72 protein-coding genes are annotated in these 90,931 nt (G+C 58.1%); 55 read left to right on the forward strand and 17 right to left on the reverse strand.

Annotated elements, in window-relative coordinates; genetic code table 11:
- The 49 genes from rfaQ to cysE form a co-directional block, all read left to right on the forward strand.
- A partial coding sequence (gene rfaQ, locus JNL86_04490) for a putative lipopolysaccharide heptosyltransferase III (GenBank protein MBL8042158.1) occupies positions 1–1,093 on the forward strand: 1,093 nt, incomplete at its 5' end.
- Positions 1,090–2,163, forward strand: a complete 1,074-nt coding sequence (locus tag JNL86_04495) for a glycosyltransferase (protein ID MBL8042159.1) — start codon at positions 1,090–1,092, stop codon at positions 2,161–2,163. The genes rfaQ and JNL86_04495, both read left to right, overlap by 4 nt.
- 9 nt (positions 2,164–2,172) lie before the next feature.
- Entirely contained in the window at positions 2,173–2,991 is an 819-nt protein-coding gene (locus JNL86_04500; GenBank protein ID MBL8042160.1) for a glycosyltransferase family 2 protein, read from the forward strand.
- Positions 2,992–3,042: 51 nt separating this feature from the next.
- Positions 3,043–4,125, forward strand: coding sequence for a glycosyltransferase family 4 protein (locus JNL86_04505; protein ID MBL8042161.1), 1,083 nt, complete (start codon positions 3,043–3,045; stop codon positions 4,123–4,125).
- A 147-nt stretch (positions 4,126–4,272) separates the two neighbouring features.
- A complete protein-coding gene (locus tag JNL86_04510) occupies positions 4,273–5,007 on the forward strand; it encodes an NTP transferase domain-containing protein (protein ID MBL8042162.1) in 735 nt (244 codons plus the stop codon).
- A complete protein-coding gene (gene rfbB, locus JNL86_04515) occupies positions 5,008–6,039 on the forward strand; it encodes a dTDP-glucose 4,6-dehydratase (protein MBL8042163.1) in 1,032 nt (343 codons plus the stop codon).
- The gene (gene rfbD, locus JNL86_04520) at positions 6,024–6,881 is read left to right on the forward strand and encodes a dTDP-4-dehydrorhamnose reductase (GenBank protein MBL8042164.1); all 858 of its coding nucleotides are present in this window, start codon (positions 6,024–6,026) and stop codon (positions 6,879–6,881) included. The genes rfbB and rfbD overlap by 16 nt, the downstream gene beginning before the upstream one ends.
- Positions 6,882–7,412: 531 nt before the next feature.
- Positions 7,413–8,426 carry a GDP-mannose 4,6-dehydratase gene (gene gmd, locus JNL86_04525; protein MBL8042165.1) on the forward strand — a complete coding sequence of 338 codons (1,014 nt, stop codon included), beginning with the start codon at positions 7,413–7,415 and terminating at the stop codon, positions 8,424–8,426.
- Positions 8,426–9,382 carry a GDP-L-fucose synthase gene (locus JNL86_04530; GenBank protein MBL8042166.1) on the forward strand — a complete coding sequence of 319 codons (957 nt, stop codon included), beginning with the start codon at positions 8,426–8,428 and terminating at the stop codon, positions 9,380–9,382. Before gmd ends, JNL86_04530 begins: the two co-directional genes overlap by 1 nt.
- A gap of 249 nt (positions 9,383–9,631) precedes the next feature.
- Positions 9,632–10,258, forward strand: coding sequence for a hypothetical protein (locus JNL86_04535; GenBank protein MBL8042167.1), 627 nt, complete (start codon positions 9,632–9,634; stop codon positions 10,256–10,258).
- 36 nt (positions 10,259–10,294) lie between these two features.
- Entirely contained in the window at positions 10,295–12,850 is a 2,556-nt protein-coding gene (locus tag JNL86_04540) for a hypothetical protein (GenBank protein MBL8042168.1), read from the forward strand.
- Positions 12,851–12,919: 69 nt separating this feature from the next.
- Positions 12,920–13,903 (forward strand): flippase-like domain-containing protein, encoded by a 984-nt coding sequence (locus tag JNL86_04545; GenBank protein ID MBL8042169.1) that lies wholly within the window; start codon positions 12,920–12,922, stop codon positions 13,901–13,903.
- Complete coding sequence (locus tag JNL86_04550) at positions 13,900–14,523, forward strand: class I SAM-dependent methyltransferase (GenBank protein ID MBL8042170.1); 624 nt, start codon at positions 13,900–13,902, stop codon at positions 14,521–14,523. Before JNL86_04545 ends, JNL86_04550 begins: the two co-directional genes overlap by 4 nt.
- A complete protein-coding gene (locus JNL86_04555) occupies positions 14,520–15,470 on the forward strand; it encodes a glycosyltransferase (GenBank protein ID MBL8042171.1) in 951 nt (316 codons plus the stop codon). The genes JNL86_04550 and JNL86_04555 overlap by 4 nt, the downstream gene beginning before the upstream one ends.
- Before the next feature lie 123 nt (positions 15,471–15,593).
- Positions 15,594–16,712: a radical SAM protein gene (locus JNL86_04560; GenBank protein MBL8042172.1), complete on the forward strand. Its 1,119-nt coding sequence runs from the start codon at positions 15,594–15,596 to the stop codon at positions 16,710–16,712.
- Positions 16,713–16,740: 28 nt separating this feature from the next.
- A complete protein-coding gene (locus JNL86_04565; GenBank protein ID MBL8042173.1) occupies positions 16,741–17,700 on the forward strand; it encodes a methionyl-tRNA formyltransferase in 960 nt (319 codons plus the stop codon).
- 25 nt (positions 17,701–17,725) lie between these two features.
- On the forward strand, positions 17,726–18,160 hold the full coding sequence (locus JNL86_04570) for a DUF393 domain-containing protein (protein MBL8042174.1): 435 nt from the start codon (positions 17,726–17,728) through the stop codon (positions 18,158–18,160).
- A 71-nt stretch (positions 18,161–18,231) separates the two neighbouring features.
- Positions 18,232–19,725, forward strand: coding sequence for a hypothetical protein (locus tag JNL86_04575; GenBank protein ID MBL8042175.1), 1,494 nt, complete (start codon positions 18,232–18,234; stop codon positions 19,723–19,725).
- Between the two features lie 5 nt (positions 19,726–19,730).
- The gene (gene asnB / locus JNL86_04580) at positions 19,731–21,587 is read left to right on the forward strand and encodes an asparagine synthase (glutamine-hydrolyzing) (protein MBL8042176.1); all 1,857 of its coding nucleotides are present in this window, start codon (positions 19,731–19,733) and stop codon (positions 21,585–21,587) included.
- A 136-nt stretch (positions 21,588–21,723) separates the two neighbouring features.
- Positions 21,724–22,350, forward strand: coding sequence for a WbqC family protein (locus JNL86_04585; protein ID MBL8042177.1), 627 nt, complete (start codon positions 21,724–21,726; stop codon positions 22,348–22,350).
- Positions 22,351–22,363: 13 nt separating this feature from the next.
- Positions 22,364–23,398, forward strand: coding sequence for a dTDP-glucose 4,6-dehydratase (locus tag JNL86_04590; protein MBL8042178.1), 1,035 nt, complete (start codon positions 22,364–22,366; stop codon positions 23,396–23,398).
- 1 nt (position 23,399) lies between these two features.
- A complete protein-coding gene (locus JNL86_04595; GenBank protein MBL8042179.1) occupies positions 23,400–24,533 on the forward strand; it encodes a DegT/DnrJ/EryC1/StrS family aminotransferase in 1,134 nt (377 codons plus the stop codon).
- 115 nt (positions 24,534–24,648) lie between these two features.
- Positions 24,649–25,971 carry an oligosaccharide flippase family protein gene (locus tag JNL86_04600; GenBank protein MBL8042180.1) on the forward strand — a complete coding sequence of 441 codons (1,323 nt, stop codon included), beginning with the start codon at positions 24,649–24,651 and terminating at the stop codon, positions 25,969–25,971.
- Positions 25,947–27,236: a glycosyltransferase family 4 protein gene (locus JNL86_04605; protein MBL8042181.1), complete on the forward strand. Its 1,290-nt coding sequence runs from the start codon at positions 25,947–25,949 to the stop codon at positions 27,234–27,236. The genes JNL86_04600 and JNL86_04605 overlap by 25 nt, the downstream gene beginning before the upstream one ends.
- Before the next feature lie 34 nt (positions 27,237–27,270).
- Positions 27,271–28,368 (forward strand): glycosyltransferase family 4 protein, encoded by a 1,098-nt coding sequence (locus tag JNL86_04610; GenBank protein ID MBL8042182.1) that lies wholly within the window; start codon positions 27,271–27,273, stop codon positions 28,366–28,368.
- A gap of 12 nt (positions 28,369–28,380) precedes the next feature.
- On the forward strand, positions 28,381–29,214 hold the full coding sequence (locus JNL86_04615) for a class I SAM-dependent methyltransferase (protein MBL8042183.1): 834 nt from the start codon (positions 28,381–28,383) through the stop codon (positions 29,212–29,214).
- On the forward strand, positions 29,192–30,211 hold the full coding sequence (locus tag JNL86_04620; GenBank protein MBL8042184.1) for a methyltransferase domain-containing protein: 1,020 nt from the start codon (positions 29,192–29,194) through the stop codon (positions 30,209–30,211). Before JNL86_04615 ends, JNL86_04620 begins: the two co-directional genes overlap by 23 nt.
- Positions 30,212–30,222: 11 nt before the next feature.
- Entirely contained in the window at positions 30,223–31,371 is a 1,149-nt protein-coding gene (locus tag JNL86_04625) for a glycosyltransferase (GenBank protein MBL8042185.1), read from the forward strand.
- Between the two features lie 13 nt (positions 31,372–31,384).
- Positions 31,385–32,812, forward strand: coding sequence for a glycosyltransferase (locus JNL86_04630; GenBank protein MBL8042186.1), 1,428 nt, complete (start codon positions 31,385–31,387; stop codon positions 32,810–32,812).
- The gene (locus tag JNL86_04635) at positions 32,812–33,537 is read left to right on the forward strand and encodes a class I SAM-dependent methyltransferase (GenBank protein MBL8042187.1); all 726 of its coding nucleotides are present in this window, start codon (positions 32,812–32,814) and stop codon (positions 33,535–33,537) included. The genes JNL86_04630 and JNL86_04635 overlap by 1 nt, the downstream gene beginning before the upstream one ends.
- A 1-nt stretch (position 33,538) precedes the next feature.
- Positions 33,539–35,410, forward strand: coding sequence for a hypothetical protein (locus JNL86_04640; protein MBL8042188.1), 1,872 nt, complete (start codon positions 33,539–33,541; stop codon positions 35,408–35,410).
- A 563-nt stretch (positions 35,411–35,973) separates the two neighbouring features.
- A complete protein-coding gene (locus tag JNL86_04645) occupies positions 35,974–37,110 on the forward strand; it encodes a glycosyltransferase (protein ID MBL8042189.1) in 1,137 nt (378 codons plus the stop codon).
- Positions 37,111–37,168: 58 nt separating this feature from the next.
- Complete coding sequence (asnB, locus tag JNL86_04650; GenBank protein ID MBL8042190.1) at positions 37,169–39,106, forward strand: asparagine synthase (glutamine-hydrolyzing); 1,938 nt, start codon at positions 37,169–37,171, stop codon at positions 39,104–39,106.
- Positions 39,103–40,221, forward strand: a complete 1,119-nt coding sequence (locus JNL86_04655) for a glycosyltransferase family 4 protein (GenBank protein MBL8042191.1) — start codon at positions 39,103–39,105, stop codon at positions 40,219–40,221. The genes asnB (JNL86_04650) and JNL86_04655 overlap by 4 nt, the downstream gene beginning before the upstream one ends.
- Entirely contained in the window at positions 40,218–41,168 is a 951-nt protein-coding gene (locus tag JNL86_04660) for an SDR family oxidoreductase (protein MBL8042192.1), read from the forward strand. The genes JNL86_04655 and JNL86_04660 overlap by 4 nt, the downstream gene beginning before the upstream one ends.
- A 299-nt stretch (positions 41,169–41,467) precedes the next feature.
- On the forward strand, positions 41,468–42,277 hold the full coding sequence (locus JNL86_04665; protein ID MBL8042193.1) for a glycosyltransferase family 4 protein: 810 nt from the start codon (positions 41,468–41,470) through the stop codon (positions 42,275–42,277).
- A gap of 112 nt (positions 42,278–42,389) precedes the next feature.
- Entirely contained in the window at positions 42,390–43,595 is a 1,206-nt protein-coding gene (locus JNL86_04670) for an O-antigen ligase family protein (protein MBL8042194.1), read from the forward strand.
- Between the two features lie 56 nt (positions 43,596–43,651).
- On the forward strand, positions 43,652–45,547 hold the full coding sequence (locus tag JNL86_04675) for a polysaccharide biosynthesis protein (GenBank protein MBL8042195.1): 1,896 nt from the start codon (positions 43,652–43,654) through the stop codon (positions 45,545–45,547).
- Positions 45,548–46,099: 552 nt separating this feature from the next.
- Positions 46,100–46,561 (forward strand): HAD hydrolase family protein, encoded by a 462-nt coding sequence (locus JNL86_04680; protein MBL8042196.1) that lies wholly within the window; start codon positions 46,100–46,102, stop codon positions 46,559–46,561.
- Between the two features lie 41 nt (positions 46,562–46,602).
- The gene (locus JNL86_04685; protein MBL8042197.1) at positions 46,603–48,054 is read left to right on the forward strand and encodes a mannose-1-phosphate guanylyltransferase/mannose-6-phosphate isomerase; all 1,452 of its coding nucleotides are present in this window, start codon (positions 46,603–46,605) and stop codon (positions 48,052–48,054) included.
- An 89-nt stretch (positions 48,055–48,143) separates the two neighbouring features.
- Entirely contained in the window at positions 48,144–49,544 is a 1,401-nt protein-coding gene (locus JNL86_04690; GenBank protein MBL8042198.1) for a phosphomannomutase/phosphoglucomutase, read from the forward strand.
- A 52-nt stretch (positions 49,545–49,596) separates the two neighbouring features.
- Positions 49,597–50,358: a DUF3108 domain-containing protein gene (locus tag JNL86_04695; GenBank protein ID MBL8042199.1), complete on the forward strand. Its 762-nt coding sequence runs from the start codon at positions 49,597–49,599 to the stop codon at positions 50,356–50,358.
- A gap of 133 nt (positions 50,359–50,491) precedes the next feature.
- Entirely contained in the window at positions 50,492–51,484 is a 993-nt protein-coding gene (fbp, locus tag JNL86_04700; protein MBL8042200.1) for a class 1 fructose-bisphosphatase, read from the forward strand.
- A gap of 36 nt (positions 51,485–51,520) precedes the next feature.
- Positions 51,521–52,444: a class I fructose-bisphosphate aldolase gene (locus JNL86_04705; protein ID MBL8042201.1), complete on the forward strand. Its 924-nt coding sequence runs from the start codon at positions 51,521–51,523 to the stop codon at positions 52,442–52,444.
- A gap of 27 nt (positions 52,445–52,471) precedes the next feature.
- Positions 52,472–54,028, forward strand: coding sequence for a DegQ family serine endoprotease (locus JNL86_04710; protein ID MBL8042202.1), 1,557 nt, complete (start codon positions 52,472–52,474; stop codon positions 54,026–54,028).
- 50 nt (positions 54,029–54,078) lie between these two features.
- On the forward strand, positions 54,079–55,104 hold the full coding sequence (locus JNL86_04715; GenBank protein MBL8042203.1) for a TRAM domain-containing protein: 1,026 nt from the start codon (positions 54,079–54,081) through the stop codon (positions 55,102–55,104).
- A 113-nt stretch (positions 55,105–55,217) separates the two neighbouring features.
- On the forward strand, positions 55,218–55,961 hold the full coding sequence (gene ispD, locus JNL86_04720; protein ID MBL8042204.1) for a 2-C-methyl-D-erythritol 4-phosphate cytidylyltransferase: 744 nt from the start codon (positions 55,218–55,220) through the stop codon (positions 55,959–55,961).
- Positions 55,958–56,440 carry a 2-C-methyl-D-erythritol 2,4-cyclodiphosphate synthase gene (locus tag JNL86_04725; protein MBL8042205.1) on the forward strand — a complete coding sequence of 161 codons (483 nt, stop codon included), beginning with the start codon at positions 55,958–55,960 and terminating at the stop codon, positions 56,438–56,440. The genes ispD and JNL86_04725 overlap by 4 nt, the downstream gene beginning before the upstream one ends.
- Positions 56,441–56,477: 37 nt before the next feature.
- Positions 56,478–57,128, forward strand: coding sequence for a serine O-acetyltransferase (cysE, locus tag JNL86_04730; protein ID MBL8042206.1), 651 nt, complete (start codon positions 56,478–56,480; stop codon positions 57,126–57,128).
- A gap of 137 nt (positions 57,129–57,265) precedes the next feature.
- Here cysE and JNL86_04735 read toward each other — a convergent pair whose 3' ends face one another.
- From JNL86_04735 to JNL86_04745, 3 genes are all read right to left on the reverse strand, one after another.
- A complete protein-coding gene (locus JNL86_04735) occupies positions 57,266–57,583 on the reverse strand; it encodes a phosphate starvation-inducible protein PsiF (protein MBL8042207.1) in 318 nt (105 codons plus the stop codon).
- Between the two features lie 83 nt (positions 57,584–57,666).
- Complete coding sequence (gene truA / locus JNL86_04740; GenBank protein MBL8042208.1) at positions 57,667–58,428, reverse strand: tRNA pseudouridine(38-40) synthase TruA; 762 nt, start codon at positions 58,426–58,428, stop codon at positions 57,667–57,669.
- 47 nt (positions 58,429–58,475) lie between these two features.
- Entirely contained in the window at positions 58,476–59,834 is a 1,359-nt protein-coding gene (locus JNL86_04745) for an N-acetylmuramoyl-L-alanine amidase (protein MBL8042209.1), read from the reverse strand.
- A gap of 63 nt (positions 59,835–59,897) precedes the next feature.
- Here JNL86_04745 and JNL86_04750 point away from each other — a divergent pair, with 63 nt between their 5' ends.
- Positions 59,898–60,431, forward strand: coding sequence for an NYN domain-containing protein (locus JNL86_04750; GenBank protein ID MBL8042210.1), 534 nt, complete (start codon positions 59,898–59,900; stop codon positions 60,429–60,431).
- On the opposite strand, the gene JNL86_04755 is transcribed toward JNL86_04750, so the two are convergent.
- Both JNL86_04755 and JNL86_04760 read right to left on the reverse strand, forming a co-directional pair.
- Positions 60,418–61,197, reverse strand: a complete 780-nt coding sequence (locus JNL86_04755; protein MBL8042211.1) for a TatD family hydrolase — start codon at positions 61,195–61,197, stop codon at positions 60,418–60,420. The two genes, JNL86_04750 and JNL86_04755, sit on opposite strands and share 14 nt — an antisense overlap.
- A gap of 59 nt (positions 61,198–61,256) precedes the next feature.
- Positions 61,257–62,315: a 3-deoxy-7-phosphoheptulonate synthase gene (locus tag JNL86_04760; protein MBL8042212.1), complete on the reverse strand. Its 1,059-nt coding sequence runs from the start codon at positions 62,313–62,315 to the stop codon at positions 61,257–61,259.
- Between the two features lie 182 nt (positions 62,316–62,497).
- Between JNL86_04760 and JNL86_04765 the strand changes: the two genes are divergently transcribed.
- The 3 genes from JNL86_04765 (at position 62,498) to JNL86_04775 (ending at position 65,957) form a co-directional block, all read left to right on the forward strand.
- A complete protein-coding gene (locus tag JNL86_04765; GenBank protein MBL8042213.1) occupies positions 62,498–62,818 on the forward strand; it encodes a hypothetical protein in 321 nt (106 codons plus the stop codon).
- A gap of 100 nt (positions 62,819–62,918) precedes the next feature.
- The gene (locus tag JNL86_04770) at positions 62,919–65,348 is read left to right on the forward strand and encodes a TonB-dependent receptor (protein ID MBL8042214.1); all 2,430 of its coding nucleotides are present in this window, start codon (positions 62,919–62,921) and stop codon (positions 65,346–65,348) included.
- A gap of 147 nt (positions 65,349–65,495) precedes the next feature.
- Positions 65,496–65,957, forward strand: coding sequence for a hypothetical protein (locus JNL86_04775; GenBank protein ID MBL8042215.1), 462 nt, complete (start codon positions 65,496–65,498; stop codon positions 65,955–65,957).
- Positions 65,958–66,174: 217 nt separating this feature from the next.
- Here JNL86_04775 and JNL86_04780 read toward each other — a convergent pair whose 3' ends face one another.
- The 5 genes from JNL86_04780 to JNL86_04800 all read right to left on the reverse strand — a co-directional run bounded on the left by JNL86_04780 (position 66,175) and on the right by JNL86_04800 (position 72,911).
- Positions 66,175–66,639, reverse strand: a complete 465-nt coding sequence (locus JNL86_04780; protein MBL8042216.1) for a hypothetical protein — start codon at positions 66,637–66,639, stop codon at positions 66,175–66,177.
- Between the two features lie 252 nt (positions 66,640–66,891).
- Positions 66,892–68,535 carry an efflux transporter outer membrane subunit gene (locus JNL86_04785; protein ID MBL8042217.1) on the reverse strand — a complete coding sequence of 548 codons (1,644 nt, stop codon included), beginning with the start codon at positions 68,533–68,535 and terminating at the stop codon, positions 66,892–66,894.
- Positions 68,532–69,734 (reverse strand): efflux RND transporter periplasmic adaptor subunit, encoded by a 1,203-nt coding sequence (locus JNL86_04790; GenBank protein ID MBL8042218.1) that lies wholly within the window; start codon positions 69,732–69,734, stop codon positions 68,532–68,534. The genes JNL86_04785 and JNL86_04790 overlap by 4 nt, the downstream gene beginning before the upstream one ends.
- Positions 69,734–71,428, reverse strand: coding sequence for an efflux RND transporter permease subunit (locus JNL86_04795; protein ID MBL8042219.1), 1,695 nt, complete (start codon positions 71,426–71,428; stop codon positions 69,734–69,736). The genes JNL86_04790 and JNL86_04795 overlap by 1 nt, the downstream gene beginning before the upstream one ends.
- Entirely contained in the window at positions 71,412–72,911 is a 1,500-nt protein-coding gene (locus JNL86_04800; GenBank protein ID MBL8042220.1) for an efflux RND transporter permease subunit, read from the reverse strand. The genes JNL86_04795 and JNL86_04800 overlap by 17 nt, the downstream gene beginning before the upstream one ends.
- A gap of 482 nt (positions 72,912–73,393) precedes the next feature.
- Between JNL86_04800 and modA the strand changes: the two genes are divergently transcribed.
- Positions 73,394–74,221: a molybdate ABC transporter substrate-binding protein gene (gene modA, locus JNL86_04805; GenBank protein ID MBL8042221.1), complete on the forward strand. Its 828-nt coding sequence runs from the start codon at positions 73,394–73,396 to the stop codon at positions 74,219–74,221.
- A gap of 4 nt (positions 74,222–74,225) precedes the next feature.
- Here the strand turns inward: modA and JNL86_04810 are convergent, their stop codons facing one another.
- Together JNL86_04810 and JNL86_04815 are read right to left on the reverse strand one after the other, a co-directional pair.
- Positions 74,226–77,423, reverse strand: coding sequence for a multidrug efflux RND transporter permease subunit (locus JNL86_04810; protein ID MBL8042222.1), 3,198 nt, complete (start codon positions 77,421–77,423; stop codon positions 74,226–74,228).
- A gap of 12 nt (positions 77,424–77,435) precedes the next feature.
- The gene (locus JNL86_04815; GenBank protein MBL8042223.1) at positions 77,436–78,602 is read right to left on the reverse strand and encodes an efflux RND transporter periplasmic adaptor subunit; all 1,167 of its coding nucleotides are present in this window, start codon (positions 78,600–78,602) and stop codon (positions 77,436–77,438) included.
- Between the two features lie 182 nt (positions 78,603–78,784).
- Here JNL86_04815 and JNL86_04820 point away from each other — a divergent pair, with 182 nt between their 5' ends.
- Positions 78,785–79,276 (forward strand): MarR family transcriptional regulator, encoded by a 492-nt coding sequence (locus tag JNL86_04820; GenBank protein ID MBL8042224.1) that lies wholly within the window; start codon positions 78,785–78,787, stop codon positions 79,274–79,276.
- Between the two features lie 378 nt (positions 79,277–79,654).
- Here JNL86_04820 and JNL86_04825 read toward each other — a convergent pair whose 3' ends face one another.
- The 5 genes from JNL86_04825 to JNL86_04845 form a co-directional block, all read right to left on the reverse strand.
- Positions 79,655–81,379: a hypothetical protein gene (locus tag JNL86_04825; GenBank protein ID MBL8042225.1), complete on the reverse strand. Its 1,725-nt coding sequence runs from the start codon at positions 81,377–81,379 to the stop codon at positions 79,655–79,657.
- A gap of 2 nt (positions 81,380–81,381) precedes the next feature.
- Positions 81,382–86,700, reverse strand: a complete 5,319-nt coding sequence (locus JNL86_04830; protein ID MBL8042226.1) for a hypothetical protein — start codon at positions 86,698–86,700, stop codon at positions 81,382–81,384.
- A 20-nt stretch (positions 86,701–86,720) separates the two neighbouring features.
- Entirely contained in the window at positions 86,721–87,530 is an 810-nt protein-coding gene (locus tag JNL86_04835) for a hypothetical protein (protein MBL8042227.1), read from the reverse strand.
- Positions 87,531–87,550: 20 nt separating this feature from the next.
- Positions 87,551–90,160, reverse strand: coding sequence for a hypothetical protein (locus JNL86_04840; GenBank protein ID MBL8042228.1), 2,610 nt, complete (start codon positions 90,158–90,160; stop codon positions 87,551–87,553).
- Positions 90,161–90,180: 20 nt separating this feature from the next.
- The coding region (locus JNL86_04845; GenBank protein MBL8042229.1) for a hypothetical protein at positions 90,181–90,931 on the reverse strand (751 nt) is incomplete at its 5' end.

Here is a 90,931-nt window from a genome sequence, read left to right on the forward strand (position 1 = left end):
CCTGATCATCAAGTTGCGGCATATCGGGGATGTGCTGTTGTCGACGCCGGTGTTGCGCACGTTGAGAGAGGCCTTTCCCGCCGCGCAGCTGACGATGTTGGTCAATCGCGGGACGGAAGGGGTGCTGGCGCATAATGCGGATGTGAACGACGTGCTGTGCCTTGAAAAAGGGGCATGGGCTGACCAGTGCAAGTTCGTCTATCGCCTTCGTGAGCGGGGATTCGATTGCGTGATCGACCTGACCGATGGGGACCGTTCTGCCGTCATCAGTCTCGCGACCGGCGCGCCCCTCCGGATCGGTTTTAACGCGGAGCATCGCTGGCGTGGTTTGTTGTACAGCAAGGTGGCGAAACCGCGCCCCGTCGATCAGCACCGCGTGGAGTACGACCTGTGCGCCCTGAGGGCGCTGGGCCTCGATCCCAAACCGGGGATGCCGTCGGTCTCGGTTTCCGGGTCGGAGGAGCAGATGGTGGACCGATGGTTGAAGGAACAGGGGCTGACCGGAGACCATTGCCCGCCGCTGGTGCTGGTGCAACCGGGCGCACGGTATTCGTTGAAAGTCTGGCCGCCTGAACGGTTTGCTCAGCTGAGTGACCGCCTCGTGGAACGGTTCCATTGCCGGATTTTGCTGGGTGGTGATCAACGGGAGCGTGAGGTCGCCGAGCAGGTCGCCCGAAAAACGCATTGCGCGCCGATTGTGGTGGCCGGGAAATTTTCCCTACTGCAGTATGCCGCGTTGGTGAAACGGTGCGCCTTGTTCGTGGGAAACGACGGCGGCGCCATGCATATTGCCGCGACAGTGGGCACGCCGGTGGTCGCGCTGTTTGGTCCGACCTATCCGGAGCGGTGGGGACCGCGTGGCGGCCTGACGCAGGTGATGTATAAAGGTCTGGATTGCCGGGCCTGTTACCATCCCAGCTGCTTGCGCGGGGACGACAGTTGCATGCGCCAGATAAGTGTAGACGAGGTCTATGAGGCCGCGAGCCGTATGCTGGCAGGAGGAAGGGGATCGTCGTCAGAGTTGATCGGTACAGTCGACTCCGGGTCGGGCGACCAAGAAGAGAGCATCGACATTGATGGCAACACAAGATGAAGATCCTGTACCTCACGGATGCCGAGCGCGATTATTTGGCTGATCAGATCTATGACGGGCTCTGCGCCGTGCTCGGCCGTGATTGCGTGATCGATTTTCCCCGTAAGGAGCTCTATCACCGGGCGTCGTCGACACAAGCGGGTTCCGCTTCCGACGCGGACCTAACCGTTGATCGCGTCGCGACCCTCATTCACGAAGGGATCATCGATTTGGTAGTCGTGTCGTCTCCGCGGGCCGGGGCGGTCAGGGCCTGTCTGGAACTCGCCAGGCTCGAGTCCCTGCCGCCTGTCGTCTTTCTGGATGGGGAAGACGACCGACACATCCGTGACGATTTGGCGCGATCGTTGCGCGCAGGACTGTATTTCAAACGGGAGTTTCCGCTGAATGCAGCGGCTGCCGGTTCGAGAGGGCGGTGGTCGGACGACGCGGCGCCGTTGTCAGGCTCGGCGACTCGACTGTACCCCTTACCCTTTTCCGTCACAACAGCCGAACTTGAACCGCTTCCCACGGCTGCTAGGGACGTGGACGTCTCTTTCGTGGGGCGGGCATCCCATAGAAAACGGGTTCGCGCAGTGAAGTTGCTGACGGGGGCCTCTGATATTCGCTTCGAGGGAGGCCTTTATGCCGAGCCTACGGATCGAAGTTCAAAACTGACGGATTCGTGGTTCGGCATCATGGCTGCCAAGCTGCGAGGCGACCCGCCGGGGCAGGGATCGAGTGAGAAGTTGGGCCGCGAGTCGTACCGCTTGTTGTTGGCCCGGTCCAAGACGGCGCTCTCGATACGGGGAGGCGGGTACGATACTCTTCGTTATTGGGAGATTGCGGCTTCGAAAACGCCCCTGATTGCGGAAGCGCCGGACATTGTGATCCCCCATAATTTCGAACATGGGGTACATGCCATCTTTTGCCGCCCGGATTTGGCGGATCTCGTCGAATGGGTTCGACGTCTTCGCGACGACGAAGACGTACGGAATGGTTTGGCCGAAGCAGCCTATGCGCATGTCTTGGCCCATCACACATCGGCCGCTCGAGCCATGTACATGCTGGATTTGTGTAAACAAATGCTTTAGAGGTTTCTCGTGACATCGGTAAGTGTAGTGATTGCGCTCTACAACCAGCTGGACTTCACGCGGCAGTGCATTGAGACGCTCAAGCGGCATTCTCCCGACAGTGTTGAGTTGATCCTCATCGACAACGGGTCGGTCGACGGCACGGTCGACTATCTTCGCACGGTGAACGCCACGACGATTCTGAATCCGACCAACCTCGGCTGTGCCAAGGCCTGGAACCAGGGCATCCGAGCCAGTCATGGGGCGGTGATCGGGATCCTCAACAACGACATCTTGGTAACGCCGGGATGGCTGGACGCCTTGCTCACGTTCATGGAGAAGCAGGGGCTGGGCATCGGGTGCCCCGCTGCGCGGGAAGGGCTCCTCGATTACGATCTGCCGGCCTACGCCAAGCTGTTTACCACTGCCTGCGCAGAGGCGGTGCGGTATGAACTGTATGCGCCTTGTATGTTGATCCGCCGGGAAGTGTTCGACCGGGTTGGGCTTTTCGATGAAGGGTTCGAATACGGCGGCTGTGAAGACACAGACTTCCTGTGGCGCACCAAGGCGGCGGGTTTTTCCGTCGCGATGACCGGGTCGGCGTTCATTCATCATTTTTCGAAAGTGACACAAGATGCCGTAACGCGGCTCGAGACAAACCAATACTGGAACCACAATATGGCGCACTTTACCCGCAAGTGGGGACGTACCATCCGAGGGAACTGGTTCCAGCGTCGCTGGACTGACATCAGAAATAAATGGGTCCGGCGATCAGAGTTGCGGCGATTTCGCCATATGCTGGTCGAAAAGCTGCCTCCGACCGGCACGGCTCGGGCGCACGGCTCGTGAGCAGCCGACCAGGTTGGGTCCGTGCATCGGTGGAAGCCGCAAGGACTACGCATGAAGATCGTCATCGCCGCCTGGCACCTGAAAAATTTCAACGTGGGAATCGGACGCTATGCCCGTGAATTGATCGAGGCCCTGGGGCGGGTCGATCACACCAATCACTACGACATTTTGCTGCCCCAGGCCGATCATCCGTTTACGGCGCATCCCAATATGCGGTATCGCGTGATCCGGTTTCCGCTGTTTCGCCGGCGATTTTGGGAACAGGTCGCGCCGTTGCTGGTCGGCTCCTACGATGTGCTGCATTTTCCCTATGATTCCTGTGTGGTCTGGAAGCGCGGGAAATTTGTCGCGACCATTCACGATGTCAAACCGTTGTTGTTCCCGGAACTCCGCCCTCGTGCCAATCTCAATAGTCGCATCGAAGACTGGCTGGTGGGGAATCGTTGGCAGACGATCGACCAGGTGATCACGGTCTCGGAGCATTCCCGGCGTGATCTATTGGCGCATGTGCCGCTTCGTCCGGACCAGGTGAGCGTGACGCCGCTGGGCCTCGACGCGGAGCGATTCCGACCGGCTCAACAGCGGCATGGGGGAAGGCCTTACGTATTCTGTGTCGCCGGATCTGATCCGACCAAGAATGTCGGCGTGCTCGTCGAAGCCTTCGCGACACTTCCCCTCGACTTACGCAACAAGTTCGATGTGGTCCTGGCGGGTGATGTCTGCAAACGCGAGGATATCCGTGCTGCAATTGAGCGGCGTGGGCTGAGTGCGCAGGCGAAGCTGGTCAGCCTCCTGTCCGACGCCGAACTCGTGACCTATTATCAGCAGGCGACGGTGTTCGTGTTTCCTTCCCTGTACGAGGGATTCGGCTTGCCCGTGCTGGAGGCGATGGGTTGTGGGTGCCCGGTGATCTGCTCGAACGCGGCATCACTCCCGGAGGTGGCCGGTGAGGCTGCGGTGCTGGTCGATCCACGCCGACCCGACCAATTGGCGGAGGAACTGACCAGGGTGCTGGGATCGGCCGCCCTCCAATCCACCATGCGTGCTCGTGGGTTGGCCAAGGCGCAGGAATTTGTGTGGGAACGTACGGCGAGACAAACGGTTGCGGTCTACGAACGGACGGTCGGCCGGTGATGCCAGCCCCGACGACATCCACGAATTTTCTGGTCTGAACCGAGGGCGAGACGGTACGATTCCACTCATGGATGAGACTTGTCCGAGCCACGGATATCGCACGCGTGGCTTGGCTGATCCGAGGATCCTGTTGCCGAGGGAGGAAGCATGAAAGGTGTCGTACTCGCCGGTGGTCTCGGGTCACGATTGCTGCCACTCACTAAAGTGACCAACAAACATTTGTTGCCTGTCTACAACAAGCCGATGATTTATTACCCGATCCAAACGCTCGTGAATGCCGGCATCACGGAAATTATGTTGGTGACGGGCGGCAACAGCGCCGGTGATTTCCTGAAATTGCTGGGGAACGGCCGGGATTTCGGTTTGAAGCATCTCAGCTATACCTACCAGCAGGGCGAGGGCGGAATCGCCGATGCATTGCGGCTGGCGGAACATTTTGCCGATGATGGTCCGCTCTGCGTCGTGCTGGGAGACAATTTGATTCAAGGTAACATTGCCAAGGCCGCAGAGGCGTTTCGGATGCAGAAAAAGGGCGCGAAGATTCTGCTGAAGGAAGTGAAGGATCCTCAGCGATTCGGTGTGCCCCATCTTGAGGGAAACCGGGTGTTGAGTATCGAAGAAAAACCTGCCCATCCTCGCTCCTCCTATGCGGTGACCGGCATTTATTTTTACGATAGCCGCGTGTTTGAGATTACCCGGACGCTGACGCCGTCGGGGCGCGGCGAACTGGAGATTACCGACGTCAATAACGCGTACATTGCCTCCGGAGAGTTGACGTGGGATGTGCTCGACGGGTGGTGGACGGATGCCGGCACGATAGAATCGCTCCTCGCCGCCAACCAGCTTGTCGCACAGACCGGGGCAAACAGGATGGAGTTGTAAATGCGCATACTCGTCACGGGAGGCGCCGGGTTCATCGGGTCGCATCTGGTGCGCCGATTGATCCAGAGCGGTCGCCATTCGGTCGTGAACCTCGACGCGCTGAAGTATTCCGGCAACCTGGAAAATCTTGCGGATCTAGCCGACCATCCTCAGTATCGTTTCGTCCATGCCGACATCGGAGATCAGCAGGCCGTGCATGCTGCGTTGGTGGAGCATCGTATCGAGGGCATCATCAATTGTGCGGCGGAAACGCATGTCGATCGATCGATTCTCGATCCCGGGGCATTCGCCCGCACCGACGTGGTCGGCACGGGTATTTTGCTGGAAGAAGCCCGCCAGCTCGGCCTACACCGATTCTTGCAAGTCAGCACCGATGAGGTGTACGGCAGCGTCGAGCAGGGGAGTTCGACGGAGAGCGACCGGTTGGAACCGCGCAGCCCCTATTCGGCCAGCAAGGCCGGCGGGGATTTGCTCGTCCTGAGTTATTGGACGACCTACCGATTTCCCGTTGTCATCACCCGTGGCAGTAATACCTACGGCCCGAATCAGTATCCTGAAAAATTCATTCCGCTGTTTGCCACGAATGCGATCGATGGAGAGCCGCTTCCGCTCTACGGGGATGGCAAACAATGCCGGGATTGGCTGTCGGTCTACGATCATGCGGCCGGGATTCAGCATGTCTTCGAGCAGGGCGAGCCGGGAACCGTCTACAATGTCGGCGGTGGAAACGAGCGCGAAAATATCACGGTCGCCGAACAGATCGTGACGGCGCTCGGAACGCCTCGCTCGCTGATTCGGTTCGTTCAGGACCGCCCGGGGCACGATCGTCGCTACTCGATCGATTGCAGCCGCCTGCGGGCCCTGGGATGGTCGCCGCAAGTGCCATTTGAAGCAGGGTTGAAGCAGACAGTCGAGTGGTATCGGACGCACGAGCAGTGGTGGCGAAAGATCAAGAGCGGTGAGTTCAAGGAGTACTATCGCCGGCAGTATGAGAAGCGTCTCGAGAAGGGCACATCGTGCGCATCGTCGTGACCGGCGCTCAAGGGCAACTGGGGACGGATCTTCGACGGGTGCTGCAGCAGCATCAGGTGACCGGGCTCGACCTTCCCGATTTTGACCTGACGCGTCAGGACTGCAGCAAGGCCATTGTTGATGCGGCGCCCGAGATCGTGATTCATGCCGGCGCGCATACGGATGTGGATGGCGCGGAACGTGCCCCGGCTCTGGCGATGGCCGTCAACGCTGACGGCACCGAGCGTGTCGCCCGCGCGGCGGCGCAGGCCGGCGCGAGATTGATCTATGTCTCGACCGACTATGTGTTTGACGGCACGGGAACACGTCCCTATCTGGAAACCGATTCGACCAATCCCGCCAGTGCGTATGGTGCGTCCAAATGCGCAGGCGAGCAGCGGGCCCTCTCCTGTTGCGAGAATACGCTCGTGGTCAGGACGGCATGGCTCTATGGGCTGCAGGGGAAGAACTTCGTGAAGACCATTCTCCAGCTGGCGGCCGAGCGTCCATCCCTGCGTGTGGTGGCGGACCAGCGAGGCTGTCCGACCTATGCAGAAGACTTGGCTGGGATGATCAGCAAGCTGGTGGCGCATCCGGCGCGGGGCATTCTGCATGTGACGAATGACGGCCACTGCACCTGGCACGAATTCGCCACGGAGATCGTGAGATTGGCGGGGTACCGAGTGCCGGTTGAGCCGATTACCACGGCGGACATGCCCAGGCCGGCCAAACGTCCGGCCTATTCGGTGCTGTCGGCGGAACGGCTTCACCAACTCGGGTTCACGATGCCATCCTGGCAGGATGGGCTGCAGCGATTCATGCACGCGCTGTCGGCCACTTCTCCACTTCCTTCGCGCGCCTAGTTGCACCCCTTCTTCTCATCTCTCTGCCCGCTGACGGTCGCGGGTGTTTCTGTCCGACACATTTCTTGTGCAACCCCTGTCTTTTCTCTATACTGCGATTCCACTGTGTTTTTGAAGAGCTCCTATCACTGATGCCTTGCGGCCTGGTCCGGCGCGCTTGAACCTATACTGCCCGCTCTCCGGACCGGCGAACGACTGGTCACTATTTCCTGCGAGCGTGTCAGGGTTCCGCAACGTCTAGCGTTTCTGTGTGCAGGACAAGAATCGCGCCACCAGGGCTGATTGTAAATTGGCCCATGGCTATGCCTCGTTCTGGCGGTTCAACGTCATGCACTGCCTGGCATCTGATGGTGACGAATTCTCAGCGCCTGCTTTGGACCATCGAAGTGAGATGGATGAGGTTTGAGAGGCCTGCTGCTTGACAGAAGGTCATAGATCCATCACAAGTGAATCCTCGTTGTCTGAGAATGCGGAGGCGGTGGGTATGAGTCACTTCAATAAGGTGCTGACGGAGATTGGAGTGTGTGCTAAGTGAACGCCCTCATCACAGGAATTACCGGTCAAGATGGGTCATACCTCGCGGAGTTTCTCCTGGCGAAGGGATATGACGTCTACGGCGTGATCCGCCGATCCAGTTCTTTCAACACTGCGCGGATCGATGGGATTTATCAAGATCCGCACACGTCAGGGGCCAAGCTGCACCTGGTCTATGGGGACCTCAATGATGCCAGCTCGCTCAACAGAATCATCCGAACGGTTCGACCTGACGAAATATACAATCTGGGGGCGCAGAGTCACGTGCGAGTCAGTTTCGATATTCCTGAGTACACCGCTGAAATCACGGCTCTGGGCACCGTGAGATTGCTGGAAGCCATTCGGGAGTCGGGACTACGCCCTAAATTTTATCAGGCGTCGTCGAGTGAGATGTTCGGTAAAGTGCAGGACGTGCCTCAACGGGAAACCACGCCGTTTTACCCTCGCAGCCCGTACGGCGCTGCAAAAGTCTATGCGCACTGGATTACGGTCAATTACCGGGAAGCCTATAATCTCTTCGCCTGTAGCGGCATTCTATTCAATCATGAATCGCCGCGGCGGGGGGAAACCTTCGTGACCCGGAAGATCACCAAAGCCGCTGCGCGGATCAAGCTGGGATTGCAGCAGGACCTGTTTCTCGGGAATCTGGATGCGAAGCGAGATTGGGGGTACGCCGGGGACTATGTCGAAGCGATGTGGCTCATGCTGCAGCAGGAACAGCCTGATGATTATGTCGTGGCGACCGGGGAGACGCACACGGTCCGCGAGTTTCTCGAGGTGGCATTCGGCCATCTGGACCTGGACTGGCAGCGATATGTGAAGATCGATCCACGTTATTTTCGTCCCACGGAGGTCGATCTGCTGATCGGCGACCCGTCGAAAGCGCGACGACAACTCGGATGGAAGCCGACCGTAGGTTTCCATCAATTGGCGGTGATGATGGTCGAAGCGGATGTCGAGGCCGAGCGACTGAAGCTGCAGGGGACTGCATCTAGAGGGGGCCTAGGATGATGGAAAAGACAGCGCGTATTTTTATTGCCGGCCACCGGGGGATGGTGGGTTCGGCAATTGTACGGGCGCTCATGGCCCGTGGGTATGACAAGCTGATTGTCCGTACCAGCAAGGAATTGGATCTGCGCGACCACGCGTGTGTGGCCGCATTTTTTGCGGAGGTCAAACCCGAGTATGTCTTCCTCGCCGCTGCCAAGGTCGGCGGCATTCTGGCCAACAGCACACTGCCTGCGGAGTTTATTTACGACAACCTGGCGATTCAGACCAACGTCATCCATCAGGCCTACCTCCACGGTGTGAAAAAGCTGCTCCTGCTGGGTTCCTCCTGTATCTATCCCCGTGATTCGCCGCAGCCGATGAAAGAGGAGTATCTGTTGACCGGTCCGCTCGAACCGACCAATGAGTGGTACGCAGTGGCGAAGATCGCCGGGATCAAGATGTGCCAGGCCTATCGGCGGCAATATGGGTGCGATTTCATTGCGGCGATGCCCACGAACCTGTATGGCCCGAACGACAATTTTGATTTGAATCATTCCCACGTCCTGGCGGCGTTGATTCGCCGGTTTCATGAGGCACGCGAGCAGGACACTCCTCCCACGCTGTGGGGCTCCGGCACCCCGCGGCGGGAGTTTCTCCATGCGGATGATTGCGCAGAAGCCTGCCTCTTTTTGATGGACCGCTATTCCGACCCCCTGATCATGAACGTCGGCGCCGGGGAAGAGATTTCCATCGCTCAACTCGCGGTGTTGGTAGCAGAGGTGGTTGGCTATCACGGAGAGATACGCTGGGATCGCACCAAGCCCGATGGCATGCCGCGGAAGTTGATGGATTGCGGCCGAATGACCACCCTTGGCTGGACTCCCAGAATTGGGCTTCGGGAAGGTCTGAAAGATGCGTATCAGTGGTACGTCCAGCATGAGGCGGGACGCCGTGGCGGCACGTTGGGTGTGCAGTAGCGGCAGGTGCCAGGCCATGTGCTTGTATAAGCAGTTGCTCCACAACGGTTAATGGTGTCACCCCTGTCGAGTCCTGGTTGGGGCCTTGAAGCACTCGACGGCCAGCCGCATGAGATCCTGAACTGCTGAACTCGAACATAATTCGGTGTCCGATGGTCAATCCACCGACAGCCACTCCAAGGGAGTTCCACGTCCTCCCGCAGGGACAGTCGGCCAGACGCAGCAGTTCATTAAATTATGAGGGATACCGTGAATGACAGGGCGGATTATCAGGTCTTGGTGTGGGAGCGGGACGGTAAGTATTATGGCGGCATTCGCGAGTTGGGAATTCTCGAGACGAGCACCGATATTGCCGTGTTGTGGGGGCAGATCGAGGAGCGGAAACAAGAGTTGATCCGTAAGTTCGTGGAAGGTGGTATTGAAGATGAGTTGCCGCCGCCCCTAGCGACGAAGAACACGTGGGCGCGATATCGGTCGGTCACTCGAGAAGATGCCCCTGATGATGATGCTAGTCGCGGGATCGGCGGAAACGGCGTTCGCAGCTATGTCGCCAAAGCGGTCATTGCGGTGACCGGAATCTTGGTGTGCACGCTTGTGGCTAGTCAGTATCTGGAAGCGGCCGTATCTAAGCTGACGTCCAAAAGAATTATCGTGCGTGAGATTCTTCAAGATTTTGCCGCCAATCTCGAGACCTTGCCGGAGGTCAAGCGTGAGTCGTTGCATCGCTCCTTACAGGTAATTGCGAGTAATCTGCGTCCCTTTGTGCAAGATCTGCGGCCTCTGTTGAGTGATTCGTCATCCTCCCCCTGCAGCGATTCTTGCGGAGGACAATCCCTTGGGGCAGTGAAAGCGCCTGGTCAGGGGAGGGGAAGATGACTATACCTACAGCCGTACCAACTGCTGATTGGCCACATGTTTGAGACTGAGGAGCAGGCGACGGATGCGTACGTTGATCAATGCCAGCAGAGGCTCACCTTGTGGTTTGCGCTCGCATTCATGGCGATCTATGGGCTTCACCTTGTGGGGCTCTATTCGATGATCCCTGCTTCCATACGGCTCCCCCTGTGTGGATTTGTGTTTTGTATGGGCCCAGGATTTGCGCTCTTCTCAATCCTCTCGTACTCACGGAACTCCCGGTATCCCTACCTCACCTTGCTGGTGCTGTCGTGTTCGTTAGGTCTCACCTATAACTTTATTGCAAACGTTGCAATATACGTGTTCCAGCCTTCGCTGGCGCAAGCTATGGAAGTGTATTTGTTGCTTGCGTGCCTACTGTATCTCGCCGTACTCGCAGCATCGGGCAAGCAAGGGCGGGTGCCCTGGGACGCGTTGCGACGGATTCAATGGCCTGCTGTGGTTGGATGCGGCGCGATACTCATTCTCTGGTCGGTGGTGATTTCGAATAAGACTCCTGCTGGTTTGTACGTGGAAGAGTTAGTCATTCTTCGAAAACTGTTCGAAAACTCTTCAATCAGCATGACCAATATCGCCTTTCATGCCGATGAGTACACCACGTATTTCTTTGTGCCGTTCTATCAGATGCTCGCCATGAGTGCGCAGTTTTCAGGGATAGATATCCTGGATGTACAGCAGGGGCTCTGGCCGTTCACCGCCGCTGTATCGTTGCTGTGTCTTGCAGCGATAACGCGCCAGATTACCAGGCGATGGGCCGCAGTCGCCGCAATCGTATGTATGGGAATTATCCATGGGTTATTTCTGCCGCAGCCGATGTCGAATGCGTTGACTGTCTTTGCACCGTTTCCGGATCGCTATGCGTTCGCAGCGGGCGTGCTGGTGCCGTTAGCCATGTTTCATTTTTTGATTCACATGGCTGAGCGAAAGATCAATATTCCAGCGTTCATTGGCTTGGTGTATTTGATCGTAGAGATGACGTTCATCCATGCGCGAGAAACCCTCTTCTTCGTCGGCATGATGGTTGTGACGGGGTTTGTGATGCTGCTGAACTACCGAGAGCGAAAGCATGACCTCGTGCGGGTTCTGTGGCTGCTGGGAGTCGTCGGCTTAGTATTGCTGGCATATCGGCAGATCAATTTAGCCCTCCAGCCTGACCTCGGCCGCTTTCTTTCGCACCTTCGTGAGGACATGGTTGCTCAATTGCAGCGAGGTTTGGATGCGCATGGAGTATTGACGCTCCTGGGAGTTCCTCAGTTACACCTCGATCAGTACGATACGTTCCCGTACCAGCATCATTTCCCCTATTGGTGGTTTACTCCTGGTTTGGCATTCGTCCCGGCCGCCCTGTGCCTTCTGCCGTTGTATGTCATGGTTGTGGACCGGTTCGCACTGTTGGTGCTGCCGTTGGCGATTGTCGGATTCGGACTCTTTTCCCTCTTCCAGGGATTGCATCTCGTGGCCGGTATCATCGTCGGCGTTCCGTTCATCTTTGATGTATTTTCCGTTCTGTTTATTCTCCTTGCGGTTGTGTTTGCCGATACTCTTGCCCTCGTGAGTGCCCTTCTTGCGACTCCGAACGAAGGATCACTACGAAGAGTTGGCCTCTGGGGGCTTGCACTGATTGCAGGGGTAGTGACCGTTGAATTGGCTGTGAACCGGAATAATCCTGAAGGCTTCGCCACGGGGGGAGTCATCTCGGAAATTGCCTTATACGGAGGCGCCCTAGCTGGTCTTCTTATCCGAGCGGGTCATTTGCGACGTAACGATGTCGGCAAAGATAGTCGGATCGGAGTGCAACACTCGTACGAAAATTCCTGCAAAGGCAAGCATGCTTGGCTTGTGCCGGGTCGTAAGGTACTGGCCGCATTGATCCTGGCAAGGCCGCGTGCACTGGTCTTCACAACGGTCTGTGTCACAGGCGCGTTGATGGTGCAGGCGTTGTGGGTGACGGTCTGGCCGCATCGAGCAATAGGGGCTTCGGAGCGTGTGAAGAATCACGTCGGCCCGGAAGACATGGTGGCTGCTCGATATAACCAGCGTGACCGGCAACATCTCTTCCATGTCGCTCCGGACCTGTCGTGGCGGCTCCCACCAGCCATCATCTCCTATATCCGGCGAGAGATTCCCGAGTTGCAAACCTGGTTTGGTGGCCATACTATGCCAGTGCTGATAGTAAGTAATCAGTACGCTCCAGTTCTGAGTGTGGCGGGGAGCTTGAATTCGGGATTTTTCTCAAATGTTCCTTTTGTTGAGAAAATACAAGGCGAGGCTGCAGCTAAGCAGTTCCGCGTATCATCAGGGGTGTTGCAATTAGGGGATTTCTCTCGCCTCCTTGAGGTGAGCCGTGATATACGGGAGCCGCTCGAACTCTTGCGGGAGTATGGCGTGCAATGGATTATGACGAGGCCTGTAGAGGGTGAAGCGATCGATCGTGTGCTCGCGAACGATCCCCAGGCACGGGCGGCTTTGGAGTTTCGGTTTGAATCGGAAGACTATCGTATTTACCGACTTCGTCCCCACGAAGGAGAACCTCCTCTGCACGATAGACTCTAGAGTGTACGGTCAATACTACCTATGGGAGAAAAGAAAATACACTGGTTGGTGATCTGTGCAAAATCTCTCATGGCTGTTGGTATTGTGTGGTATCTCCTGTCCACCGGTGCTGTGGATTGGACGAAAGTGCAGTCGTTGAGGGAACACCCGTTTGCCGTGGGTGGTGTCATCGCGATCTTTCTCCTGATGTATGCAATATCGGTCGTACGTTGGCGGATGCTGCTTTCCTGCCAGGATATTCCGCTCACTCTTCGCGATGCCAGCGAGGCAACATGGTTCTCGCTGTTTCTGAACTGTATTTTGCCAGGCGGAGGATTTGGCGGCGACACGTATCGTGTTGCCTATGTCGCATGTCGATTTCCCGTTAATCGCGCCGCTGGGGTTGTGTCAGTCCTTGTTGACCGCGGTCTTGGGTTCTATGCGCTCGTGTCAGTCGCGGCGTTCGTGGCGCTGGCCTACCTGCAGCTGGTGATGTCGGATCCCGTCCTGATGGCACTGGCCGTCTGTGCCGGGTTAGTGACAGTGGGTGGCGCTCTGCTGGCAATCATCGCAGGAATCTGCGCACCTGACGCGGTCGTGACGCATGCCGGGGATGCCGTCCACTCATCCGCCGCAGGCATTCGGCGAATCGTGGCGGCGGTCCGACAGGCCACGGGGCTCTATATGAGAGCTCCGCTCACACTGTGTGCTGCCTTAGGCCTGTCTTTGGTCATTCAAGCACTGGCTATCATCGCCGTGATGATTCTTGGTGTGGCGATGGAATTTACGCATATGTCCCCCACCGATTATGTGTTCGCCGCTCCATGGGGCTGGCTGGCCAATTTGTTTCCGCTCACTCTAGGAGGGATCGGCGTGGGCGAAGTGGCGTTCGAAAAAGTCTGTCACTTGATCAAAGTCGGTGATGCGACAGGAGGGTATGCGACCATTTTTCTCGGCTACCGTGTGCTGGCGACTGGGGCAACCCTGCCGGGCCTGATATTGTGGCTATTGTCCGCCAAGTCTTGGAAAGGCTTCACTCAACCTTGCGAAGTAATGGAAGGAGTGCGCGAGTGACAGGGCTACGTAACATTCTGAGCCTTCCGGAAGCCTATCGTTGGATGCGCGAAGGTCTTGGCCTTAATCGATGGCTTCGGAGCTACGTCCAGCAATATATCAAGCCGGAGCCTGGAGCTCGTATTCTGGATATCGGATGTGGCACGGGTGAGGTCGTTCGGTATTTGGCCGGAACGACATACGTCGGTTTCGACCACCATCCCCCCTACATCGAGTATGCCGTGCGTATATTCGGAGATCGCGGGCGGTTTGTCTTGGGGGATGTCGCCGACCATTTGCCGGAACTTGAAGGGCAGTTTGATCTTGTCATGGCTAATGGCGTGTTGCATCATCTCAATGACACGTTGGCCCAACGAGCGTTTCAGCTCGGCGCGGCAGTTCTTCAGAAAGGTGGACGGATGATCACCGTGGATCCTTGTTTTTACGAAGGACAAGGCGCGCTCACGAGACTGATCGTCAGTCATGATCGAGGCGAATATGTGCGGCCTTTCGATCGATATGCCAAGTTGACGAAAAGTTCGTTTCGTTTCGTTGACAGCGCGCTCTGGGCTGGGAACTTCCCGATTCCATTTTCTGTCGCCATCGTGCAATGTCGAAACGAGGTCTTCCAATCCTCATGATGGATTCACCGGTCTTGCCTGGTTCTTCCGCTACCTCGCTCAAGCCGTCACTGGTACCTTCGCACAGTCCCTCGACTAAATTTGATCGATCAGTTTCCCTGCTTACCTGGGGGTTGAATGAAGAAGATTTGGTTCAGGACTTTTTAGACCGAGCCTTCTTGACCTTGCGTGAGACTGTGGTGGACTATGAGATCGTCTTTGTCAACGACGGCAGCTCGGATCGGACGGGGGCGATTCTTGAGTCGTATTGTAAAACGGAACCGCGGCTCAAGGTCATCACGAACCAGACCAATCTCAATGTGGGTCTGTCCTGTCGGCGAGCGGTTGACTCGGCCACAAAAGAATTTCTCTTCTGGCAGACGGTAGACTGGTCCTACGACATCAGCGATCTCCGCCTCTATCTCGAATTGCTGCGGTATTATGACGTGGTGCAAGGGGTTCGACCGGTTCCTGAGCGGTTATTGAGTCACATCCCCCTCCTGCGTTCCCTGTATCGCGTGAAGACTCGGTCTGATAACTTTAAGAAGGCGCTGATTTCTCTCAGCAATTACTATGTTCAACGTCTCCTCTTTGGCGTGCCGTTTCACGATTTCCAGAATGTGACCTTTTATCCCACCAAGCTTGCGCAGTCCCTTGGCCTCCAGGCCAGGACTCCTTTTGTGAACCCTGAAATGTTGATTCGGGCCTATTACCGCGGGGCGACATTTATTGAGGTTCCGATCGCGTTTATTCCACGCTCGAAAGGGCATGCAAAAGGCGCGAAGCTCACGACGGTGTGTCGGACAATAAAAGATGTCTTGATCAATTGGGTTCGATGGGGATGGAGGGTGCGGTTTGGTGCAAGGCATGAGGCCACGAAGGGAAGTATCGTGCGAGTGGCAGAACCGTTTGCACTTCCTGACTATGTGCTCGCATGTACTGTTCCTCTCTTCAAACGTTTTCGCTAAGATGCGAAGGTAGTGCAGCCGACATCAGGCAGCGCATTGGTCTGCGATGTCGCGGTGAGATGTGTGCCGTTTGCAGCATGGTCGGACAGGTGTAAGAATTGTCGATAACCAGGAGTATATATTGTGACAACCAAGCCGCTAGTGGTCGCCCCAAGCGAAAAAGCCTATGGGCTGAAGCCCGGGGCCGAAGAGTTTCCGCTGATGGTCATTATCTCCATTATTTATCCATGCAATATGGGGTGTCCAAACTGTCCCTATACGGATACCAATTCTGAATTGCGACGGTTCTACCGTGAGCACGATGGCGATTTAATCCCGGTGAAGTTATGGGAGAAAATTGCTGATGAGTGTGGTCCGTATGGCGCATGGATGCGCTGTACCGGTGGTGGCGAACCCATGCTCCATCCGAAAATGGTCGAGATGATTGAATATGCCAAGGCGAAAGGGGCCAGAGTCTGGTTAAACACCAACGGAAGTATGTTTGGCCCAAACGCCAAGCATCGTGAACGGTTGGAACGCGTAATCCGGGCCGGGATTGATCTCATCGAATTCTCGATGGATGCGGCGGATGCCGACACCTATGCGGTGTTGCGTCCACCGCGAAGCGGGAAGACGGGAGATCCGGAGCAGTGGTGGGCGAAACACGTCGGTAATGTACGTGCCGCGTTGGATCTTCGAAAGCAGCATGTGGCGACTACCCGAGTGGTCACTTCCATCATTCGCCAGGAAGCGATCGACGGCCGACTGGATGACGCGGTTCAGTTTTGGCTGAAGGATGTGGGGGTGGATGAGGTCATTACCAGGAAGTTTCTTTCCTGGGATGATAATACGACGATTCAGCTTGGAAAAACTCTCGACCGACATTTGTATGCGGACCTGCCGACACAAAAGAAGGAACCGTGCGTCTGGCCGTTTGAGCGGTTGAATGTGGATACCTTAGGACGGATTGCCCTTTGCGGGCAGGACATTTCCTTCAAGACCTCTGAGCTATTTCCCAACGTGAAGGACACAAGTCTTAAGGAAATTTGGCAGGGGGAAATGTTCACGTGGTATCGCAAGATGCATCTCGAGGGCCGAGGCGCTGAATGTTTTCCCTGCCGCGGATGTTCGGCCTGGTTCGCTGGTATTCGTGATTGGGACCATGGGTGGCAGAAGGTCCTACGGAACTCGGGGGATCATTTAAAAGAAGTGATGCGAAGAGATCTAGGGGTGGAGGTTGAGGTCTTCCAACCGAAAGTCTAGATTGGAGCTGAGCATATAGGGTGAGCGTATGTCGGAGAAGGAATCCGTTCGTGACACGGCTGGGGCGCGGGGTGGGCGGGTTATTGTTTTTGGGTATGGCGAATTAGGCGCCGCAGCCGTCACGGCGCTAGTCTCGGCTGGAGCGCAGGTAGTTGCCGTGGTGGCCCCTTCGAATCGGTCCGGCGATGATGTCCTCTTCATGAAAGAGTTCGCTCGCACGCAGCGGCTTCCGGTGCTCGTGCAGCCGCCACGGAAGGCGATTGAGCCGTTCGTCCTCGACCTGAAAAAGCTTGAACCGGATGTCATTGTGGTGTGGTCATACCCGATGATTCTTCCGCTTGATGTGATTCAAGTCCCCCGGCAAGGTACGGTCAATGTTCATGGCGGCCTATTGCCTGAATATCGAGGCGGGCATGTCATGCAGTGGGCCATCATCAATGGTGAAGTGGAGACGGGCGTGGCGCTTCATTATATGGATGAAGGTATCGATACCGGGCCAATCATTGCCCAAGGGCGTTTTCCCATTCAGCAGGATGACGATGCTGCGACGGTACGACAGAAACTGAAGACGACGGGAATTGCCCTGCTTCAGGAATGGTGGCCCGCGATTGCGGAAGGGCGCGCCTCAAAGATTCCGCAGGATGAAACGAAAGCCACATATCATCGGCTTCGTACTCAGGATGATGGCGTGATCGATTGGTCGGTTACGAGCACCGCGATCTGCCGCTTGGTGAAGGCGCTCGTTCGTCCGTGGCCAGGCGCGTTCACTTTCTTGAATGGGCGGAAGCTAGTAATATGGAAGTCCCGTGCGCTTCAGGGATCGGCTGGAGGACCGCCGGGCCTGGTCACTCAGATCGATGAGCAAGGGGCGAGGGTGCTGACCGGCGATGGCGCAGTTCTCATTGAAGAATCCGAAATGGATGGCCGGCGGAGTGTGGGGATGCAGGTGCAGCAAATTCTGCGAGTCGGGGACCGCGTAGGTGCTTGAGGGGCTGGATGGAATGGAGATCACCATGAGCGTATTTGAGCCGGTCCATGTCATCTACGACGGGCAGTGTCGCTTTTGCCTTCGCAGCTTAAAGATATTCAGTGCCACCGACCTCATGCAGGTATTTCGATTTCATGACGCCCACGATGAGCAATCGATTGCTGCGGCGTTTCCTGAGTTAACGCATGCGGATTTTGACAATGCGATGTTTGCCGTCACGGAACGGCGGGTAGTCTATCGGGGATTCTTTGCCTTTCGCCGCATGATTTGGAGCAGTCCGCTGATGTGGCTCCTCATCCCGGTGTTTTATTTTCCCGGTGCAACCTTTGTGGGGACTCGTGTCTATGCATGGGTGGCCAAGAATCGACTGAAGTTTGGTTGTGGCTCGGAGGCCTGCACACTTCCAGTTCACCCTCCCAAGGGATCTTCCCCTGACCATATTGATGCTGTGCCTCATTAGGATGCGCGGAGTGTTTCATGTTGCCGGAACGGTCGGACCATTCATGCTGAAGGGAAAGGGGTGAGCTCCATATGGAGATGTGGTTTGCCTCACAACCATTCCTACATCCGGAACTCAGTTTTTCGGTGCAGGCGTTTATGCGCGTCGCATACGGGACACTCCTGTGCGGCATGCTAATCCTGGCGCTTCCTAGTTGGCGACGATTTTTCCTGAGCGAACGGTGGGGGGGATATGGGCAGTCGTTACGAGAGGTAGAAATTGTCCAAAATCCGATCGTCGTGCCTGTGGTACTTGTCGCATGGTTTGTGTGTGGCCTCTTGATCGCGAGAGGGCTATGGTCTCCATGGCCTGCCGTGATCAACTTGCTCATCTGTAGGTATTTTTTTGTCAGCATGCGCTGGAAGGGATTGCTGCGGGGCATGGGCGCTCCTGGATACATTCTCTACTGGGGAGGACTGGCGGTCGCTCTTCTGGAATATACGCTCCACTATGCACCTGAGCTACGCTCACTGGCATTACAAGTTCTTCAGGCGGACTTTGCGTGCGTGTATCTCTCATCCGGTTTCTATAAGTTCTCCGCCGGCTATGTCAAAAATCACGGGATGGAACTTGGGATGACCAATCCGGCTTGGGGGTACTGGTGGAAGGCCTACCGTAATCTGCCTCCCTCGCATCCGCTGTTTAAATTTCTAAATCACCTCGCATGGTCTTCGCAAATTGTGGCGGGAATTCTCATGTTGTTGCCGCCAACCCGATTCCTTGGTGGCCTGATCATCTTCGGAATGTTTGCCTTTATTGCCACCCAGATTCGGCTTGGTCTGCTATGCGAAATTGTGATGTTTTGTAGCAGTCTTATTTTCCTTCATCCCGGTAGTGCTGGCGATGTACTGATCACGGGCCTGGTTGGCTCGGTGACGGCTCCTCCCGCTCTGAGCTCGGCTTGGGCCCCTGCAGTCAATGAGGTGTTGGCGTATGCCCTGGGTGCCTACCTGATCCTGTTGCCATTGGCGCATGGCGGCTTGTCCTATAATTTCTATGTGAGGCGCTCGCTTCCGCGGCCGTTTCAGGTGGCCCTGGAGCGCTACACAAATTTCTTTGGCTTGATTGTGTGGAGAGTTTTTTCAGTCGACATTGTGAATTTCTTCATTCGAATCTATTCCTGTCCGCAAGGGGGCGAGCAGGATCGACGACCTCTCTCTCACGATGGTTGGGGGCCTCGGTGGCGATTCAAGCACGTCGCCGAGTCTATTGTCCTCGCCTGTATCTTTACGACGCTCAAATATTACCCGAATAACCAGGCACTGTTTAACGACCGACTGCTTCGGTATACCCGGACCTTTTCCCCTGAGAAGGGAGAGCTATTGATTTTTGAGTACGTCAGTTTACGAAAAGAGCCGGATCGATTTGTGTTTTCGCCGGTTGCTGAATATACGGTGGATCCCGCGGCCATGACCGTCGTGGAGCGGGTGATCGATTCCTCGGTGTCTGTGCGGGCGCCGCATGCGGTCTCGCCGGTTCATGAGGGGGTCCGGCCAGGGACCTATGCTCCGGCAGGGGGACGGTAAGAGATATGTGTGGAATTGCAGGTCGGTTTGGTCCTGGCCCAAATCAGATTGTCAACCAGATGGTCGGGGTCCTTGCCCATCGTGGGCCAGATGATGAACATGTGGTGTCGGGGAAAAACTTTGCAATCGGAGCCAGGCGGCTCAGTATTCTGGATCTTCCGGGAGGACGGCAGCCGATCGCCAATGAAACGCAGACAATTTGGGCGGCGCAAAATGGAGAGATTTACAACTTTCCTGCGCTTCGGAAAGACTTGCTCGAGCGTGGACATGTGCTTGAGACCCACTGCGATACGGAAGTCTTGCCTCATCTGTACGAGGAGCATGGGGCGGCCTTCCCCAAGAACATCGACGGTATGTTTGCCGTTGCGCTATGGGATGGCGACGGGCAAATAGGATATCTGGCCCGGGACCGAACGGGGAAGAAGCCGCTCTACTATTGCCTGCATGATCACGCACTGTACTTCGCGTCTGAAATCAAGTCGTTGTTGCACATTCCGGGCTTCACTCGACGTTTGAACTTTGATGCCCTCCACCAATTCCTGAGTTTCAAGCACGTGCCCCATCCGCTTTCGATATTCGAAGGCATTGCCATGCTTCCGCCTGCGCATATGCTGACGTATCGCGTGGGACAGGAACCAGTCGTCAGTCGATACTGGGATCTCAGCTTCGCGGGAACCGATACGAGCGCGGGAATGACGGAGGAAGAGATCACGGACCGGCTGCTTGTACTGCTTCGGCAGGGGGTCGAGCGGCGTCTGTTGTCGGATGTGCCGATCGGGTTCTTTCTGAGCGGTGGCATTGATTCCAGCCTGTCGACGGTGCTTGCGGCAGAGCTCTCGCCGTCCAAGATCAAGAGTTTCACGCTGACGTATTCCCGGGAGTCTACGACCGAAGGGAAAGAGGAGGATCGCCGCTGGGCCCGTTGGGTCGCCGACCGGTATGGAACAGAGCATCACGAGGAAACCATCCAAGTGTCCAGCTTCCCCGAAAACCTCCGCCGCATTTTGTCGTGTTTTGATGAGCCCTATGCAGGCGTAGTCTCGACCTATTTTCTTGCTCAACTCATGAGCCAACACGTCAAGGTGGCACTCTCGGGTGACGGGGCCGACGAACTCTTCGGAAGCTATTTGTCGCATCGCTTAGCCTTTCCTCTCGCCAATTTTCAGACCTATTTGCGGACTGGAAATCCTGCGCTTATTCGGCCTTTTGATCAGCAAGTGGATTTTCTTGCGCGGATGGCTGAGCCCGAAGACTGGGGATGGCGATACAAGTTGCTGGTATTCAGTGATGAGGAAAAAGACGCGCTTTATACTGAAGAGCTCGCCGCGCGCATGCGATCGTACAGTACCCGTGATCGACTCCGCCGTGATTTCTCAGAACTATCGGCTCGTGATCCCTTGAATCGGATACTGGAGTCGGAGTTCAGGACCATCTTCCCTGATCAGGTGTTGGCATTCGTCGATCGCCTTTCAATGGCCCATTCACTTGAGGTTCGCACGGCGTTTCTCGATACGGACTTCGTCACCTTTGTCTCCGGATTGCCAGGAGCCTTGAAGATCAAAGACGGGGAAACGAAGTACTTGCTGAAGAAGCTGGGGCTACGATACTTTCCACCCGAGATGGTGTACCGCAAGAAGGAAGGTTTTCTCATGCCGATCACGCAGTGGCTGTTGCGTGATCTGGAATCATATGTTCGAGAGACCCTCAGCCCCGAGCGACTCGCCAAGCACGGATTGTTTCGAGCGGCCTATGTTCAGGGCCTAGTGGATGCCTTGTATCGGGCGCAACCGGATCATCTCGCCGTCAACAAAGTCTATTCGCTGGTGGTTTTTCAGGAGTGGTATGACTTGTACATGGCCTGAGGCCAAGGGCTCAGGCGTCGCCGACGAAGGTGTGAGCATTCCTGCCTGAATCATGCGCGAGCCTAACCCGCAGTCACCGATCACACTGTGTGTGCTCCAGCCAGGTTATTTGCCCTGGCTTGGCTTTTTTGATCAGATGCGTCGAAGTGATATTTTCGTCCTGTATGACGATGTCCAGTACGACAAGCATGGATGGCGAAATCGTAATCGAATTAAAACTCCGAAGGGGCCTCATTGGTTGACCGTGCCCGTTCGGCATAAGGGATTAGGGTGGCCACGTATCAACGAGGTTGAAATTGACAACCAGACGGCCTGGGGAAAAAAGCACATCGGAACCATCAGGCAATTCTACGCAAAGGCACCATATCTGACTCAATACCTGCCCATGCTGGAAGATCAATTGTTACGGCCCTGGACGCTTCTTGCAGACCTGGATCTGTCTCTCATTGCGTTGATGTGTGAGTGGTTGCAGCTTCAACGAACGGTCATCCGTGCATCATCGCTCGATGTTGAAGGCGACCGGAATGAAAGATTGTGCGCCCTCTGCAAGCATTTCGACGCCACACGGTATCTCAGCGGTGACTCAGCGAAGACGTATCTGGACCGTGAGCTCTTCGCACGAAATGGAATTGAGGTGGCGTGGCAGGGGTTTCAGCACCCCGTGTATCCACAACAGCACGGGGAATTTGTCCCGTTTCTTTCCGCACTCGATCTCGTGTTGAACTGTGGACCGGATAGCGCGGCCATATTACGCGGCCAATGAAAAAGGAGGATTGGTGAAAACCATACTGATTACCGGAGGGGCAGGTTTCATTGGCAGTAACTTTGTGCGCTATCTCTACGAGAAGTATCCGAACTATCGTCTCATCGTGTTGGATGCCTTGACCTATGCGGGGAATGTGAAAAATCTCCCGGTGGACATTAACAATGGTTCCGATGAGCGACTGATGTTCTGGTATGGAAATGTACGAAACGCCGAGTTGGTCGATACCGTGGTATCTCAGGCGGATGTGGTGATCCATTTTGCTGCCGAATCACACGTCACGCGGTCGATTTATGACAACCTGTTATTCTTTGAGACTGATGTATTGGGCACTCAGGCAGTCGCCAATGCTGTGCTCAAATATCGCGATAAGGTGGAACGATTCATTCATATCTCGACATCTGAAGTCTATGGGACCGCGGAGTCGGAGAAAATGTCGGAAACCCATCCATTGCTGCCGATGAGTCCTTACGCATCAGCGAAGTGCGGCGCTGATCGCCTGGTCTATTCGTATTGGCAGACCTATGGAATTCCTTCGATCATCGTCCGTCCGTTCAATAATTATGGGCCGTATCAACACCTTGAGAAGGTGGTGCCGCGTTTCATCACGAGCTGCATTCTCGAGGAACCGATTACGGTTCATGGAGACGGGTCTGCGGCCAGAGACTTTATCTATGTGCAGGATCATTGCGAGGCTCTTGATTTGATTCTCCATGCCGAGCCCAAGCGGATCTTTGGTGAAGTGCTCAATTTGGGGACAGGGCGACACATCAGCCTCATGGAGATCGCTGATACCGTTCGGGCACTGATGAAGCCGAAGAAGAGCCCCATTCAATTTATCGGTGATCGTCCCGGACAGGTGTTCCGCCACACGTGTGATCATTCGAAGGCCGCGAGGATTCTCGGCTGGCAACCGCGCACCTCATTCGAGCAGGGCCTTGAGCGAACAATTCAATGGTATCGGGATAACGAAGCCTGGTGGAGACCACAGATGTGGATGAGGCGGATTCCCATCGTCACAGCCGCCGGCAAGCGGGAGTTACACTAAGATGAGCATTCCTTTCTATCGCCATGATTTAGGCGAGCCGGAAATTGAGGCGGTGCGGAAGGTCCTCGCCGGGCCGATTCTGACGACGGGGGAAGTGGTCGAGTCCTTTGAACGACGCTTCGCGGCCTATCTTGGCATTCAGCATGCGCTGGCCGTCACGAGTTGTACCGGTGCGCTTCATCTCTCCCTCTTGGCATTAGGGATCGGTCCTGGCGACGAGGTGATTACGACGCCGATGACCTTCATCGCCTCCTCCACGGCCATCCTCGAGGCTGGTGCAACGCCGGTCTTTGTTGATGTGGAATCGCAGACGGGCAACCTGGATGCAAACAACATTGAGGCGGCGATCACGCCACGGACCAAGGCCATTCTGCCTGTTCACCTGTACGGGCAGATGTGCGATATGGTCACCATCCGGAAGATTGCCGACGAGCATGGCCTGTTTGTGATCGAGGATGCCGCCCATTGCCTTGAAGGTGTTCGTGATGGAGTCAAGCCGGGAGAGTTGGGAGATACGGCGTGCTTCTCCTTTTATGCGACCAAGAACCTCACCTGCGGAGAGGGGGGGGCTCTTGTGACCAAGAATAAAGAGGTCGCTGAAAAGCTTCGCCTGCTCAGGCTCCATGGCATGACAAAAACCGCAGCGGATCGTCACCGCGAGGGCTATCAGCATTGGGACATGACCGTGTTGGGCTGGAAGTACAACATGGATAATATTCATGCCGCGCTCCTTCTTCCTCAAATGGATCGTATTGAACAGAGTTGGTCCAAGCGTGATGCCGTGGCCCGTTTGTATGAAGGATTGCTGGCGGATTGTCCTGGTCTGTCCATGCCGAAAACCCATCCGCATGTGCGCCATGCCAGGCACCTCTTTCCGGTGTTTGTGGAGGGAGGGTGTCGAGACGCAATTATCCAAGGCTTCCAGCAGGAGGGAATCGGCAGTGTGGTGAATTATCGCGCGATCCACCTGCTGACCTACTTTCGGGAAACATTTGGGTTTTGCATCGGCGAGTTCCCGAATGCCGAAAAGATTGGTGAGAGCGTGGTGTCCCTACCGTTTTATCCGGCGATGACCGAAGCCCAGACAACACAGGTTGCGGCAACACTGAAGCGTCTCTTGAAGGCACGGATGTGATCCTGTAACGGCCCGGCAGAGAGTTAGTTTCTGTGCACAATTGAGTGTGTAATCCGACTTTCCGTACCCAGGAGTCCGAGTCCTGGCCTCACAGCACCTCTTCGGGATCACCCACGTGTCTACCCTAAAACTTTCACTGGTAGGGCTTGGGGCACGAGTGATTCTCCTGGTCATCAATATGATCAGTGTGATTCTGCTTGCCCGATATTTGGAGCCTCAAGGCCGCGGTGAGTATTTCCTGTTTCAGACGCTTGTGTCAGTGCTCAGCGTGGTGGGGGATTTCGGGCTCTCACAAAGCGCGAACGTCTTTGTCGGCCGGAACGCCGATCGCAAACAGCTCATCCATGCATTTGTCAGTAAGGCGGCGATCATCTTGTGGTGTGCGATGAGTTGCATCGGGGGGGTGGTGTTGTGGGTGGCGGGCGAGCAGCTCTTGCATGATTTCCCGGCGCGTTGGCAATGGGCCGCATTTGCAATCCTGCCATGCATGCTGTATGCGGGGTTCTGGAATAATATCATGATCGGATTAGGAGAAATTTCTCTTCTGAATGGGGTGCAGCTCGTGATAGGGCCCGTGCAATTAGTCCTCATTCTCGTGCTTGTTGTCGGGTTGTCCGGAGGAGTGGCCTCAGCGGTGATCCTGTATCTTGTTACCATGCTGCTTCAATGTGTACTCATGTTGAGCGTCTCTAGTCGTTTGGGATTACTTGGCGGAAACGAGTATACGGAGGTCGGCTTATCGCGACAGATGCTGGCATTTGGCCTTCGGGCCTATCCTAATGCCATCGCGACCATGGGATGGATGCGCATTCCCGTATTTATGCTCAATGCGTTTCACGGACCCGCTTCAGTGGGAGTGTTTTCCGTGGCACAGCAATTGGCGGAGAGGGCGTTGATGCCCATCCAAGCCGCACAAGATGCCATCTATGGAAAGATGTCGGCGCTATCACCGCGTGAAGCGATCGCGGCGATGAATCGGTACATAAGAATGGTGGTTTCTGGGATGGTTGCAAGCACGGTGGTGGCCATGCTGCTGGCGCCTTGGGTTGTGGCGGTGCTGTTTGGTCCGGCCTATCAGCCGACGGTGCATGTATTCTGGGTTCTTCTCATCGGAGTGGTATGTGTGAGTGTGTCCATGATTGTCAGCACCTATGTGTTGGGGCAGAGGGGGCGTCCCGGTCTGCTCTCTCTCCTTGCCGGGGCGAATGCGTGTATTTGTCTGACGGCGAGCTACTGGCTCATTCCGGCATGGGCAGAGATGGGGGCGGCCATCGCTCTGGCGCTGACTCAAGCCGTGGGGGCTGTTGTGGTGTTTGGTCTCTATTCGGTAATTTCCTCTGCGACTCTGCGCGAAACACTCCTGCTCACAGCGGAGGATATCGCCAGTGTGTTGAAACAACTTGGTAAATTGACATGGCGGAAGGGCGCGCAGAGGTGACATCGGCCAATCCCGTCAGGGTGTTACATCTGATTGACGGATTGGGTGGCGGCGGATCCGAGCGGTGGGTGTGGGATATTGTGCGTCTCTCTCAGCCGGCTCTGTGCAAGCATTACGTCATCACGTTCTATCCGGACAATGCACAGTGTGTCTATTCTGAGCCGTTACGCAGTCGAGCTGCCTACGGGCAACCCAGGCACAGTGTGATCCTGCAATGGCTTGAACGAGGCGTTTGCAAACTGGCGCCTATCCCGTACCTATTGCCCATTCGCAAGGGGCTCTCGGCTCTTTGGTGCCTGCTGAATGTTCTGTCCGTGACATGGTATGTAGCCGTGGCTCTCGTCAAACTGACTCCCGAGGTCGTTCACGTTCATACCTTCCGAGGACTTAGGGCCGGGGTGCTGATGAGTCGACTCTTTCGTGTGCCGCTGGTCCACTCGGTACCGGCTCTCTTTGCTCAAATGACTGATGCAGGGTTTAAGGGAATACCTCGTTTTTATGAGTCGCAAGAGCGATGGATCGCTCGCTTTGTGACGGGTGCTTCAGTCTCGGAACTGCTCTCCGTTGGGATTTCGAAAAGAAAGATCATGGCGATCCACGGGACCATAGATCTGGAGTCGGTCAACAGTGTACGTGCGCAAAAAACACACTACTATTCCGCCATACGGCGTGAGTTAAAGTTATCGCCGGATTCGCTGATCGCGCTATCGGTAGGGAGACTGCATCCATCCAAAGGGCATCTCTTTGCACTCGAAGCCATGCAGACTCTCGTCCGTCAATTCCCACAGCTACATTGGATAGTCCTTGGTGAAGGGGACCAACGGGAGATGTTGGAGACTCGTGCACGGTCGCTCGATCTTGAGAAGCATGTGCATTTGCTCGGGTTCCAGCGAGAGCCCTTGCCCTACTATGCAGCAGCCGACCTGTATCTCAGGACGCCGATATTTGAGAGCGAAAACTTATCCAGCTATCAGGCCATGGCGATGGGCCTTCCGGTTGTCGGATTTGATACAGGGTGTGAAACGGAACTGCTAGTGAAAAGCGGCCACGGCGTGTTGGTTTCCACAATGAACACGGAAGCACTTGCAAGGGCCGCCGCGGGGATCTTGAGTCTTCCTGACCGAGGTGTGCGGATTGGCGCACGTGGAGCGGAATATTGCCGCCAACATTTGGATATCGCACGAACCATTTCTGAGTTGACTGATCTTTATCGTTGTTTGGGAAGAAAAGAGGACGGTGATGGTCCGTCCCTCATGACGGTCTGATGGTGATCAGCGGCTACGTGCGGAGTTCGACAGGATGAAGGTAACGTTAGTCATCGCTGCGTTGTCCGCAGGCGGGGCAGAACGAGTCATTTCAACTATGGCTAATTTCTGGGCTCGCCGGGGCTGGCCCATCACGATCGTATCGTTTGATGACTGCAAGACCGTGCCATTCTTCGAACTTGCTCAGTCAGTGCGGCATTCTCCTCTTGGTCTGTTACAGGACTCGGCCGGTCTTATTGCTGGGATATGGAACAATATCCGACGAATTATGAGGTTGCGCCGGACGCTGGCGTGCACCAATTCAGACGCCATCATCAGCTTTGGCGAAAAGACAAACGTGACGACCTTGATCGCGACATGGGGCATGCCAACGCGAGTCATCGTGTCGGAGCGTACTGATCCGCATATGCACGTGATTGGGCGAATATGGAGTGCATTACGCTGGTGCGTCTATGCCAGAGCCGATCGCATCGTCGTTCAGAGTGCTGGTGCTCGAGAGTATTTTTTGCCCAACTTTCGGCGCACACTCACGATTATTCCGAATCCCGTTCCTGCCGTATCCAACGTGCAACTCGTCCCGGAGGACCATTCTACTCGACGCGTCATTCTTGGGGTGGGACGCCTTTCCGCAGAAAAGGGTTTTGAGAATCTCTTATCTGCGTTCGCGCAGATTAGGCCTCAATATCCAGACTGGACCATGACCATTATCGGGGAAGGGCCGCAGCGACCTGCCTTGGAAGCACTACGCGAAACCCTCGGTCTTTCGAATTCTGTGTCTCTCCCCGGTCTTGACCCCACGCTCTGGGATCGCTCCAGCAGCGTGGGGCTATTTGTCCTCTGTTCGCATTTCGAGGGATTTCCCAACGCATTGTGTGAAGCCATGGCTCATGGAATTCCGGTGATTGCCACGGACTGTCCGAGTGGTCCTCGTGAGATTATTGAACATGGGAAGAATGGATTGCTGGTGCCCCCTGCTGATGTACAGGCATTGGCCGATGCCATGGCGTCTCTGCTCTCGGATCCAGCTCGCAGGACCCACATGGGCCATTGCGCGACAGACATCACGCAACGGTTTGGGCTGGAGAAGGTGATGAGGATGTGGGAGGATGTGCTCCCACGCACCAGGGATTAAATGCGGAGTATCATGACCCAACACGTTGAGGAAGTCCAAGCGGGACAACGCTTTGAGTTCGGCCGCAATTGGCGAAAATTTCTCGATGAGCTCAGTGAAGAGCGAATAAGTAGGGCTGAATATTCACTTCAGGAGATGTTAGGGATGAAAAGCCTCATTGGCTTTCGCGTCCTCGATATTGGATCAGGGAGTGGGCTATTTAGCTTGGCGGCAAGGAGGCTGGGGGCGTCCGTTCAATCGTTTGATTATGACCCTCAGTCTGTTGCATGCACGGCTGAACTCAAGCGGCGTTATTTTGAACATGATCAGCACTGGCGTATTGATGAGGGATCGATTCTGGATGAGGGGTACGTGCGTACGTTGGGGACGTTCAATGTCGTATATTCTTGGGGTGTACTGCACCATACGGGGCGGATGTGGCAGGCATTGGAGCATGCCGCGTCCTTAGTTGCGGAAAATGGGCAGCTCTTCATCGCGATCTATAACGATCAGGGCGGCGCAAGCCGTCGGTGGTTGTTGGTAAAGCGTCTCTACAATTGGCTGCCCCGCTGGGCAAAGTTTGCGGTGTTATGGCCGTCATGTGTTCGCCTTTGGGGGCCCACCATTTTCCGTGATCTTCTGTCGGGCAACCCGTTTCGCACGTGGGTCAGCTATAAGCAGCAGCGAGGGATGTCGCCATGGCGCGATATCGTGGACTGGGTTGGTGGCTACCCATTCGAAGTGGCAAAACCGGAAGGCATGTTTGATTTTTTTTCTGCGAAGGGGTTCGTCCTGAAAAAATTAAAAACGTGTGGTGGCGGGCACGGCTGCAATGAGTTTGTATTTGAGCGTGCACGACGCTCCTGAAACCGCCCCTGTCATGATGCGTCGTGTCGCCAAAACCCTATGGAATCGCTGGCCGCTAGTCAAGGCGGCGATTCTTGTCCTGGATGATTTGAGATGGGGAATTCGACTGCGCCGCGGACAGATCGATACGGATTCCGGCGCGACCCACGCCTCTCTGCCTGATACGGAGTCCGTGCGATACATTGAAGAAGTCTTTGCCGCCTACAAAGAGTACGGCAAGATCGACACGTTTGTCGGGAGTGTTGCCGAAGTGGGGCCAGGAGACAATGCGGGCGTAGCCATGCTGATGCGGCGTGATGGTTGCCGGCAGGTCGATCTCGTTGATCGGTTTGCAAGTCGACGTGAACATGCGAAGCAACAGCAAATCTATGACGCATTATCTGCCAAGTATCAACTGGAGTGGCTCAGGAACGGACGAAGTTGGAATGATCGGGAGTTGGCAGGGATTGTTCCCAAGATCGGTCAGTCGGCCGAACAACACTTTAAAGCCTGCGTCGGAAACCAGAGCCTGAAATATGATGTCATCGTCTCTCGTTCCGTATTGGAGCACCTGTATGATCCGCTGGGTGCGTTGGAACACATGGCGCTTAGCCTGAAGCCCGGTGGCCGGATGGTGCATAAGATTGATTTGCGCGACCATGGGCTATTCACGCCGCAGCACCACGAGCTCACATTCCTTCGCTTTCCTCACCGTCTGTACCAATTGATGACAAGAAATTCCGGACGGCCAAATCGCATTCTGTTTCATCGGTATCGAGAGGTATGCGAGCGGTTACGGTCTCAGCTTCACATCGAATACGCAGTGTACGTGACGCGCCTAACCGGTATTGGGGATATCGTGCCACATCAATTGTATGAGGATATTCCCGCTGTCATCTGGAAGCGGGCAGCAGAGCATGTCGACCAATATCGAGCCAAATGTTCCAGCGAGTTTCAATCCGTTGACAGTCGTGATCTCGCCATCGCGGGGATATTTCTGGTCATGACGAGAGCGTGAGTGCCTCACGAATGCCGTATCCTGCTCGAATTCTCTTTCTCGCCCGCTCTCTCAACTATGGTGGAAGTGAACGACAGTTGGTGGCGTTGGCCATTGGCCTTCATCAGGAAGGCCAGTCTGTGGCTGTTGCGACGTTTTATCCTGGCGGGCCATTTCAGCACTCACTTGAGTCGGCCGGGGTGTCCGTTTCCTCACTCGGAAAACATTCTCGGTGGGGTCTCGTGGGTTTTGCCTGGCGTCTGATCAGACTCGTCCGTAGAGTTCGGCCGAAAATTCTGCATGGGTATCTCGGTACGTCGAACATTCTTGCCGTATGCCTGAAGCCGTTTTGCCCTGGAATGAAAGTGATTTGGGGGGTACGTGCTTCGAACATGGAGCTGGAACGGTATGGCTGGCTTGACCGACTGTTGTATTGGATCGAGTGCAGGTTATCGCAGTGTGCCGATGTCATTATCGTAAATTCTCATGTGGGTCTTGATTACGCAGTTAGTCATGGATTCCCTCGGGAGAAGATGGTAGTGATTGCCAACGGAATTGACACGGAGCGGTTTTATCCTGATCGTCACGCGCGTGCGCGCGTGCGGGCGATGTGGGGGATTCGGGCCGAGGCGTACCTTATTGGTCTCGTGGGTCGATTGGATCCTATGAAGGGGCACATGACCTTCGTGCGTGCGGCGGCCGTATTGATGACGCAGCGGCCGGATGTCCGATTTGTTTGTGTGGGTGATGGGCCAGAATTATATCAGCGAAGGCTAGTGGCTTTGACTGAGGAACTGGGACTGAAGGATCGGCTCCACTGGGTGCCCGCCAGTGAAAACATTGCGTCACTCTACAATGCATTTGATATCGCCACGAGTGCGTCCTACTACGGTGAAGGATTTTCAAACGCCATTGGCGAAGCGATGGCTTGTGGCATCCCCTGTGTGGTGACCGATGTGGGAGATGGGAAACTGATAGTTGGTGAGACGGGGAGCGTGGTTGCCGCGGGCGATCCAAAAGCGTTGGCCCTCGCATGGAAGAATATGTTGGCGATGGAGACTGCCGAGCGGGAGCGACAAGGGCAGTGCGCGCGCGCGCGGATCGTACAAAACTTTAGCCTCGCTCGGCTTATCCAGTCTACGTCTCAAGTCTTTAACGCAGTCGAGCCACTCCGGCAGTAACGGACATGCCGTCATGACAGGGTATAGGGACGAGAAGAAGAAAACGGCGATTCGTGAACGGTTCGATCGCCTTGCCGAAGATCGAGAATATTGGCAGGGAAAGGGGAGTTATTACTATCAGGATCAGCAACGCTACTATCGATTTCTCATTCCTGATGGATTACGGGTGCTGGAAATCGGGTGTGGCCTTGGGGATCTCTTAGCGGCGGTCAAACCGTCTCGTGGGCTTGGGATAGATGTTAGTGAAGTGATGGTGGCAGCGGCATCTCGTCGCCACCCGTCTCTCGAATTTCGTACGTGCGACGTCGACGCGCTGGACTTGGGTGAAACATTTGACGTCATTATCCTGGCCGACGTATTGGGCCACTTCCTTGATGTGGAATCCGTGCTCAAACGATTGCGATCTGTGTGTACGTCCAAAACCAGAATTGTCATCTCCTACTATAATTTTCTATGGGAGCCAGCGGTACGGTTCGCGGAAGCCTGTGGGTTAAAAATGCCTCAACAGGAACAGAGCTGGCTCTCGCCCAGAGACATCGATAATTTGCTGCACCTCGCCGACTTTGAGGTGGTGAAAGTAGAACAGCGACTGTTGATGCCGAAGTATGTTCCTGTCGTGTCCACCCTCCTGAATAGGTTTCTGGCATTCGTGCCTGGACTGAATCGACTCTGTCTGTCCCACTATGTTGTGGCTCGCATGCGAGGCCCGCGGCAAGCGGACGAGTATTCGACGACGATTGTGATTCCGTGCCGGAATGAACGGGGCAATATTGAGCCGGCCATAAGACGAATTCCTGCATTTGGAGGACCTCAGGAGATTCTGTTTGTCGATGGGCATTCGACGGATGACACGCCCGCCGAAATCACTCGCGTCATTGGCCAGTTTCCCGACAAGGATATCAAATTGCTGATTCAGGATGGGAAGGGAAAGGGCGATGCGGTTCGTAAAGGCTTTGCGCAGGCTAAGGGGGATATTGTGATGATCTTGGATGCAGACCTGACAATGCCTCCGGAAGACCTCCCGAAGTTTTACGATGCCATTGCGAGTGAGAAGGGAGAGTTCATTAATGGGTGTCGATTGGTGTACCCCATGGAAGGTGAAGCGATGCGGTTCCTCAATCTGCTCGGCAATAAGTTTTTCAGTATGGCGTTCTCGTGGTTATTGAACCAGCGGATCAAGGACACGCTTTGCGGCACCAAGGTGCTCTTCCGAACCGACTATGAGCGAATTGCCGACAACCGAGCCTACTTTGGAGATTTCGATCCGTTCGGAGATTTTGATCTGTTGTTCGGAGCGTCAAAGCTCAACCTAAAGATGATCGAGGTTCCTATCCGATATCAGGATCGCACCTATGGAACCACCAACATCCGTCGATTTGCTCACGGATGGCTGCTTCTCAAGATGACGATCTATGGATTTTTCAGGCTGAAGGCCGTGTAATGTCGGATGAGGTCTTGCGGCAGCATCATGCCGTCTGGGAACAGAAGCCGATATTACGACTGCTGTATACGGAATGGTATAAAGAGATCACGTGGTGGCTTCAGCCGGGAAAAACTCTGGAGGTTGGCGGCGGGACGGGAAATTTAAAAGAGTTTTCCCAGGACGTTCTGTGCACGGATATTACCCGTCTCCCCTGGTTAGATGCCGTCACCGATGCGCAGTTCCTTCCGTTTTTGGCGAACAGTCTGGACAATATCGTTCTCTTTGACACGTTGCATCACATCGAAAATGTCACACTGTTTCTAGACGAAGCGTTGCGTACACTTCGCCCGTACGGGCGCATCGTGATCATGGATCCCTATATTTCGTGGCTCTCGTGGCCGATCTATCATTTTCTGCATCCGGAACCAGTCGATTTTTCCCATAACCCGCTTCACCTCCGAGCGACGCAGTGCGATCGCAAGCCGTTCGATGCCAACCAAGCGATTTCCACGCTGTTATTTGAGCGGTCGTACGACGAGTTTCGGGCCCACTATCCTCAGTTTGAGATGCGGCTTCGCCGGCGCATGGCCTTTTTCGCCTATCCGCTCAGTGGTGGGTTTGAGCATCCTTCACTCGTGCCGATGCGATGGGTACGGCCGCTTCTCAGAATAGAAAACGCGCTTAGCGTCCTGAGTCGATTTCTCGCCTTTCGAATATTGGTGGTGCTTGAAAAACAAGGGTGACGTGCGCACAGACCGATCACTCTGGCTTGGATGGGTGCTCGTGTGTTGCGGGATCCTCGGAGCGGTCTGGTCGATAGTCCATGGTGCGCCTCAATTGAGGCAGGCCCTCAGAGAGCCTGTCATTCTTGGGCTCGACGAGCATCTGACGAATATTGAACCGAAGCAGATTTCCTGGTTACGCGAAAGCGCGGGGGGGCGATGGGGGCGTTACGGCTGGTACCTTGCTCCACATGAGCAAGGAAGCCTTCGGATTCAATTGCCATTTTCCAAGGTGGGGATCCTCAAACTCCGTTTCTGGGCCTACAGTGCCGGCTCACTCATTGTTCGGGTTGAGGAAGGAACTCGGGTACATCAGATCTCTACCGAAGAACTCGATAGTCGGCAGATTCGCATTCCTATCCAAGGTCCGACCGAGCTCACGCTTAGTGCATCCAACCAGATTTCGGAAGAGCAGCTTATTCTGGACCGGTTTTCCGCCACGTGGTCGGAGGAGGATGATCGACTTCCATCCTATATGCCCTTGGCGCTCGGGATTGCCGTGATGCTTGCGGGCGTGCTGGTGTTGAGACCACGCGGTGTTACCGTTGGCTGGCGCGAATGGGTCGCTGTGGCCGCCATCCTGGGCGCTACGCTTGTGGGGGCTGAAGAACGATGGCAGTTTCTCGATATGGCTCGCGGGCATCCGGTCGATTCCGATGTCGTGAGTTATATGGCCTATGCTCGCAGTTTTGATTGGTTTGCCACAGGACATGGCTTCTATTCGGGGTCCTTCGGCGAGCGAGAGCCACTCCATGTCGCCGGTTTGAATGTCTGGTTTCAATTGTGGGGTGATACTTTTCCAGCTATCCGACTCTACACAGTCACGCAGTCGGTCCTTTTTATTGCCGCATGTGGAGTGTTTGTGTGGCAGGTAAGCGGTAAATGGTTTCTGGGGGCTGCAGCCTCCTGGGTGCTGGCCCTCAATCAAGTTGTGGTGGAGGAGTCTGTGCGGGGACTGCGCACAGAAAGTATGACACTGTTATTGCTTGTGGCAATAAGCCTGTGGCTGCGAGCGAGAGGTTGGCGTGGGGCCGTGTTGTTGGGAACCGCCATTGGATCAATGGCTCTCTTGCAATCTCCGGCGATTACCATTGTGTCGGGGTTGCTTGGGGTGGGCTGGGCGGTGAATGTCTGGCGTGAACGATACGGGTACGAGGTGTTGCCGCCTAGCCAGTGGAAATTAGCGCACGTAGTTTTTGTCGGCGTGGTAGCGGTCGCCCTGTACATTCCCCATACCTATGGGCTGTATACCGTCTATGGAGATCCCGCGAAGCCATCCAACGGATATGCACGATGGAATGCTAACTTCGAATTTCCTGAACGCATAGGCACGCAGGGTTTTCCCACTGCAGCGGAGTTTGCCGCAAATCCATATGCCGGTCCTCGACTTACCTACGGTGAATATCTATTTGGCCTTCATAGTATTCCGGCTCTTCTCAAGGGCCAGATCGTTGGGTGGATAGAATCTACGAGCTATATGAGCACGTCTGTCACCCCGCATGTAAAAGAGTACATTTTCCTGTTTCACGCGAGTGGAATGTCGGCAGTTCTTCGCCACATAACGGGTGTGGTGATAGTAGTTTTTGCTCTCTCGCTGTCGCTTACTGTCATTGGGTGGCTGGATTTGTGGAGATGGCCGCAACTCTGGTGGGTCCCATTTCTCTCCCTCTGGGGGACATGGTATGCGGCGTTTCTCTACAGTGTGAGACTGGTGGAGCCTTTCAGACACACCGGGCACGTCTATCCAGTGCTGATTCTCTGTTTGCTATGGGGTAGCTACCGAGTGGTTCAGTGGATGCATACTTGGGTTTCAGCAATGGGAACACGTCTGTGACGGAGGCTTTTGGGGATTCGGCTGTGGGTGAATAGGGACTGGTATGTCTTGTTTCACGGCGGCTGAAACCACTGAACGAGGAGGTCACCACTCCGTGTGCCCTTCCAGCGCATGGGTATGTCAGTCAATTGCAGGCCAGCGGGAATACAAGCGCAGGATTTTCTGCCAGGCTCGGCTCACCCCACCCTCTCCAACATGTATCTCGAGATCAGGCCTGCCGATCTCGTGCTGGTTTTCTATCAAGCGGAAAGAGCGGATTCGGAGCAATTCGCAGTTCAGAGAGACCGTCGCTTCTCTCTACTTCCATGCTAAGCGCTGAGTGTGTATGATCGCAACGATAGGATCATGACTGTCAGAGTCTTTGCATCATGTTGGGCGTGGCATGTTTGTTTGCACTAGGCGTACTTTCCGTTGGCGTCAGTTAGATGATGGATTGACGGAGGGGCGATGATTTCCGAGCTTCCTAAGGATAGAGAGCCCGTGTTGTCATAACGTTGCTCGTGTCGGCCCCTCTACTTCGTCAGGTACATCTCTTCCTCCGGTAACGTTCGCGGCTCCTCTCTATGATTCACATCGTCCATGTTATTTCCGATCTCGATGCGGGGGGTGCCGAGGTCATGCTTGCCAAACTGGTGAGAGGAATGGACGGCGCTCGATTCTCCAATACCGTGGTGTCTTTGACGGATGAAGGCCAGTTAGGTGAACAGATCAAATCGTCCGGAGTTGCCGTGCATACGCTAGGGATGAAGCGTGGGCGGCCGGATGTGTCGGCACTCCCAAAACTGCTTCGACTCCTGAAAGTCATTCGTCCGACCATTGTGCAGAGTTGGCTCTATCATGCCGATCTGTTAAGCACCCTGGCTGTGAAACTGGCCGGCTCTCCAACCCTGATCTGGAATGTGCGGTGTTCGGACATGGACCTGACGCGGTATTCAGCGCTGACGCAATGGACTCAAAAGATACTGGCTTGCTGCGCAAGCATTCCAGCTGTGGTGATCGCGAATAGCGAGGCTGGAAAACGACAGCACGAGCGGTTGGGGTACCGTCCACGGCGTTGGGTCCTCATTCCCAATGGGTTTGATACGGAGCAGTTTCGTCCTGATTCCTGCACGCGGCTATCTCTTCGACAGGAATGGCAAGTGCCGGGCGATGCAGTTATTATCGCACTCGTGGCCCGTGTCGATCCCATGAAGGACCACGAGACATTTCTCCATGCTGCGCAATTGGCGGCCCAGGTCAGACGAAATGTATATTTTGTCCTTGCGGGTAAGGACACGGAGAGGTTGACCTCCGCTGTCGTCGCCAAAGGTTTGGCAGCTCGGACTCGATTGTTGGGCTATTGCCGTCGCATGGAAGGTATATTCCCCGGTGTGGATGTGGTGTGCCTGAGTTCTGCATTCGGAGAGGGGTTCCCGAATGTCCTTGGGGAGGCGATGGCCTGCGGCATTCCGTGTGTGGCCACAGATGTGGGTGATGCTCGTGGCATTCTCGGTGAGACGGGACTCGTGGTGCCTGCTCGAGATGCTGTCGCGCTTGCCGGTGCCATAACGGACCTGATCGATCGAGGGCCTGAGTCGCGTGCAAAGCTCGGGCGCGCTGCACGCGCACGGATTGAAGCCGAATACTCCTTGCCACGTATCGTTGATCGGTATGCTGCCCTGTATGCCGATGTCCAATCCGGCAAATCCTCGGCCCATTAAGGAGTGAGGCGGGTAGGGGCTCACGTTTCACTGTAATCAGACGGCGGTATACGAACGCATGTGCGGAATTGCTGGCATCCTGGGATCATCTACCACCGAGATAGCATCGGGTGTTCGGAACATGGTGGCGGCGATCCGTTACCGCGGCCCTGACCATGCTGGACTTTGGTGCGACGAGGAGCAGGAAATTGGGCTCGGTCACGCACGGCTTTCCATCTTAGATGTCTCCCCTGAAGGACATCAGCCGATGGCCTCGACCAGCGGCCGCTACGTGATTTCCTATAACGGAGAAATCTACAACTTCTCTGAGTTGCGAGCTGAACTGGAACAGAGCGGCGTGACGTTTCGAGGCCATTCTGACACAGAAGTGATGCTCGCCCACTTTGAAACGTGGGGCATTGAACAGGCGATAGGGCGTTTTGTGGGGATGTTTGCCTTTGCCGTGTGGGACAAGCACACGCGCACGCTCAGCCTGGGACGTGATCGTCTGGGGGAAAAGCCTCTGTACTATGGTTGGCAAGGACAGACCTTCCTCTTCGGATCGGAACTCAAAGCGCTCAGGGCGCACCCGGAATTCCGAGCCGACATAGACCGCAATGCCGTGGCATTGTTTCTGCGGCATAATTACATTCCCACTCCGTATTCGATCTATCAGGGTATTTCCAAACTGTCGCCAGGCTGCGTTCTTACGGTGTCGCTGTCACGGCGACATCCACAGATTGTGCCTTACTGGAGCGACAAACAGGCGATAGAAAGAGGGCGTGCCCATCCGTTTGAGGGGAACGATTCAGCGGCGATTTCCGAACTAGAAGGCTTGTTAACGACCACTATTGGCCAGCAGATGGTGGCCGATGTCCCTCTGGGTGCGTTCCTTTCCGGCGGGGTGGATTCATCAACCGTCGTGGCATTGATGCAAGCGCAATCGAGTCGGCCGGTCAAAACCTTCACCATCGGCTTCGACGAGGAAGGATATGATGAGGCTCCATACGCTCAGTCGGTAGCACGGCACTTGGGGACAGATCATATAGAACTGTATGTGCTGCCCAAAGAGGCCATGAACGTCATCCCGCGTTTACCGGCGCTCTACGATGAGCCGTTTGCTGACTCGTCACAGATTCCGACCTTTTTAGTCAGCCAGCTGGCTCGTCGACACGTCACGGTCAGTCTTTCTGGCGATGGCGGTGATGAATTATTTGGCGGGTACAATCGGTATTTTTGGGCGACGAATATCTGGCGCCGTATCGGATGGGCCCCCCAATCATTGCGTACGGCTTTGGCAGGTGCCCTGACCGCTCTACCGCCTTCGGCATGGAATGGTATGTTCAGGAGCCTGTCACGAATTCTGCCGACAGGCTGGCGGTACGCCAATCCAGGGGACAAACTTCACAAATTGGCCGATATGCTAGCGATGAGAACGCCAGAGGAAATCTATTTCGACTTGGTGTCGCACTGGAAAGCTCCAACGGACGTGGTGCGTGGTACGTATGAACCCCCCACAATATTGACCGATCCGGCCCAATGGGTGAACCTGCCGGATTTTGAGCAACGCATGATGTACCTGGATCAGGTCACGTATCTTCCGGACGATATCCTGACGAAGGTGGATCGTGCCGCGATGGGGGTCTCGCTGGAGACGCGCGTGCCGTTTTTGGATCATCGGGTGTTGGAGTTTGCCTGGTCGCTCCCGTTATCGATGAAGATTCGTCATGGCCAAGGTAAATGGCTTTTGCGCCAAGTGCTTTATCGTCATGTTCCGAAAGCACTCATTGAGCGTCCCAAGATGGGGTTTGGTGTTCCCCTCGACAAATGGCTTCGTGGACCATTAAAGGGGTGGGCAGAGGAGTTGCTGGGTGAGGCACGGCTGCAGCGTGAAGGCTATTTCGATTCTCGCCCCATTCGGTCGAAATGGGCAGACCATTTGAGCGGCGAGCGGAACTGGTCGTATTACCTGTGGGATGTACTCATGTTTCAGGCGTGGTTAGAAGCCAATTCATGAGGTTGCCCAAGCTACTGTTTGTCGTCACAGAGGACTGGTATTTCGTCTCCCATCGGCTCCCGCTCGCCGTTGCGGCGCAGCGGGCTGGCTTCGACGTGGCAGTGGCCACGCGCGTGGGTGGCTGTGGCGAGACGATTCGTGCGGCAGGACTTCGTCTGATTCCGTTCAACCTTTCTCGTAGCCGCGGCAATCCCCTGCAAGAAATTGCAATGCTCGTGCGGCTGTATCGGCGTGAACGGCCGCAGATCGTGCACCACGTGGCACTCAAACCCGTGATGTATGGCGTGCTCGCCTCCAAGCTTACCGGTGTTCCCCATGTGGTCAATGCCGTGGCCGGGTTGGGCTGGTTATTCACGTCGAGTGGACTCGCGGCCCACACTCTGCGTCCGGTGATTTGCTGGCTGCTGGCGTGGTTACTTGGTGCGACGCAGAGCCGGACTATCGTACAGAACCCAGACGACTTCCGTCTCCTGGCCGCGGAGGGAGTGCCGGAGGATCGTCTGCGTCTGATCCGCGGCGCAGGGGTGAATACGGAGGTTTTCACTCCCGCTCTCGCATTACCACCGGAACCTGTGACGGTGTTGTTCTCGGCGCGGATGTTGCTGGACAAGGGGGTCGGTGAATTTGTCGAAGCCGCACGTGTGTTGACGCAGGCAGGGGTAACAGCTCGCTTCGTATTGGTGGGCGATCCTGATCCCGGGAATCCGGCTTCAGTGTCTGCGGCGGCCTTGCGTGCCTGGCATGGAGAGAATGGCGTCGAGTGGTGGGGCCGGTGCGACAATATGCCGGATGTGTTCCACACAGCACACATCGCATGCCTGCCGTCTTATCGGGAAGGCCTCCCGAAGGCGTTGTTGGAGGCGGCGGCCTGCGGTCTGCCGATCGTCACCACTGATGTGCCTGGATGCCGGGAAATTGTGCGTGATGGAATGAATGGCTTTCTGGTGCCGGTGCGAGACGCGCAAGCACTCGCTGCCGCCCTTCGCCGCTTAATTGAACACAGCGCGCTCCGCAGAGAAATGGGGCGGCGCGCACGTGAAATTGTTCTGGCGGAGTTTTCGCAAGAGCGGGTCATTCAGGAAACCCTCTCGGTCTATCAGGAACTGGCCCAGTGAAAGTATTGGTGACCGGCGCCTCCGGCTTTGTTGGTACTGCCACGTGCAGTCGACTTGTGATGCAGGGCATGGATGTTCTTGGCGTAGGACGGGACGTGCCTGCCAAACCAGTGCAAGAGGTGGAATACCGCCTTGTCGGAGAACTCGGACCCACTACCGACTGGCGCGGGGTGCTGGTCGGAGTGGATACTATCGTGCACTGCGCCGCGCGCGTGCATGTGATGCGGGAAACGGTTGCTGACCCGGCGACTGCGTTTCACACGGCCAATGTTCTCGGCACGCTACAACTTGCCCGACAAGCGGCCGCGCAAGGCGTCAGACGATTTGTGTTTTTGAGTTCGGTGAAGGTGCATGGTGAGGGCGGGTTGAATGCGTATCGCGAAACCGATGTGCCGGCGCCTCGAGACGCCTATGGAGTCAGTAAGTATGAGGCGGAGGTTGGATTGCGAGAGATAGCGACAGACGCGGGGATTGAGCTGGTGGTTGTGCGACCGCCACTCGTGTACGGCCCAGGCGTCAAAGCGAATTTCCGGTTGTTGATGCAGGCATTGTCCCGTGGTATTCCCTTGCCGCTGGGAGCCATTCACAACCTTCGCAGTTTGGTCGGGCTGGGCAATCTTGTCGATCTGATCGCCACGTGCATCGAGCATCCGAGAGCAGCCAATGAAACGTTTTTGGTCAGTGACGGTGAGGATCTTTCCACGACGGGGTTGATTCACCGTCTCGCTGTGGCCATGGACCGTCCGGCGCGCTTAGTGTCCGTCCCAGGAACGCTGCTTACGCTCGGATTGAACGTGTTGGGGAAAGGGGATCTGGCTCGGCGTCTCTGTGGCACCTTGCTGGTGGATATCAATAAGGCTCGACGATTGCTCGGCTGGGTTCCTCCGATACGCGTGGATGAGGGGTTGCGCGAAACGGCGGAATATTACCTCCGTCATCAGTGTTGATCCAGGGCTGATCGGAAAGGGAGCGGGATTTGGCGCTGTTCGCGTTCGGTAGTCTGGTGTTTTTCCTGACGTGGTGGGCGACAGGCCGACTGTGTACGCCTGGCTCTCGGTTGTCTCTCCTGGATTATCCGAATGCGAGATCGTTGCACGAAGTTCCTACGCCTCGGACAGGTGGGCTGGCGATCGTTGCTAGCGTGACGTTCGTCGTTGTGCTCGCGGCGCTCTGTGAGGTTCCTGCGAAAGAGTGGTGGTTGGGCGGAGGAGCAACGTTGTCGACACCGGGGCCTTGGATTCAAGGTATGGCCCTGCTTCTTGCGCTGGTGTCATTCTGGGACGATCGTGGCGGATTACCCGTGACGTTGCGATTGGGTATCCAGTTGGTCGCTGTAGCGGCGTTGGTCAGCGTGACCGGCATGACATTGTCGTCCATCGATCTGCCGTCAGTCGGAGCGGTTGGATTGGGAATCGCTGCGGTTCCAGTGACGGTGTTGTTTGTCCTGTGGATGACGAATCTGTACAATTTTATGGATGGAATGGACGGGTTTGCCGGTGGAATGACGGTGATAGGGTTCGGTGCGATTGCCTACTTTGCGTGGAAGGGGCAGCACGCGTTCATTTTCACGCTGTCACTTGTTATTTCAATGGGCGCAGCTGGATTTCTGCTCTATAATCTGCCGCCTGCCCGTATTTTTATGGGCGATGTTGGCAGTATACCGCTTGGGTTTCTGAGTGGTGCACTGATCGTGTTAGGTGTGCACGACGGTGTGTTTGATATCTGGATCCCACTGCTGGTGTTTTCGCCGTTTGTACTGGATGCAACGGTGACGGTGCTGAGACGGGTGTTCCGTGGAGAGAGAATCTGGGAAGCTCATCGAACACACTATTACCAACGGCTTGTTCTCTACGGATGGGGGCATCGGAAGACCCTGGGAGTGGAATACGCGTTGATGGTGCTGTGCGTGGTCGCTGCGCTCCTGTACCAGTCGATGACGGATACAGGGCGTGTAGCGCTCTTGGCAATCTGGCTGCTCGGGTTTGCCGGGTTAGCCGTGGGAGTTGGTTTGATGGAGCGGCGGGCAATGCGGCAGGGATGTACGAATGAGGGATGACCGGATTCCTGCGTTCCTAGCATCCCAGGGAACTACACCCGCAAGGACTCTGGAGTTGATCATCCGGGGACTGCTGTACCTCTATATTTTTTCCCTCCCGTTTCAGCGACTGTTGGTGCTCGAACGCAATATTTTCTTGGCCCTCCTCGTCCTGCTTCCGCTTTGGTGTCTCGTCTCCCGTCGCCATTTCTTTCTTGCGACATCAATCGATCTGCCGTTGATGATGTTTGTTGCGTGGGTAGGGTTCACGCTGCTCTTTGCGGTCTATCCTGACTATAGTCGAAAGGAGTTTGGCAAGCTTTTGCAGCAAGTCGTGATTTTTTACGCGGTGGTCTATTTTTTGCGCGCGCGTCCAGCCCGCGTCAGTCTGCTCTATCTTCTGCTCGGTAGCGCGGTGGTGGTCAGCGTCTATGGCATTTCGCAGTTTGATCTGCATGATGGCCAAGCCACTAAGTCTTTTTTCCCCTCCGAAGTTTGGCTGACGACGTATCTCGTGCTTATGGGCCCATTCTTCATGGCATTCGCCTATCTTCAGCGCCCTGGCTGGTTACGTTGGGGGTTCGCATGGGCGAGTCTCCTATCCGCGATGTGTCTATTGATGACGCGATCTCGCGCTGGGTTATTATCGTTGTTCATTGAGCTGTGGGTCATGGCCTGGTTACTCAAACGTCGTAGTGCCTTCGCGATTGCCGGGGGAGTGACGGCTATGATCTTGGTGGTGGCGCTGTTGCTGGTGAAAGTTGATACTGATCCGCAAGGCCACGCGCACCTGACCTTGCACGATGGGAGTCCTGTTCGGACGGACGTGGATTCCGTTGTTCATCGCTTCGATATTTGGGCCTTTTCGGTTGCGAAGATTCAAGAGCATTGGCTCGTTGGAATAGGCTACGGCAAGGACAACTACAAACTGGTATACGGAAACGAATCAGAGGAGGTGCTGCCGGGGCATCATTCTGTCAAAGAAGCCGGCGTCCACAACCTCTTCCTCGCATTGGCGCTCCACGTTGGCCTTCCTGGCATGATGTTGTATCTTTGGTTGATGGGGCGACTGATCCGTCGCCTGACCCAGGAGTTATCCAAGGCGGAGGACGTCACCGCGCGAGCGATTTTGCTCGGAACGACGGTTGGGGTGATCGGTCTTGGCGTGCGATTGATGTTTGATCAGATGCTCGTCGGTACGCTCGCAGTCCAGTTTTGGGTGGTGATCGCCATTGCTGTGTTGCATTTCCATTCTCATCGCCAGGTTGACATTGGGGACGAACTGCCTGTCGGACCGTGGCCGCAACCTTTAGCGGGTACACGGCCGACTTCCGCCTAAAGGCGCAAGAGCAAAGAGCCTCGTGGTGCCATGACGCAACCGTGTGTGAAACGAAGATGAAGCAGATCGCTGTTCGAATCTTTCAAAAAATCTCGACGCGGTTTGGGCAAGTCCTGCTTGCCTATCGCGCTGCGTTGGTGATGGGTGTGCAGGCGGGATTGATTGTAGCCGCTAACTTTACGGCATTTGCGTTTCGGTTCGACGGGCAGATTCCTGCGCTCTATGCGGAGGCCATGCGTCGAGGAATGCCGTTCGTCTGTGGTGTGTACCTCACAGGCCTCTGGGCGTTTGGGATTCATCGAGGGTTGTGGCGTTACGTTGGCCTGCACGATCTCGGGAGAATTTTGTGGGCGTGTGTGGCAAGTACTGCGGCGATTTTTGTCCTGGTGCATCCAATTCTGGGTTGGGTGGAATACCCACGGTCTGTCATCTTGGGGACCGGATTGTTGGCCGGTCTGTATGTGGCGGGTATTCGACTGCTCGTACGTTGGTTTCGGGAGTGGCTTCAGATTGTCGGACCGACGGCTCGTCGCGTGCTGATTGTCGGAGCTGGCAATGCGGGGGAGCTTCTCGTTCGCAACATGCAAATGGATCCTTCGTACAATTATCGGCCAGTGGCGTTTGTGGATGATGCTCCGGTGAAGCAACGGGCGAAGATCCACGGCATTCCCGTAGCGGGAAGCATTGATGATATCCGGCGCATTGCCGACCGCTTTGAAGTGCATGAGATCCTGGTGGCCATTCCCTCGGCTTCGCTGGCGCTCAAACAGCGGATCCTTGCCGCGGTAGAGGGCGCAACGGTCCCAATCAAGATTCTCCCCAGTGTCAAACAGCTCTTGGAAGATCCGACCTTGCTGCAGCAAGTCCGGCCGATGAGCCTGGTCGATCTGCTCCAGCGGGAGCCGATTCAGACAGATCAACAGGAGCTGCATCCGCTGATTGAAGGAAAAACGGTGTTGGTGACCGGTGCGGGAGGATCGATCGGATCCGAGTTATGTCGACAGATTGCCCAGTATCGACCAGGGACGTTAGTGCTGTTTGAGCGGTATGAAAATGCGTTGCATGGGTTGTTGTTGGAATTGCAGGCCGCATTTCCCACGATGGCGATTCTGCCGATCGTCGCGGATATCACGATGCCTGAGCGGGTGGCGGAAGTGTTTCGGCAGACGGGACCGGATATCGTGTTTCATGCGGCTGCGCACAAACATGTTCCTTTGATGGAGCTCCATCCCAAGGAGGCCGTACGAAACAATGTCTGGGGCACGCATGTGGTGGCTGAAGCGGCCTTGGCGTCGGGGGTGAGTCGATTTGTGTTGATCTCCACAGATAAGGCCGTCAATCCGTCTAGCGTGATGGGGGCTACCAAGCGGATTGCCGAGCATTTGATTCAACGAATTAGCCAGCGAGGGCCCACACGATTTACAGCGGTTCGGTTTGGAAATGTGCTTGGAAGTAATGGCAGCGTCGTGCCCTTGTTCGCCGAGCAAATTAAAAAAGGTGGTCCGGTGACCGTGACCAGCCCCGAGATTAAACGGTTTTTTATGACGATTCCTGAAGCTGTCCAACTCGTCTTGCAAGCCAGTGTGATGGGGCAAGGGGGCGAAGTCTTCGTTCTAGATATGGGAGAACAGATTAAGATCGCGGATCTGGCGAGAAATATGATCGTGCTGTCCGGTCTCGTGCCAGGGAAAGATATTGCGATCGAATATACCGGGTTGCGAGTTGGGGAAAAGTTGTACGAGGAGCTGTTTGAAGAGAGCGAACAGGTCCTGGCGACTTCCCATCCAAAGATCAATCGAGCTGTCGGTGAACCGCTGCAGGTGGACGATTGCGAACGATGGCTCGAAGCCTTACACCTGAAGTTGCTGGAGTGCGAGGATGAGGAGTTGCTGCAAGATCTCAAACGTATTGTGCCTACGTTTCTGCCCGCCTCTCCGCAACGGGTGTCCTAGGAGCCTGGCCGATCGTGGCTTCCGCAACGTCTTGTCCTAGGCGTCCGATTGGTAGACACGCGGTCCTATCTCGATTTGAGCGAACAAACCGCGCAATAGCCCCCAGGACGGTGCGCCCTATGACCCCGACGATCTGTGGTGGTGGTTGCCGTCGCGACAGACCGGTCAGTGCTGACTCAGAGAACCTGCCCCATGCGAATTATTGAAGTCCCTTACGTGAAGGATGGTCGCGCTGTTCCTGGCCGCACAGGTGGTTCCAATCGATCATCCGCAGGGCGAGTCAATGTCTGTCCACAAGCCACCCACTGACGTGAGCTGCGGTAGTGGCCGCAGGAGTCGAGGCGAGCTGATTGATGCAGTGGGATATGGTTACATCGATTTTACTGAGTATCTGTTGAGTTCCTTGATATGCTCGAGTCTTCTTGAGTTTTTGCCCAATGGCTTGTTAACATCGGCCCAGTCGAAATCCTTGGCATGGCCAGCACGAAACGTCGAACCAAGCTCACCAGTACGCCGCGTCTCCCTCTCCAACGGGTCCTGCGCGGCATTCGTGTGTTTGCGACGGATGTCGATGGGGTCCTGACCGATGCCGGGATGTATTATTCCGAGTCCGGGGATGAGTGGAAGAAATTCAATACTCGTGACGGAATGGGGATTAAACTGCTGCAGAAGGCCGGGGTGATCACCGCGATCATCACGCAAGAGTCGACGAAAATCGTCATGCGCCGCGCGCAGAAGTTGACGATCCCTGAAGTACATCAGGGAGCATACGACAAGCTGGCCGTGCTCAAGGATCTCATTGCCCGCCACGATCTGACGATGGAGCAGGTGGCGTACATCGGTGATGATGTGAACGATCTTCAGGCGCTGGGAGCGGTCGGATTCTCCGCTTCCCCCGCCGACGGCATTCCTCAGGTTCAGAAGACCGTACGGTACATCTGCAAGAAAAAAGGTGGAGAAGGGGCTGTGCGGGAAGTCGCCGATCTCATCCTGGCGGCGCAGCAGCCGCGGTGACTCCATAACTGGTCGATGACTTCACCGGCGAGTGCAATGCCATGGATATGACCAACCATTTGTATCCCGTCATTTTGGCCGGAGGGAGCGGGACCCGGTTCTGGCCGCTCAGCCGGCACCTCTATCCCAAGCAATTGCTGCGCATCATCGGCGATGAAACACTGATTCAGCAGACTATGCGGCGTGTGCTCTCCTGTGCCAGGCCCGATCATGTGATCATTTCCACCAATCCTGGTCAGGCGGATTCCATTCGCGTGCAGTTGAGTGAGTGGAAGTCCGAGTTGCAGCACAACTATGTGGTGGAACCGGTGGGGCGGAACACGGCACCGGCCATTGCGTTGGTTGCAGCGGAGCTGGTCCGTCGCGATCCCGAGGCCATGATGCTGGTCCTGCCGGCCGATCATGTGGTGACGGGAGAAAAGGCCTTTCAGGCCGCCGTAGTTCTAGGAGCGCAGCTTGCGGAGCAGGGACGGTTGGTCACCTTCGGGATCAAGCCGACCAGACCGGAAACCGGGTACGGGTACATTCAGCCGAATCGCCGGATCGCACTTGGAAAGAAGGGGCGGTTGACGGGCCATCCGGTGGCACGATTTGTTGAGAAGCCGAATCGCGCGAAGGCGACGCAATACCTGAAGAACGGCAATTACTTTTGGAATAGTGGGATGTTTCTCTGGAGGGCATCCACCATTCTGGAGGAGATTCGCCGGCATCAGCCGAAGCTGGCCAAGGCGATTGAGCGGGTTCACGCGTTGATGGCTTCCGGCGCCGAGCCTCGGGAAGTTGAGGCGGCCTACAAAAAGGTGCCGTCGGTCTCGATCGATAACGGGGTGATGGAGTTATCGGCCAATGCGGCGATGATTCCAGTCGGCTTCGGATGGTCGGACGTCGGCAATTGGAGCAGCCTGGAAGAGGTGGCTCCGCGCGACAAGGCCGGCAACGTGGTGAGCGGGCGAGTGATCGATATGGACAGCAGCAACTCCGTGTTGTATGCCGATCGTCGGGTTGTGGCGACCATCGGTCTCTCGGACATGGTGGTAGTGGATACGCCAGACGCGACGTTAATCTGTCCGAAGTCCCGCTCTCAGGACGTGAAACAAATGGTTGAGATCCTGAAGCAGCAGGGTGCGCCGGAGCACCTGGAGCATGTGACGGTGTTTCGCCCCTGGGGATCGTACACGGTGTTGGAAGAGGGGCCCGGTTATAAAGTGAAGCGCGTGACGGTGAATCCCGGCGGGCGCCTGTCCCTGCAGCTCCATCACAAACGCAGCGAGCATTGGGTGGTCATTGCTGGGACTGCCCGTGTCACCCGCGGGGAGGAACTGGTGGATCTCCGGGTAGGACAGAGTACGGCGATTCCCGTGGAAACGCCGCATCGTCTTGAGAACCTCGGGAACGAAACCCTGCATATCATTGAAGTGCAGAACGGCCACTATCTGGGGGAGGATGACATCGTGCGGTTCAAAGATGACTATGGGCGAACGGCCGGTCGGTGATCGACGACGTGGCGAGTCGGCGACTTGGCGGGAACCATTCCCTCGCACCTTTCGCATTCCCCGATCACACGTTGCATGTGGAGTGACAGATGGCGCTCTTCCGTGAATATGATCTCAGAGGCATTGTCGGCGAAGAACTGACGGAGGCGATTGCCGAGCAGGTGGGGCGTGCCTATGCCACCCTTGCGCGCGAGCAGGGCACGTCATGCATCAGTCTTGGAAGAGACGGCCGGTTGAGTTCACCCGCGCTGCAGCAGGCGTTGATCAAAGGCCTGCTCGCCGGTGGGTTGGATGTGGTCGATCTGGGGCTGTGCGCCTCGCCGCTGTTGTATTTTTCCCTGTTTACCTTACCGGTGCAGGGCGGGATCATGATTACCGGCAGCCACAATGCCGCTGAATACAACGGTTTTAAAATCTGTATCGGCAAGGAAGCCATTCATGGCGAGGACATTCAGCATCTGCGCCGGGTCATGGAGTCGGGGCGATTTTCGACCGGCTCGGGACGGCTGTCCTCTCACCCCATTATTCCGGACTACCTGCAGCATCTGAAGCGCAGTTTTGTCGACGTGCGGGCGGATCACCTCCATGTCGTGATTGATTGCGGCAATGGCGCCGCCTCCCTGGTCGCCAAGCAGGCGCTCGAGCAAATGGGGTGTCGGGTCACGGGCCTCTACGATGAGTTAGATGGGCGTTTCCCCAACCATCATCCCGATCCCACCGTGGTGGAGAATCTCCAAGATCTGATTCACACCGTGCAACAACATAAGGCCGATGTCGGCATCGGCTATGACGGTGATGCCGACCGAATCGGCGCGATCGATGAACGGGGCCAGATTTTGTGGGGCGATCGCTTGATGGTGGTGTATGCGCGGGAGATCCTGAGCCGCCGGCCAGGCACGACGTTCATTTCGGAGGTGAAGGCGTCGCAATGTTTGTATGACGACATCGCGGCCAAGGGCGGACGTCCGATCATGTGGAAGACCGGCCACTCGTTGATGAAGGCGAAACTTAAAGCAGAATCGGCGGTGTTGGCGGGGGAAATGTCCGGGCACATGTTTTTTGCCGATCGGTATTTCGGGTTCGACGATGCGATCTATGCGTCTTGCCGGTTGGTAGAGATCTTAGCCAAGACCAAACAATCGCTGTCGAGCCTGGTCGCCGATTTGCCGCAGACTACCGTGACGCCGGAGATTCGTGTGGATTGTCCCGACAGCGTCAAGTTTCAACTCGTTGATCAGGTGCGCACTCAGTTATCTTCCTATCTCGAGGCGGGCAAACCTGTGGGGGCCTCAAACCTCACGATGCGTGAACTGGTCACGATCGACGGAGTCCGTGCCATTTTTGAAGACGGGTGGGGGTTGATCCGCGCATCCAACACTCAGCCGGCATTGGTGCTCCGGTTTGAGGCTCCCTCACAAGCCCGCCTCGATGTCATCCGGGCGACCATCGAAACCGAACTGGCGCAGGCGCGGCGTGTCCTGTCTGTATAGGCGGACTACTCTTCCCCTTCTACTCAGCCCAACCGTGTGCCTGCTGGCGGCCATGCTCACCCTCTTCATGTCGTTGACAGGGGAGGCTGCCGACACCATCCCCGAGGGGAGGGCCGCTGCTTCTACACCGCTTCCCTTCGCGAACGGAGAACGGCTCGCCTACGACGTGACCTGGTTGGGCATGCGCGCGGGTATTGCCACCATGGTCGTGCAAGAAGGCGCCGACGACCGGGGCAAGCCGCAACTCACGCTGAGCATGTCAGCCCGGTCGAGTCCTACGGTGACGAAGTTTTACCCCGTCGACAATCGTGGGGTGTCGCAGGTCGATCTCGAGACGTTTCTTCCACGGCACATGACGTTTGCGCGACGTGAGGGGAAACGGTTTAATGACTTCGACTATACCTTTCGGCACAGCGACGGGGTGGTGACGGCCGTGAAGGACGGCAAAACCGACGAACTGGCCATCCCGCCGGATGTGCAGGATGCCATGTCCTGTTTATATTACGTGCGGAAAGTGCTGCCGTTTGTCCCCGGGACCTCCCTGACCTTGACGGTGCATCACGACAAGAAAAACTACAAGATGGATGTGCGGGTCGAAGGGCTTGAAACGGTGGAGGGAATCTGGGGAAAGCGAGAAACGGCTCGGGTGGTCGTGATCATGCCGTTCCAGGGTATTTTTCTGAACGAAGGCAATATTCGGGTCTGGTTCACCACCGATGACCACCGTGTGCCGGTTCGCATGAAGGCCAAGGTCGTCATCGGCTCGATTGTGGCGGAGCTGACCGAGGGGTATGGAGCGGTCGCACATCCCTAGTCCCTCCGTCTTGGTTTGCTCGCTCGGCTGGAAACCGCTATAATCACGCCACGTTCGTGACGAGGGCTTCGGCTCTGTCCGAAGCCCTCGTCATTTCGACCCGTTGTGGCCCGTTCACTGAGGATTCCGAAGCATGGCGAAATTCCCCATTACGTTAAGCCGTTTTATTATCGAACAACAGGCCGCGCATCCTGAAGCGACCGGTGAATTTTCCGTCCTGCTGACCCAAATCGGCCTCGTTGGCAAAATGATTGCTCACGACTTGCGTCGAGCCGGGCTGAATAAGATCCTCGGCACCACCGGAGAGACCAATGTCCAGGGCGAGGTCGTCAAAAAGCTCGATCAGATTGCCAACGATACGTTTGTGCGCGTCTTTGAACACAGTGGTCTCGTCTGCGTCCTGGCCTCTGAGGAGATGGAAAAGCCTCTGAAAATGGTCCATGAGGGAGCCAAGTACATGTTACTGGTTGATCCTCTGGACGGATCGTCCAATACCGATGTCAATATGCCATTGGGCGCGATTTTCTCCATCCGCAGATCGCGGACGGGGCAGTCCGTCGAGGATGAGTTGCTGCAAAAGGGGACGGCGCAGATCGCCGCAGGCTATGTGCTGTACGGGGCGAGCACCATGCTCGTGTTCACGGTCGGGCAGGGCGTGCATGGTTTCACGCTGGAGCCGTCCATCGGTGAATATCTCTTGTCCAACGAGAACATTCGCATTCCGTCGAGGGGCAAGGTCTATTCGGTGAACGAAGGGAACTACCATCGCTGGCCTGCCGGCACACAGCGCTATCTCGATTATCTGAAAGTGCAGGACAAGCCGACCGGGCGTCCCTACAGCGGGCGATACAGCGGGTGTCTGGTCGCGGATGTGCATCGCATCCTCCTGGGTGGGGGCATCTATCTGTATCCGGGGGAGAAGGACAAGCCGGAAGGAAAACTGCGGTTGATGTATGAAGGAAACCCCCTGGCCATGGTCGTCGAGCAGGCGGGAGGCAAAGCGACGACGGGGACGATGCGAATTCTCGATGTTGAGCCCAAGGCGCTGCATCAGCGGGTTCCGCTCATTATCGGCAGTGCAGAAGATGTGAGTCTGGCGGAAGACTATGTGCAAGGACGGGCGTAACGACTAATGTGATCGAGGTTTGTTGGGAGGTTGATTATGAGCAATCGGGTCCAGGAGATTCTGAGCTGGTATGAGAGCGACAATGCGGGAACGAAGACGAACATCGCCCGACTGCTGAATTCAGGAAAACTCGCCGGCACAGGCAAGTTGGTGATCCTGCCGGTCGATCAAGGGTTCGAGCACGGTCCGGCCAGAAGTTTTGCGCCCAATGCCGGCGGCTACAATCCGCAGTATCATTTCCAGCTAGGGCTCGATGCCGGATGCAACGCCTACGCGGCTCCGCTCGGATTCATCGAGGCGGGCGCCAGTCATTTTGCCGGGCAAATCCCACTCATTCTGAAACTCAACAGCCACGATACCCTTCACGATGAGAAGGATCCCATGCCCTCCGTGACCGGCAGCGTGCGGGACGCGTTGCGGTTGGGATGCTCGGCGGTAGGATTCACGATTTATCCGGGCTCATCCCATTGCAATGCGATGTATGAGCAGTTGCGGGCGATTGCGGAAGAAGCCAAGAGCTGCGGATTGGCTGTGGTGGTCTGGTCGTATCCGCGTGGGTCAGGACTGAGCAAGGAGGGGGAAACCGCCCTCGACGTGGTGGCCTATGCGGCTCAGATCGCGGCACAGCTCGGCGCTCACATCATCAAGGTCAAACTGCCGACCGCCCATCTGGAGCAGGCCGCGGCCAAGAAGGTCTATGAAGCCGAAAAAATTCCTACGGCAACGCTGACGGAGCGCGTCAGGCACATCGTGCAGAGTTCGTTCGACGGGCGTCGCATCGTCATCTTCTCCGGCGGCGCGAAGAGCGATGAAAAAACGGTGTTCGACGAAGTGCGCGCGATTCGTGACGGGGGAGGATTCGGGTCCATCATCGGACGGAATTCATTCCAGCGGCCGAAAGCGGAAGCGGTCAAGTTTCTGAACACGATCATGGCGTTGTACGCGGGCGAAAAACCATAAGCGAAGATCTGTCCGATACCAGTGACCATGGATGACGTTCGTCCCCCAACCGAACCGCGCCCTTCGACGCGGTCCTGGATCTTCCCCGGTATGCTGTTGGCGGCGGGGGTATTGATCGGAGTCATCCTGACCTCGGATCTGGGATGGTTGCCGACCGGACATGCTGTTCCGGAGTCGGCTCCTCCTGTCGCCTCCGTTCCCGTTCCACGGCCGGTTTCCACGGCCGTGCAACCCACCTTGTCCGGTGCCGGTGGACAGAGTTTTGTCGAAGTCGCCAAAGTCGTAAAGCCGGCCGTGGTAAATATCTTTGCGACTCGGAATGGATCGAGTGAAGAGGGCAAGGGCACGCCGTTCGAAGATCCCTTCTTCAGGCGATTCTTCGGCGAAGAGTGGATGAAACGGTTCGAGGCGCCGAAGGAACGCAAGGAACGGGGGTTGGGTTCAGGTGTGATCGTCGATGCCAACGGCCTGATTATCACCAACAATCACGTGGTCAATAAAGCTGACGAGATCAAAGTTTTCCTGTCCGACAAGCGGGAGTTTAAGGCGAAGCTGGTCGGCACGGATGCCAAAACCGACGTCGCGGTCCTAAAAATCGAGGCGACGGGATTGCCCACCGTGGCCTGGGCCGATTCCGACAAACTGGAAGTCGGCGAGTTCGTCCTGGCGGTCGGTAATCCTTTCGGTCTGACGCAGACCGTGACGTTGGGCATCGTCAGCGCCCTCGGCCGTGCAGCCGGTATCGCTGAATACGAAGACTTTATCCAGACCGATGCGGCCATCAATCCCGGGAATTCCGGCGGCGCGCTGGTGAACGTGCGTGGCGAACTGGTCGGCATCAATACGGCTATTTATAGTCAGAGTGGTGGCAACATGGGCATCGGCTTTGCGGTGCCGAGCAACATGGCCCACACCATCATGGAGCAACTCGTTCAGCACGGCAAAGTCGTGCGTGGCTGGTTGGGGGTATCCATTCAGGAACTGACGCCTGAATTGTCGTCGCAGTTCGGTGTGCCCAAAGACGTGAAGGGCGTGCTCGTCAGTGATGTCATGGACGACAGTCCGGCGAAAAAAGCCGGGTTCGAGCGCGGAGACGTGATCGTGGAGTATGACGGTAAACCGATGGATTCTCCGGCGCATCTGCGTAATGCCGTGGCTCAGACGATTGTCGGAAAGAAGGTCACCGTCAAAATCATCCGAGAGAAGAAAGCAAAGTCCATCGATTTGACTATTGCCGAGCAGCCGAAAAATCTCGCCCAGGCCGGGGTGGAGGAAGGCGGAGAGTCAGTGGCGCCAGCAGGATTGCTTTCCGATATCGAGGTGAGGGAGCTGAACACGGAGTTGGCCGGCCGGTACGGACTGAAGGGGAGCGATCGCGGGGTCGTGGTGGTTCGCGTCAAGCCAGGCAGCCCTGCGGAGGAGGCCGGCGTGCGCGAAGGAGATCTCGTGCTCGAGGTGAATCGCAAGTCGGTGGGGACGGTCAAGTCGTATGAACAAGTCGCTGCAAATCTGCCGAAGGACCAGGCGGTGTTGCTTCTGCTGAGACGGCAGGGGCGAGCCATTTATCTGACGCTGAGGCCGTGATTGCTTCGAATCGTCCGTTCGAGGCCAATCACAGAGAGGAGGAAAACAGTATGGTAGCACGGGCCATATTTGTTCTTCTCAGCGCTCTTGCAGGAATGGCCCTGTTTTTGCGGGCCCAGGATCCTAGTCGAGAATTTTTGCTCCTCGGGTTGGGGATGGGTGCGGTCGCCGGCGGTCTCATTCTGGCCGGCGAATATGCGCTTCGCAGACTTTCATTCGGTATTATTGTCGGTGGTGCGGTCGGGTTGTCGGGCGGATTAGTCCTCACGGGATTGGTGGAATGGGTTGGGAGTGCGGTCTTCGATGTCGAAACCTTCCTGTTTCACATCGGCGGATTGGTGTTTCTGCTGGGATTCCCCTATTTGGGGCTCGCGATGGGAGCGCGGTTCGGCAACGAACAGTTTCCATCGGTTTCTCAAGGGGCCGCTTCTTCGGGCAACTCAGCCGCCTGCCTGAAGGTGCTGGATACGAGCGTGATTATCGACGGCCGGGTGGCTGATTTGTGCGAGACGGGATTTCTGGAAGGGCCGTTCCTGGTTCCGCATTTCATTTTGAATGAGTTACAGCATATCGCGGATTCGTCGGATTCGCTCAAACGGGCGCGGGGGCGTCGAGGGCTGGATATTCTGAACAAGATACAAAAGATGCCGGACGTCGACGTCCGCATCGTCGAGGAGGATTTCCCTCACGTCAAGGAAGTTGATGCCAAACTCGTAGTGTTGGCCAAGAAGGTGGGGGGGCGGATCGTCACCAATGATTTGAATCTCAACAAGGTGGCCGAATTACAGGGTGTGCGTGTGTTGAACATCAACGAACTCTGCAATGCCTTGCGACCGGTCGTGCTGCCCGGAGAAACGATTCGCGTGTTCGTGCTGAAGGAAGGCAAAGAGGCCGGGCAGGGCGTGGCCTATCTTGACGACGGCACGATGATCGTCGTGGACAACGCGCGGCGCTGTATCGGCCGCAATGTAGATGTGACGGTCACCAGCGTGCTCCAAACGACGGCAGGGCGAATGATCTTCACCCGGCTGAAGGAAGAGTCGGAACGGGAAGAGTATCAGGTCGCCCGTGGGTAGCCCTGTTGTGAAGAGGGGGGTGAGACCGGTTTGGTCCGGTCATGTGCAACGATCGTCTACTCAGTGGCCGCATCGCCTCCTCTGTTCCGGTTCCATTGTCCGTGAGTCGATCTGTGTCCGCTCGTAAACCGGAGCCGCTACATAAGGGGCCGCGCACGGTGGCTCTGGTGCCTGCGGCTGGTCGTGGCCTTCGAATGGGAGGCCCTGTTCCCAAGCAGTTTCTCGCCTTGGGCGGCCGGCCCATTCTGGTGCAGTCGCTCATCATGCTCCAGGCGTCGCCGGTGATCCACGAGATCATCCTGGCCGTCCCCCAATCCGAACGCCAATACTGTCTCGATCACATCGTGGCGACGGGTGAGTTCCCCAAGGTCACCAAGGTGGTGCCGGGCGGGGAGCAGCGGCAGGATTCCGTGCGGCATGCGCTGGCGGAGGTGGGGTCGGAGACGGACATTGTCCTCGTCCATGATGCGGTACGGCCGTTTCTCACCGAAACCATGATTCGTCAGGTCGTGGAGGCCGCCCTAGCTCATGGGGCTGCGATCATCGCGCTCCCGATGCGTGACACGGTCAAATACGTTGGTGCTGGGGGCGTGATCGAGCGGACGGTAGATCGTCGGCCTCTGTGGCTCGCGCAGACCCCGCAAGCGTTCCGTCGAGAATGGTTGGAGGAAGGTCATCGGAAAGGGCTGTTGGGCGGCGTGCAGGCGACGGATGACGCGCATCTCGTGGAAATGCTCGGGAAACCGGTCGTCGTGGTCGAGGGCAGCGGGGAAAACATCAAGGTCACAAGGCCGGAAGATCTCGTGATCGGGGAAGCCATTCTCCGCTCGCGGGCGGCGGCAAGGAGTGCGGAATGACGGCGGTACGCGTGGGGTGCGGATGGGATATTCATCCCCTGGTCGAAGGGCGGAAATTGATTCTCGGCGGACTCGAAGTTCCCCATCATAAAGGTTTGCAGGGTCATTCCGATTCCGATGCCTTGGTGCACGCCATTTGCGACGCACTCCTGGGAGCGATGGGCGAAGGGGATCTCGGACGTCATTACCCAAGCTCTGATCAACGATTCAAGAATATTTCCAGCCTGAAACTACTTGAAGACGTCGTCGAGAAGTTGCGGGCGAAGGGGTATCGCCTGGCCAATGTGGACAGTACCATCATTGCCCAAGCGCCGCGCCTGAGTTCGCATCTGGCATCGATGCAACAAATCATCGCCGGAGTGTTGCAGGTCGCCCCGGATCTCGTGAACGTAAAAGTCAAAAGCGGCGAAGGGTTGGATGCGGTCGGACGCGAAGAGGCCATTGCCGCCCAGGCCGTGTGTATGATCGAGCGGGCATAGGGGCCTGCGTCATCCAGGCGATGGATCCGTCGCGACTATGTTAAAAGCGATCTCTCAAGACCTCCAGGCGGTGTTCGAACGTGACCCTGCGGCAACCAGTAGGGTGGAAGTTGTCTTGACCTATGCGGGGTTTCACGCCCTGCTGGCCTATCGTGTGGCGCATTGGTTGAAGCAGCGTCAGGTGCCGTTCCTGCCGCGCGCCATTTCTCAACTGGCGCGATGGTTGACTGGGATCGAAATCCATCCATCTGCCAGGATCGGTGCCGGGTTCTTTATCGATCATGGCATGGGGGTGGTGATCGGTGAGACGGCCGAGGTCGGGGACCATGTGACGCTGTTTCAGGGTGTGACGCTCGGTGGTACGGGCAAGGAGCGCGGAAAGCGCCACCCCACGCTGGGAAATCACGTGGTGGTCGGGGCCGGGGCAAAAATTCTCGGCGGCATTACGATCGGCGACAACGTAAAAATCGGCGCGAACTCTGTCGTGCTCAAGTCAGTACCGGCAAACTCCACGGTTATCGGTGTACCAGGCCGGATTATCAAGTCACAGGGCGAACGCCTGCCTGATGCCACCATGGACCATACCAATATGCCGGATCCTACCGCAGACCGGTTCGCCGCGCTCGAGTCGGAACTGATCGAGTTGCGAAAGAAACTGGAAAATCGGGATTCCCACGAATCTCGGTAACACGCCTCCCAGCCATTCTCTTATGCTCACCTACAAGCCCGCCGCATTGTTCAAGCGGGCGGTGCGCCACAACTCTCACTAACGCTTCGCTGTACTCCGGCATCGCCTTGGAGACGCGGCCGGAGTACAGGTGGTGCTTAGTTGGACAGGCAGGTCTTCATGAACTTCTTCCGCTCGTCGCCGGCCAAATTCTTGGCCTTGGCGTCCTTGTTACAGCTTGCCATTTTGTTCTGCTGAGAGGTGCCGGCCGCGGCCTTGGCCGGTTTCGCGGAGAGACATTCTTTCATGAACGCTTTGCGGTCCTCGCCCTTGCCTTCGCCGCTCAGCCCTTTGGCGTCCGCGTCGGCATTGCAGGTCTTCATCTTGTTCTGTTGGGCCCCTGCGAAACTCAGCTGCGGGGTCACCAGGACGGCGGCCAACATGAGGGAGAAGCATGCGATAGTCAGATGTTTCATCGACGGCTCCTTGTGAAGGTGGAGGGGGATTGTCGGCGAAACTATAACAAATGTGAGGACATCTGTCTCACAGGGAAAGTTCCTTACGGGAGATCGGGGATGGACGTGTCGGTATAGTCCACTCGAACCAGGTACAACCCATGGGCGGGAGCGGTTCGACCTGCGGCGGCTCTGGCGCGCGCTGCTAGCAGCCTAAGCATATCGGATGCCGTGCGTTTGCCCTGTCCCACCTCGACCAAGGTGCCCACGATCGAGCGGACCATTTGCTTGAGAAACCGGTCGGCATAGAACGCACAGATGATGAGGTCGCCCTGTCGACGGAGCTCTGCCTGTTGCAGGTGGCATTGTGGGTTGTCGTTATCGGTCGGGGCGGTTTCGAAGGAGGAAAAATCCTGGTTTCCGATCAGGCAGGCGGCGGCGTCTTTCATGGCGGCCAGGTCCAGCGGCTTGTAGAGCATCCAGGCGCGTTCGCGGAGCAGCGGCGCGCGTTCCCGACGATTCAGCAGATGGTATTCGTACAGCTTCCCTTTCGCGGAGTAGCGCGCATGAAACGCATCGGTGACCGCGACGACCGACAGGGCGCTGATATCGGCAGGGAGGTGGGCGTTCAGGGCGCGTACCCACTCGCGTTCCGACAGACCGCGATCGGTTCGAAAGCTGGCGACCTGCCCTAAGGCATGCACGCCGGCATCGGTGCGGCCGGCCCCGACGACCGTGAGCCGTGTCTGGGCGATCGCCGACAATGCCTGCTCCACCGTCTCCTGGACGGTCGGCGCGTTCGGTTGCCGTTGCCAGCCGGCATAGTGCGTCCCGTCATACTCGAGGACGAGTTTAAATGTGGTCATGGTGTGAGAGAGAACGGGGAAACTCTAGCCCAATGGCGCGGCGTCTGTCACCTGGGCGGATTGGTGCGGAGGTACGTCTTGACCCCTTCAAAGATCGATTCGGCGATGTGGGCCAGGAAGGGTTGGGAGCGCATCTGATCTTCTTCGGCAGGATTCGACATAAAGGCGATTTCAGCGAGGATGCTGGGCATGGTCGTAAATCGAAGCACGTAAAACGGCGCTGTTTTGACACCATGATCGATCGTGCTATAGCGCCCGTTCAGATTCGTCACCATGGCCTGTTTGGCGGTCCAGGCGAGTTCCTGGGAGTGTTCGATTTTTTTCGAGGTCAAGAGGTCGGCGACGATATATTCCCAGCCGACGCCGGTACTGTTCAGCGGCGTGCCGTTTTCCCGTGCCGCGACTTCCAACGCCCGTTGGTCCTTCGCTTCTCCGAAGTGATAGATCTCCAATCCGCGCACGCCCTTGTGCGGGTGTGAGTTGACATGGATCGAAATGAACAGGTCGGCGTCTTTGCCGTTCGCAAACTTGGCCCGGTCTTCCAACTCGATAAATGCGTCCCGATCGCGGGTCATGAGCACGCGCGTGTTAGGCAAGGTCGCGAGTAGATCCTTCAGCAGGAGACCAACTTTCAGCGTGACGTCCTTTTCGGTTGTGCCATGCTGCCCGATGGTGCCGGGGTCTTTCCCGCCATGTCCAGGATCGATCACGATCGTCTGGGTCTGGTGTGCCGGTTTGGGAGCTGTTGGCCGGACCGGTTCGGTGACTGTGGGACTCGGAATCGTCGGGGGCGTCGGGAGCGCCACAGCAGGGGCAGACGGCGAGGTGGTTGAAGTTTCACCGATCTGCCGGACTTGATCCTTCGCCTTGTGAGAGATGTCGACGACAAGGCGGTCCGGATTGTCCAGGGAGAAGACTTTATACTTGAGGCCCTGCGTGCGTGGCAGGGTAATGGTCACGACTCGGGGCCGACTTTGTGCAATCTGAAACACTTGTGGAATGGTGCCGCCCGAGACGCGTTGCCGTGAAGATTTTCCCAGGATGGCGTTACTGACCTCAATGACGACGCGGTCAGGGTTCCGTATGTGCGTGTCGGTGAAGGAGGCCTTGTGATTCAGGTCAAGGACCAGGCGTGTGCCCTCGGGAGTCGACCAGGTGCGAAGATCGCGGATGACAATAGGGTAGCGTGAGCTGCCGGCCTGTTCCTGTTTGATGAGGAGGAAGTGCGGGGAAGTCGTTTCCCCTGCGACCTGCGGCATGTCCGGCCAAGCCGGCGCAGTCGGCATGTCGGTGTTCGCGGCAGCGATTGCGCCCGCCAAACACCAGGCCACGCTCAGGAGGAGGCAGGTGCGGAGCAGTCGGACGATGGAGGGCAGGAGTCCAGGCTCCCCGTGAGAAGGTACCATCTAGGCCTTTTCTCAGATGTTTGTGGTATTGTCAACAAAAGCTCTCAAACTTCGTGATTCTAGATGGCGACACATCTTCTTGTCGATGGATATAACCTGGTCGGTGGTGCTGGAATGGCGGGGCCCAGTGGGTCCGGTCGTCTGGAGGCGGCACGTGACGCGTTGGTCCGGGACCTGGCCGGCTACCGCCGCCGGAAGGGTCACGCGATCACCGTCATCTTCGACGGGTGGCAAGGAGGCCTGGGGGCTGAACACCGAGAGTTCCAGTCGGGCGTGGAGGTCGTGTATTCCAAGCGGGGCGAACGCGCCGATCAGGTGGTTCAACGGCTCGCGCGTTTGTATGGCAGGGATTGCGCGGTGGTGTCCTCGGATCATGAAGTGGCCAATGCAGCAAGGGCCGCCGGAGCGTTCGTTATTGGAGCGCCTGAGTTTCGTGCCAAGCTCCATGAGCGGCCGTCGAGGGCAGCTGCTCTCGCGTTCAAAGAATTGGATCGGGGTGAGGCCGAAGTGGTGAAACGGTCGAAGGACAAGGGCGGCAATCCCCGCAAGCTCCCCAAGTCGCTACGCAAACGCAACCAGCAACTCAGGGAATTTTGAACAGTCGGCGCGCGTTGTCGCTGGTGAGTCGGCCGATGTCCTCCGCCGTCATGCCGCCACCGTGGGGTGTGATCGTGGCCAGCGTCTCGGCGACGTATTTCACATAGGCGGGTTCGTTCCGTTTCCCGCGATGGGGAATCGGGGTGAGGTACGGGCAATCGGTTTCGATGAGCAGCCGGTCGGCCGGCACAGTCCTGGCGATGTCCCGCAGCATAGTCGCGTTCTGAAACGTCAGAATACCGGAAAACGACAGGTAGAATCCCAGCTCCAGCGCATCTTTCGCCAGCCAGGCGTCTCCGGAAAAGCAGTGAAAGACCCCGCCGATCTCTGAAGCGCGTTCTTCCTTCAAAATACGGATGGTATCGTCCTGCGCCTCGCGCGTGTGGATGATGACCGGAAGTTTCAGCTCCCTGGCCAATTGAATCTGTTCGCGGAAGCGGCGGCGCTGGAGCTCCGGATCGGAATGGTTGTAGTGATAATCGAGGCCGATCTCGCCGTAGGCCACGACCTTGTTGTCCCGGGCCAACTGCCGCAGTTCGTCATACCAATTGTCCGCGATGTGTTTCACCTCGTGGGGATGGACGCCGATCGAGGCATACACAAACGGGTAGTGACCGGCGAGGGCAACCGCCGATCGGCTGGTCGCGAGGTCACAGCCGATCGTAATCATGGTGTCCACCCCGGCCTCTCGCGCCCTGGCGATCATGGCCTCGCGGTCGGATTCGTAGCGCGCATCGTCGAGATGGGTATGGGTGTCGATCAGCATGAGATGGATGCTCGCATCGAACGGCCTGAATGTGACCGAAGTGGCAGGATGGTCTGCGCCTACACCGTCTTGGTCGCGAGGGACTCGGCCATGCCATAGAGCAACGCTTCGGTGTCGCTCCAGGCCAGACAGGAATCGGTGATGGACATGCCGTAGGTCAAGGCCTTGTTCGGATCCCAGCTCTGCCGGCCCCCCTGCAGGTGACTTTCCAGCATGAGGCCCATGATGGACCGCCGGCCCTGCTGAAATTGCTTGAGGACGTCGCCGGCGACTTCGACCTGCCGTTGGTGATTCTTGCCGGAGTTGTCGTGCGAGCAGTCAACCATTACGCCACGGGCCAGCCCTTCGCTCGCGACGGCGGTTTCAGCGCGGGCGATGTCTTCGACGCTGTAGTTGGTGCGCCCACCCCCGCCGCGCAGCACAATGTGATGATCGGGGTTGCCGGTGGTTTTAATGATGGAGGTGACGCCGTCGGCATTCACGCCGACAAAATGGTGCGGGCTGCGGCTGGTGATCATCGCATTGATGGCCACTTGCAGGCTGCCTTCGGTGCCGTTCTTGAAGCCGACCGGCATGGAGAGGCCGCTGGCCATTTCCCGGTGAATCTGGCTTTCCGTGGTGCGCGCACCGATGGCGGTCCAGCTCAGGAGGTCGGCAATATATTGTGGCGTGACCGGATCGAGGAGTTCAGTGGCGCATGGCAGGCCCTTGCCGTTGATATTCAACAAAATGGTCCGGGCCAGTTGAATGCCCTGGGCAATCTCGCAGGTCCCGTCCAGGTGGGGGTCGTTGATCAAACCCTTCCAGCCGACTGTCGTTCGAGGTTTTTCGAAGTAGGTCCGCATGACGACCAGCAATTTGTCGCGCACGGCCTCGGCGACCGGTTTGAGCCGGTCGGCATATTCGTAGGCGGCCGCAGGGTCATGAATCGAGCAAGGGCCGACGATCACGATCAGCCGGTCATTATCGCGGCCATGCAGGATGTTCCGGATCGCCTGTCGCGTCTGAAAAACCAACTCGGATACCTCGTCTCCGATCGGCAGTTTCGTTTTGACATCGCGGGGCGAGGGTAGCGGTTTAATCTCTATGACGTGCTGGTTATCGATCGGCCTGGTCATGGTGGTCCCTTAATGAGCGGTCTGGTTGCTAGACGGTCAAATGAAAATTGTGGGTTAACATAGCGAAAAGTGAAGGAGAATGTCCAGTGGGGTGGGCGAGAGGTGCATTGCCTTGCATTCAACCGGGCGCTTTGTTACAAAATCACGGTTCACAGGATTGTTCCCGGGGAACTCGGACATTCATGGTTTCTCGACACACTGCAAGCACATTCGGGTCGGGCATTGCACTGCTGCTGGTGACATTGCTGCTGGCGATGGCGCCGTTCGCCGCCGCGCTTGAGATCCACCACGAGCTGGCGGCCGCCGATCACGACGGGCACGAACATTCCGACACCGACCTCTGCCAGTGGGTGCAGTATCACACCGGTCATTCGCTGACCGGTGATGTGCCGGTCCCTTGTGTGTTTCTCGCCCATGGGCCACCTCAACCCTCACCGGCGCCGGTGCTTCTTTCTCAATCGCTTCCGACTTCTCGCGCCTCCCGCGCACCGCCTCAACGATAATTCCGCGCTGCCATGTGTGCATCAGTGGTCGACCTGCGTCGAAAACCGGAGTTGCGTCTCCGGCTTTGCGTAGGGAAGGAATATTCGTGAGGAAGCTACAATGTGGTCACTCAGAGCATTGATGGTGTTGTGTATAGGCTGCTGGCCGGGCGCGCTCGGCGTCTTTTCTGCGCAAGCCCAGCAACCGACGGGGGATGCCGGTCGCACGCTGGTGGGCATTGTCCAGAACCAGGACCTCCGGCGCGTGTCCCAGGCCACCGTTGAGGTGAAGGATCAGGAAGGGACCGTGGTCGTGACAGCGGTGGCCAACGATGCGGGAGAATTTACGGTGGAGCTGCCGGCTCAGGGGACCTATTCCGTGAGCGCCCGGCTGGAAATCTACCGAAGCGAATATCTCATCCTCAAAAGTGGAGCGCAGCCCGCCGGACCGGTGACGCTGACGCTAGCCAAGACCCATGAAATCTCCCTTGAAGTGGTCTCGCCCCTGGCGCCGATTCAGTACAAGGCATCGAGCGAGACCTATGCACTCAGCCGGAAAGAGATCGAAGCCTTGCCGCGCGGCAACAATAACGATCTCCAGGATGTGCTGCTGACGATCCCCAGCGCGGTGTATGGGTCGCTCAAACAGGTGCATATCCGGCAGGACCACGCCAATTTGCAGCTGCGTATCGATGGTGTCCCGATCCCGGACACCGTCTCCTCCACGTTCTCGGATGTCCTCAGCCCGCGCGCCTGGGATCGAGCCGATGTCATTCTTGGCGGGATGGAGGCGCAGTACGGCAACAAGGCGGCGGCGGTGTTGGATATCACGACCAAAAGCGGGACCAAGCCGGCATTCGGATCGGTGCAGATGATGGGAGGCTCAAACGGGACGCTCAATCCGTCATTCGAATACGGCGGCACGGTCGGCGAAAAGTTCCGGTTCTATATTTTAAACAGCCACACGGCGACGAACCGCGGCATCGAGCCGCCGACGCTGGGTCATTCGGTGTTCCACGGACAGAGCGAGCGGAATCAAACCTTCATCCGCGGCGATTACCAACACGACAATAAGAATAACTTCACCTGGTTGTTCCTGAATTCCGTCGCGAAGTATCAAATTCCCACGACGCCTGGTCTCGAACTTGATCCGAGCGGACAGATGTTGCCGCTCCTGCAGGCGGGGCGTCCAGGGTTTGCGCCGGTGGCCTCACAGGCCATCAATGAATTTCAGAAGGAGAACAATCAATACGGCCACATGGTCTGGCGGCATGACGTCAATGCGAATAACTTCTTCAGCTTGGCCGGGTACATGCGACACACGCGTGCCACGTTCAACACCGATCCGCTCAACGTGCTGGCCTACACGGCCGATCCGACGGCGCCGTTTTCGTCCGCCGATCAGGATCGCAATGCCTACTCGACGGGCCTGCGATTCGATTACACCTACGTGCATAGCAAGGAGCATCTCATCAAGGCCGGCTTCCAGCTCGATCGCACGCAGTCGGTGAACAAGACTCGGCTCTTTACCTTTGCCGATGACGGGGCGGGGAATCCAACCGGCGATCTGCTCAGTCTGAACGCCGACAATCGCCAGATTGGCTATCGGCAGGAATTTTGGATTCAAGATCAGTGGAGCCCCAACGACAAGTGGACGTTCAACCTCGGCCTGCGCGGCGATGCCGTACAGTATCTGCGGAACGAGGGCCAGGTCAGTCCGCGACTGGGTGCTACGTATAAGTATGATCAGTCGAACGTGTTCCACGCGTTTTATGGCCGAATGTTCACGCCGCCGAACCTGGAAGCGATTTCGTTTGCGAAACTGAACACGCTCGGAACCAGGGCGCAGCCGGACGATGTGACGAACAACACCGTGCGGGCGGAGCGTGCGCATTATTTTGAAGTCGGCAGCTACCATGCGTTGAATCGCTATGCCACCTTGCAATTCACCGGCTGGTATAAGCTCAGCAACTTCCTGTCGGACGCCGGGCAATTCGGCACCACTCCGCTCTTGAATTATTTTGCGTTCGAGCGAGGCTGGCAACGCGGAATCGACGGCGCGTTAAAGTTGCAACTCACCGACAACCTGACGGCGCGCGGCAACGTGGCTTGGGGGCAATGTAAAGGGTATGGCTTGCAGTCGGGGCATTTCCTATTGGAAGCGAAGGAGATTGCCGACATCAATTCGCGTGGTGGGGTGTTCTGCGATCACATGCAGACCCTGACCAGTTCGGCCGTCGTGACCTACAAGTTCCTGGAACGGACGACGATGACCGGCCAGATGTTGTTCGCGTCGGGCTTGCGGACCGCCGAAAATGAAGACGCGAAGACCAATTCCATCCACAGCCCGTCCTATACGATTTACAACCTGTCCATTGCCCATGTGTTTCCGCTGCCGTGGGACGGACAGAAGTTCTTGCTGGGATTCGACATCATCAATCTGTTGGATCAGAAGTATTACATCAATCAAGGCGAGGGGAGCATCGGACTGGGTGTGGCCCATGCGGGGATGCCGAGATCGTTCTTCTTCCGTGGCCAATGGTTCTTCTAGTATGATGCTGAAACGGGTCACCAGCGGCGTTCTCAGTCGCCCGGCTCCCTGCGACGTACCGCAAGGGTCCGCCTCAGTCGACGGGCTCCCTGCGGCCTTGTTGGATGGCCCGTTTGAGCATCATCATGAAACTGGTTGGAAGACGATATGACGAACATCATCGATGGAATTCGATCACTGACAGTACCCATGGTAGTGCTCGGCATGTGGTGTCTGCTGCCTGTATCTGCCATCGCCGCGACAGGGGATGAGGCGACGCATGAGGCGGATCATGCGCTGGATGCGGATATCATTGAGCTGCCCGAAGTGCATGTACATGGACTTCCGCTGAACCAGGATCAACAGGCGGGGCCGGTGCCGAAATCGACCCCCTGGCCGGCCATCCCTTCATCGCTCGAGGGGAAGCCGCTCGACGATTGGATGAAGGCCCGCCTGCTCGTCTCCAAAGAGGCACAGGTGACGGTGGTTGTGCTGGAATCGGCGAAACATCGTGAACTGACGATCGCCGGCATCATCGCGTTGAATCAATGGACCTTCGCCCCGCAACTCAAAGGCGACGACCCCGTCGACGGCGAACTCACCGTGCGGATTCACTTCCGTTCGCAGTAGTAGCATGAAGATTCAGCGAGGCAAGTGAACCTTGCCACTTGGCAGTATCTTCTCCTCTACCGTGATACGGTTCGAGAAGAAGACAAAGTGTCGGGGCCGGACTGTCTTTTCCAAATGATGCGTGACGCCGGGGCTCCGATCCCATGCCGTGAGGTATGGGATCGGATGGTGGCTGACCTCATTCGCTGTCAGGCTTCGCCGATGTGAGCGAGACCGATCAGAACGCGAGCGCGGCTCGTTCGTCCTGATCCCGGATCGCCGCCGCAAAACGCTTCATGCGCTCGACTAACGCCTTCTCTTCGGGGTCCAGTTTATCTTCGCTCTTCAGGGGGAGGAGCACCGCGTAGGGAACCGACTTGACGACGGCGGCAAAAATTTTATGCGCTGCGTCGACGCTGATCCCGCCTTCCCTTGTTTCCAGCATTTCGAGAAAACGATTCATTCCTTTTCGCTTCCCGTTGTACTCCCCCTTGACGGCGGCTTCACTGACCACTTCCAGCTGCTTGAAGTACGGGGTGAAGTTTCCGCTCGTGGACAGGTTTTTTTGTTCCATCACCATCAACGTGATTTTGTCGATCCACGGCGGTGCGACCCAGGCGTTTGCGTCGACGGGGCCGAGAGAAACGGCCATCCATACCGGAATGATCAGCAAGAAGGTCAGCTGCCGGAAGGATCGTGCCATGATGGACTCCTTTCAGTCGAGCGGTGGTCGTGGTCGATTGATATGGCGAGGTTCCACTCAACGAGAGGCAACATGAGTGCCAGTTGCAGGTCGGATCGTAACCGATGGAAATGTCGACAATGCACAAGACGCGTGCTCAGACGGCGAGCGGTCGCGCACAGGACGCTCCGTTCGAAACGATTGGGTCATCCGGGGAATGTCTCTCTGGAAGGCGGCTGAGCGCTAACAGTTCTCTGCAGGAATTAGCGGCTGCTATGGTCGGGGCCGTAAAGGCACCGGCCGTTTGGTCAAATCATTATGGACCCAGTTATTCTCCGCGTTGACATCGATGCCGCGGACCGATGGCGGTTTATCGAGATTCACATATTGGAAGGTGCCGAAGGGCTGGATCTCGTCATCCGTCGGTAATTGGTCGCGGTTCCAGCCTCCGCCAAGCGAACGGATGAGCGCGACCGAGGTGCGTAGTAATTCGGCCTTGATCTGCACCGACTCAATCCGCGCGGTCAGCATGGCGACTTGGGCGTAGATCAGCTCAAGGCTGGAGGCCAATCCACCTTGATACAATTCCATGGTCAGGTCTTGCGTTTTGAGCGTCGCTCCCACCGCCGCGTCCTGCCGGTTGGCCGCGAGGGTCAACCGGTTGGTCAGGCTCAAATTGTTCTCGACCTCGCGAAACGCATTGAGCACCGTCGATCGATATCGATCCTCCGTCTCGCGATAGGCAGACCAGGATTGCTGCAATTGCGCGCGACGATACCCGCCTTGGAAAAGCGGCAGCGACACGCTTGACCCGTAGGACCAGAAACTATTCGCGAGTGAGAAGAGACTGAAGGCCTCATCTTCAAACCCGCCGCCGAGCCGAAACGAGACATTGGGGTAAAACGCGGCCCGCGCAATACCAATCGTGCGGTTAGCTTGCGCCATTCGGCGTTCCATCGCGGCGATATCCGGCCGGCGCTCCAGTAGCGTAGACGGAAGCGTTTGCGGGATGGTGAATGTGGCCATCTTGAGATCGTTGACCGGCTCGATCTTGAAGGCTGCAGGCGCCATATTGAGCAGGATGGCGATTGCCTGCTCCAGCACTTGGCGTTGGCCTTGTATCTGGGCCCGTCTCGTTTCGGTGCTGAACAGGAGAGACTCCACGCGGGCGACGTCGAGTGCCGATGCAATCTGGCCGATGAACTGCGCGTTGACGAGTTCCAACGACTGGGTGTAGAGCGCGATCGATTGGGTGTAAATCGCATCCTGCGCGTCGAGGCCGCGTAACGCAAAATAGTTTGCCGCGACTTCCGCTTGCAGGCTCAGCCGCGCGAGTCCGAAATCAGCGGCCCGTTCTTCGGCGCGATAGATCTCCACGCGTGTCGCGTTGCGAAGTGCCGACCAGAAGTCGGGTTCCCAGGATGCGATCCCGCCGGCGGCCACGCTCGATTCTTCCAGTGGACTGTCTGGAGCGCGAAACAAGCGGTGGAGTGACTGTCGATTGTCGCTCGCATCAAATCCCAATCCGACGCGAGGGAGGTATTGCGACCGGGCTTTCATCATCGCATCGCGGGACTGCACAAATCGTTCGGCGGCGGCCTGTAGGTCTGGGTTCGCGGTCAACGCCTGCGCTTCCAACCTATCCAGAACCGGATCGTTAAACAGCTTCCACCAATCCTGGCGCAACTCGCCGTCAGACGGTGTCGCCTGTACGAAGGGGCTCGACCCGTGCCATGAGTCGGGAACGACGAACTGAGCCGGCTCATAGGGAGGCGAGAGATCGACGGCTGGAAACGTACTACAGGCCGGGAGGCCGAGCGCCAGCAGCAGCACGCCGGCAGCGGCTATGCTTGTGAATGGGCAGGCCCAGGGCTGTTCGGCTGGTGTGTGAGGTTGCCTGTCTGTGGAGCATGTCATTTCGAAGATGGGTCCTTCGTGACTGGCGTCGTGCTCCCCACGAGGTCGTAACCGGGCGCCGGCGTGACGACGCGGACCTTGTCGCCCTCCAGCAATGCGGCGCTCGGGTTATTCACGACGCGGTCCTGGCTGGATAGGCCTCCTGCCACCTCGACGGCATTATCCATGAGCTTGCTTACCGTGATGGGTTTCAGATGCACACGGTCGTCCTCCGTCACCACTGCCACCTGTGTGCCATGCTCTTGGAACACTAACGCAGTGGAGGGAATGGTGAGCGCATTCCGGTCGACCGGCGCGGTGAGATGAACTTGGGCATAGGACCCTGGCCACAAGGCCCGGTCTTCGTTGTCGATCGTGAAGACCGTCACCGCAGTGCGGGTGCTGACATCAAATCCGCGGGCGACCGTGAGGAATTTCGCGGTGAAATGACGATCGGGCAGTTGCGGCACCGTCACGTCGGCCGTCAGCCCCGGTTTGAGAAAGGCCCCGAAGGATGCCGGTACGTTGACAAACAGCCGCAGCATGCTGACGTCGGCCACGGTAAAGAGATTGGTGATGGAACTCCGATTACTGATGTTCCCTTCCTTATTGATGTAGTCGCCGACATTGATGTTGCGGACCGTCACGACACCGTCATAGGGCGCGACGATGGTTTTGAATTGAATCAGCGCCTCAAAATTCTTCACGTTCTGTTCCGACGCCTTGACCCTGGCCGCTTCGGCCTTCGCGTTGGCTTCCTGCACGGAGATCGATTGTTCGGAGACCGCGTGATTTTTGCGCAGCGCGACCCAGCGTTTCGCCGTCAGGTCGGCAAGGGCATACTTGGCTTGTTCTGCAGCGAGATCCGCTTTGGCCTGGGCATACTGGGCATCGAGGGCCGGCGCGTTGATTTCGGCGAGGATGTCGCCCTTTTTCACCAGGGCGCCGTAGTCCTTGTACCACATCTTGACGTAGCCGGAGACCTGCGCATAGATCGGCGCTTCGAACCAGGCCTGAATATTTCCGGGGAGGCTGATGGTTTCAGTCGGCGGCACCGGCGTCGGGTAGGTGACTGCCACCGTGGGAACGGTGTCCTCCAGCGTCTGCTTGCGCAAGGTCGTGGCGTCGACATTGCTCTCATAGATTCGATAGCAGAGATAAACCAGGAGCAAAAAGAACCCTGAAAGGACTCCGGAACGTTGATGCAGAAGCTTCAGCATCACAGGTGCTCCTTTGCCGGAAGGCTTCGCCCGTCATAGAGCATGGCATATACGCAGGGGACGAAAAACAGGGTAAAGACAGTGGCCACGAACAGGCCGCCGATGACGGCGCGTCCGAGCGGCGCATTCTGAGAATACCCTGTCGCCATGGGCACCATGCCGAAGATCATCGCCGACGCGGTCATGAGAACCGGACGGAAGCGGGTCGTCCCGGCTTCCAGCGCGGCACGCAGGGCTTCGCCGTGCGTTTCAAGCCGTTCGCGTGCGTAAGAGACGACCAGAATGGAATTGGCTGTCGCTGTTCCCATCGTCATGATGGCGCCGGTCAGCGCAGGCTCCGACAGACGCGTATGCGTCAGGAACAGGGCCCAGGCGATACCAGCCAACGCGCCGGGCAAGGCGGTGATGATGATGAACGGGTCGAGCCAGGATTGAAAGTTGACCACGATCAGCAGATAGACCAGCACGATTGCGGCGAGCAGTCCGAAGATCAGCTCGAAATAGGCGTCGTGCATGAGTGAGGCCTGGCCGTGGATTTCGATGGCGGCGCTGCGAGGTAGTTCGTGTTCCATGCTCTTGGCGACTGTTTCGACATCGTTCAGGACGCCGCCCAGGTCGCGCCCTTCAGTCCCGACATAGATGTCGAACAGGGGCATGATGTTCGCGTGGGTGATTACGCCCGGTGTGCCCTCCGCCGAGAGGTCGGTGAGATTGCCGAGTAATTGCACATCATGGTTGTCAGCAGCCTCGCCGGAGGATTCGACGGGAATGGTTTTGAGGCTATTGACGCTATTGACCTGAGCTTGCGGCGTATACACGTTGATCAGATAGGACATGCCGGTCTTGGGATCGAGCCAATACACCTGGTCGATCTGTTGGCTGCCGGCGGTCGTCATCAGCAGGTTGGACGCCATGTCCTTCTGGGTTCGGTTGACGGCCAGGCCGAATGTGCGATTGCCTTCCACCATGAGCGTCGGCGTGCGCATGGTTTGTTGGATGACCACGTCGGTGGCGCCGGGGATCTGGCGCAACTTGCCGGCCAATTTGCGGGCGAACTCGTAGTTGGGGTGCATGTCCGGGCCCTTGATCTGTACGTCGATCGGCGCCGGCGCCCCGAAGTTGAGAATTTTGGCGGTCAGGTCGGACGGCTGGAAGGTGAATTCGGTGCCCGGATACCGCTCTGCTAAACCCTTGCGCAGAATGCGGCGGTACTCCCACACCGGCGATTTTTCGTTTTTCAACAGAATCGTCAGGTCGCAATCCTGCGAGCCGATGGTCGGCGTCGGAATGAACGCGAGATTATGCGCCCCAACCGGCAGGCCGCAGTTGCTGACAATGTTTTCGACTTCTCCGGCCAACAACTCTTCCACGCTGTTCGAGACCAGCGTGGCAATACGTCCCGATACCTCGATGCGTGTTCCGAGCGGTGCCCGCATATGCATCTGAATGACACCGGATCTGATCTCGGGAAAATAATCGCGCCCCAGAAAAAAGAACAACGACAGCGAGGCCACGGCGATGATCAGAGAGATCGTCACGAATGCACGGCGCTTGGCGATGACCCGTTCGAGCAACATCCCGTAGCGCTCGCGAAACCGATTGAACCCGCGTTCGAATCCCTGTTGAAAGCGGACGAGTGGGTTCCGTGAGGGACCTGAACCGAGCTGCTCCGGATGCTCAAGCGACTTCGACATGGTGACCCTTCATCATATATTTCGCCATAGTCGGCACCAATGTGCGTGACAGGATGAAGGAAGCCAGCATCGCAATGATGACCGCTTCCGCCATGGGTTTGAACAGATAACCGGCGACACCGCCCAGTTCGAACAGGGGAATCCACACAATGGCGATGCAGAGCGTTGCGACGAACGTCGGGACCACGATCTGATTGGCCGCATCGACAATGGCCTGTTCGAGCGGTTTGCCCATTTCGAGATGCCGGTCGATATTCTCGATCATCACGGTTGCATCGTCGACGAGGATGCCGACAGCCAGCGCCAAGCCGCCCAAGGTCATGACGTTGATCGTCTCATCGAGCCAATGCAGGCCGATCAGCGCGGTCAGGATGGAGAGCGGAATCGAGGTCCAGACGATCACCGTGGCCCGCCAGGAACCCAGGAGCAACAACACAATCAGGCCGACCAGCGCGCCGGCGGTGGCCATTTCGTGCAGCACATCGGCAATCGAATCCTTCACGAAGGTAGAGGCATCATCGAGGAGTTTGATTTCGACTCCCTCCGGAGAGATTTGCTCGGCGCGCGGGATCATATTTTTGATTCCATTGACCACGTCGAGGGTTGACGCTTCGGTGCTCTTCATCGCGACGATGATGACGGTCTGCTTCCCCTTCACCAGCACGGCGTTTTGTTGGACCCGACCCATGAGGCGCACCGTGGCCACATCGCGCAGATAGATATAGGCGTTGTCTTCCCGTTTGACCGGAATGTCGCTGAAATGCTCGATCTGCATGGGGGAGGCATTCGTCTGGACGATCCAGTCGGTCTGCTTGATCTTGATGTCGCCGGACGGCAACACGAGATACTGCTGCATGAGAACATTGTGTATGTCCGCCGGAGTCAGATTGCGGGCGAGCAGTTTTTGCTGATCGAGATTGACCATGACCTGCATGTCCTGGCCCCCGTAGGGGTGCGGCAGGACGATGCCCGGTACCGTCACGAGCAGAGGGCGGATTCGCATGTAGGCCAGGTTGTACAGTTCCGCCGGCGTCAGCCGGTCGGAGCTGATTTGCAGCATCGCGACAGGGATCGAAGAGGGCGCGAGACGCATGACCATGGGCGGAGAAATGTCGGGCGGGAGCGCCTTGACGACGGTCTGCGCGATGGCGGTGATATCTGCCTCTGCCCGGCCCACATCTACTCCGTCCTGGAGAAAGATGTTGGTGATACTGCTGCCATAGTAGGAATGACTGTGGATGTATTTGATGCCTTCCACCGTCGACGTCAGAAAGCGCTCGAAGAGGTACGTGATGCGTCCTTCCACTTGCTGCGGCAGCAGACCGGCGTAAGCCCAGACCACCGAGGTGACGGGTATCGTGATATTCGGAAAGACGTCGGTCGGCATGTGAAGCACCGTGATGGTGCCCAGCAGCACAATAAGAATGGACATCACGACAAAGGTATAGGGTCTGCGGAGGGCGATGAGGACGATTTCATTCATGCAGACAGTCCTCTCTTTCAACCCGAAGGGGTTGCAGATACAGCGTCAATCGATGAACAGTTGTATGCGGCTCATGTTGGTGGAATAGAGCAAGGTTCTTGCCGTCGTGCGGTTTGTGTGGGCGAGGACAGGCAAGGATCGGTTATTCGCACATTTGGGGAGAATCCTCACCAATCGAGGGCTGTCGAGCGCCTGCAAGGGAAGGACCGACTCACGAAGGGGCAGAATCGCACTGTGCGCACAGTGCAAAGTTTCACAGTTTCCCCGGACGAGAAATCGGCGTCTGCGTCCAGACATCACGGTCCCGCCACCAGATTCGCAGCAATTGTCGCGGTTTGGTGGACCGTCGCGTGAACGATTGTGTTGGTATTAATCTTGCGACCGCCTGGATGTCGAAAGCGGCCAACTGTGTCAGGGAATGCTCACGCTTACAAAAAACTATCTGTGATGAGAGCACCAGGGAGGTCGGCGCAATGAAGGGAATGCAGAGATTCGGTATGGTGATGGGAATCGCAGCGGGGCTTGCGACGGGGCTGGCAGTCGTCGAGCCTGTGCGGGCAGACACGCTCACGATCGGCGCAGCCTATAGTCTGAAGGCGGCGTTTCAGGAAGTGGTGCCGATGTTCGAGAGTGAATTCGGCGCGACGGTCAAGGTCGTCTATGGCTCATCGCAAACCCTCCGCCGGGAAGTGGAGAACGGAGCTCCCGTCGACGTGTTGCTCACCGCGGTGGACGATCTGGAGAAATTGCAGAAGAAGGGACTGACTCTCAACGGCGGCCCCGAAGTTTACGCGCAAACGTCTCTCGTGTTCGTCATGTCGACTGCTTCCCAGGCCATGCCGATTTCCTTTCACGACATGTCATCGGAGGGAAGAACCAGGGTGGCGATCGGGACGTTTGAGAGTGCCGCCGCCGGACCCCTCACGGCACGGGCGCTTCGCGCAGCGGATCCCTCGTATAAGGACCGGTTCCGCCTGATCTCGGCCACCCATCACGATGAAGTCATCAAGATGATCCGTAGCGGTGAGGCAGAGGCGGGGCTTGTCTACCGTGTCGATGCGATCCACAACAGCGGGTTGGTGCGCATCATCGATGAAACGCCGGGTGGAACGTATACGCCGATCCGGTTCGGCGAAGCGGTAGTCTGGACCTGCCGCGATGAGTCGCGGGCTGCAGCTGAACAGTTTTCCGATTTCTTCATGAGTCCCCGCATTCAAAAGCTTCTGCTCAAATACGGGTTTGAACCGGCGGCATCACCTGAGGGCGAAAATAAGCTGGCGCGTACGGCGCCAAAAGTTCGAGTCAATTGACCCGTCACTGTGGGTTCTCGACTCCGCTTAAGTGTGCTGCCGGTCGTACCACGCCCGTTCCTTCATCGTGTCTGATCAACTGGCGCCCCGACAGCATGCGTAGGCCGACATAGAACACCGGGGTGAGAAACAGGCCGAACAGGGTCACCCCGATCATGCCGGAGAACACGGTGACGCCGGTGGCCGAACGCACTTCGGCGCCGGCTCCATGTGAAAGCACGAGCGGCACCGTGCCGGCGATGAAGGCGACCGAAGTCATCACAATTGGGCGCAACCGCAGCCGGCAGGCTTCGAGTGCCGCCTCCACAATGCCCTTTCCCTGCAGTTCCAGCTCGCGTGCGAATTCGACGATCAGAATGGCGTTCTTGCACGCCAATCCCATCAGCACCACCAGGCCGACTTGCACGAAGGTATTGTTGTCACCGCCGGTGAGTTTGACGCCCGCGAGCGCGCAGAGCATGCACATGGGCACGATGAGGATCACTGCCAGCGGCAGGGTCCAGGACTCGTACAGCGCGGCGAGGACGAGGAAGGCCAGCAGGATGGCCACGGGAAAGACCAGTAACGCGGCCTTGCCTTGCGACGCTTCCTGAAAGCTCAAATCGGTCCATTCGATGGTCATCCCGTTCGGTAGCACCTTCCCGGCGATGTCGCGAATCGTGTCCATCGCCTGTGCCGACGAAAACTTGGTGGGATCGGCTTCTCCCATGAAATCGGCGGCTGGATAGCCGTTGTAGCGCAGCACCGGATCGGGGCCGTACGTTTGGCTGAATTTCACCATCGAGCCGATGGGAACCATTTCGCCGCGGTCATTGCGCGTTTTGAGATTCGCGATGTCCTCGACCTTTCCGCGGAAATCGCCGTCCGCTTGCGCATAGACACGCCAGGTGCGGCCGAACAGATTGAAGTCGTTGACGTAGGCTGAACCGAGGTAGATCTGCATCGTGGCGAACAGCTCGGTCAAGGCAATGCCTTGCGTCTTGGTCTTCACGCGGTCCACTTCGGCGTCGAGCTGCGGCACATTGGCCTGGTAGCCGGAAATCGGGTAGCCCATTCCCGGCGTTTGCATGACCGCTCCTTGCAGACCGCCGACTGCATTTTGCAGCGCCCCGAAGCCCAGTCCCGCCCGGTCTTCCACGAAGAGCCCATATCCCGCGCCATTGCCGAGTCCGAGGATCGGCGGGGGCATCAACACAAAGGTGATGCCTTCCTTGATGGCGGAGATCTTTTGATTCATCTCCTCGCTGATTTCCTTGGCGCTGCGGTGGCGCTCGTCGAACGGCTTCAAGATGAGAAACGCGATGCCGTAATTCGGCGTGTTCGTAAACTGCAACGGATTCAGGCCGGTCATGGCTACCACATGGGCGATGCCGTCCACGGTCTTGCTGATCGCGACCACCTGCCGTAACACCGCATCCGTACGGTCGAGCGAGGCGCCTTCCGGCAGTTTCACTCCGGCCATCAGATACAACTTATCCTGGGTGGGAATGAAGCCGCGCGGTACCGCCTGGAAGAGCATGCCCGTGACGATCAAGAGCAATGCGTAGACGGCAAAGACCGAACCACGATGTTTCAACGTGCGCGAGACGGTGCCTTGATACCCGTTGGAACTGGCCTTGAAAAAGCGATTGAACGGCCGGAACACCCAGCCGAATAGACGTTCGATCAAGCGCGAAAGGGCGTCCTTCGGTGTGCCGTGGCTTTTGAGCAGTTTTGCTGCGAGGGCCGGGGAAAGGGTGAGGGAATTGATGGCCGAGATGACCGTCGAAATGGCGATCGTCACGGCGAACTGTTTGTAGAACTGGCCGGTGACGCCGCTCAGAAAGGCCATCGGCACAAACACGGCGCACAAGACGAGCGCGATCGCGACGATCGGGCCCGACACTTCCTGCATCGCCTGGTGGGCAGCCTGGAGTGGGGTGCGTCCTTCTTCGATGTTGCGTTCGACATTTTCCACCACCACGATCGCGTCATCCACCACGATGCCGATGGCGAGGACGAGTCCGAAGAGCGTGAGTGTGTTGATGGAGAAACCGAAGAGGTACAGCGCGGCGAACGTGCCGACCACCGACACCGGCACGGCGATCAGCGGAATGATCGAGGCACGCCAGGTTTGCAGGAACAGGATGACGACGAGCACGACGAGCAGAATCGCTTCCATGAGCGTCTGGACCACGGCCTGGATTGAATCACGCACGAACACCGTCGTGTCGTAGTCCGAGCGGTAGGTGAGGCCGGGCGGAAAGCGTGTCTTGAGTTCTTCCATTTTGGTAATGACGGCGTCGCGGACGGTCAGCGCGTTTGCGCCGGGCGCCTGGAAGATACCGATGGGCGGTGCGTCCTGATTGTCGAGTTGTCCGCGCAACGTGTAGTCGTTGGCGCCCAGTTCGATGCGCGCCACGTCGGAAAGACGGACGACTTCCCCGCCCGCGCCGATTTTCAGCACGACATTGCCAAACTCCTGGGCCGTGCGCAGACGGCCCTGGGCATTGATGGAAATGAGAAAGTCGGTGTCTTTAGCGATCGGTTCCGCGCCGAGCTGCCCGGCCGAGACCTGAATGTTTTGCTCCCGCACGGCGGCGACGACGTCGCTGGCGGTCATCCCGCGCGACGCGATCTTGTCAGGGTTGAGCCAGATACGCATTGCATAGTCGCCGCTGCCGAAAATCTGCACCTGGCCGACACCGGGCAAACGCGCCAGTTCATCTTTTATTTTGATGTTGGCGTAGTTGCGCAGGTAGAGCGCGTCGTATTTGCCCTCCGGTGAAAGGAGCTGAACCATCACCAGGAAGGTCGGCGACTGTTTCTGTGTCGTGACGCCCAGGCTGACCACTTCCGACGGGAGCCGTGAAAGCGCCTGACTGACCCGGTTTTGCACCTGCACTTGGGCCGCATCCGGATCCGTACCGGGACGGAAGGTGATCGTCATCTGCAACACGCCATCGGAGCCGGCGACCGATTTCATGTACATCATGTTCTCGACGCCGTTGATCTGTTCTTCCAGCGGCGTGGACACGGTTTCGGCGATCACCTTGGGATTGGCTCCGGGGTAGATGGCGCGCACGATCACCGCCGGCGGGACGACTTCGGGGTACTCGCTGATCGGAAGGATGGGAATGGCGATCAAGCCTGCGGCAAAGATCACGATGGACAGTACCGCGGCGAAGATCGGCCGATCGATGAAAAATTTCGAAAAGTCCATGGCCGGCGCTCCCTACTTCCCGGCCATGGCTTGAGGGGCGGGGGGCGCCGACGGCTTGTCCATCGGCACTTCGGCTGGGGTCACCGGCATGCCGGGGTAGAAAACTTTTTGCAGGCCGACCACGACAATCCTGTCATCCGGCGCGAGACCGGATTGCACGACGCGTAATCCGTCGACCACACCGCCTAGCACGATATCCTTGCGTTGGGCTTTCCCGTCTTTATCGACCGCATAAACATATTTGCGATCCTGATCGGTGAGAATGGCCTTGTCGTCGATCAAAAGAGCTTCAGCCTTCTGGCCGCTGACGAACTGCACGCGCGCGAAGAGACCGGGGGTAAAGATGCGGTCGGGATTGGGGAGCACGGCGCGAGCGCGCACGGTTCCGAGCGTCGGATTGACCTGGGTGTCGAGAAAATCGACTCGTCCGGTGTGCGGATAGCCGGTTTCGTTGGCAAGACCGACGTGGACGGCATTGTCCTGCGCGGTGCGCTCGTTCTTGCGCTCCTGTTCCTTGTAGCGCAGGTAACTGTTTTCGTCCGCATCAAAATACACGTACATCGGGTCTTGCGACACCACCGTCGTCAGCAGGGTATCGTCGGCGGTGGCCAAGTTGCCGACCGTGACGAGGGCCCGGCTAGCCCGTCCTGAAACCGGGGCGCGGACTTCGGTAAAGGACAGGTTGAGCTTCGCGGTGGCCACTGCTGCTTCGGCGGCATGCACATCCGCCGCGCTCTGCGCCTGTGCGGCGCGCCGCAAGTCGAGTTCCTCGTGCGAGATGGCGTTATCGTTGATCAATGCCTGGGCGCGTTTATTGCGGATGGTTTCTAGCTGCTGCGCGACCCGCGCGCGTGACAGTTGCGCCTGGGCATTCTCCAAGGCGGCACGGTAGGGACGAGGGTCGATCTGGAACATCAACTCGCCCTGTTTCACGTCCTGGCCTTCTTTATAGGCCACTCGCTGCACATAGCCGCTGGCGCGTGGCCGCAACTCGACCGTGTCGATGGCGCTGATGCGGCCCGTGTATTCGTCCCATTGCTGCACCGGCTTCGAGATCACTTTCGCGACCCCGACCTCCGGGGGAGGCATTTGCCCGCCGCTGCTGGCTTGTTCGTTATTGCAGCCGGCCACCGTCAGCATCACGGCGAGTAGCCACGGTGTATATCGGACAGTGCGCATGGTGTACCTGATGGAAGAGTGATGGAAAACGATGACGTCAGCTCCGCATGGCATCGACGGTTCGTTGTTAGTCCTGCCTGCAGTATCCGGTATGCCGTCAAACATAGTCAATATATGAATGATGCAGCTATGAATAATTGATGATTGAATCTTGTCGTGTTTTGAGGTAGCGTGTCCGCAGCATGAAACGTGTGAAGGCAGTCCCGCGAATCAAGGCCGGAGAGAACGCGTGCGTCTCTCCCTGTATCTCGACGTTGCCGCGGCACCGGATGGTCGAACTCCTGTGGAGCTTTACCCCGGCCTACCAACGGTGGTCGGAATCGCTGTTGGTGGAGAAGGGTTTGTCGCCTCAACGGTTGCGTATTCTCAGCTCAATTCATGAGCGCGGACCGAGGATCATGAGCGACCTCAAGAAGGAACTGGGCGTGACGGCGACCAACGTGACGGCGCTCGTCGACTCGCTGGAAAAGGACGGGCTGGTCGTGCGGAGACGGCATCCGACGGATCGCCGGGCCACCGTGATCGAACTCTCGGACAAGGTCATGACGCAGTTATCCCCGCGCTGCACGGAGTACAAAGAACAGGTCGCGGAGCTCTTCTCAGATCTCAGCGACAACGAATGCAAAGCCTTCGTGAAGACGCTCGAGAAACTCTGGAGTCGCTTGCAGGGCTAGAGGGCAGTCGTACGAAATTTTTGGGCAGATGCCGAGGCAGAATTCAGGAAGGTTCGCGGTAGCTTCGGCTGGGCCATTTCGATTCAGCCTTGCGGTACGGGCGTGACGGAGGCTTACGAGTCACGAGACGCTTGAACAGGACTGCTAGGGCAGCAAGTGACAGTGTAGCGAATAGGCGAGCGAACATTTCTCACGATATCGCCCTGCGACGAACATGTCAAACAGGGACCAGTCCAGGCTACATCGGGCCAGCGGGGTATCCGTTCCCTGTTTGTATGAGACTCATTCATCTCCCCCGAACACAGTGGTGGCATAATTCAGGACCACGCACCCTCCACGGAAAGAGAAACTGTCGCCTTCCAGCCTGTTGTCAGTCATTCACGAGTTCCCCTCTTCACCCTTCTCCGCCACATCAAACTGTAGCCCGCTCGAGCCTTCGCCGCGGCCTGGTTCTTTGCGGCGGCCGATCCAGAGATGGGTGGAGCCGTCGGTCCAGCGCGCGTATTGATACGTTCTAGTGACGCGGGCCCCTTCGCGCGGCACTTCTTCCTCGTAGACTAACAGATCGCGCTGTGGTTCGAGCAATCGCCCCTGCGGGAGTTGCACACTTTGAATGCCGTCTTCGCCGAACGCCGGCAGGACACCTCGCTTGAGTCGCACTGTTGTACCGTCCTTGACCGGCAGCAATGGAATCCAATAGTCCGGCACCCTGGTGCCGAGACGGTAGACCAACGGGGCGCCATCACTATCGGCGGCAGGCGGGGGCGGCTGCTCCGCCTGCGTCTCTTGATAGGCTTCATGTCGGTCCAAAGGACGACCGGCGGCGCTTTCGACGACCCGCTCGACGGCCCAGGCCAGGTTGGCCATTTCATCTCGCAACAGCGACAGATCTTCGATTGGCTGGCTCTCCAACATCGGACCCAACACGGGCGGTAGGAACAACAGCCGCTGGCTGTCGTTCGTGAGGCTGAACATGCGCCAGGGCGACGCGGGCCCGTCGACTTCGTTCGCGTGGGGAATGAGGAACCGTTCGCCGAACGTGTTGGTGACGACGAGCGCGCGGATCTGTGAAAGGGTGCCGACAGGTACGTCGAGCGGCAGTAGAAACCAATCATTGCTGTATTCCAGTGCGAACTTCACGAGTAGCAGGCGGGCCAAGTCTTGTGGTGCTGCCTGGACGCTCGCAAAATTGACGGCCCCGTCTTCGAATTCCCAAAAACGCGCAGAGGGCATGCCGCGAAACGAGACCGGTGCAGGGAGAAAGGCTTCCGTGAGGGACGTGCGGCTGTCGGTGGCGCCCAGACTGTTTCCTGAACTCGCCGTGAACGAAAACCAGTCGAGACGGCCATCCAGATACTCCGGCGCGGTCAGCACCACTTCGCCTGCTGCCGTCTTGCCTGCGATACTTAGGGTGTATTCCATCCGTTCTGGAATCCAGGCGGACGGAGCGGCGCCCTGTTGGAACAGGCCGTCCAGCCAGCTCAACCAGTTCGTCACGATGCCGGTCACTCTTGGGCGGTCGCTCTCAGCCACCTGATCCAACGGCGCCTCGCGAAAGAATTCCGCCATACTGTTGCTGGCCTGCAGTGCGCGAAATCGTGCGGCGAACCGCAGCCCATCGATGGTGCGGCCGCTTAACACGCGGATGAAGGAGAGACTTGCGGCGTCAATGTGCTTGGCCTGCTCTGCAGTGGGGGCGGTCAGGACATACGTACTTGCCAGCCACTGCGCGCGGCTGGGGCCAACTCTGGCCGTATCCAGCAGGCGGAGTAAATGTCGTCCCGATTCGGCCGCGAGCCGCCAATTGGGGCGCGAGCCGTCTATCACTGGTTCCGCTTCCACCAGCGTTTCCAGGGCCAGGGCGTCGGCTGTATAGGGTCTGGCCGGATGTGGGCCGGAGCGCGGCCCCGGTTGATAGCGGGTGACGGCGGCAGTGTCCACGATCACCTGCGCGGCGGCAGGCGAACCCGCATCGGCGCCGTTGAACTCGCCGAACTGCCATTGGCGTCCCAGCATCCACAGCGGGTCGTGGATCCGCGCCTGCAAGCCATCTTGCAGGTCGGGGTTCTGGGTGCTGAGGTCGAGTCTGATTCGAGAAGGCATGCCTATGCTCCTATCGCTGGATCGATGACGCCGGTGAAGTCGAGGGAGCCGCCGGTAAACAGCAGTGCGGGCGCGGAGGCATCTTGCTCACCTGACCCCACCGGTTGCAGCGCACGTTTACCGGCGCGGTCCCACGTGGCCATGCCGTCGAACAGGGTGAAGGCCATGCCGTTTACGATCCGTCCTTCGACCCCCACGGTGGCGGCGGGCACTTCGAGCCGCACCCAACGACCGGGCGGGGGCAGGGGGCCTATGTATTGGCGGCTGACGGTATTGTCGGTGCCCCACGGAATGAGGTTTTCACCCCAATAGGCGCGGTGCTCCCACGTGCCGTCGTTCCACTGCAACATGACCTGTCGAGGCATACGCGCGGGATCGAGGTAAATGTGCGCGAACAGGCGGTCCCCCACATTGACGAACAGCGGCACCTTGGCGCCTTGGAAAAAATGCTGGTGCATGCCGGCCGCGAAAATCGATTGATGGGCGCGCTTGCCGGATAGCGGTTCCGGTTTCATGCGAATCCAGGTCCAGGTCTCACCATCGCCCAAAGGAGCGGCGCCTTCCGGCAGTTGGTCTTCCACCCAGATCAGTTCCTCGCCGCTGTCCGGCGCGACGGTGCGGAGTCGAGCCAAGTCCATCGTGTCTTGCAGGACGGCTTCCAGGCTGTTGAGGTCCCAGGTCGCGCGCCGATCCGACGGCACCGCGAGCAGCAGCGCTTGCGGTGGGGCACTATTAGGCTGATCGTAATGAAAAGTTACGCCCGTCGTTTCGCGCGGACTCGGTACCGTCTCCACCCATTCGTCGATCAAGAGCCCCGCGAAGGGTTGATCGAAGCGGGGCGGTTGCGGCGACGACATCTGCGCCACCAGCGAGAGGCGCCCTCGCGGAAGGGGCTGGTCAGGCGCCAGCGGCAAGGCCACCCAGCGATCCTCCGCCTGAAAGGGGAGTTGGCCGACGTGGAATCGGAGTGCGGCACTACCCACTGTTTCTCCATACAGCATGGCCTCGTTCAGACGTGTCGCACCGGGTCGTACATAGGCGGCACGCTGAAACCAGGTGACGGCGGCCATGGGGTCCTGTCCTTGGAGCGAGAGGCTGGCGCCGAAGGACTCATTCAATTGTGCCGCGTTGGTCGCGGTCACCCGAGGCAGCGCCAGGAAGTCCTGGCCAAAGATGATGCGGATACGCGCCAGGTCATGATCGCGCCGTTCTTCCGCGGTGGCGTTTGCACGCACAAAGTTCTGATCGGATTCGGCCACACGGTCCATGCGCCGTTGCACTTCACGCAGGACCGACCGTGCCTGAGCCAGGAGCACCGATCGCGCGTCCGATCCCGTTCCGCCGATGTCCAACGGAACCGCACTGGGTATGCCGAAGTTCGCCAAGCCAAGCAGGGCGCGGCGAACGTCGTCCAGGCCGGCAGTCAGGTCGTCCGATGGTGGCGTTGGGAGGAGGCCGTTCAGAACTCGATGCGCGTCGGTCAACGCGTGCAACGCGCGGGTGGCACGGCCGGCAAACTCGTCATGGTCCAGGCCTGAATCAGCAGGTGATTCAGGCAACGACAGGTCGCGGCCGTCCAGGGATCGGGCATTGCTGAGCAGGCGTCGCACCGTGGTCGCGACGTCACACCATTCGGCAACCCCGATGATCTCCGCGCCCCAGCTGTTGTCGCGGCCGAACTGTAATCGAATGAGCGCATCCGGCGGGACAGTGGCGGGACGAGTCTGGTGCAGCACGAACCGCCACCGTTGCTCCAACTCAGCCTGCTGCGCGCGACTGTTACCCTCCGCCAGATAGATCGCATCCAGCGGCGCCAGCCCGAGTGACGTCAGCGCGCTTTCGACGGTCTGAACGATCTGCCCGTCCTGCTCATTGACATACTCCGCCTTGCAACGAACCTGGGACGGGTTGGGCAGCAGCGTGGCCACCCAGGCGTTCAGGATCGGTTCGGCCTGGGCACGGGCCGATGGGCTATTCGTCGGCCAGCCTGACGGTGCCGTTCCGTCGGTCGCGGGGAACAGCGTGCAGAGGCGATGTGTCAACCCGATGCCGCCCCTCGGCGTGCGGATCACCTCCAACTCCGGCGGTGGCACGTCCCCCGCCGCGATGGCCTCCAGCGTGGCGCCGGAGCGAAGCGGATTGCCTTGCACGAGCTGGTACACACTCTCGGCCACGACGCTGTCTCCAACCGAATCGACCAGATCATCGAGTGCCTTGAGCACGTCCACCAGCGCGGTGAAGTCGGGGCTGCCGGGAGGCGGAAATCCCAAGGTCGTGTTGCCGAACGGAATGGTCGTGACATCCCAAGGCGTTTGCGGCGCTTGGCGTTGTTGGCTCGCCGTCCATCGACGATGCAAGGCCAGCCCGTCGACCACGGCCGCTGCCGGCAGGGATTTCAGCGCCTCATTCCATTGCGCGGCGAGGCGCGTGGTGAGGGCCGTCCGTGCGGCGACCAGGTCGGCCATCGCCTTGCCTCGTTGCCCGCCTTCCTTGGCGAGGGCCTGACGATCGAACTCGGCGGCGAGTGTGTCCTGTCGTGCGGCCATCTGTTGCGCGGCCGGAATGGAATCCGGATCGGCGGCATTGAGCAACTTGGCCTGGGCTCGTGCCGCGAGCAGGCGTGAACCTTCCTGCGCGTTGACGTTCTGCTGGGCGGCGGTTGCCTGAGCCACGGCAGTGGCCTGGGCTTGGGTCAGCTGGTCCACGCGATTCTCCCAATCATCCAAATCCCGCGCTTCCAACAACTGAACGGCATAACGCCGTGCCGAGGGTTGAAGCACCTTGCCCTCCGGTTTGGCTGCCTGTTGTTGCGCCAGCACCTGGGCCGCTTGCGCGACCTGTGTCTGTGCGGCCTGGGCCTGCTGCGCAAGTGTGGCGATCGTTCCCAGTGCGGCTCGATATGTTTGCTCGCGGCGCTCTCGTTCGGCCTTCAGTCCGCGAGCGTCCTCCGCCCGTCGCAAGGCCTGGTCCCGTTGCGCCATCAGCAGCGTCACCTCTTGCGCCAGTGTTTCGGCGCGCGTGAGGGTGTCCCGGATGTCGGCGAAGCGGTCGGTGTAGGTGAAGCTCGTGAGCGCGCGGAAGCGTTGGATGTACCGGTCCAAGCCGCGTTCATGGAGGTGGCGTTCGAATCGGTATCCGAGCAGCGCGGTCAAGGATTGACCGTGACGCACGCCGTCGAGCAGCCACTTGGCGCGATGGACCCGCTCGGACGAAAGGTCGACCGCAAAGGGCGATGCGCCGGCTGCGCGATTCGCTTCCTCGGAGAGGTAGCCGCTCCGCAGGACGGCCGCGGCTGCCGCATGTCCGAGCGAGGGGGCATGCACGAAACCCTTATTGTGTATCGAGCGGGAGACCGGCGCGGTGACGCCCTCTGGTGGGGTGGAGACCGGTTGCAGCAGGGCCGCACGACGGACCTGTTCCAGCCAGCCATACGCGCCCAGCCTGATACCGGTGGGCGTGGCCTGCCGCAGGGCGGCCAGCCGCCTGGTGGCCAGCGACGTGCCCCAGGCATCGAGGCGATAGGTGAGTACATCCATTGCTTCTGCGAGCAGTGTTTGCCGAATCGATTCGGGCAAGCTGGTCAGTTCATCCCAGGCCGGCTCGTGTGTCGTCGAAAGGGCGCGAGTCAGCAGCAGGGTCCGAAAAGCAGCGGTGAGGAGCTGCTGTGGCACGGGCGGTTGTTGGGTGGAGACTTCAGGAAACTCCCGCAACGTGTAGCGGGAGGCGTTCGCGTCCTGTGCCAGCAGCACGACGGGGTTGGATTCCACCGTGGTCTGGAGTGCCTGGGGGATCTGGCCTCGACGTGTCAATCGCTGGGCCTTCCACCAGGTGGCCAGCGCGTTGTCTTGGTCCTGGTCGGTCGTCGAGGTCCAGCGGTCGAGTGCCGCCACCGGCAGCAGGCCGTAGGGCTGGTTGTCGATACGGAGAGCGGGGAGTGGGCCACGGGCTCGAACGAACTTCGTAACATGATCGCGCAGCACGTCTGCGCCGATTGTGCCGAGCAGTTGACGCAACAATGGACTGTCGCACAGCGCGAGCAGCGCCGCCTGCATGAGTGAAGCGTGGCGTTGTTCCGCTCCGTCGGCTCCGCCCACATGGGCAAAGACGGACGGCGACAGGCCCAGGGCCTTCGCCAGCAGGTCACCATCCGATCCGGATTGGATCAACGAGGCGCCGAGTTCGATGCCCATGCTGTCGGCGGCGTTGCGGTCGGTCGATCGATAGCCGGCGGAGGCGTCTGCTGTGTTGTTCGTCGGCACCTGTTGTTTCACGAGGGCAAGGCCACCGGTGTAATGGTGCACATCGAACAGTTGCGCCAATTGCTCGGCTGTGGCGGAGGCATCCCAGGAGGCCTTCAGGCCCAGGACGACGATGCGGTCGAATCCTGCCTGGGCGTCTTCCTCCGTGACGGGAATACGGAGACCCATGCCGATCGACTCAGCTACGTCGAACTCGGTAATCCACCGCATGCCGGCATCGACGGGCGGCAATCCATTCCCGCCGAGCGGGTCTGTGCTCCGTGGGTCAGGCCCGACCGCCACGGTCTCGGGGATCTGCTTGCCCCAGGCGGTGATACGCGCCCTGTCGCCGCGATAACCGATGGCGACCCAGCGATCAGGGAGGACCTGCGTGTGGGGGGCGCGCGTCCAACTGTCGTCCCGGCGGGTGACCGTTGCGGCCTGTGAAGGATCGAGCTGTCTGGCGATCCAGGCGGCGCGGGTGCTGCCGAATAGTTCTGTGAGTCGCTGCCAGCCTTGCCTGATGTGTTCTTGCCGGTCGGTTCCAGACGGAGCTGTGGCGACATGTGCCCAGAACTCCTTGCCGCGACGTTCCTCGTCTTCCGTCAGCGCCGGTTCGTGACTGTCGAGATGGATGTCGTCGGGATAGACGCGGAGCAGAAGATCGGTGCCCGGTGCTTCGCGTCTCGCCGTGAACCTAGTTTCCACGCGCACGGGGAACAGCAGGAGTGGATGGGTCGTGGCGACGGTGCCGGTGAGACGATCCGTGCCGAGGAGGCGGGCGGTCGCGGCATCGCGGGCGGTTCGATGCTCGTCGACCTGCGCCGACAGCGCCGCCACCTCTGCCTTCTTGCGAGCCACCAGATCCTGTGTGGCCGTGATCTGTGTGTTGACCTGACCCAACTCGGCCTGGGAAAGCGCCCGTTGCCTGATGAGCGCGGCGGCCCGCCGTTGCGCCGCCTGGGCTCGTGCGACGGCCCGGTCATGGGCCAACTGCAATTGCCGTAACTTGGCCGCCCAGGCCCGCAGCACCGCCGGCGGCACTCGTGGAGGAATGTCTGATCCTTCTTCAATCGGTCTCACGCGACAATCGCCTTCCTGGCCTATGGGCCTTCGCCTAAGAGGGTCGTGACTTCCGCTTCCGCTTCCGCCAGCGCCTGTTGTGCCGCGGCCGCCTGCGCTTCCGCTTGCGGGATTTGCGTCGCGAGATTGGCGAGGAGCGTCGTCAGCTCCGTGCGCCGGCTCAGCAAGTTTGCGAGGAGCACTTCGGCATCTTCCAACTCGAATCGCGCCACCAGATGGGAGTCTTCCAACGTCGCCGTACGGGCCGAGAGTTGCGCCGCCACCTGTTGCAGTGTCGCCCTGTCCAGCGGATCGCGGGTGATCTCGGCGTTCATGCGCTCAATCTCGGTCAGTCCCCTTTGCAATTCCTGCCGGCGAGGCTCGATGGCGGCGATCGCGGCTTGGGTGGCTTGCACCGCGGCGGTCGCCGCCGCGACCTGACGGTCCGCTGCCTGCACCTGTGCCTGGGCTTGTGCCACGACCTGTTGTGCCTCGGTCACCTTGGCGTGGGCCGCGGTAGCGGCGGTTTTTGCCTGGGTGAGTTTTTTTTGCAGTGCGGCAAGGCGCACTCTCCACGTGGCGGGGGGGATGCCTTGCGGCGGTTCGGACGCATCGAGCACATCCTGTTGCGCCGCTGCGACCTGTGCGTCCGCCGCGTCTGCTGCGGCCTGCAAGGGCCCCACGCGTGCCTGGGCCTGGGTCACGCCGCTCTGTGCCGTGGTGCGCTGAGTTTGCGCCGCCGTCACCGCCTGCTGCTGGGTGGTGAGTTGTGTCGTCAACGTAGTCTGTTGTGCGGCCAAGGCCTGCAGGGCCGTTTGGAGTCGCGCGGTTTCTTGTTCCAAAAAGGGCATGATGTCGTGTTGTTCCCCTCCTACTGCCGGCCCGGCAGCCAGGTCCTGGCATGGACTGCTACGCGGAACGGCGGTTGTCTGGTGATGCTGGCCATCTGTGCCGAGTTCTTTCCCCAAGGAATCTGATCGACGACGATGTTGTTCAACAAGCCGTCGATCCTTACATACACGATCTGTTTGAGCGAAGCTTCGTCCGGCGCCAGGTTGCCCCACGTCAGATCACGCCAATGGGCTGGTGTGCCGCCATAGGTGGTGGCGACATCCATACCGAATCGCGGTTCCGTCGGTTGCTCCTGCAACACAAAGAACCAGCCCGGATGCCCTCCGGCTTTGTTGTCCGCTCCTCGAACCTGATCTTCAGTCAACGGGAAGCCGAGCATGGTGATGTCCGGTGATTGCGTCGCGCGGAACATCGGATAACGCTCGGTGGTGCCCAGCTCGCGCTTCGTGCCGTCAGGCGACCAGACACTTTCCAATGCATACACCATGGCTCTCGGATAACGCCGCAGGAGGTCGCCGCGGATCAAGAGCACCATCTGGCCCACCGCCGCCCCTCGCGCGCTATGCGAGCCGAGACGACTGTCCGCCGCCCATGTAGTGATCCGCGTGATGTCGAAGCGGGATTCACGCTCTGCGTCGGTCGTGGGTAGTTCATCGCCGCCGGCGTCCCAGAATTGCCGGAAGTAGGTGCCGCGTTGGTCGGTCGGAAACCCGCGCCAAAGCAACTCGCGGCTCATCTCATGGTTGAGCCCGACCATGTAGGCTTCGATCAATGCCGGGTTGGTCTTCAGGAGCGCGATCGTATTCGACGGCACCTGGTCCATGCCGGGTAACAGCAGGTCCGGCGCATAGTCGCGTAAGGGTTCGTACATCGGCTGCGGGAAACTCGGCGCAAACATCGTCAACTCAGTGTTCTCAACGGTCGGCATCGATTTGCGCACGGCGGCCAGTACCGCTTTTTTCGGCGAGAGGCGCCGCAAGACTTCCACCTTCAATTCCGACCATTCGCGCAGTGCCGGTGCTTGCCGCTGTTTGGTCGCAACGGAGAATTGCATGAGCGGGCGAAACGCCTGAGCTGCCGTTGAGGCAGGCGATGTGCTGGGGAGCCGCAGGCCATCGAACGTGGCGGCGTGGGAGGCGATGGGGCCATTCAATCGGGTCAGGCGGCGGAAGGCGCCGGTCACAGCCGGATGCCCGGACAATAGATTGCTGCTTCCGGTTGCCGGCGTCGTGGATGGTGACGCGATTCCTGTCAGCGCCTGCAGCGCCGGTCCCGTGAGTTGCAGCAGTCCGGCCGGGTTGAGCGCGGCAAAATGTTTCTTCGAAAGGCTCTCGCCGACGGCTTCGGCCAACTGCGCACGCTTGAGCCGCTGTCGATCCTGGCGTTGTTGTTCCAGTTGATCCCAGGCCGAGGCCATCAACGGTTCCTGCTCGTTGCGGATCACCGTCGTGCCGATGCCGGCTGCGATGCGGTGGCGCGGATCGAGATTCACATCGCGGAACCAGTGCGGCGGTTGATCGGTCGGCGGCAGGCTGTCCCGGTCTACGTACCATTGTCCATAAAGCGGCGGGCCGAGAAGGGTGGGGGCTCCGCTGGTGTTGGTCATGACTGCCGGGGCATTGAGGATGGTGCCGAGGGCCAATTGGAACGCCTTGCGTGGTTCATCGGGCCACTCACGCGGGTGCGTCTCCGGAGTCTGCAGGGCTCCCCCCAAATCAAGGAGGCCACCAGGAGTGCCCGTCGGCAGGGTGGGCATGCCCCAGCCGGGCGTGCGAATGTCCACCGGCCGTAAGCCCACCGTGGCCGGCAGGGATTGGGCTTTCAAGCGGCGCGCGAGCGATTCGAAATCCCCCGCAAGGCCTGTTCGAAACTCCCATCGGAAAAAAACCGGCAACGTGACCGGGCCGGCGGCGTTTTTTGCCCAAGCCGGTTTCAAGGCCTGTTCATCTTCAGGCTTGATCGGCTCGCCGAGACCGGCTTTCCTCCCCACGTCGTAGGTGGGCACGAGGCAGGCATAGTAGGCGGTATTGGGATCGAGGCGTCGCGGAGCCAGCAACCGCGAGAGCGTGCGTTCGGGGTGGTCGTTGAGAATCTGTTGCAGCGTGGCCCGCGGAGAAGGATCGGGCGTCGAGCGTTGTTCCGCCACGATCTGGGCGTGGGCCCAGGCCCACGACTGGTCGAGGTCGGGCAAGTCTTCAACGGCGCAGGTGATCGCCGGCAAGGGCCGCTGCTGGTTGGTCTTGAGCGTGGCTCGATCCTGAGGGACGACGATCAAACAAATCCACGGTCGCAGGCGCCGCGCGCTGTCCGCTGTTGCCGGGGTAAAAAGCCAGGGAAAGTCAGGGCGATCGAATTCAATGGCCGGAAAATAGTTCGGTTCGAAATCGGTCATGTGGGCATGGGGTTCCGTGCGGATGATCTCACGGGCGTCCAAGCCGGTGATGTCGCCTGGCCCATAGAGCTGCACGTTGACGTCGATGGGTGCGCGGTCGTTCACCCGCAGACGGATGGGCAACGCGAGACGCCCCGCCGTGGCAGGACTGGACCCGCCGGGTCCGGAGAGGCCCGCGAGGAGTCCTTGGCGAAGCCAGGAGTAGAAGCGATAGGTGGCGGCGATCTGTTCAGGCATGGTTCTTCATTCCTGTTGTATTACAACGTGACAGCAGTTTTCCCTCGCCGGCGTGTGCGGGCGGGTGCCTGACCGGCAGCGCCGAAGGGGGCGACGCGCGCCAACACCGCTGCCGAGAGCACATAGCCCGGCTTCGGCCGCTCCGGCGGCCGCGTCGGATCAATCAGCAAGGTCTCATACGCGATCGGCGTGCTGAGGCCGTCGTCGTCGTCCACGGCCACGTCCTCGGCCGCCACGGTAAGGCCGCCCTGTAAGGGCACAAACGCCGGTTGCGCCAACTGCTCGTCCTCCCGCAAATCCTCATACTGCGCCACCGCGAAGGGCTCGGACACCGGCGTCGTCCTCCAGGGTTGCGTGCCGACGCGATCGGTCAGTGTGACGGTCACGGTCGTGGGCCCGCCGACCAGCGGCGCGGTGCCCAGCTTCGTGAGCCGCCGGTTCAAGGGCGCAATGCGCTCTCTCATGGTCAGTTCTGCCCAGGGATGCACGCGTAGTCCGTTGCCCGGCGGCGGCGTCTCCCGGATCGTGACGACCGGCGCACGACTCCGTGGCACAGCCCCACTCCAATTGCGCCGATCGGCCAGGGCTGACGCGACTAAGCCTATGACATCCACCGCGGCCGGCAGCGGTGGCGCGGTCGTGCTGCCGAACGTCCGCGAGAAGTGCACCGAGACCGAGAAGAACAGCAGCGAGATCGACGCCTTGCCCTCCACCTGCCAGGGTGTCGGTCCGGCTAACCGTCCCGTGAAGGAGATCCCCATCAATAGGCGG

The sequence above is a fragment of the Nitrospira sp. genome (assembly GCA_016788885.1).
In the GTDB taxonomy this organism is placed as follows: Bacteria; Nitrospirota; Nitrospiria; order Nitrospirales; family Nitrospiraceae; genus Nitrospira_A.

Excerpts from the sequence above, each read along its gene's own strand:
- JNL86_04840 (MBL8042228.1), bottom strand. The coding sequence starts at position 90,160 with ATGCCTGAACAGATCGCCGCCACCTATCGCTTCTACTCCTGGCTTCGC.
- JNL86_04585 (MBL8042177.1), top strand. The coding sequence starts at position 21,724 with ATGCGTCGAAGTGATATTTTCGTCCTGTATGACGATGTCCAGTACGAC.
- JNL86_04715 (MBL8042203.1), top strand. The coding sequence starts at position 54,079 with ATGGTAGCACGGGCCATATTTGTTCTTCTCAGCGCTCTTGCAGGAATG.
- JNL86_04705 (MBL8042201.1), top strand. The coding sequence starts at position 51,521 with ATGAGCAATCGGGTCCAGGAGATTCTGAGCTGGTATGAGAGCGACAAT.
- JNL86_04655 (MBL8042191.1), top strand. The coding sequence starts at position 39,103 with ATGAGGTTGCCCAAGCTACTGTTTGTCGTCACAGAGGACTGGTATTTC.
- JNL86_04820 (MBL8042224.1), top strand. The coding sequence starts at position 78,785 with ATGAAACGTGTGAAGGCAGTCCCGCGAATCAAGGCCGGAGAGAACGCG.
- JNL86_04725 (MBL8042205.1), top strand. The coding sequence starts at position 55,958 with ATGACGGCGGTACGCGTGGGGTGCGGATGGGATATTCATCCCCTGGTC.
- JNL86_04555 (MBL8042171.1), top strand. The coding sequence starts at position 14,520 with ATGATGGATTCACCGGTCTTGCCTGGTTCTTCCGCTACCTCGCTCAAG.
- JNL86_04750 (MBL8042210.1), top strand. The coding sequence starts at position 59,898 with ATGGCGACACATCTTCTTGTCGATGGATATAACCTGGTCGGTGGTGCT.
- JNL86_04530 (MBL8042166.1), top strand. The coding sequence starts at position 8,426 with ATGGAAAAGACAGCGCGTATTTTTATTGCCGGCCACCGGGGGATGGTG.
- JNL86_04510 (MBL8042162.1), top strand. The coding sequence starts at position 4,273 with ATGAAAGGTGTCGTACTCGCCGGTGGTCTCGGGTCACGATTGCTGCCA.
- JNL86_04735 (MBL8042207.1), bottom strand. The coding sequence starts at position 57,583 with ATGAAACATCTGACTATCGCATGCTTCTCCCTCATGTTGGCCGCCGTC.
- JNL86_04545 (MBL8042169.1), top strand. The coding sequence starts at position 12,920 with ATGGCTGTTGGTATTGTGTGGTATCTCCTGTCCACCGGTGCTGTGGAT.
- JNL86_04745 (MBL8042209.1), bottom strand. The coding sequence starts at position 59,834 with ATGGTACCTTCTCACGGGGAGCCTGGACTCCTGCCCTCCATCGTCCGA.
- JNL86_04570 (MBL8042174.1), top strand. The coding sequence starts at position 17,726 with ATGAGCGTATTTGAGCCGGTCCATGTCATCTACGACGGGCAGTGTCGC.
- JNL86_04635 (MBL8042187.1), top strand. The coding sequence starts at position 32,812 with ATGTCGGATGAGGTCTTGCGGCAGCATCATGCCGTCTGGGAACAGAAG.
- JNL86_04630 (MBL8042186.1), top strand. The coding sequence starts at position 31,385 with ATGACAGGGTATAGGGACGAGAAGAAGAAAACGGCGATTCGTGAACGG.
- JNL86_04800 (MBL8042220.1), bottom strand. The coding sequence starts at position 72,911 with ATGAATGAAATCGTCCTCATCGCCCTCCGCAGACCCTATACCTTTGTC.
- JNL86_04690 (MBL8042198.1), top strand. The coding sequence starts at position 48,144 with ATGGCGCTCTTCCGTGAATATGATCTCAGAGGCATTGTCGGCGAAGAA.
- cysE (MBL8042206.1), top strand. The coding sequence starts at position 56,478 with ATGTTAAAAGCGATCTCTCAAGACCTCCAGGCGGTGTTCGAACGTGAC.
- JNL86_04505 (MBL8042161.1), top strand. The coding sequence starts at position 3,043 with ATGAAGATCGTCATCGCCGCCTGGCACCTGAAAAATTTCAACGTGGGA.
- JNL86_04665 (MBL8042193.1), top strand. The coding sequence starts at position 41,468 with ATGGCCCTGCTTCTTGCGCTGGTGTCATTCTGGGACGATCGTGGCGGA.
- asnB (MBL8042190.1), top strand. The coding sequence starts at position 37,169 with ATGTGCGGAATTGCTGGCATCCTGGGATCATCTACCACCGAGATAGCA.
- JNL86_04760 (MBL8042212.1), bottom strand. The coding sequence starts at position 62,315 with ATGACCAGGCCGATCGATAACCAGCACGTCATAGAGATTAAACCGCTA.
- JNL86_04625 (MBL8042185.1), top strand. The coding sequence starts at position 30,223 with ATGCCGTATCCTGCTCGAATTCTCTTTCTCGCCCGCTCTCTCAACTAT.
- JNL86_04765 (MBL8042213.1), top strand. The coding sequence starts at position 62,498 with ATGGTTTCTCGACACACTGCAAGCACATTCGGGTCGGGCATTGCACTG.
- rfbB (MBL8042163.1), top strand. The coding sequence starts at position 5,008 with ATGCGCATACTCGTCACGGGAGGCGCCGGGTTCATCGGGTCGCATCTG.
- modA (MBL8042221.1), top strand. The coding sequence starts at position 73,394 with ATGCAGAGATTCGGTATGGTGATGGGAATCGCAGCGGGGCTTGCGACG.
- JNL86_04605 (MBL8042181.1), top strand. The coding sequence starts at position 25,947 with ATGGCGGAAGGGCGCGCAGAGGTGACATCGGCCAATCCCGTCAGGGTG.
- asnB (MBL8042176.1), top strand. The coding sequence starts at position 19,731 with ATGTGTGGAATTGCAGGTCGGTTTGGTCCTGGCCCAAATCAGATTGTC.
- JNL86_04675 (MBL8042195.1), top strand. The coding sequence starts at position 43,652 with ATGAAGCAGATCGCTGTTCGAATCTTTCAAAAAATCTCGACGCGGTTT.
- JNL86_04710 (MBL8042202.1), top strand. The coding sequence starts at position 52,472 with ATGGATGACGTTCGTCCCCCAACCGAACCGCGCCCTTCGACGCGGTCC.
- JNL86_04565 (MBL8042173.1), top strand. The coding sequence starts at position 16,741 with ATGTCGGAGAAGGAATCCGTTCGTGACACGGCTGGGGCGCGGGGTGGG.
- JNL86_04595 (MBL8042179.1), top strand. The coding sequence starts at position 23,400 with ATGAGCATTCCTTTCTATCGCCATGATTTAGGCGAGCCGGAAATTGAG.
- JNL86_04540 (MBL8042168.1), top strand. The coding sequence starts at position 10,295 with ATGTTTGAGACTGAGGAGCAGGCGACGGATGCGTACGTTGATCAATGC.
- JNL86_04645 (MBL8042189.1), top strand. The coding sequence starts at position 35,974 with ATGATTCACATCGTCCATGTTATTTCCGATCTCGATGCGGGGGGTGCC.
- JNL86_04815 (MBL8042223.1), bottom strand. The coding sequence starts at position 78,602 with ATGCGCACTGTCCGATATACACCGTGGCTACTCGCCGTGATGCTGACG.
- JNL86_04775 (MBL8042215.1), top strand. The coding sequence starts at position 65,496 with ATGACGAACATCATCGATGGAATTCGATCACTGACAGTACCCATGGTA.
- JNL86_04755 (MBL8042211.1), bottom strand. The coding sequence starts at position 61,197 with ATGCTGATCGACACCCATACCCATCTCGACGATGCGCGCTACGAATCC.
- JNL86_04780 (MBL8042216.1), bottom strand. The coding sequence starts at position 66,639 with ATGGCACGATCCTTCCGGCAGCTGACCTTCTTGCTGATCATTCCGGTA.
- JNL86_04610 (MBL8042182.1), top strand. The coding sequence starts at position 27,271 with ATGAAGGTAACGTTAGTCATCGCTGCGTTGTCCGCAGGCGGGGCAGAA.
- truA (MBL8042208.1), bottom strand. The coding sequence starts at position 58,428 with ATGACCACATTTAAACTCGTCCTCGAGTATGACGGGACGCACTATGCC.
- JNL86_04810 (MBL8042222.1), bottom strand. The coding sequence starts at position 77,423 with ATGGACTTTTCGAAATTTTTCATCGATCGGCCGATCTTCGCCGCGGTA.
- JNL86_04695 (MBL8042199.1), top strand. The coding sequence starts at position 49,597 with ATGCTCACCCTCTTCATGTCGTTGACAGGGGAGGCTGCCGACACCATC.
- JNL86_04575 (MBL8042175.1), top strand. The coding sequence starts at position 18,232 with ATGGAGATGTGGTTTGCCTCACAACCATTCCTACATCCGGAACTCAGT.
- JNL86_04685 (MBL8042197.1), top strand. The coding sequence starts at position 46,603 with ATGGATATGACCAACCATTTGTATCCCGTCATTTTGGCCGGAGGGAGC.
- JNL86_04795 (MBL8042219.1), bottom strand. The coding sequence starts at position 71,428 with ATGTCGAAGTCGCTTGAGCATCCGGAGCAGCTCGGTTCAGGTCCCTCA.
- JNL86_04825 (MBL8042225.1), bottom strand. The coding sequence starts at position 81,379 with ATGCCTTCTCGAATCAGACTCGACCTCAGCACCCAGAACCCCGACCTG.
- fbp (MBL8042200.1), top strand. The coding sequence starts at position 50,492 with ATGGCGAAATTCCCCATTACGTTAAGCCGTTTTATTATCGAACAACAG.
- JNL86_04495 (MBL8042159.1), top strand. The coding sequence starts at position 1,090 with ATGAAGATCCTGTACCTCACGGATGCCGAGCGCGATTATTTGGCTGAT.
- JNL86_04615 (MBL8042183.1), top strand. The coding sequence starts at position 28,381 with ATGACCCAACACGTTGAGGAAGTCCAAGCGGGACAACGCTTTGAGTTC.
- JNL86_04785 (MBL8042217.1), bottom strand. The coding sequence starts at position 68,535 with ATGACATGCTCCACAGACAGGCAACCTCACACACCAGCCGAACAGCCC.
- JNL86_04835 (MBL8042227.1), bottom strand. The coding sequence starts at position 87,530 with ATGCCCTTTTTGGAACAAGAAACCGCGCGACTCCAAACGGCCCTGCAG.
- JNL86_04790 (MBL8042218.1), bottom strand. The coding sequence starts at position 69,734 with ATGCTGAAGCTTCTGCATCAACGTTCCGGAGTCCTTTCAGGGTTCTTT.
- JNL86_04770 (MBL8042214.1), top strand. The coding sequence starts at position 62,919 with ATGTGGTCACTCAGAGCATTGATGGTGTTGTGTATAGGCTGCTGGCCG.